General features: G+C 35.3%; 95 protein-coding genes and 1 tRNA gene (1 of these 96 only partly in view). 60 read left to right on the forward strand and 36 right to left on the reverse strand.

The window, feature by feature from the left end; all coding sequences use genetic code 11:
• The first annotated feature begins 86 nt into the window (after positions 1-86).
• Positions 87-1595 (forward strand): amidohydrolase family protein, encoded by a 1509-nt coding sequence (locus tag DRF57_RS06060; protein WP_115917438.1) that lies wholly within the window; start codon positions 87-89, stop codon positions 1593-1595.
• Positions 1596-1758: 163 nt separating this feature from the next.
• Here DRF57_RS06060 and DRF57_RS06065 read toward each other — a convergent pair whose 3' ends face one another.
• A complete protein-coding gene (locus DRF57_RS06065) occupies positions 1759-3327 on the reverse strand; it encodes a serine hydrolase (RefSeq protein ID WP_115917440.1) in 1569 nt (522 codons plus the stop codon).
• A 311-nt stretch (positions 3328-3638) separates the two neighbouring features.
• On the opposite strand from DRF57_RS06065, the gene DRF57_RS06070 reads away from it, so the two are divergent.
• From DRF57_RS06070 to DRF57_RS06105, 8 genes are read left to right on the forward strand one after another with little or no spacing between them, the layout of a single operon-like run.
• A complete protein-coding gene (locus DRF57_RS06070; protein WP_084087346.1) occupies positions 3639-4388 on the forward strand; it encodes a sulfite exporter TauE/SafE family protein in 750 nt (249 codons plus the stop codon).
• Between the two features lie 13 nt (positions 4389-4401).
• Positions 4402-4644, forward strand: a complete 243-nt coding sequence (locus tag DRF57_RS06075) for a MoaD/ThiS family protein (protein WP_084087348.1) — start codon at positions 4402-4404, stop codon at positions 4642-4644.
• A gap of 5 nt (positions 4645-4649) precedes the next feature.
• On the forward strand, positions 4650-5066 hold the full coding sequence (locus DRF57_RS06080; RefSeq protein ID WP_115917442.1) for a molybdenum cofactor biosynthesis protein MoaE: 417 nt from the start codon (positions 4650-4652) through the stop codon (positions 5064-5066).
• Positions 5067-5113: 47 nt separating this feature from the next.
• Positions 5114-5989, forward strand: coding sequence for a formate dehydrogenase accessory sulfurtransferase FdhD (gene fdhD / locus DRF57_RS06085; RefSeq protein WP_115917444.1), 876 nt, complete (start codon positions 5114-5116; stop codon positions 5987-5989).
• Entirely contained in the window at positions 5986-6336 is a 351-nt protein-coding gene (locus DRF57_RS06090) for a DUF7009 family protein (RefSeq protein ID WP_084087353.1), read from the forward strand. The genes fdhD and DRF57_RS06090 overlap by 4 nt, the downstream gene beginning before the upstream one ends.
• A 19-nt stretch (positions 6337-6355) precedes the next feature.
• Positions 6356-8749 carry an FdhF/YdeP family oxidoreductase gene (locus tag DRF57_RS06095; RefSeq protein ID WP_084087355.1) on the forward strand — a complete coding sequence of 798 codons (2394 nt, stop codon included), beginning with the start codon at positions 6356-6358 and terminating at the stop codon, positions 8747-8749.
• 13 nt (positions 8750-8762) lie between these two features.
• A complete protein-coding gene (locus DRF57_RS06100) occupies positions 8763-9275 on the forward strand; it encodes a molybdopterin-binding protein (protein WP_228406260.1) in 513 nt (170 codons plus the stop codon).
• Between the two features lie 26 nt (positions 9276-9301).
• On the forward strand, positions 9302-10216 hold the full coding sequence (locus DRF57_RS06105) for a bestrophin family protein (protein WP_084087358.1): 915 nt from the start codon (positions 9302-9304) through the stop codon (positions 10214-10216).
• 36 nt (positions 10217-10252) lie between these two features.
• Here DRF57_RS06105 and DRF57_RS06110 read toward each other — a convergent pair whose 3' ends face one another.
• From DRF57_RS06110 to moaA, 5 genes are read right to left on the reverse strand one after another with little or no spacing between them, the layout of a single operon-like run.
• Complete coding sequence (locus DRF57_RS06110; RefSeq protein ID WP_115917446.1) at positions 10253-11293, reverse strand: HesA/MoeB/ThiF family protein; 1041 nt, start codon at positions 11291-11293, stop codon at positions 10253-10255.
• A gap of 5 nt (positions 11294-11298) precedes the next feature.
• Positions 11299-11910: an NTP transferase domain-containing protein gene (locus DRF57_RS06115; RefSeq protein ID WP_084087361.1), complete on the reverse strand. Its 612-nt coding sequence runs from the start codon at positions 11908-11910 to the stop codon at positions 11299-11301.
• A complete protein-coding gene (gene moaC, locus DRF57_RS06120; protein WP_084087363.1) occupies positions 11888-12367 on the reverse strand; it encodes a cyclic pyranopterin monophosphate synthase MoaC in 480 nt (159 codons plus the stop codon). Before moaC ends, DRF57_RS06115 begins: the two co-directional genes overlap by 23 nt.
• A gap of 5 nt (positions 12368-12372) precedes the next feature.
• Positions 12373-13617, reverse strand: a complete 1245-nt coding sequence (locus DRF57_RS06125; protein ID WP_228450285.1) for a molybdopterin molybdotransferase MoeA — start codon at positions 13615-13617, stop codon at positions 12373-12375.
• Positions 13574-14560 carry a GTP 3',8-cyclase MoaA gene (gene moaA / locus DRF57_RS06130; protein ID WP_115917450.1) on the reverse strand — a complete coding sequence of 329 codons (987 nt, stop codon included), beginning with the start codon at positions 14558-14560 and terminating at the stop codon, positions 13574-13576. Before moaA ends, DRF57_RS06125 begins: the two co-directional genes overlap by 44 nt.
• A 201-nt stretch (positions 14561-14761) precedes the next feature.
• Here moaA and DRF57_RS06135 point away from each other — a divergent pair, with 201 nt between their 5' ends.
• Positions 14762-15604 carry a helix-turn-helix domain-containing protein gene (locus DRF57_RS06135; protein ID WP_115917451.1) on the forward strand — a complete coding sequence of 281 codons (843 nt, stop codon included), beginning with the start codon at positions 14762-14764 and terminating at the stop codon, positions 15602-15604.
• A gap of 11 nt (positions 15605-15615) precedes the next feature.
• Here the strand turns inward: DRF57_RS06135 and DRF57_RS06140 are convergent, their stop codons facing one another.
• On the reverse strand, positions 15616-16563 hold the full coding sequence (locus DRF57_RS06140; protein ID WP_084087371.1) for a beta-1,6-N-acetylglucosaminyltransferase: 948 nt from the start codon (positions 16561-16563) through the stop codon (positions 15616-15618).
• A gap of 445 nt (positions 16564-17008) precedes the next feature.
• On the opposite strand from DRF57_RS06140, the gene DRF57_RS06145 reads away from it, so the two are divergent.
• The 3 genes from DRF57_RS06145 (at position 17009) to DRF57_RS06155 (ending at position 18782) form a co-directional block, all read left to right on the forward strand.
• Positions 17009-17713, forward strand: coding sequence for a DEAD/DEAH box helicase (locus DRF57_RS06145; protein ID WP_228450287.1), 705 nt, complete (start codon positions 17009-17011; stop codon positions 17711-17713).
• Between the two features lie 76 nt (positions 17714-17789).
• Positions 17790-17984: a cold-shock protein gene (locus DRF57_RS06150; RefSeq protein WP_047486471.1), complete on the forward strand. Its 195-nt coding sequence runs from the start codon at positions 17790-17792 to the stop codon at positions 17982-17984.
• Between the two features lie 255 nt (positions 17985-18239).
• A complete protein-coding gene (locus DRF57_RS06155; RefSeq protein ID WP_228450289.1) occupies positions 18240-18782 on the forward strand; it encodes a MaoC family dehydratase in 543 nt (180 codons plus the stop codon).
• Between the two features lie 68 nt (positions 18783-18850).
• On the opposite strand, the gene DRF57_RS06160 is transcribed toward DRF57_RS06155, so the two are convergent.
• The 4 genes from DRF57_RS06160 to DRF57_RS06175 form a co-directional block, all read right to left on the reverse strand.
• Complete coding sequence (locus tag DRF57_RS06160; RefSeq protein ID WP_115917455.1) at positions 18851-19639, reverse strand: hypothetical protein; 789 nt, start codon at positions 19637-19639, stop codon at positions 18851-18853.
• 25 nt (positions 19640-19664) lie between these two features.
• The gene (locus tag DRF57_RS06165) at positions 19665-19889 is read right to left on the reverse strand and encodes a hypothetical protein (RefSeq protein ID WP_047486468.1); all 225 of its coding nucleotides are present in this window, start codon (positions 19887-19889) and stop codon (positions 19665-19667) included.
• Positions 19882-20220, reverse strand: coding sequence for a cupin domain-containing protein (locus DRF57_RS06170; protein WP_047486466.1), 339 nt, complete (start codon positions 20218-20220; stop codon positions 19882-19884). Before DRF57_RS06170 ends, DRF57_RS06165 begins: the two co-directional genes overlap by 8 nt.
• Positions 20221-20363: 143 nt before the next feature.
• On the reverse strand, positions 20364-20582 hold the full coding sequence (locus DRF57_RS06175; RefSeq protein ID WP_115917457.1) for a hypothetical protein: 219 nt from the start codon (positions 20580-20582) through the stop codon (positions 20364-20366).
• A gap of 423 nt (positions 20583-21005) precedes the next feature.
• Between DRF57_RS06175 and DRF57_RS06180 the strand changes: the two genes are divergently transcribed.
• The 7 genes from DRF57_RS06180 to DRF57_RS06210 all read left to right on the forward strand — a co-directional run bounded on the left by DRF57_RS06180 (position 21006) and on the right by DRF57_RS06210 (position 28281).
• A complete protein-coding gene (locus DRF57_RS06180) occupies positions 21006-22103 on the forward strand; it encodes a calcium:proton antiporter (protein ID WP_115917459.1) in 1098 nt (365 codons plus the stop codon).
• A gap of 258 nt (positions 22104-22361) precedes the next feature.
• Complete coding sequence (locus DRF57_RS06185) at positions 22362-22922, forward strand: helix-turn-helix domain-containing protein (protein ID WP_228406264.1); 561 nt, start codon at positions 22362-22364, stop codon at positions 22920-22922.
• 519 nt (positions 22923-23441) lie between these two features.
• Positions 23442-23711 (forward strand): hypothetical protein, encoded by a 270-nt coding sequence (locus tag DRF57_RS06190; protein WP_052188562.1) that lies wholly within the window; start codon positions 23442-23444, stop codon positions 23709-23711.
• Between the two features lie 66 nt (positions 23712-23777).
• Positions 23778-24272 (forward strand): CinA family protein, encoded by a 495-nt coding sequence (locus tag DRF57_RS06195; RefSeq protein ID WP_047486461.1) that lies wholly within the window; start codon positions 23778-23780, stop codon positions 24270-24272.
• Positions 24273-24432: 160 nt separating this feature from the next.
• A complete protein-coding gene (locus tag DRF57_RS06200) occupies positions 24433-26385 on the forward strand; it encodes a KUP/HAK/KT family potassium transporter (protein WP_115917461.1) in 1953 nt (650 codons plus the stop codon).
• A 177-nt stretch (positions 26386-26562) separates the two neighbouring features.
• A complete protein-coding gene (locus tag DRF57_RS06205) occupies positions 26563-27045 on the forward strand; it encodes a hypothetical protein (RefSeq protein ID WP_115917463.1) in 483 nt (160 codons plus the stop codon).
• A 72-nt stretch (positions 27046-27117) separates the two neighbouring features.
• The gene (locus tag DRF57_RS06210; protein WP_157969879.1) at positions 27118-28281 is read left to right on the forward strand and encodes a serine hydrolase domain-containing protein; all 1164 of its coding nucleotides are present in this window, start codon (positions 27118-27120) and stop codon (positions 28279-28281) included.
• A gap of 207 nt (positions 28282-28488) precedes the next feature.
• On the opposite strand, the gene DRF57_RS06215 is transcribed toward DRF57_RS06210, so the two are convergent.
• The gene (locus tag DRF57_RS06215; RefSeq protein WP_115917467.1) at positions 28489-29019 is read right to left on the reverse strand and encodes a DUF4442 domain-containing protein; all 531 of its coding nucleotides are present in this window, start codon (positions 29017-29019) and stop codon (positions 28489-28491) included.
• Between the two features lie 5 nt (positions 29020-29024).
• Positions 29025-29573: a TetR/AcrR family transcriptional regulator gene (locus DRF57_RS06220; RefSeq protein WP_047486450.1), complete on the reverse strand. Its 549-nt coding sequence runs from the start codon at positions 29571-29573 to the stop codon at positions 29025-29027.
• 208 nt (positions 29574-29781) lie between these two features.
• Between DRF57_RS06220 and DRF57_RS06225 the strand changes: the two genes are divergently transcribed.
• The gene (locus tag DRF57_RS06225) at positions 29782-30192 is read left to right on the forward strand and encodes a 5-fold beta-flower protein (protein WP_115917468.1); all 411 of its coding nucleotides are present in this window, start codon (positions 29782-29784) and stop codon (positions 30190-30192) included.
• A gap of 151 nt (positions 30193-30343) precedes the next feature.
• Here DRF57_RS06225 and DRF57_RS06230 read toward each other — a convergent pair whose 3' ends face one another.
• From DRF57_RS06230 to DRF57_RS06240, 3 genes are all read right to left on the reverse strand, one after another.
• On the reverse strand, positions 30344-30832 hold the full coding sequence (locus DRF57_RS06230) for a hypothetical protein (RefSeq protein ID WP_047486446.1): 489 nt from the start codon (positions 30830-30832) through the stop codon (positions 30344-30346).
• Between the two features lie 338 nt (positions 30833-31170).
• Positions 31171-32019 (reverse strand): sialate O-acetylesterase, encoded by an 849-nt coding sequence (locus tag DRF57_RS06235; RefSeq protein WP_115917470.1) that lies wholly within the window; start codon positions 32017-32019, stop codon positions 31171-31173.
• Position 32020: 1 nt separating this feature from the next.
• The gene (locus DRF57_RS06240; protein WP_115917472.1) at positions 32021-32587 is read right to left on the reverse strand and encodes a TetR/AcrR family transcriptional regulator; all 567 of its coding nucleotides are present in this window, start codon (positions 32585-32587) and stop codon (positions 32021-32023) included.
• A gap of 243 nt (positions 32588-32830) precedes the next feature.
• On the opposite strand from DRF57_RS06240, the gene DRF57_RS06245 reads away from it, so the two are divergent.
• Positions 32831-34078, forward strand: a complete 1248-nt coding sequence (locus DRF57_RS06245; protein WP_115917474.1) for a hypothetical protein — start codon at positions 32831-32833, stop codon at positions 34076-34078.
• A gap of 269 nt (positions 34079-34347) precedes the next feature.
• Here DRF57_RS06245 and DRF57_RS06250 read toward each other — a convergent pair whose 3' ends face one another.
• Together DRF57_RS06250 and DRF57_RS06255 are read right to left on the reverse strand one after the other, a co-directional pair.
• Positions 34348-35052 (reverse strand): hypothetical protein, encoded by a 705-nt coding sequence (locus DRF57_RS06250; RefSeq protein ID WP_115917476.1) that lies wholly within the window; start codon positions 35050-35052, stop codon positions 34348-34350.
• A gap of 498 nt (positions 35053-35550) precedes the next feature.
• The gene (locus DRF57_RS06255) at positions 35551-36009 is read right to left on the reverse strand and encodes a hypothetical protein (RefSeq protein WP_115917478.1); all 459 of its coding nucleotides are present in this window, start codon (positions 36007-36009) and stop codon (positions 35551-35553) included.
• A gap of 734 nt (positions 36010-36743) precedes the next feature.
• On the opposite strand from DRF57_RS06255, the gene DRF57_RS06260 reads away from it, so the two are divergent.
• From DRF57_RS06260 to DRF57_RS06270, 3 genes are all read left to right on the forward strand, one after another.
• A complete protein-coding gene (locus tag DRF57_RS06260; RefSeq protein WP_123863294.1) occupies positions 36744-37922 on the forward strand; it encodes a right-handed parallel beta-helix repeat-containing protein in 1179 nt (392 codons plus the stop codon).
• Between the two features lie 19 nt (positions 37923-37941).
• A complete protein-coding gene (locus DRF57_RS06265) occupies positions 37942-41424 on the forward strand; it encodes an RCC1 domain-containing protein (RefSeq protein WP_115917480.1) in 3483 nt (1160 codons plus the stop codon).
• A gap of 864 nt (positions 41425-42288) precedes the next feature.
• On the forward strand, positions 42289-42723 hold the full coding sequence (locus DRF57_RS06270) for a bleomycin resistance protein (RefSeq protein WP_115917570.1): 435 nt from the start codon (positions 42289-42291) through the stop codon (positions 42721-42723).
• A gap of 133 nt (positions 42724-42856) precedes the next feature.
• On the opposite strand, the gene DRF57_RS06275 is transcribed toward DRF57_RS06270, so the two are convergent.
• Positions 42857-45259 carry a hypothetical protein gene (locus DRF57_RS06275; protein ID WP_174772362.1) on the reverse strand — a complete coding sequence of 801 codons (2403 nt, stop codon included), beginning with the start codon at positions 45257-45259 and terminating at the stop codon, positions 42857-42859.
• A 428-nt stretch (positions 45260-45687) separates the two neighbouring features.
• Here DRF57_RS06275 and DRF57_RS06280 point away from each other — a divergent pair, with 428 nt between their 5' ends.
• Both DRF57_RS06280 and DRF57_RS06285 read left to right on the forward strand, forming a co-directional pair.
• Positions 45688-46632 carry a pentapeptide repeat-containing protein gene (locus DRF57_RS06280; protein WP_115917482.1) on the forward strand — a complete coding sequence of 315 codons (945 nt, stop codon included), beginning with the start codon at positions 45688-45690 and terminating at the stop codon, positions 46630-46632.
• Positions 46633-46677: 45 nt separating this feature from the next.
• The gene (locus DRF57_RS06285) at positions 46678-46896 is read left to right on the forward strand and encodes a DUF4287 domain-containing protein (protein WP_047486426.1); all 219 of its coding nucleotides are present in this window, start codon (positions 46678-46680) and stop codon (positions 46894-46896) included.
• Positions 46897-47032: 136 nt separating this feature from the next.
• On the opposite strand, the gene DRF57_RS06290 is transcribed toward DRF57_RS06285, so the two are convergent.
• The 3 genes from DRF57_RS06290 to DRF57_RS06300 form a co-directional block, all read right to left on the reverse strand.
• Entirely contained in the window at positions 47033-47821 is a 789-nt protein-coding gene (locus tag DRF57_RS06290) for a PhzF family phenazine biosynthesis protein (protein WP_047486424.1), read from the reverse strand.
• Positions 47822-48014: 193 nt separating this feature from the next.
• Positions 48015-48554, reverse strand: a complete 540-nt coding sequence (locus tag DRF57_RS06295) for a DUF3575 domain-containing protein (RefSeq protein WP_084087416.1) — start codon at positions 48552-48554, stop codon at positions 48015-48017.
• An 89-nt stretch (positions 48555-48643) separates the two neighbouring features.
• Positions 48644-49798 carry a helix-turn-helix domain-containing protein gene (locus DRF57_RS06300; RefSeq protein WP_115917484.1) on the reverse strand — a complete coding sequence of 385 codons (1155 nt, stop codon included), beginning with the start codon at positions 49796-49798 and terminating at the stop codon, positions 48644-48646.
• A gap of 243 nt (positions 49799-50041) precedes the next feature.
• Between DRF57_RS06300 and DRF57_RS06305 the strand changes: the two genes are divergently transcribed.
• Together DRF57_RS06305 and DRF57_RS06310 are read left to right on the forward strand one after the other, a co-directional pair.
• Positions 50042-51127: an alpha/beta fold hydrolase gene (locus DRF57_RS06305; protein ID WP_115917486.1), complete on the forward strand. Its 1086-nt coding sequence runs from the start codon at positions 50042-50044 to the stop codon at positions 51125-51127.
• Between the two features lie 133 nt (positions 51128-51260).
• Positions 51261-52694 (forward strand): S41 family peptidase, encoded by a 1434-nt coding sequence (locus DRF57_RS06310; protein WP_115917488.1) that lies wholly within the window; start codon positions 51261-51263, stop codon positions 52692-52694.
• Between the two features lie 504 nt (positions 52695-53198).
• Here DRF57_RS06310 and DRF57_RS06315 read toward each other — a convergent pair.
• Positions 53199-54251 carry a serine hydrolase domain-containing protein gene (locus DRF57_RS06315; protein ID WP_115917490.1) on the reverse strand — a complete coding sequence of 351 codons (1053 nt, stop codon included), beginning with the start codon at positions 54249-54251 and terminating at the stop codon, positions 53199-53201.
• A 155-nt stretch (positions 54252-54406) separates the two neighbouring features.
• Positions 54407-55531: a helix-turn-helix domain-containing protein gene (locus DRF57_RS06320; protein ID WP_115917492.1), complete on the reverse strand. Its 1125-nt coding sequence runs from the start codon at positions 55529-55531 to the stop codon at positions 54407-54409.
• A gap of 1361 nt (positions 55532-56892) precedes the next feature.
• On the opposite strand from DRF57_RS06320, the gene DRF57_RS06325 reads away from it, so the two are divergent.
• The gene (locus tag DRF57_RS06325) at positions 56893-57900 is read left to right on the forward strand and encodes an OmpA family protein (protein ID WP_115917493.1); all 1008 of its coding nucleotides are present in this window, start codon (positions 56893-56895) and stop codon (positions 57898-57900) included.
• Positions 57901-58023: 123 nt separating this feature from the next.
• Here DRF57_RS06325 and DRF57_RS06330 read toward each other — a convergent pair whose 3' ends face one another.
• Positions 58024-58845 (reverse strand): alpha/beta fold hydrolase, encoded by an 822-nt coding sequence (locus DRF57_RS06330; protein WP_115917495.1) that lies wholly within the window; start codon positions 58843-58845, stop codon positions 58024-58026.
• A gap of 278 nt (positions 58846-59123) precedes the next feature.
• Between DRF57_RS06330 and DRF57_RS06335 the strand changes: the two genes are divergently transcribed.
• The 9 genes from DRF57_RS06335 (at position 59124) to DRF57_RS06380 (ending at position 68819) form a co-directional block, all read left to right on the forward strand.
• Positions 59124-59714, forward strand: coding sequence for a Crp/Fnr family transcriptional regulator (locus tag DRF57_RS06335; protein ID WP_115917497.1), 591 nt, complete (start codon positions 59124-59126; stop codon positions 59712-59714).
• Between the two features lie 184 nt (positions 59715-59898).
• Positions 59899-60291: a Rid family hydrolase gene (locus tag DRF57_RS06340; protein ID WP_115917499.1), complete on the forward strand. Its 393-nt coding sequence runs from the start codon at positions 59899-59901 to the stop codon at positions 60289-60291.
• A gap of 541 nt (positions 60292-60832) precedes the next feature.
• Positions 60833-61942, forward strand: coding sequence for a serine hydrolase domain-containing protein (locus tag DRF57_RS06345; protein ID WP_115917501.1), 1110 nt, complete (start codon positions 60833-60835; stop codon positions 61940-61942).
• 235 nt (positions 61943-62177) lie between these two features.
• The gene (locus tag DRF57_RS06350; RefSeq protein WP_206607183.1) at positions 62178-63140 is read left to right on the forward strand and encodes a beta-1,6-N-acetylglucosaminyltransferase; all 963 of its coding nucleotides are present in this window, start codon (positions 62178-62180) and stop codon (positions 63138-63140) included.
• A gap of 570 nt (positions 63141-63710) precedes the next feature.
• Positions 63711-64733 carry a hypothetical protein gene (locus DRF57_RS06355; RefSeq protein ID WP_084087431.1) on the forward strand — a complete coding sequence of 341 codons (1023 nt, stop codon included), beginning with the start codon at positions 63711-63713 and terminating at the stop codon, positions 64731-64733.
• Positions 64730-66340 carry a hypothetical protein gene (locus DRF57_RS06360; RefSeq protein WP_084087433.1) on the forward strand — a complete coding sequence of 537 codons (1611 nt, stop codon included), beginning with the start codon at positions 64730-64732 and terminating at the stop codon, positions 66338-66340. Before DRF57_RS06355 ends, DRF57_RS06360 begins: the two co-directional genes overlap by 4 nt.
• Positions 66341-66342: 2 nt before the next feature.
• Positions 66343-67080, forward strand: coding sequence for a DUF4145 domain-containing protein (locus DRF57_RS06365; RefSeq protein ID WP_084087435.1), 738 nt, complete (start codon positions 66343-66345; stop codon positions 67078-67080).
• 121 nt (positions 67081-67201) lie between these two features.
• Positions 67202-67897: a hypothetical protein gene (locus tag DRF57_RS06370; protein WP_084087437.1), complete on the forward strand. Its 696-nt coding sequence runs from the start codon at positions 67202-67204 to the stop codon at positions 67895-67897.
• A 376-nt stretch (positions 67898-68273) separates the two neighbouring features.
• Positions 68274-68819, forward strand: a complete 546-nt coding sequence (locus DRF57_RS06380) for a hypothetical protein (RefSeq protein ID WP_115917503.1) — start codon at positions 68274-68276, stop codon at positions 68817-68819.
• A 1330-nt stretch (positions 68820-70149) separates the two neighbouring features.
• On the opposite strand, the gene DRF57_RS06385 is transcribed toward DRF57_RS06380, so the two are convergent.
• Positions 70150-70662: an ATP/GTP-binding protein gene (locus DRF57_RS06385; protein WP_115917505.1), complete on the reverse strand. Its 513-nt coding sequence runs from the start codon at positions 70660-70662 to the stop codon at positions 70150-70152.
• Between the two features lie 149 nt (positions 70663-70811).
• On the opposite strand from DRF57_RS06385, the gene DRF57_RS06390 reads away from it, so the two are divergent.
• The 4 genes from DRF57_RS06390 to DRF57_RS06405 all read left to right on the forward strand — a co-directional run bounded on the left by DRF57_RS06390 (position 70812) and on the right by DRF57_RS06405 (position 77310).
• Positions 70812-71483, forward strand: coding sequence for a hypothetical protein (locus DRF57_RS06390; RefSeq protein ID WP_084087444.1), 672 nt, complete (start codon positions 70812-70814; stop codon positions 71481-71483).
• A 974-nt stretch (positions 71484-72457) separates the two neighbouring features.
• Complete coding sequence (locus tag DRF57_RS06395; protein WP_115917507.1) at positions 72458-74962, forward strand: PIG-L family deacetylase; 2505 nt, start codon at positions 72458-72460, stop codon at positions 74960-74962.
• 100 nt (positions 74963-75062) lie between these two features.
• Entirely contained in the window at positions 75063-76754 is a 1692-nt protein-coding gene (locus DRF57_RS06400) for a sodium:solute symporter (protein ID WP_047486265.1), read from the forward strand.
• 37 nt (positions 76755-76791) lie between these two features.
• Positions 76792-77310 carry a DUF2911 domain-containing protein gene (locus DRF57_RS06405; protein ID WP_115917509.1) on the forward strand — a complete coding sequence of 173 codons (519 nt, stop codon included), beginning with the start codon at positions 76792-76794 and terminating at the stop codon, positions 77308-77310.
• Between the two features lie 66 nt (positions 77311-77376).
• Here the strand turns inward: DRF57_RS06405 and DRF57_RS06410 are convergent, their stop codons facing one another.
• Genes DRF57_RS06410 through DRF57_RS24080 form a run of 3 tightly spaced genes read right to left on the reverse strand, consistent with a single transcriptional unit; the run spans position 77377 to position 81141 of the window.
• On the reverse strand, positions 77377-78810 hold the full coding sequence (locus DRF57_RS06410) for a serine hydrolase domain-containing protein (RefSeq protein ID WP_115917511.1): 1434 nt from the start codon (positions 78808-78810) through the stop codon (positions 77377-77379).
• A 5-nt stretch (positions 78811-78815) separates the two neighbouring features.
• Complete coding sequence (locus DRF57_RS06415; protein ID WP_228450398.1) at positions 78816-80501, reverse strand: serine hydrolase domain-containing protein; 1686 nt, start codon at positions 80499-80501, stop codon at positions 78816-78818.
• On the reverse strand, positions 80413-81141 hold the full coding sequence (locus DRF57_RS24080; RefSeq protein ID WP_228450399.1) for a helix-turn-helix domain-containing protein: 729 nt from the start codon (positions 81139-81141) through the stop codon (positions 80413-80415). Before DRF57_RS24080 ends, DRF57_RS06415 begins: the two co-directional genes overlap by 89 nt.
• 220 nt (positions 81142-81361) lie before the next feature.
• Between DRF57_RS24080 and DRF57_RS24085 the strand changes: the two genes are divergently transcribed.
• Positions 81362-81559, forward strand: coding sequence for a hypothetical protein (locus DRF57_RS24085; protein ID WP_228450400.1), 198 nt, complete (start codon positions 81362-81364; stop codon positions 81557-81559).
• 370 nt (positions 81560-81929) lie between these two features.
• Here DRF57_RS24085 and DRF57_RS06425 read toward each other — a convergent pair whose 3' ends face one another.
• Positions 81930-82217: a helix-turn-helix transcriptional regulator gene (locus DRF57_RS06425; protein WP_115917517.1), complete on the reverse strand. Its 288-nt coding sequence runs from the start codon at positions 82215-82217 to the stop codon at positions 81930-81932.
• Between the two features lie 245 nt (positions 82218-82462).
• Here DRF57_RS06425 and DRF57_RS23580 point away from each other — a divergent pair, with 245 nt between their 5' ends.
• From DRF57_RS23580 to gwsS, 4 genes are all read left to right on the forward strand, one after another.
• Positions 82463-82627 carry a hypothetical protein gene (locus DRF57_RS23580; protein ID WP_156126017.1) on the forward strand — a complete coding sequence of 55 codons (165 nt, stop codon included), beginning with the start codon at positions 82463-82465 and terminating at the stop codon, positions 82625-82627.
• A 69-nt stretch (positions 82628-82696) separates the two neighbouring features.
• Positions 82697-83689, forward strand: coding sequence for a grasp-with-spasm system ATP-grasp peptide maturase (gwsG, locus tag DRF57_RS06430; RefSeq protein ID WP_115917519.1), 993 nt, complete (start codon positions 82697-82699; stop codon positions 83687-83689).
• Positions 83658-83846, forward strand: coding sequence for a hypothetical protein (locus DRF57_RS06435; protein WP_047486253.1), 189 nt, complete (start codon positions 83658-83660; stop codon positions 83844-83846). The genes gwsG and DRF57_RS06435 overlap by 32 nt, the downstream gene beginning before the upstream one ends.
• Before the next feature lie 69 nt (positions 83847-83915).
• Positions 83916-85064, forward strand: coding sequence for a grasp-with-spasm system SPASM domain peptide maturase (gene gwsS / locus DRF57_RS06440; RefSeq protein WP_115917520.1), 1149 nt, complete (start codon positions 83916-83918; stop codon positions 85062-85064).
• Positions 85065-85573: 509 nt separating this feature from the next.
• On the opposite strand, the gene DRF57_RS06445 is transcribed toward gwsS, so the two are convergent.
• Positions 85574-86224 carry a hypothetical protein gene (locus DRF57_RS06445; protein WP_115917522.1) on the reverse strand — a complete coding sequence of 217 codons (651 nt, stop codon included), beginning with the start codon at positions 86222-86224 and terminating at the stop codon, positions 85574-85576.
• Between the two features lie 323 nt (positions 86225-86547).
• Here DRF57_RS06445 and DRF57_RS06450 point away from each other — a divergent pair, with 323 nt between their 5' ends.
• From DRF57_RS06450 to DRF57_RS06470, 5 genes are all read left to right on the forward strand, one after another.
• Positions 86548-87543 carry a hypothetical protein gene (locus DRF57_RS06450; RefSeq protein WP_115917524.1) on the forward strand — a complete coding sequence of 332 codons (996 nt, stop codon included), beginning with the start codon at positions 86548-86550 and terminating at the stop codon, positions 87541-87543.
• A 175-nt stretch (positions 87544-87718) separates the two neighbouring features.
• Positions 87719-88816 carry a metallophosphoesterase family protein gene (locus tag DRF57_RS06455; protein WP_047388359.1) on the forward strand — a complete coding sequence of 366 codons (1098 nt, stop codon included), beginning with the start codon at positions 87719-87721 and terminating at the stop codon, positions 88814-88816.
• Positions 88813-92388: an NACHT domain-containing protein gene (locus tag DRF57_RS06460; protein WP_115917526.1), complete on the forward strand. Its 3576-nt coding sequence runs from the start codon at positions 88813-88815 to the stop codon at positions 92386-92388. The genes DRF57_RS06455 and DRF57_RS06460 overlap by 4 nt, the downstream gene beginning before the upstream one ends.
• A 207-nt stretch (positions 92389-92595) precedes the next feature.
• Positions 92596-94893, forward strand: coding sequence for a Piwi domain-containing protein (locus DRF57_RS06465; protein ID WP_047388363.1), 2298 nt, complete (start codon positions 92596-92598; stop codon positions 94891-94893).
• Complete coding sequence (locus tag DRF57_RS06470; RefSeq protein WP_115917528.1) at positions 94881-95786, forward strand: hypothetical protein; 906 nt, start codon at positions 94881-94883, stop codon at positions 95784-95786. The genes DRF57_RS06465 and DRF57_RS06470 overlap by 13 nt, the downstream gene beginning before the upstream one ends.
• 24 nt (positions 95787-95810) lie before the next feature.
• On the opposite strand, the gene DRF57_RS06475 is transcribed toward DRF57_RS06470, so the two are convergent.
• Positions 95811-96038, reverse strand: a complete 228-nt coding sequence (locus tag DRF57_RS06475) for an AAA family ATPase (protein ID WP_047388367.1) — start codon at positions 96036-96038, stop codon at positions 95811-95813.
• 367 nt (positions 96039-96405) lie between these two features.
• On the opposite strand from DRF57_RS06475, the gene DRF57_RS06480 reads away from it, so the two are divergent.
• The 3 genes from DRF57_RS06480 to DRF57_RS06495 all read left to right on the forward strand — a co-directional run bounded on the left by DRF57_RS06480 (position 96406) and on the right by DRF57_RS06495 (position 103294).
• The gene (locus DRF57_RS06480; RefSeq protein WP_123863295.1) at positions 96406-99201 is read left to right on the forward strand and encodes a hypothetical protein; all 2796 of its coding nucleotides are present in this window, start codon (positions 96406-96408) and stop codon (positions 99199-99201) included.
• A 74-nt stretch (positions 99202-99275) separates the two neighbouring features.
• Positions 99276-101120, forward strand: a complete 1845-nt coding sequence (locus DRF57_RS06485; RefSeq protein ID WP_115917532.1) for a tetratricopeptide repeat protein — start codon at positions 99276-99278, stop codon at positions 101118-101120.
• A 608-nt stretch (positions 101121-101728) separates the two neighbouring features.
• A complete protein-coding gene (locus tag DRF57_RS06495) occupies positions 101729-103294 on the forward strand; it encodes a recombinase family protein (protein WP_115917534.1) in 1566 nt (521 codons plus the stop codon).
• Positions 103295-103561: 267 nt separating this feature from the next.
• Here the strand turns inward: DRF57_RS06495 and DRF57_RS06500 are convergent.
• Positions 103562-103635, reverse strand: a tRNA-Arg gene (locus DRF57_RS06500).
• Between the two features lie 59 nt (positions 103636-103694).
• Between DRF57_RS06500 and DRF57_RS06505 the strand changes: the two genes are divergently transcribed.
• From DRF57_RS06505 to DRF57_RS06515, 3 genes are read left to right on the forward strand one after another with little or no spacing between them, the layout of a single operon-like run.
• Positions 103695-104741 (forward strand): ABC transporter substrate-binding protein, encoded by a 1047-nt coding sequence (locus tag DRF57_RS06505; protein ID WP_167449348.1) that lies wholly within the window; start codon positions 103695-103697, stop codon positions 104739-104741.
• 44 nt (positions 104742-104785) lie between these two features.
• Positions 104786-105430, forward strand: coding sequence for a monofunctional biosynthetic peptidoglycan transglycosylase (gene mtgA, locus DRF57_RS06510; RefSeq protein ID WP_047486241.1), 645 nt, complete (start codon positions 104786-104788; stop codon positions 105428-105430).
• 19 nt (positions 105431-105449) lie between these two features.
• Complete coding sequence (locus tag DRF57_RS06515) at positions 105450-107480, forward strand: recombinase (RefSeq protein WP_047486239.1); 2031 nt, start codon at positions 105450-105452, stop codon at positions 107478-107480.
• A gap of 84 nt (positions 107481-107564) precedes the next feature.
• Here the strand turns inward: DRF57_RS06515 and DRF57_RS06520 are convergent, their stop codons facing one another.
• The 3 genes from DRF57_RS06520 to DRF57_RS06530 all read right to left on the reverse strand — a co-directional run bounded on the left by DRF57_RS06520 (position 107565) and on the right by DRF57_RS06530 (position 110042).
• Positions 107565-107861: a hypothetical protein gene (locus DRF57_RS06520; RefSeq protein ID WP_115917536.1), complete on the reverse strand. Its 297-nt coding sequence runs from the start codon at positions 107859-107861 to the stop codon at positions 107565-107567.
• 342 nt (positions 107862-108203) lie between these two features.
• A complete protein-coding gene (recF, locus tag DRF57_RS06525; protein WP_115917538.1) occupies positions 108204-109283 on the reverse strand; it encodes a DNA replication/repair protein RecF in 1080 nt (359 codons plus the stop codon).
• Between the two features lie 3 nt (positions 109284-109286).
• Entirely contained in the window at positions 109287-110042 is a 756-nt protein-coding gene (locus DRF57_RS06530; RefSeq protein ID WP_047486235.1) for a UbiA prenyltransferase family protein, read from the reverse strand.
• Positions 110043-110060: 18 nt separating this feature from the next.
• On the opposite strand from DRF57_RS06530, the gene DRF57_RS06535 reads away from it, so the two are divergent.
• Positions 110061-115343, forward strand: partial view of an alpha-2-macroglobulin family protein gene (locus DRF57_RS06535; protein ID WP_115917540.1) — the 5' portion only. The gene runs 630 nt beyond the window's last position; the window shows 5283 of its 5913 coding nt (coding positions 1-5283); it begins with the start codon at positions 110061-110063; the stop codon falls past the right edge of the window.

Consider the following 115343-nt stretch of genomic DNA (forward strand, 5'->3'; position numbering starts at 1 on the left):
TTGTAAAATTAATTATATTTTTGATGATGATTTTATTTGTACAATTGATATTCGTGATCAATTGTGTAACGTGAACCCTTACTATTATGATGAGAAAATATTCTACTTATATCCTGCTTTTTGGATTTCCTTTGTTCGGATGCCAAACTAAGGTGGTTGAAAAACCCACCTATGAGCAGAACTGGATGTTGTTAGAAAAAGATAATAAAGCACTGGCTTTTGATGCCGATATACACTTATCTGATGCTGAACTTACATTGGATAAAAAATTATTTGAACTACGAAAACAATTCCTTAACGAAACAGAGAAACAGAAGATCCCTTTATATAACAGCTCTTTTAACGAATTAAAACCGTTGATAGAAGACAGTAAGCTGTATAAAGTTTTTCAAACGATGCCTAAAGGTGGTCTGCTGCATACCCACAGTGGAGGAGTTACCGATATGAAATGGGTGATTGCAGCGGCAAGAAAGTATAAAGAATGTTATGTCTATGACCAAAAAGATAATGATAAGTTTATTGTAGGTCAGCTGGCTTTTTTTGAAAATGGGAAAGTTCCCCAAGGATTCGTCAGTCTTGATAAAAAACTTCTTTCGGATCCTCATTTTGAAAAAGAGTTATTGGAGCGTCTCACTCTGAAGCGGGATAAATTATGTACCTATACCAACTATTGGATTGAGTTTGAAAAACGTTTTCAACGCATCAATCTGCTGTTGCCTTACCGTCCTTTCTTTAAAGAATATTATCTGAAAGGTTTCCAGGATCTGGCGAAAGATAAAGTACAGCATGTGGAAATCCGATATGTTTTTGAAGAGCTTTATGATTTCCAACATGGAAAATACCCTGTAAAGAAATCGATTACCGACCTGCAGGATATCGTTAAAGAAGTACAGAAATCAGACCCTCAGTTCAGCCTGAAACTCATTTATTCAAGTTTTAAGTTTTTAGATCCTCAAAGTATTGAAAAGCAGCTTGAAACAGCTTTTGAACTTAAAAAAGAATTTCCGGATATGATTTCCGGTTTTGATCTTGTTGCAGATGAAGCGGCAGGCCATAGTATTTCTTTCTTTGAGAAAAACTGGACCGCATTGGACGGACTTAGTAAAAAATATGGCGTAGAAATGCCTCTTTTCCTCCATGCCGGTGAAAGTAATTCGGTCTTTAATAAAAATGTTTTTGATACTTCATTGTTGAATAACCGAAGAATTGGTCACGGTTTAAACCTGATCTATTTTCCGAAGACAATGGAGCTGATCAAAAAACAGAATAAACTGGTTGAGGTAAGCCCAATCAGTAACCAGATTTTAGGATACGTCAGTGACTTGAGGAATCATCCGGCAAGAGTGTTATTAAGTAATGGAGTACAGTGTTCCATAAACAGTGATGATCCGTCGGTATATGGATATGAAGGACTCAGCTATGATTTCTGGGTTGCTTTTGTCTATTGGGAGCTGGATGTGAAAGCCCTGAAAAAATTGGTTTTCAATTCCATTACTTATTCTTCTATGAATGATAATGAAAAAAAGGTTGCCGTTGCCCACCTGAATAAACAGTGGAATGATTTTATTCAGCATACCAATCAGTCATTAAACTAATGTAAATGTCTGCCCAGTTGTTTTTTTGAATAGACCAGAATAAAATAAGGTGAGTTGCTAAACTCACCTTATTTTATATTTATCCTATTTTTGGGAGATAAGCCCTATTGCTTGATTACCGCTTTTTTAGATTTGAATTATTATTTTATGAGCAGTATATCTGTTATTTTCTTACTTTTTCGAAATTCAGATCCTGAAAGTCGAAGCTAAAATCTATATTGGGAGAGATGCCCTTCATTTTTATATTTTGAGCTTTTCCTTCTTCATCTAAGTTAAACAGGGCCAATGCATCGCAGTTCATATCTTTATAATCCCATTTAATTGCAAAAGTATTGGCTTTATAAAAACTCATAGGTCCATTTAGTTTTGGTGACCGATAAGACTTGAACCACAATTGACTTCCTTTTAGGAAAATCTCAATTTTTCCAAACCATTTATCCTCATACAATCCGATTAAATCTTCGTTCTTTATTGTCGTATTTTTTGCTTTGCTTACGGTCTCCCAAACTTTTTTAGTAACCTCATCTCCGGATTTTTTTTGTGACTCAAAATAAGCAGCATACTTATCTACCCAACCGAAATCGTTGAGCCCTAAATAGCTGTCAATAATCGTTTGGCTCACAGAGGAGAAAACACCGGCGCCGCCATTTTCCGTATTGGTCAAAATAACAATACCTAAATTTAAATCAGGGATCATGGTAACGATAGAAAGCATTCCGGGTAAGCCTCCCGTGTGTGAAACACTGAGATTCCCCTTCACATCTGATAAATTCCAGCCTAAACCATATCCATTGAAGTGTTGATTGTATCTTGGATTAGGATTTATTTGATCAACGGTATGGATCGTCCACATCTCATGTTGTCTTTCTTTAGTAAAAAGCTGTTTGTCTAAATGGGAACCATATTTACCATGGTTGAGCTGAACAAGCATCCATTTAGACATATCATCAACGTTGGAGACTATTCCTCCGGCAGCACCATTAACCATTGGTCCGTATAAAGATATTTTTTTTATAGTACCTGATTCTGAGGAATGTGGTGAAGCCATCATACTGAAATCCTTTACCTGGGCTATAGAGCTGAGAGAATTCTGCATTTGTAATGGTTCCAAAATACGCTTCTGGATAAAGGTTTCCCAGGTCATTCCACTTATTCTTGCAATAATTTCACCGGCCACCAAATACAATTGATTATCATAGTTAAACTGGGTTCGGAAACCTGAAACAGGTGTGAAATACTGGAAAGATTTTATCACATCGTTGATAGTGAAGTCTGTACCATCCGGAAACATCATTAAATCACCTGCTCCTAAACCTAGTCCGCTACGGTGACATAACAGATCTTCTATGGTAAAATTTTCCGTCACATAGTCGTTATACATTTTAAATTCCGGAATGTATTTTTTGACATTATCATTCCAGGAGAGTTTTCCTTCATCTACTAAAATTGATAAAGCAGCAGTTGTAAATGCTTTACTGTTAGAAGCAATTTCAAAGTTGGTATGCTCATCAATAAGCAGTTTTGTATCTATAGATTTTACCCCATAGCCTTTTTTGTGAACTATTTTTCCATCCTTTACAATAGCTACAGCGACTCCTGCAACATTGAATTTTTCCATCGCGTTGGCAATCAGCGCATCGATTTCTTTAGAGGGTATTTGTCCGGGTAAATGACTACTTGCAAATACAGTAATAATGGTAATAATGAATAGAGACCATTTTATTTTTGTCATAGCTGTTTAATTTGATATCATGGTTTTATTGACCACTCAGCTTCACGGTTTAAAGCAAGTGGATATTAGCAGCGCTAAATCTATAGATTAAAAGCCTAACTTCAAAATGAAAAGCCAATTTTAAATCAGACATGGAAGTTCCAGAATTGGGAAAAAATAGAGGCATTAAAATGGGTGGATGCACCCGTATTTTTTTTAAATAAACAGTTTGTGATATTTTTTTCACAAATTACTGCATAGTCTTTGATCAGAAGCTATAAAACAAGGAGTAAAAATCAGTATTATTGTAAGATCAATAATTGATACACTTTATGGGACATTGGGAAATCATCTTGTTCTTTCTGGTGATAGCGTTTGTTTATTCATCAGTAGGATTTGGAGGAGGGTCAAGTTATCTTGCTGTGTTGGCAATGTATGGTCTTCCATATCAGGAGATACGCCTGATAGCTCTTATATGCAACGTGATTGTCGTTACGGGAGGAGTTTATATTTATATTAAAAATAAACAGACCGATTGGCGGAAAATACTGCCCATTACCCTTGTGAGTGTACCCATGGCCTATCTGGGTGCCATACTGAAGATCAGTCAGGAAACTTTTTTTCTGATCCTGGGGATCACCCTGATTATAGCAGCCATATTGTTATGGATAAAAACAGATGCAAAGAACAACGCTGAAATATCACAGGATTCACAGGCATCCGTCATTCGGAATGGCTTTTTGGGAGGCGGAATCGGGTTTCTTTCTGGTTTGGTAGGTATAGGAGGGGGGATCTTTCTTTCCCCACTGCTTAATCTGCTGAAGTGGGATACCCCAAGAAAAATTGCTGCCACCTCCAGTTTTTTTATATTGGTTAATTCCATATCAGGAATTTTCGGACAGCTCACAAAACTATCCGTAGATATGGACTTCTTTAGAATTCTGAGTTTATGTCTGGCCGTTTTTATCGGTGGACAGATAGGTTCCAGAATGTCTCTCAAATGGAACCCCTTAGTTATAAAAAGAGTGACAGCTGTGCTTGTTCTGGTAGCGGGAATAAATGTTTTAATAAAATACTGGTAAACCCCACTTAAAAATGAAACTTAATATATTGGCGTTCGGAATAGCAAAAGATATTTTTGGAACACCGGACATGGAAATAGAAACCACAGAAGACTTGAATGTCGGACAGCTAAAAGATATTCTGGAAGACCGTTTTCCACAGCTGAGAAAACTGAAATCTTATTTTATTGCTGTGGATGAAGAATATGCGGATGATGACCGCATCATAACAGGTACTAACGAAATAGCAGTGATCCCTCCCGTAAGCGGTGGATAAAAAGTATGATTGATATAAAAATAACCGACCAGGCACTGAATATAGCTGACTGTTTAGAGGTTGCTCATGATCTGGGCAGCGGAGGAACAGCCACTTTTATAGGAACCGTTCGTAACAGGACCAAAGAAAAGCCTGTTGTCCGCCTGGAGTTTGAATGTTATCAAACTATGGCGATTAAGGAAATGCAAAAGATAGCCGACGCAGCTGCTGCTCTGTTTTCCGTTCGCAATATAGTGGTTCACCATCGAGTAGGAATACTATATCCCGGTGATGCGGCAGTGATCATTGTTGTTAATGACGGACATCGTGAGGCAGTTTTTGATGCCTGCCGGTATATCATTGATACCCTAAAACAAAAAGTTCCGATCTGGAAAAAAGAAATTTTTGAAGATGGAGATGAATGGGTTTCCGCACATCCGTAATGGTAAGGAATAAAATTTCGTATATTTACTATAATACTTCTTGTTAGATGAAAATCAATACCTTGAAATATAATTCAGTACAGAAGATAGAGATTATCAAAGTTAAGGATAACACAAGTTTTCCCTATACGGATGATATTTCAGTGGAAGAACCATTGGAAATCAGGATTTCATTCGGATCAGAATCCTACAGGGAGACGAAAAACCTATCCGTTACCATGAGAACTCCCGGAAATGACAGGGAACTGACAGCCGGTTTTCTATATACGGAAGGGATTATTGAAGACCCAAAGCAGATCAGAAATGTACAGCATGCTCAGGAGGCATGTTCCAGAACCAGTGAAAATGTGATCATCGTTGAACTTGCAGAAGGATTTGTTCCACAGCTGATGAAAACTGACAGAAATTTCTATACCACCTCCAGTTGTGGAGTTTGTGGAAAAGGATCCATCGAATCAATACGAACTGTAAGTGCTTTCCATAAACTGGAAAAAGAAAAAATTACCCTCAATCTGGAAACCATCTATCAATTATCAGAGAAACTAAAATCTTTTCAGGATAACTTCAGTGCCACAGGGGGAATACATGCTTCAGGCATTTTTGATCTGGAAGGTAATCTTCTTGCCGTGCGGGAAGATGTAGGAAGGCATAATGCACTGGATAAATTGATAGGATATGCCGTGTTCACTGACCAGCTGCCATTGAAACATAAAATTTTAGTATTAAGTGGAAGGGCAAGTTTTGAACTGGTTCAGAAAGCGGCAATGGCAGGTATTCCGGTTATTGCAGCAATAGGAGCTCCCTCCAGTCTCGCAGTAGATCTGGCAAAAGAGTTTGATATCACTTTACTTGGGTTCCTTCGGGACAACAGGTTTAATATCTATCACTCGGGGACTAATTTTGAAATTAAAAATTTGATATGAAAATAAGAATAAAAGATAATTCCGTGAGATTCCGAATTACCCAATCGGAGGTTACGGAATTGCACAAAAATGGAATAATCTCCAGCACCACACAATTTATAGACAACCCATTTATATATACTGTTGAAAAAACAGATGAACAACAGCTGTCAGCTGCATTTGTAGAGCATAGAATTGTAATGAAAATTCCAGGTTTTATGGTAGAAGAACTGGCTACTACAGATAGGGTGGGTTTCGACGGATTGAGCGGAAAAGTTCAGCTCCTGATAGAAAAAGACTTTGTATGCCTTGATAATACCATAGAGGATCAGAGTGATAATTATCCGAATCCAAATATGAAATGCTAACCCAAAAAAATAAAAGGCGATGGAAGAACATGATAACAATAAAATAGAAAAGGAAATTAAGAATGAGCCTCAGGCAGAAAATCCTTACAGATTACTTGATCTAAAACTTACACATGTTGAAAAATCAGCTGCCGGAATTCCTGCAGTATTAGCTGCTTTTAGTGATTTATTTGAAGAAAAAGCCCCTATTCGAGGGATGAGGGCTTTATTTAAAATGAATCAGATGGGTGGTTTTGACTGTCCCAGCTGCGCCTGGCCGGATCCGGATGATGAACGTTCGGTTCTTGGTGAATATTGTGAAAATGGGGCTAAGGCTCTCGCAGAAGAAGCGACAACCAAAAGAGTTACCCCGGAATTCTTTAAAGAAAATTCTGTATTTGATCTGGCAAAACTGGACGACTACGAGATCGGCAAGATGGGAAGACTTACGGATCCCATGTACTTGCCGGAAGGAGCTACTCATTACCAACCAATAAGCTGGGATGAGGCTTTTAAAAAAATAGCAGGACATCTCAATGCACTGGAATCTCCGGATGAAGCAGCCTTTTATACCTCCGGAAGAACGAGTAATGAAGCATCTTTTGTTTATCAGCTGTTTGCAAAGGAATTCGGAACCAATAATATGCCCGATTGCTCCAATATGTGCCATGAAACTTCGGGATCAGCACTGCGTCCTACCATTGGAATTGGTAAAGGTACAGTGACTTTGGAGGATTTTTACGAAGCCGAAGTCATTGTTATTATCGGACAGAATCCGGGAACCAATGCTCCCAGAATGATGAGTGCTCTTTCAAAAGGAAAAAAGAATGGAGCTAAGATTATAGCCATAAATCCATTGCCGGAAGCAGGTCTTATGGGCTTTACCAATCCACAGAGTGTTAAAGATATTCTTAATGGCGGAGTACAGCTGGCTGATCTCTATCTGCCCGTTAAGATCAACGGTGATATGGCTCTTTTAAAGGCGCTGGAACTTTTGTTGATCGAATTTGAAAAGGAAAATCCGGGCTCTGTGTTTGATGAAAATTTTATTACAGAAAAAACAGTAGGATATGAGGATTTTATCAGACAGTTTGATCATTATAAACTAGATGAGCTGGCTTCCCTTTCGGGAGTTTCGAAAGAATTAATCTATGAGGCTGCAGTAACAATAGCATCTAAAAAAAGAATTATTTTCAGCTGGGGAATGGGGCTTACCCAACAGCCCAATGGAGTGGATATGATCCGTGAAATTCTCAATATTCTTTTGCTAAAAGGGAGTATAGGCATACCTGGAGCTGGGGTCTGTCCTGTTCGGGGGCACAGTAATGTTCAGGGAAACAGGACCATGATGATTGACGAAAAACCTACAGATGAACAACTTGACCGTCTCGAAAAGTTTTATGGTTTCAAAATGCCACGCAAGCACGGCTATGATGTCGTAAGAGCAATTAAAGCCATACATGAAGAAAAAATAAAGGTCATGTTCTGCATGGGAGGAAACTTCCTTTCGGCAACACCTGATACCACTTATACAGCCCATGCCCTCAGAAAACTTAACCTTCTGGTCTCTGTTTCTACCAAACTTAACCGGGGACATCTGGTTCATGGAAAAGAAGCACTTATCCTGCCGACCTATGGCCGTAGTGATAAAGATATTGTGAATGGTAAACTACAGATCGTAACAACCGAAAACTCTATGGGGGTAGTTCAGGATTCAAAGGGAATACTGGATGCCGTATCCAATAATCTGATCAATGAAACTCAGATTGTCTGCCGTATGGCAATGGCTACTTTAGGAGAAAGATCTGTGGTCAGCTGGCAGCGTTATCATGACAGCTACGATGCCGTACGGGATGATATCGAGCAGTGTATCCCGGGTTTTGAAAATTATAATGTCCGTGTCCGCCAGAAAGGAGGCTTTTATCTTCCGAATGCTGCACGGGATAAACAGGAATTCTCGAAAGAACTGGGAGGGCGTGCCCCTTTTACCTTGACAGAAGTACCGGATAATACGCTTGCTGCAGATGAATATATGATGGCAACCACCAGAACTCATGACCAGTTCAATACAACTATCTATGGATTGGATGATCGCTACCGCGGGATTAAAAATGAGCGCAGGGTAATATTTATGAATCAGAATGATATTGATAAAGCAGGTTTTAAAGCCGGAGATCGGGTAGACCTTTACAATTATGATGACGGGATAGAGCGTGTAGCACCACTGTTTATCATTGTTTCTTATCAGATTCCGGAAAAAAATACCGTTACGTATTTTCCGGAAACGAATGTCCTGGTATCCGTCAATAATGTTGTCAAGGAAAGTAATATGCCCGCATCAAAATATGTGAAAATCAAAATTATGAAACATGACCCCGAAGTATACAAAAAAGTAGATCAGATGCTTTATCAGGGGGCTATTCAAAGACCGTAATAAAAAATAAACGATGAGTATAAATCAGAAATCTCTATATTTAGGCAAAATATGGATATTCGCCCTGTTTTTGATTGCGGGTATGGTATCTGCCCAGTCGCAATTTAAACTAAAAGTAAGTGGGGAGGTATCACAGCCGCTGGAGCTCTCCTTATCTGATCTTGTAAAAATGCCCAGAAAGGAAGCTAAATTAAAAGATAAAGAAGGAAATGTTCATGTGTATACAGGAGTTTCTGTTCTGGATATTCTTGCCAAAGCCGGGGTTCCTTCCGGTAAAGAATTACACGGTGAAAACCTTTCCAAATACCTGCTGGTACAATGTACCGACGGATATCAGGTTTTATTCTCTCTGGCAGAGCTGGATCCGTCGATTGCAGATAAAAATGTGATTGTAGCAGATACCATAGACGGTAACCCATTATTGAAGGAAAAAGGTCCGCTCCGTATCATTGCCGAAGGTGAAAAAAAACCGGCCCGGAGTTCTTATCAGGTAGAAGCCTTGATTGTGGGGCATATTAAAAAGTAATTGTAACAAGTAATGACAAAGAAAATATGATTATTAGGAAAAAAGAGCACTGGTTTAAAATGCTTTTTGTTTGGCATGGATCTGTATTACCGGCTCTGTTGCCGCGTTTGTTGCTTCTTTTTGTATTTTCTTTGGGAGTGGTTTACTTTCGTGGAATTGTTTTTTCCTTTAAGATTCCGCTTAATCCCGCACCGCTTACTTTATTTGGTTTTGTACTTGCTCTTTTTCTGGGATTCCGTAATAACGTAAGCTATGAAAGGTTCTGGGAAGGACGCAAATTGTGGGGAGCTTTACTGAACACTTCACGGTCACTGACACGCCAGGTACTGACTCTTGGGAATACAAAAAATGATACATCAGTCACCGAATTTATTGACCTGCTCAGTTCTTTTGTTTTTGCCCTAAAACATCAACTCAGGGGAACAGATCCTTATGAAGATTTAAAGGACAGACTGGACGGAAAAAAACGGGAAACTGTACTTGCTTCGAAATATAAACCTGCAGTTATTATGAAATTAATGGCAGACTGGGTCCGGGAAGCAAAAGAGGGCGGTCGGATCGACTCTATTCAGCAGGCGCGTTTTGATGAGAATCTGGATAAACTTTCAGATATTGTAGGAGGTTGTGAACGGATTGTTTCCACGCCGATACCCTACAGTTACCGTGTTCTGCTTCATCGTACAGTGTATATCTATTGTTCTCTGCTGCCTTTTGGATTAGTAGATACTTTAGGCTGGTTTATGCCCCTGATCGTTGTATTCGTAGCGTATACATTTGTCGCATTTGAAGCCATAGCAGATGAAATTGAAGAACCTTTTGGTACAGAGGCTAATGATCTGGCATTGAATAGTATGTGCGAAATGATCAATGCTACCATTCATGAAATGGCCGGAGAAACGATTCCTGTGGTGCAGAAATCTTCACAGAATATTATCGATTAAATATTTTCGGACATTTTAAAACCCACCTCAAGGATTTTAGGGATACATTTTATAAATACCATCCTGTAAAGAAAACACCTCTTTTGCGGGAAAAGCCTTTTTAATTTTCCGGGCTGCTTCCTTGCTGCGTTTTCCGGACATGCAGTAGACTAATACCTGGTGGGAAAAACCGGAAATTTCATCAAAATGATTTTCTAATTCATCCAGAGGAATGTTCTTTCCGCCAATATTGAAATTCTGATGTTCATGGTCATCACGTACATCGATAAGTTCAAAATGTTCTTGATTTTCTTTAAATTCTTCGAAGGTAAGTGTGGGAACAGTCTGGGGAAGATCTGTAATTTGAACAGAGGATTTTCTCAGCTTTATAATTTGTGTTTTTCCACTCATCATATTGATAATCCACAATTTGCCGGCTAATATATCTTCGGAACCTGTAAGATATTTAATAGCTTCATTGGCCTGCATGCAGCCAACGATTCCCGCCAGTGGAGGTGTTACGCCACCTTCCTGACAGTTTGGAATCTGAGATTCTTCAACATTGGGAAATACATCACGGTAATGGGTGGAATAGCTTCCGTCTTTCTGTAAAACATTCCATAGGCTGACCTGGCCCTCATATTGATAAATTGCACCGTATACCAATGCTTTTCCTGCCAGTACACAGGCATCATTCAATATATATTTTGTTTCAAAATTATCTGTACCTTCAATAATCAGGTCAAATTCTGAAATCAGATCCATTACGTTTTCAGAAGTCACCCGAAGTCTGAACGGAATGATTTGTACAGATGGATTTTGTTGCTGTAACCGTTCTGCTGCCACATCCACTTTAAACAATCCGATATCATCCGGAGTATATAAAATCTGCCGGTGCAGATTGCTTAGAGAAACCGTATCATCGTCCGCAATACCTATTGTTCCTATACCGGAAGAGGTGAGGTATTGTGCACACGGACAGCCAAGACCTCCCATTCCTACGATAAGCACCCTGGCATTTGTAAGAAGATGCTGTGCAGAGCTGCCAAATCCGGGTAAAGCCATCTGACACTGGTAGCGTTCTAGATTCCCTTCCATCTTTATTATTTTTGTCGGTTCAGTGCTCGTTCTGCTATTGCTGCTTCCTCAGGGGTGTTCACATTCATCAGAGCATCAGGATCATGAGGTTCTAAAATAAGCGTATCACTATTGATCAAAACCTTTCTGGGACAGGTATTCCCTATACCCAGGAAATTCAGGAGCAGCGGATAGCTCTTAGGCTCCCAGATGGTAATTAAAGGTTCCGGTAACCCATCAAAAGGGCTTTTATAGGTAGTGGCTGCTTTTTCAGGATTTCGTGAATGCAGTAAAAATTCCAACGATTTTTTATCCAGCAGGGGCAGATCACAGGCGACCACGAGCCATGCTTTATCCCGCTGGGAACGCAGTGCAGAAAGAATACCACCAAAAGGTCCCATGTTCAGAAAGGTGTCCGTTAATGGATGATACTGCCTGTCAAAATTTTCTAGCTGATCCTGGCGGCAGGAAATATAAACCTCATCACAAAATTCGGCCAGCAGATCTGCTGCAAAATAACGCTGTTCTTTTCCATGCCAGTTCATCAGATCTTTAGGAGTTCCCATTCTTTGGCTTTTTCCACCTGCCAGCACCAGGCCGTTGATGGATGGAATTTTATTCTGTTCTTTTGAAATCATTTTTTCCGCCTGTTTTTTCTATTAATTTAATCTCCTTGATAGTGATATTGTGACTTAGGGCCTTACACATGTCATAGATAGTCAGTGCAGCTACAGAAGCTCCTGTGAGGGCTTCCATTTCTATACCTGTTTTGGCTTCTACCTCTGCAGTACAGTATATTTCAATTTCATTGCGGTCGGTAAGTTCTATATCAACCTTACAGTTCTCAAGTCCTATCGGATGGCAGAGCGGAATGAGTTCGCCCGTTTTTTTAGCAGCCATAATGCCGGCAATGATTGCGGTTTGAAAGACTGAACCTTTTGGGGTATTGAAGCCTCCTTCACTAAGCTTTTGTAAAATATTCTCAGGAATTTCCACTATTGCTTTTGCAACGGCTTTACGGCGGGTTATTTGTTTTCTGCTGACGTCAACAATAGAAGGCTGCAGTTTTTTATTGAGATGTGAAAAATCAGTCATAATCTTTAAAAATTATATTTCCATATGGGATATACCTCTCCTTTTTTAAAATGATTCTGCTCCAAAGGCAGTTCTATAAAAGCATCAGTTTCGGCGAGGTGTGAAAAATCACCGGAGCCGTTTGTATGAACGGATTCAGCGGTAAGCTGTCCTGAGGAGTTAATATTGAGCTTTACCTGTGCAAAATACTGAAGTCCGAATGGGAAGTCAATATCATCCTGCAATACCGCAAATAAAGGTGAAGTTGGAGGTGTTTCCAACGATTTTTCCAGCCAGGGAATGAAATAGCGATGCAGACACATAAATACTGAAACAGGATTGCCGGGAAACGCAAAAACAAGTTTCTGATCTTTGCTTCCAAACCAAAAAGGCTTTCCGGGTCTCTGCTTTATTTTGTGAAAGCGTTTTTCTATTCCCAGTTCCCTGCATACTTCAGGTAAATAATCAAATTTTCCCATAGAAACGCCACCGCTCAAAAGAAGTACATCATACTCCTCAATACAGCGGGCTAGTTCTTTTTTGATCTCTTCATAATGATCATTGACATGAAGGGTATCTGCCTGAATCCCATATTTTTTCAATACAGACTGTATGGAAACTCCATTGGAGCGTCTCAATTGAAATGGGGTAGGAACAGACTCTGCACTTACCATTTCATCTCCTGTAGAAATGATGGCAATCTTGGGAAGCTTTTTAACAAATAAAGTCGTTTTTCCAATAGAAGAAGCGATACCAATGATGGCCGGACTGATAATCTGGCCGGCTTTGACCAGTATTTCTCCCTCTTTTTTATCTTTTGCTTTAAGGTGTATGTTTTGCCCTTGTTTTATATCAATATTGATATGTGCCGTTCCATGATCAATTGAAATATCTTCGTAACGGATTACCGTATCCGCAGAGCTGTCCAGTGCAGCACCCGTCATAATTTCAATACAATCCTCTGCCGAATGGATAGAAACAGAAGGTTCTCCGGCAGATTGTACCGCTTTAATTTTAAATGAACGGATTCCTTTTTCGTAGGCATGATAGCTGATGGCAATTCCATCCACAGTGGGCCTGTCAAAAGGAGGGAGATCCCGGTCTGCTTTGAGATCTTCTGCCAGAACTCTTCCTAATGCTGAGTCGTAATGAATGAATTCCTTTCCAAAATCCTGTGCCTGGGAAAGGATGATATTTTCTGCCTGTTGTACGGTAATCATTTCCATCTTATCCTCCGATTGTTGCCATAGACTGATGGATCTGTGCAGCATTCAAACCTGATTGTTGAGCTTCCCATCCGTCTTTGGGTTTGTGATGTATAGTACTGATGATTGTATTTTTTAGTTCCTCATTCGTTTTTCCAGCACGTATTTCGTCTTTTAAATTAACCCCGCCGCTTTCATACAAACAGCTTCTGAGCATACCCGTTGGGGTGATACGTATTCTGTTGCAGTCTCCACAAAATGAACGGGTATATGCTGCAATGATTCCAACTTCACCCATAAAGCCCGGAATCTTATAATTATAGGATGTGGAGCTTTTAGGATCTGCTAGTTTTTGAATATCAGGAAAATGCTCCCTGATATGCTGGTAGATCTTTGAGTGATTCCAGTTCAAAAGGATGTCTTTATCATTCCCGTTAAATGGCATTTCTTCAATAAAACGGACATCTACGGGAAGGGATTTTGTAAGCATAACCAAAGGAATGATATCTTCAATATTTTGATTTTCCATCACTACGGTATTGATTTTTACCTTGATATCATGTTCGATAAGGCTTTCCAATGTTTTGATGACTTTATGATAGCCCTTTCTGCGGGTAATTTTGAAAAAACGTTCTTCATCCAGGGTATCCAGACTAAGATTGACTGATTTTATTCCAAACTCCCTGAGCTGTGGAATGTACGGTTTGGTCAGAAGCCCGTTAGTGGTTAGGCTAAGGTCACTAAGGCCTTCCAAACGTGATATTTTTTCGATGAGATCAATACTGTTTTTTCTCACAAAAGGCTCTCCTCCGGTGATGCGGATTTTATTGACCCCGAGTTCCGTAAAAACAGAACATATCCTGAGCATTTCTTCATCCGTCATCAATTCTTCCTGTTTAATCCATGAAAGCCCATTTTCCGGCATACAGTAGGTACAGCGTAGATTACACCGGTCCACAACAGCCAGTCTGAGGTAATTAATTGTTCTTCCAAATTTATCTTTCAGCATGGGGATAGAAATGTCTTATGACAAATATACTGATTGTTTTCCATGAAGTGGACTGATTCTGAGTTTAGGAGTAAACAACAATACTTTTATCACTGTTTCTGATAGTTTTGTCTGCTTCATGCATTTAATTCTAAAGAATTTATGCTTTGATGAAAAAATATGATAGAGTATTTTATAATTTAGCTGGTATAATAATGAGCAATGGAAAAGGAAAGGATTTCAAACCAATTACCCAATGAAAGCACCCCAAAAGTCGATGTAATTTATCAGGATGAAATAAGTTCTTCCGAACTCAATAACTTTCCGGAAAACTCCTTTACCATTGTTATTTTAGATGAATGCCGGGATGGTGAATGCATTACAGATATCAATACCTATGATCTGAATTCCAGGCAATTGTTTATACACCTGCCTCAGAAAGAATATATCTGGAAATTGCCTGCTGATGTATCGGGCAGAAGGCTGATTGTTCAGGATTCTATTCTTGAAACATTCTCTCCTACCTTAAAGCATACCTTTTCACTGCATAGCAAATATGAAATGATAGAACCGAATGATGAAGCGTATGATAAACTGAGTGCAGAATTCAGTGCTATCCGGAAGGAGATTTACTCCGAGATGATATTTCCGGAACTTATCAATGCCAGGGTAAGGCTTTTAGCGCTCATGATCAATTTATGGGTAGAAGAAATATATGGTAAATCTGTTCTGAATCACCATGACAATCTTGCCTTCAGGTTTCATTCATTGGTTCAGAAGTATTATAAAACACAGAAAAATGTGTCTTTCTATGCACAGGAGCTATGTATCACCCCTAATTATCTTGGGGTTATCAGCCGGAAACAATATAAAATTTCACCCCTTGAATTTATCAGGGAAAGAGTCTTATTAGAAGCGAAGAAATTATTGCACAGCTCCGGAAAATCCATCAAAGAGATTGCTTATGAACTTGGATTTCGAAATCTCTCCCATTTCTCTTACTTTTTCAGATCACAAACAGGAATGACTCCCAAGAACTATCGGACGGCTATGAGCAGAAGCTGATGCGTTAGAAATCAGTTATTTTGATAACCATCCCTTTTTAATTCTTTTTCAATTTCATCAATTTCCGGTAAAGGAAGAAGAAAAGAGTTTTCAATATAAGTCAGGAGGTTTTCATCAGTTTTATTATTTATTTTTCTGATGAAAAGCTGGTTACTGGATTCCAGCTTTTTAATATAAGTCAGGATGTCCTGGTTGTTTTTGAAAATAGATTTCTCAAATACGGCTCTCTTATCATCATTAACAATAATATCATTGAATGTTGTGTTCATAAGAACGGTCTGAAAAAATGATTCAGCAGGTAAGAAGGTATAAAGATAGTAATCCTCAAAGTCCATTACCCTTTTATTGTTAGTAAGGAATATGCAGGTTTCTCTTGTAAACATAAACCATTTTCCACCAATATAAGGAGTGACCCCTTTCATAAATTCTCTTTTATAAATGAATGAAGAGATGACGTAGGCCAGTTCTGTAAAATGATTCTGTATTCTCTGCAGGGTATCCGGTCTGTAAAACTTTTGATCATAATAAAAGAGATAATTTCGGCCTTTATTGGCTGTCAGAAACTTACGTATGATTTTTTGAGATTTAAGCGGATAATCTTCACCGCTTAGGTTAATGAAATAATCCCATTCCCGGTTGACATTCAGGAGAAACTCCATAGCATTGAGTTCGGCCTGAATCATGCTGAAACCTCCTGATACAATATTCATGCTATCTAAAATATAGACGTTGGGAAACTGAACGGCATACTGCTGGATCTCTTCTGTGAACCTTGGAGTAGATTTCCGGTCAATATGAATAAGATAAAACTGATCCCGGGTATAAATCTTCTGAAACATGGCCTTAAATACTTCAGGCTTGTGATGTACCATAATAAAATAAGCAATTCTTACGTGCGGTGCAGCTTGTAATGGTAAAGTTTTTCGTTGGGGATCTGTTATGGGAGAGGGGGTTTGCATATTTCGGAAGATTAAAATCATCCGCGCCTGCAAACAATTCATTTGATGTGCATAAATTACGAATATATTTTTGATAATCAACTAATTAAATATGATTTTGTTTGTTTTCTTTATTGTAGGTTTGCAGAACGTTTATAAAACAGGTCACTGCCTTTGCTACTCTGTAATAGTTTAAAATCACAATTTTTTCTGTCAGTTTTGCTTTTTCAGCTACCATTTATAGTCTTCATTCAATTGCGGAAAATAGAGATTATAAAAGTCCTATTGTAAATAGGAGCGATACGTTATTGCAGGTTAATCAGTACTATTTAATAATATTGGTACAGCCTGAGCAAGCAAAATGATAAGCTGAAAAAGAGTATTCCTTATTTGTTTATCCTAATATATCAACACAAATTCTGATAAACAGATTTGCTTACAAACTGCCGGAAATCCGGAATTTATAATGAATTTTAAAAATTTAAACTTAATCAATCCCATTATCCGCGCTGCTACAGAAGCTGGCTACTCAAAGCCTACTGAAATACAGTATACTGCCATTCCACAGATTTTAGCAGGGAGGGACATTATTGGATGTGCAGAAACGAGTGCCGAAAAAACGGCTACCTTTGCTATGCCCATTCTGCAGTTACTGAAAAAGTATACCCCTGAACATAAAGAAATACGGGCTTTAATACTGACCCCGACCCGCGAACTGGCATTAGAGATAGAAGAAAATTTGGGGGTATACAGCAAGTATTTACCATTATCCCAACTTTCTATTTATGGCGGTGTTTTAGCCGGAAGCCAACTCGCAGCACTCAGAAAAAGAGTGGATATTCTGGTTGCTACACCCGGAAGGCTTTTGGATTTAGTGAATCAAAGACATATTGATCTCTCTAAAATTGAGATTCTTGTGTTGGATGAAACAGACAGAATGCTTGACATGGGGTTGGTCAGTGATTTAAAAAAGATTCTGAAGCTGGTTTCTCCGAAGAAGCAGACCCTGTTCTTTTCGGCAACCCTACCGCTAAACGTACGGAAATTTGCGGAAACCATCCTGAATAACCCTGTAGAAGTTACAGGAAACGCTACATATCCGCTATCACAAACTATGGATCCTTCAGTTTTCTTTCTAGAGAAAGAGAGTAAAAAAAAAATGATTTGCTGATGGATCACCACTATTTTATAAATAAATCTGTAGAGTTTACAGATCAAAATACATACAATTTTTAATAATAATTACAATGCAAGAAGGCACCGTAAAATTTTTCAATGAAGCAAAAGGCTTCGGGTTTATTTCTCCAGCAGACGGGAGTAAAGACATATTCGTACATTCTTCAGGATTAAACACAAAAATGATCCGTGAAAATGATAAAGTAGTTTTTGAAGTACAAAAAAGTGATAAAGGTTTAAACGCTGTTAATGTAAAATTAGCATAATTAAATCCTGTTTGCAGATGTGAAAATTCTGTGCTGCATACCAGCAGTCTGATTTTTTACAGATGCAAAATCCATTCACTTTTAGTATCTGGAATATTGTTTGAAAGAACGTTAATGTAAGTTACATTATGTTCATTAACCTCTTACTTCATGTAAGAGGTTTTTTAAAGATTTGATGGAATGAGAATAAGTAGATTTAATATGGTCGCCATAAATTCGGACTGATATTTGAATACTTAATGTATATACATTGGTTTGAAACAAAGTTATCATACCAATGGAAATAAAAAATGCAAATGCTCACCCAATAGACAGACCTCATCGGGTCAACAGAAGAATATGGTTACGATCAACAGTTATAATGAATATAAGGCGTATGAAGGTCAGATGATTGGAGTTTCCGGCTGGCATACGATAGACCAGGATCAGATCGACAAATTTGCAGAGGCCACCTTAGATTATCAATGGATTCATGTTGATAAAGAAAAGGCAGAAAATGAAGGCCCTTTTAAATCGACCATCGCTCATGGCTACCTAACTTTATCCTTGATTCCCTATCTCTGGAAGCAAATTGCCGATGTGAGAAATGTAACCATGGAAATCAATTACGGGATTGAGAATTTTAGATTTGGACAGGCAGTTCCGGTCAACAGCGACGTCCAGTTGCAAGCTACGGTAAAATCAGTAACCAATCTTAAAGGAACTGTAAAAGTATTGGTTGAAGCTAAGTTATTAATCAGAGACCAGCGAAAACCGGCCTATACAGGTGATGTTATTTTCCTTTACCATTTTTCCTGATAAATTTCTTGTTTTTCTTAGAGTACGGCAGTATCAATCCGAAATTATGGATGATTCCATGACGGAAGCTATCTCTCATCCTTTCCATTGATCCATCTTTTAAGCATAACACGTTCTGAGGGAGATTGATGCATACCCCCTGAAAGCAGGTTTAATAAAGTGTCCCAAAGATTATTTTTTCCATTCAGTTCATTGTTATAGTTTGTTAATGCTTTTAAATACTCTTGCTGGTAATCTGTAGCCTCTTTTAAAGTATAGTTTTTAGGAATATTTTTAATAATATCCAGTGTGATTGTATTGAGAATTTTAGGGGTAAATTTTTCAACAAAGTCTGATTCAAGCCTACATATGTTGATAAGAGGAACGATTAAAGAAAAGATTTTGTCATAAAAATTACATACGGTTGTTTTCCAGGATAACCTTTCTGCTTCCGGCAAAATTTGAATGCCAAGCTGTACCATTTTTTCATGATTTTCAGTTAAGTCTTCAATATAGATTTTGTTTTGTTGCCAGAACAAAGGGGAATTAAATTTATTTTTTTGGGTAATATTCTCTTTTACATATTCAAACTGAAACCTGATATAGCCTAAACTATCACTTATATAGGCTAAAATAGATTGCCACATATTATGCTTGCTTAAGGCACAGTGAGTACTGAATACTAGCCTGGATTTGTTATTCAGATGCTGTAATTCTTCTAACATCCGAAGAATTTCAGTGATATCATTACTTAGGGTATTATTAATATTTCTGATATAAAATAAAGCAACAAACTGAGAATAGTACGTTCTGTCTGAAAGGTTCTTTTTATTTCTTAGACCCAACTTATTTTTTGGATGCCTGAATAATTTTTTCATGAGAATCCTATTTGGAAATTATACATTAATGTCTTATTGTACCAATGCTTTTTTCAAAGGATTTTTGTTGCATTATTAATGATACGAGGTATTGCCTCAAATCTGAAATGCTGATATTTTTTTCTGTAAAAGAAAAAAATAGAGGGGTCTCATCTAAAAGCTCATACAGTTCTGGAAATTTTTTCTGAATTTCCACAGTAGTTTTAAAGATCTCTTTTGTTAAGCTGGATCTCTTATCTATTTTATTCATAGCCGCTTTTTATTATTGTTAGAATCATTTTAAAGCGTTTATTTCCTTTGATAGCATTCGATTGATGAGCGGGAATGGTAATGCATTCGCCTTCTTCCAAAAAATAAGGATTTCCGTCAATTATTATTTCTGCTTTCCCTTCAATAATCTGTATAAAAGTATCAAAAGGGGAGGTCTTTTCCGGCAACCCTTCTCCGTCATCAAATGATATAGCACTGATATTGCCGGTTATTTTTTCTATTATTGTTCTGCTGAGTACAGAATTGGAAAGGTAGCCTACAATTTGGCTGGTTGCATGTATTTTTGATTTCTCAAGTTCTTTATGATTCATCACGGGTTAGTTTTGAAAGTAAAATGAATGGTGTACTGTACATAAAAAGGGATAGAACCTCCTAACTTTCTATCCCCCTTTTAATCAAAACTCTCTGAAAGATATAACTCTATGCATAGGTTTTAATTGCTATTTGGAAAGAATTATGAAAGATTTAGTTCTTTTATAATATTCATAACCTCTTCACGATTTTTTCTCAATCTGTTACCAATTCTTTCAAGCATTTCCTTTTCCTTCCCTTTTTCAAGCTTTAAATCATGGTCTGTTAATGTAGAGAATTTTTCTTTCAGCTGTTTAGACTGTGCAATCCAGTCTCCCGGAGTTTTAGAAAATTCGTTGTCTTTGTTGTGGTTTGTGTCCATAATGTGGATTTTGGTATAACATCATTGTTACTATACAAAGTTGGTTTTTTTGTAATTCATTGTATTGTAGATTGTTGTTTTAATGTTGCATATATCACACATATTGCAAAGCTTCTATGTTGTTTTCCATAATTGAGGTAAAAATTACCTGTAAAGAGAGGAAAGTCCTGTGGCTTTTTAGAATTGCATTGATACGGGTGTTATTTTAATAAATGCTTGATAATTTGTATTTTAGTGCAATATTACGTTGGATTGCCAATTTAAGTTCTGGGCTATTACTTTTTTATATCATTTAATTTTCAATTGGGCATCTCACACATTTCAAATCTATAATCCCCAAGCCCTTTTCAAAAAGAAGATATAACCCTGCTGAGTCTCTCCAAAGGGGGAGTCAATCATTAAAAAAAATTAGTACTGTTTTTTATGAAGAAAAAAAAATATTTATGGATGTGGACATTTTTGGTTCCCATTTTAGCCTGGCTCTTTTATTTTGGAAGTGCTGTTTTTTCCTCTGGTTATTATTCTATACTCCTTGCCTTATTTCTTATGGGAAGTGTCCTTGCGGCAGTGTACCATTCTGAAGTCATTGCCCATCGTCTGGGTGAGCCTTTTGGAACTTTACTTTTGGCATTTGCCATTACGGTAATAGAAGTCGGGTTGATTATTTCCATAATGCTGGGAGCCAAAGGGCTGGAGACCATCACCCTTGCCCGGGATACCGTTTTTGCAGCCGTGATGATTATCCTGAACGGGATTATCGGGAGCTGCATTGTGATAGGCTCTTTAAGATACAGGGAACAAAGCTTTACTCTGCAGGGAGTAAGTACAGCATTGATCACTCTTACTGCCGTAATTATTTTTGTTCTTATCTTGCCCAATTATACGGTAAGTCATCTCGGTGGCGAATATACCTCCTTTCAGTTACTTTTTATAGCCTTGATTTGTTTGGGGTTATATCTGGGGTTTACCATGATTCAGACGATGAGACACCGGAACTTTTTTATTTCCCCGCAAAATAAGCTGCAGGAAAACATATCAGCAAAAGATCATCAGGAAAAATCTTCCAAAAAAGAGCTGTATATCAGTGGGGTACTGCTGCTCTTAAGCTTGGGAGTGGTCGTTTTCCTGGCAAAGCTTCTTTCAAAAGATGTTGAAAATATAGTGGTTTCAGCGGGAGCTCCCAGATCTCTGGTAGGAATCATCATTGCCGGTATAGTTCTTCTTCCTGAGGGGCTCGCTGCATTGAGAGCTGCAAAAAGTGATGAGATCCAAACCTCACTAAACCTGGCTTTCGGGTCTGCTTTAGCAAGTATTGGGTTAAGTATTCCAGCCATTGCCATTATATCTGTCATAACCGGTATAAGAATGACATTAGGAATAGACATTAAATCAACGATACTTTTGGGACTATCTCTTTTTATTATTACCGTTTCACTGGCAACAGGCAGAACCAATATTATGCAGGGAGTGGTGCTTATTGCTATATTTTTAATTTACCTTTTCATTACAGTAGTACCTTAATAAGCATCTGTATTGGGTTTATTTTAAATTCCCGTTTCTCTTTTATTGATTTTGAAGGACGTGTTTTGCTGGATTTCGTTTCTTTTGACATTGTCCCTGTTTTTGAGTATATGTAAATTTCAATCATTAAAGAAGGAAAGCGTTGTAATAGTCTTTCAATTTGTTATATAAATCATAGGTATTCTGATTTAATGGAGTAACTTTGAGTGAATGACTGTTAAGATGATGATGATTAACAAGCTGTAAACAGTAAGGATCATGAAGTTATACATAAAATATATGGTAAGCCTACGCTGCAAAATGGTTGTCCATCAGGAACTGGAAAGACTGGGGATTAAAGGGGCTGTCGTAGATCTGGGTACAGTAGAATTATTAAATGATATCAGTGCCGAACAAAGGCGTGTATTGAAAGAAAATCTGCTCAAAACAGGGCTCGAAATATTGGATGACAAAAAAAGTATTCTGATAGAAAAAATAAAGAATGTAGTAACGGAAATGATTCATTATTCTGATGCTCTTCCCAAAGAAAATTTCTCAGACTATGTGAGTGAAAAGCTTGGGTACGACTATACCTACCTTGCCAATACATTTTCTGAAGTGAAAGGAATGACCCTGCAGCATTTTATCATTATCAATAAAGTAGAAAAGGTAAAAGAATTACTACTATACGATGAGCTCAATCTTACAGAGATTTCCTATAAGCTTAACTACAGCAGTGTTGCGCATCTTTCTAACCAGTTTAAGAAAATCACCGGACTTTCCCCTTCATTCTATAAACAGTTGAAGAAAAAACGTCTTGGAAATTTAGAAGATTTGTAAAAAGGTGTGATATATGCAAGATTATTATAAATATATGTAGCGTAACCTATTCTGAAACACCCATCTTTGTATCGTAGTATTCTTGTATATTAAAGAATACAGTGTCTATAATAATCGATTAATACGATAAAACAAAGACTGTGAGGATTTGAAGAACAGTCTGAGAATATAATAACGTCTGACAGTTGAATAAACATATACCGGGAAATTAGAAAAGACCCAATATAAACCATGAAGAAGGGGTTAAAATCCTTAAAAAACATTCAATTTTCATAATGAGCTTATTAAAATCTGAAAAAATAGTAGATCTGTTTTCAGAAGGTTTTAATTATAGGATAGAAACCCATTGGTCTCTGTCCTTTTTATCCATAATGTAGCTGAAAAACTGATTGATTGACCATAAATTTCACATAGAGAATATCCAAATAATACTCCTATTTGAAAGATCATTCATATAGGAAACAGCAAGGCCCGGTTTTATATATAAAATCAGTTTCCATTAATCCCAATGCCAAAGTCATGAAAACAATACATCTCTTTCAGTTTAAAAATTCCATTTCCCGTAAAATTCCATTTTTTAATGAAGAACACCGACTGGATAGCTTAAATGATTTAATGACCTATGACCTGATCAATACAGAAAAGGTGACTGAGTTTATCATTGATATTCATGATGACTTTGTTTTTGAAGATACCTCAAGAGGTGATCTTTTAGAGATGTGCAAAAATGCTAAAGAGACCATTGAACATTATTTTGTTACAGCATTGGATGATTATGATGTTCTTTGAGAATGCATTTCAATGGAATAAATAGATTTTACAAGTTTTTTAGATCAACATTAAATAATAGGTATCATGAAATTCCAGCAAAACTTACTTGACTATATCAGTACTTCGCTCATTACAGTGAACGAAACCGTTTCTATTGTAGAAAGTGTAACTTCAGGATTAATACAGCTGGCTTTTTCTCAAATGCCCAATGCAAGTTTATTTTACAAAGGAGGGATCACCACCTTTACCTTACCTGAAAAAGTCAAATTCTTAAATATTAATCGAATTGAAGCTCAGGAAAATGATTTTGAAACTCAAAACATGGCGGATATAATGGCTATAAAAGGAGCTGCCTTATTTGAAACGGATTGGGGAATTGCATCTACAGGATATGCCGCATCTGTGAGGAATTCAGGATTTAAAGTTTTTTCATTTTGTTCATTTAGTTATAAAGGGGAGACTATACTTTCCAAACGCATAGAACTTCATCAGAAAACCCAGGGTTTGGATGCCCAATTATATTACACAGAGTTTATTTTAGGATGCTTTAAAAGTGCCCTTAATCAAATATTAATTTAATAATAAATTGGTAGGACCGTAGGCTGCTGAAAAGTAGTAATCGGCATTAAATTGGTTCATTATGAATGGGTTATGTTACAATAGCTGCAAGTCTCTGAAAAAATATTCCCAATTCTCATTTCATTGCAAAAATTGGTTTAATTTGCAGTAAAAACTAATTATGTCCGGACAGCACACCTCAGATTTTCATAAGAGGATTACCCTTGCAGGATCATTGATCGCTATAGGAATTGTATTTGGTGATATTGGTACATCTCCACTCTATACACTCAATGCCGTTTTTCATCATAAGCTTATTACCGAAGCGATTGCTCTTGGTAGCTTAAGCTGTATTTTCTGGACGCTGGTTTTCCAGACAACCATCAAATATGTACTCATTACCTTGCAGGCTGACAATAATGGTGAGGGAGGAATTTTCTCTCTTTATGCCTTAGTGCGGCGATATAGTGGCAAATGGCTCGTTTTTATTGCCATGGCGGGTGGTGCCTTTTTAATGGCTGACGGTATTATTACTCCACCCATTTCGGTGTCTTCCGCTGTAGAAGGTGTTCAGGCTGTAATTCCCGGTTTTAATACAGTTCCGGTTATTGTTGGAATTCTGATACTGCTATTTATTTTTCAGCAGTTCGGGACCGATAAAATAGGCAAGGTTTTTGGCCCTGCGATGATTATCTGGTTTGGATTCATCGGGATAATAGGAGTGATGGCCATAGGCAGCAACTGGGAGGTCTTTAGAGCCTTAAATCCTTATTATGCCTATCAAATGCTGGTGAATGAGCCAAAAGGATTTTGGCTGTTGGGCAGTATATTTCTGTGTACAACAGGGGCTGAAGCTTTATATAGCGACATGGGGCACTGTGGCAGAAATAATATCAGGTTCACCTGGATCTTTATAAAAATTGCATTGATACTCTGCTATGCCGGGCAGACCACTTGGCTTCTCAATCATGTAGGAGAGGAGGTAGGTAGCTTAAGTCCTTTCTATCATATTGTTCCGAAATCAATTTTCTGGCTGGCTTTATGCATTGCAACCTTGGCAACGATTATCGCTTCCCAGGCATTGATCAGTGGTTGTTTTACGCTGATCAACGAAGCCATACGGCTTAATATATGGCCAAAACATTTGGTGCTGTTTCCCAGCAATGTCAAAGGGCAGCTCTATATTCCTGCGATCAACTGGTTTCTGATGTGCGGATGTGTGGGCATGGTCCTGTATTTTAAAGAAAGTACTAAAATGGAAGCTGCATTTGGACTCAGTGTGACGCTTACGATGCTGATGAGTACTATTCTGATCAATGCTTACCTTCGTATTAAAAGAGTTCCGTTTGTTTTTAACCTTCTGATCACAAGTGTGTTTTTAGCTATTGAGTTGAGCTTTTTAGGGGCCAATCTACAGAAAGTTAAAGATGGAGGATGGATCACCCTGATCCTTGGTTTTTCGCTGTTTGCCGTGATGTATATCTGGTGGAGGGGCAGGCAGATCAAATCGGAGATTCAGTCATTTGTAAAACTCTCCGATTATCTTTCATTATTGACTAAACTAAGTACGGATGAAAAAATTCCGAAATATGCAACCAACCTGGTCTATCTCACCACTTCGGATTCAGAAAAGAAAATTGAAAAAACTGTCATGGATTCGATTTTAAAATTTGGTCTTCCAAAGCGTGCTGATATCTACTGGTTTGTGCATGTCAATATTTTGGATGAGCCTTATGCACAGAGGTATTCCGTAGATACCATTATCAGAAATGACGTGTATTATATTCAATTCGATCTGGGCTTCCGCGAGGATCCCCGGATAGGGTATTATTTCAAGCAGGTGGTTAATGATATGATCGGAAATAACGAGGTAGATGTTGAAGATTCTTTAGAGCAGGCCTATCAGCAGAATAAAATTGGTGATTTTAAATTTATGATCATGGATAGCTTCCTTTCTTATGATAACAGAATGCCGTTTTGGAAAAATTTTATCATGAAGGGATATTATAATCTGCGGTATCTATCCGTAAAAGACTATATTAATTTTGGATTGGATAAAAGCCATATCGAAGCGGAGCAATATCCGTTGGTCGTGGTTCCATTTGCAGAAAATAAACTCGAGAGACAAGGCTAACAACTTTGGTATTTAAGAGATGAATCCTATTGAAATAGATAAAAAGGCAGCCCTATAAGGCTGTCTTTTTGCTTTATTATAGCAGAGAGCTGATCCATGAAACCAGTTCATATGGTAACGCATGATCGCATCCGTGAGGAGTATATTGTTTGTTGCAGAAAATCATATATTTACAGTATGGGAGAACTATTAACTGAGGAAGTGTTTTCAGCACCAAAATGGCAGAAAATAACCTATCGTATACTAAGTATTTTGGTATTTGCATTAGGTATTAATGTTCTCATGATAAAAGAGGCAGGGTGGCTGCTTTTTTTAGCTCCCCTGATTTTCTTCATTTCCGTTTCCATGTTTGTATATACCCGTCAAAAACTGATTATTTCAAATGATGAAATACGTCTTGTTGGTGGTTTTAAGAGGTATTTTATTTCCTGGAATGCTATTACGAAGGTTGACATGATGAGGCTAGGAAAATATAAAACACCGACAGCTACGATTTATTATGCCGGCGGACAGCTGAAATTGAACAAAATTTTTTACCTTGAACCTCAATTCAAAAGAATTTTATTACTCCTGGAAGCTAAAACTAATCCGGAAATATTTACAAAGACATACTGGGAAGCTCGCAGTCAGATTAGCCAGGATTGGGGGTTGGAAAAATAGTAGAAATTGGCCTTACGTTTCATTATGGTTTGCCGTATGCTGAAACGGCAGGCATTACAAATACATAGAAAAATGATCAAAAACAGGATACAGGGACTCGTTGCTTTTTCTTTTACCGCACTTCTTTTTTCCTGTTCAGCCACAAAACAGGGGGTTGAACGTGGAAATACAGAAAATATGGTTTCCCAAACAGATTCTCTCTATATGGAAATCCAGCGTGTAGGTATGGAAGCTACCAAAAATAATCATGTTCCCGGGGTAGCTATAGCGGTTATCCAACATGGAAAAGTTGCCTGGACACAATCTATTGGGTTTGCTGATGTGGAAAGTAAAAAACCAGTCACTCCGGAAACCATTTTTAATGTGGGTTCTGTATCCAAAATGGTATCTGCATGGGGATTGATACAGCTGACGGAAAAAGGGCTTGTAAAACTGGATGATCCGGTTGATCAGTTCCTGGTACGCTGGAAGTTACCTGCATCTCCATATGATATATCAAAAGTTACTTTGCGGCGTATTCTCAGCCATACAGCCGGACTTTCGGTGCACGGATATGGAGGCTCAGAGCAGGGAACTCCATTGTTAAGTTTAGAAGAGTCGCTTTCAGGAAAGACCAAAAGAAATGGGGAAAGTGTACGCCTGATCAGCGAGCCGGGAACGAAATGGGAATATTCAGGGGGTGGCTATACACTTGCGCAGTTACTGCTTGAAGAAAGAACGAAAGAAAAGTTCGCGGTCTATATGAAAAAGAATGTTTTTGAACCTTTAGGATTGAATCATACCCATTATGAATGGACAGAAGATATGATGGCAAATTCTGCAACGGCTTATGACGCTTCAGGGAAACCCATAAAGAACAGGATATTTACAGAACAGGCAGCAGCAGGGTTACAAACAACAGTTTTAGACCTTGCTCATTTTGCAGAGCTATCTATAACCTCTGATCCAAGTCAATTGAATAAAGTTTTGAAATCCACAAACCTGCAGGTAATGGAGAAACAGGTTTTACCCTTTTCTGATCAGGGAAAAAGTGGCCTAGGCTATCGGTTTATGAATTATGAAGGGCTAGAAACAATTGGACATACAGGAGAGAATGAAGGCTGGAGTGCCGGCGTGTTTATGCACCTTCCCACAAAGAGTGGTATTGTAATACTCTGCAATGGCTCCAATGGAGACCGGGTCTGGTATCCTATCTACCAGAGTTGGGCAAAAAGAATTAAAGAAAATAAAAAGTAGTTCATTTGTCTTAAGTATTGATTAATATTGAAGCTGTTGAATGATCTGTGTTGGATAGAGAAGAGAAGGAGGAGTAGAATCCGTCTGTGGATTTTCAGGAACGAAGCGAAAACCAGATTTCTCTCCCTTGGAGTTCAAGCAGTCGGTCAAAAATTAATAATGGGAGTTTTCATAATACCTGACAGGATGATGAATAGATATTGATTATTATTGATTTTTCCTTTTGAGCTCGAGTTTCTTTTTGTAAAACGCTTTATCTGCGATGTAAATGGTTTTGTCCACTTCACAAAAAATGGTCGATTTATCTTCATTGGTTAGAAAGGTTTGCTTTACAATCTCAATCTCATTTTCGGTGGAAACACGGTTTTTAATTTCGGTTATTTCTTCTTCTGAAAAATCAAAATCAGCATAAAGTGTTACATTGCCGGGGCGTTTGAAACGGATGGTTGCGGCTTTATCCCATACCACATATTTATTTCCGAGAAGATGGGTGAGCTGTACCATAAATATAGGATCTGTGGCCGAAGACATACTGCCTCCGAAAATAGTTCCCACATAATTTTTATTTTTATAGCTGAGAGGCAGCCTTATCTTTATATGATGCAGGTCTTTGGAAGCGTAGCTGATTTTTGCGGTTGTCCTGCTGTACATGGGAGAAAGATTAAATCCCCATTTGAACATTCTGCTCATTCCCACATATTTTTTTCCGATTACAGACAATGTTTGATAAAATGTCATAGTATTTATTTTAGCTGGTTCACGATTCCTTGTATCACTTCTATTACTTTTTCTTTGGGATAAATACGGCCTATCTGGGCCAGTCCCATCAATGAACTTAAGATCTCAATTGCTTTATTTTCAGTATTTTCGATGAACTTAAATTGATGGTCATCAATTCCGGTATTCAGAATTTCAATGGTGTGTTGCAGAATAGTCTGACAAAATTCCATACTCTTTTCTTTCAGGGCAGGTTCTATGGTATTTCCGTCACTGGCTAAAGTTCCCATCAGGCATATTTTGTTTTCATTGATTAGATGAATGTAGTATTGCCCCAGTTGATGTAATCTTTCGAATGCGGTTAAATCAGCCTGTTTACTATGCAGACTTTCAATTTTCGTTTTGTGATTCTCAATGATCGCAATACCTAAATCCGTCTTTGTTGGGAAATAATAATGTATCGAAGCTTTTTTAATCTTAATCCGATCTGAAATGTCTGCATAGCTGAAAGCGTTATATCCTTTTTCAGTTAATAATTCAGAGCTAACGGCTATTATTAAATCTTTTGTTTTCATCTACCTACTAGTTGGTAGGTAAATATAAGGAAATATAGAGAATAAAATCAAAAATGGGGAGGTAAAAATACTATTGACTTCAAAATCCTATCTTCGTTACCCATCTGGCGATGAATATCTTGCCGAGGACTGTCCTTTTTTAAAAATTAATCAATAATTTTAATATATCGGCTTCACCCCAATAATAACCTCTTAATATTTTAAAACCATGAAAAAAATAGGTGTCATTAGTTTCTTTCTGCTCAGCTTTTCCGTTGCAAGTGCACAAACAATAGAATCGGGGAGCCGCAGTACGACGGGCTACATCAAACCGGATGGAACCATTGAAAACAGCAGCCGTTCCACAGTGGGATATATCAGTGCTGACGGAACCATCGAGAATAAAAACCGCTCAACCATCGGGTACATCAAAAGCGACGGTACCATAGAAAACAGCAGCCGTTCTACTATAGGCTATGTTAAAAAAGACGGCACTGTAGAGAATAGCAGCCGTTCCACTATTGGATACATCAAAGATGATGGAACGGTAGAAAACAGCAACCGAAGTACTATAGGGTATGCCGTAGGAATTAAAAAAGAATGGGCAGCAGTAGTGTACTTCTTTTTTAAGCTGGATTGATGACCTGCACAACAAAAGGCAGTATCCCGTTGAGGAAAAAATCCGACGGGTAAGTTTTACAAATCTTATTTTTGTGATCGTTTGCCTGAAACAAAATCTCCAAAGTCGGTAGACTTCGGAGTATAGGTGAGCCCGATATGAGCTTCTTCAATTATTTTTTTTGTTTCAATGAAAAATTATCCATATAAACTGCCTGGTGGACTCCATTCAGTAAGACTTTCAGGGCTAGATGGGTGTCTTTTTTTACAGAAATAGTGAGCGTCTTTTTATCGCCGGTTATCTTGGAAGGTTTCGCTATTGAAACATAGGATTTGGTATCGGAGGGATTGTTGACGGAGAGAATTTCCAGGGTGGTTTCTCCTCCATTGTCTGAAATATCAAAACTAAGCGTATAGGCTCCTGCTTTAATTTTTGGAGTAATTAAATACATATTTTCTCCCGGGCTGTACATCGAATAAAATATAATTTTTTTGTCACTGGCATACAGCATAGATTTTCCTCCTGCCTGGGCAGTCCAGCATTTATTGATGTCTTTCCATGTATCAAAATTTTCTGTGATCGTGGATACAGCTTTACACTGTGCTTTTACAGTTAAAAATCCTCCCAAAGTAACCATTCCGGCCAATATGATTCTTTTCATAGGTTATATATAATTTACTGTAAAAATAGGTAAAAAAGGTTATGCTGGAAATATCTGGCCAAATAGAGTAGAAGAGGAGAGTGGTGTTATTTTAAACACTTTAGTTATTTTAGATAATAAGCTTTGTGCACAATAAGTACACCTAAGAGAAAAAATCTTTGATTTTTTAAAAACTGAAGTGTCCTTTTATCCGATGTCATTTTACACTAACTTAAGTGAACTAAAGTGTTTAGGATAAAAGCTTTTGTGCCTTTTGTGGTAAAAAACATTCTTATGAAATAAAAAGTTTACACAGCTTTATAAAAAAAAACAAATATAAAGCTGGTATATCACCTATTTTATCTCCCACTTAGGATAGCCAATTCGGCCAGATAATCCTTAGGGTCAATATTCCCAACGGCAAACTCATGTTCCAGCAGCTTTATTTTTTCTGTTTGGGTGTACGGGCGATTATACATTGCAGCCAGTCTGTCTTCTTCATCATGCAGAGGATCGGGAAGATGTTTTAAATCCCGAAAAGCGTTATAATACCTGATACCCAATATTCTTTGGGACAGAGCATTGAAGTGAATGCCATCCGCATTGGCTGTAAGTTCTTTGGCGGTAACAAAATAAGAGTTGGCATGAGTCCTGGCAAAATCTTCCAATGCTTGATTAATTAAAGGGTAGGACGCAAAATATTGCCCAAAGATTCCATGGGATAAGAAGTCTCCTAAACCGCCTATTATAAGTGGAACTTCAGGAATATACAATTCCCGGCGTAGTGCCTCCATAATTACAGAAAACTTTTCACCGTATTGCTCAGCTTTTTCCGGAGAACAGTCACTTTCACCCTGATGCCAGAGGATGCCTGAAAGCTGGCTTGTTCGTTGTGCAAGTCTGGCCTGTGATATCGCATTTTCAAATAAGGCACCTCCCACCGCCCAGTCATCAAGGCTGGTTCCTCCATCTGCACAGGGAATTAATCCTATCTCATGCTGCTCATTGTCGAGCCTCCACGCAGCGGCAAATGAAGAGGCAAGCCCCACACCGGCACTGGGACGGTCAAAATTAATAGGTTCAGACATGATTTGCCATAGTCCGTTTCTTTGCATCTTAATATGTTCATCATAGATAGCAGGGACTTCTTTGCTATAGCCACGGCCAGCCATATTAGACTGACCAATCATTAAAAAGGAATGTATCATTTTATCTGTTTAAAGGTATACCTATACTTCTGCTGAATGAAAGCCAGGCCAGCTTCTTTACTTCATTCTGGGCAATATCTCCGGATCTGAATGCGGTGATGGTTGCGGTAATCACACTGGTGAAAAGAATTCTTATCCAGGGTAATGGGAACCGGTCATCTATTACCTGTTCTTTTTGTAAATCCCGGATGGCACCAAATAGCTGATTTCTTGTTTTAAAATAGGCTGCACTTTGTTCACTTTCGTAGGGTATAGAAGAGGATTTTATGTCGTCATTGAGTTTAATGAGAAAAGCATACTTTGTTCCGCTGTCAATTCCTGCATATAATAAATATTCGAGTTGTATCAGGGGATCTGTGGAACGGTTACAGGCGTTTATCGCTGAAAGTTCCCATGCTTCCATCATATTCTTATGGCATGCTTCTAATAATTCCTGACGATTTTTAAAATACCGGTGAAGAGTTCTCCGGTTAATGCCACAACGCACGGCAATATCTTCAAATGTTGCCGAAAAATTCTCATTTAAAACTGATATAGCAGTATCAATAATTTTTTGCTGTGTACTCATCTGTTTTTCATTGCCTCAAAATTACGACAAATGTCTCAAATATGAGACATTTTTTTTAAATGATAGAACTTTTCAATAGACAGGCGGCTATGGAGTGCTGTAAAGGGGTGGCAGAATCATAAAATTAATACAGATTTAATGCTGAGGTTACCCCAATAAAAACGGAATCTGCTAGTTTCGTACGCAATTTATAAACGGTTGTTAAAACGTTTTTATCCCTTATCACACGCCAAAAAACGAATCATGATTCAAAAACAATTTCTTGGATGGATGTTTATGCTTACCCTGGCAAGCGTTGGATGCCAGAATAACGAAATGGCTTCAGCTTCAATGGAGGAAGAGCTTCCGTCAAAATCCAGTGCCAGCAGAGCTGCTACAGAAGTCAGTGTCAATCCTTATGTAGACACCAGTACGTATATCAGTTCAGGTTTTAGCTTTTTAAACCCATCCCAGGTTAATAAAAACCGCCAGGCCATTGGCGGAAATGCATATACCGAAGTCTATGGATTCAATATTCCGGAAGAAAACAGGGTAAGAGGAATCCGCTGGAACGCCGATGATGAAACGACCTCCATCTGGCGGCCACAGGGCATTGCCGGGTTTACCAGAGATGGTGTCCGTTATCTGTTGGTGAGCTGGTATGCAAAAGATGATGCCGAATATAAAGGTTCCCGCATTACCCTGATCGACATCAGCCCTAGTTCAAGTACCTATCTCACGTACCGACATATCCTGCTGGTGCAGCCTGATATCCCTGCCAGTACCACCACGCATACCCAATATAGCTCTTACGCCCCATTGAAAGTACATGCCGGAGGGATTGCCTATTTGAAAGGTAAGATTTATCTCAGCAGCACGAATCTCGGGGTTCGGGTATTTGATCTGGATAAAATCATTGAAGTCAGTACCGGGGACACGACCAATGAAAAATGTGGTAAAGATGCCAACGGTAACCTATTCGCCTTCAATTACCGGTATATATTGCCCCAGACAGGGTATCAAAAGATCAATAACGCCAATCCTTTTTCCACCATACAGGTCAATGAGGAAGGCACTCAGTTCTGGACCGGACAATATTATGCCGGCAGTGCCGATGCTTCCATTGTCCCACAAGTCTTTGGCTTTCCTGTAGATGCCAGTGGAACACTTCAAAACTCAGGGATTGTTGCCGTAGCGCCTAAAAACAGCCTTTTTGCCGATAGTCATGCCCACGGCATCCAGGGCGTATTCCGGAAAGGAAACCGTACATGGCTTTCCTGCACCGGATCTCCAAGCAACTCTTACGGTTCCAATGCAAGACTCGCCCGGTATACCGATGGAGCCGATGACACCGTACGCTACCGATGGCCCTATGGTGCGGAATCCCTATATTATGAATCTCAATATAACTATCTGTGGAGCCTCACAGAATATGAACCCAATGCCGGAGCCCAGAATGGTAGCCAGGTCAATAGATGTATTTTTGCAGTGGATTTTTCGAAGTATGAATAGAGGAATATAGAGTAGGATTAAAAATAAAAAGCATCATTTTTGTAATGATGCTTTTGTTTTTATTGCTATTTTGAAATATAATCTTCGAAGTCGGTAGGCTGTAAAGAGCGCCATATATTAACTAGTCAGTTTGCCTTATTTTATTTTTTTTGAACCAATCCCTTATATGTTTAAAAAATTCTAGATGAATATTCTGTAATTTATATATGTTTATCTAATTTTTTTTATCAATTCCCACAGCTATAATCCTATCAATTGAGGCATTTTTCTTAGTTATTATTAATAACTGGAGCGAGTTCCTTTTTTAATTCGTCAAATTCTTCTTTGGTCATCATATCAATTTCCACTAGTTCTTTTGCCTCTTTTAATTTTGCAATCGCTTCATCTCTGGTCATTTTTCTATTTTTCAAAAGAATTTCACCAGACTCAATACCTAACTCCGTATCCAGTACGCTTAAAAATTTATTTATTCCAAAAGCTCTACCATTTATTTCTCCCAAAATCATAACTACATATAAGGGTTTATTTTTACTGCCCCTATGATATGTTTTTATTTCATTTACAATAACTTTAGTATTCTTTAAACTATTATCTGCCATATTCTGTGCATCACCACTCATAGCAGACATTATACTTCCAAATCCAGCTGGTCTTCCCAATTGTATAAATTCATAAGTTTTTTTTGAAGTACTTCTTGATTGTGCAACACCCCCTCTTGCTCTACTGCCATAACTGCCTGAATAAGTTCTCGTATTCATTTCTTGAGAGGTAGGAGATCCCAATATTAAAGTATCACCGACCTTCACACTATTTTTATTGGTTGTGATATATTCCTTAATCTGTGCACCATTTTTAATGGAGTTGAAAAAATTGATATCCTGAGTGTTTTCGTAAGTCAACAAATTAATATCTTCTTGAGCTTGAATAGTGATTACTGATAAAAGAATAGTAAAAAAAGTAATTGTTTTTTTCATAGTCGTTATTTAATATATTAGTTTTCTTGATATTTCTGCTGACCTTTAAATCTATGGCATTGCATTAATCGAGTTTATATAACTTTCGTTAAGCTATTTCTGCTAGTAATTAAAATTAAATGCTATCTACCTTATTCGTTATTATAATTGATTGAGAGTTACCAAAATATAGTAGTTTTAATTATAATTTTAACTGTATATTTATTGTTTTCAACTAATCCCCAAATATACTTATTCCAATATTACTCGAATTACGGCTTCCAGTAAACAGCAAAAATAAGCAGCAATCCAAAATTTCCAATCAGTATTTTCACGGAATTTCATAAAGATTTCAAATAAAGATATTCTTCGAAGTTTCGGTAATTAATCAAAAGAAAACCCTAACGAAAGTTGGGATTTATTATTATGTAATTACAAAATTTTTATTACTATTTATTCGAAATAGAATTTCCAAATTCTGGCGACTTCAGCGAGCACCAACCAGGAAAGTTAAAAAACCTAGCGAACAATAAGATATATTCCAACACCAACTGCGGCATACGCAACAACGGTAATAATATCAGCTATGGGTTGTGAAAAACGTTTTTCGGCAATTTTCTCGGCATTGATCTGGTTCTTATGGAATTTCAGAATTTTCTTGGGATTATGAACGGGGTGTGCTACGAGGCTGTCGCTTTCCCACTTGTCAACGATTACTTTATAGGATCTGCCTTCAACGTCAATTTTAACATTTTTACCAGATGCCAGTTTCTCCTGAATATTCACAGGAGCAGGGGCTTGTGGTGCGTTCAGGCTTTCAGCGGGCGTATTTTTCATTTGCGGAGCAGTAGTACTGGTGGTATTCTTTTTAGAATCCTGCTTATTGTCGGCGGCCGGATCCACTTGTTTTTTTACCTGGTAGGTATAGCAACTGCTCAGAGAGAATGATATAATGATGAGATAAAGATACTTTTGCATGAGCTAAATTTAAGAATTAAACGGAATATGTAGGAGTTTCTTTTAAAAGATCCTGTAAAAAAATATCGAAAGTCTTTATTTTTTTATGAAACCATTGTACAAAGTCTCCTGACTTAGAGCCTGCAAAATAAAAAAAAATCTTTGAACATACTTCAAAATCAGGAGACTTCAGAGAACAGGGGAGCGGAGATAAAAATTCCTTTTTACTTTTTTAGTTTTGATGATCCATAATAAAAATATACTTTTGTAATCAACAACATAAAGTAACAAATTGTGTTGTTTCCTCTAAAAAACTAAAAACTAACCAGAAAACTAATTACATCATGAAAAATGAACAAAACTACGCTGTGCCTATTTTTACGGATACGTCAAAACTCATTGTTTCCATCAATTTAAAACAATACTAAGTTATCACAATTTTTTAGCGCCATAAACCATATAGGGCTTATTTGATTATTTCTGCCAACCAGAGATAGAGAATGACCGGTACTTTCGCTTTCGATCTGGGGGCGGGCAATGCCTTTATTGAAATTTAGGGACGTTTCATGCGGTGCCAGTGATGCTGCTGTTTGAGCTAAGGACCTCTTTCAAAGTCAATGGTTATTCATGGATGTAAACCCTTATACTATAATCCTGTGCTCAGCAATAGGATGGATGGGAAAATGGCAGCTAACGAATGATTTAAAAACCAAGCAATATAATTTAATATTAAACTCATTAATTTTTACACTATTATGACAAAGAAACTACTAATCATTGCCTTCACAGGCTTATCGTCTACTATGGCTTTTGCAGCTGATTTATATGTTCGGAATGGGGGAGCAGGCGGTGCTTATCCTACCGTAAGTACGGCAATCACAGCGGCTTCAGACGGAGATCGTATCATCATTCAGCCTAAAGCGAATGGAGAGGCTTATGTAGAAAATCTGATTATCAACAAATCGCTGACTCTTGTTTCCGAAACCAATTATGCCAAATATATAATTCAGGGAAATGTCAGCATCAATCCGGCAACAGGAAGAACGGTGACCATCAGCAATCTGAGTTCAGGTTATTACGGCATTTACAATGTAGAGGCAACTTTCCCAATAGGTACAGGAAGAACTTTCATTAATATTGTGAACTGTGATCTGCATAATGTTTTGACAGACAAAGTCAATTTCACTACAAACATCTCTGGCTGTACAATTAGTGGAAACCTGAAGTTTTCCCACGGAAGATGTACCGCGAACAAAGCACAAAGTATTGCCGTGGTAGCTACGCAGGATAACAGTCCTATTGGATCTGATATTGAAGTGTATGGTAATGTATCTAAATCATTTATATCCAACTCACAGGCCAATTATAATTTTAAATTCAGCAATAATTTTTGTGCCGGTATTTATATCTATAATATTAAACCGGGAAGTTCTAACGAAATCACCAACAACACCATCTATAATCCTTCTCCCGCAGATATGGGTCCGTTGTACGTTAACTTAGGTAATAATATCAATTTGGGGAATATTCTTATGATGAACAATGCCGCTTCTTTTGTGGTAGGAGGCACCAATGCCTGCATTCAAAACAAAAGCACTAGCGTGAGTATAACAGCTAGCTACAATGTATTCACCAATACTTTTGTAACAGAAGGTAATATGACGCAAAGCGACAATTCAGGATCAATGAACCTGAACTTCGACAATCTAGCATATACTCTAACCGGTATGAATGTAAATGCCGGAAATCCTGGTATAAAATACACCGATTTAGACTTAACAAGAAACGATGCCGGGCATTACGGAGGTTCTAATAGCTGGGCTAATTACTGGCCTGCAAATAATGATAATAAACCTCAGGTAAATTATCTGTCAACGCCAAGATCTATTACCAGCGGAACTTTTAACATGAGTGGGTCTGGTTTTTCTAAATAATTTCTAATGATATAACAATATGAAAAATTATATCTATAGTATAATTGCTTTGTTGATGGTCATGTTGTGTCCGGCACAAGTATTGATCAACCAGGCAGAATATTTTTGGGATATCGATCCGGGAACAGGAAACGGAACTCCGGTATGGGCTGCCGACGGAACTTTCGACAATGTTGTGGAACAGCTTTCCAAAACAGACATTGCTACGCCGGGTACCGGTTTACACAAATTTTATATTCGTGTCAAAGACAATACGGGAGTTTGGGGACCTGTTTTTACCAACATTATTGATATTAAGTCCAATCAGGCCTCGGCAATAATCGCTGTTTCCCAGGCTGAGTATTTTTGGGATACAGATCCCGGAGCAGGAAATGGGAATCCCATATTGGCTGCCGATGGGACTTTTGACAGCGTTATCGAACAACTCGCTACAACAGGCGTTGCCACACCGGGTAGCGGATTGCATACATTCAGTGTCCGTATCAAGGACAATATGGGCTTTTGGGGACCTGTTTTTACCCATGTCATTAATATTCAGCAAACTTCAGCCTCTCCCATAATCGCTGTTTCTCAGGCTGAGTATTTTTGGGATACTGATCCGGGCGTAGGAAATGGAATCGCTTTATTGGCTGCCGATGCAAATTTTGACGGTTCTTTTGAGCAACTGACTGATGCCGGGATTGCTCTGCCTGCTAATGGCCTGCATGTGTTTAATGTCCGTGTCAAAGACAATACGGGTATTTGGGGTCCTGTTTTTAGAAATGTTATTGATATACAGACCACAGCTTTTACAGGCTGTTGGCAAACCCTTATTACCAGAGGAGACTATTCGGTAGGACTCAAAACAGACGGAACATTGTGGGCATGGGGTGCTAATAGCGATGGACAAATAGGGGACGGAACCACAACTTCCAGATCTGTTCCTGTAAAAGTAGGAACCGCAAATGACTGGAAAAGCATTTATGTTGGCCATAGACATACCCTTGCCATTAAAACAGATGGTACCATGTGGGCATGGGGAGATAATGCATATGGGCAATTAGGTGATGGAACTGTAATTGACAAAACAGTTCCGACTCAGATAGGAACCGCAACAAACTGGCAAAGTCTTGGTGGTGGAATTGAACATTCAGTAGGACTCAAAACCGATGGGACACTTTGGACCTGGGGACGTAACAACAATGGGCAGCTGGGAGATGGAACTACAGTTTCAAAAAATATCCCAACACAAATAGGAACCGCCACCAATTGGAAAAGTATTCGTGCTGGAAATCATCAGACGTTAGCGATAAAAACCGATGGAACGCTCTGGGGATGGGGAATTAACACCTCCGGACAACTTGGAGACGGAACTTCGGTTTCAAAAAATATCCCAACACAAATAGGAACTGCTGCCAATTGGAAAAGTATTGATACAGGAATGCAACATTCGGTAGGACTTAAAACTGACGGAACGTTATGGGCCTGGGGAAATAACAATAATGGACAGCTGGGAGACGGAACTACAATTTCAAAATATACCCAAACACAAATAGGAACCGCAACCAACTGGCAAACTGTAGCAGTTGGAAATGGTTTTTCATTTGCAACGAAGACAGACGGAACAGTTTGGTCTTGGGGCAGCAATAACTTTGGGCAGTTGGGTAATGGTACCACTGGAGGAAATAGTACATCACCTGTACAAGTAGATTCCTCTTCAGACAATATGCAGGTTTTTGCCGGAGAAAGTCATATTCTTGTACAAAAATTTGATGGTTTTCTAAAAATTTGTGGACGAAATGATAGCGGGCAGTTAGGTGACGGTACGAGAGTTAACAAAAATGCATTTATTTCTATGGTTTGCCCTGGATATTGTATTCCTCCAACACCATTTTCATCAACCAATATCACTGCTGAAACGGCTACTCTTAACTGGACAGCAGCTACTGTGACTCCTGGTCAAGGGTATGTGTATCTTTATAGTACCAGCCCAACAGTGGGAGGTATTCAAGGATCTGTTCCTTCTACTTCTACAACAGCAAATTTGAACAATTTACTGCCTGACACCACTTACTATTGGTGGGTAGCATCTAATTGTGGATTCAGCCCCTTTACATGGATGCAGGGAGGTTCCTTTACTACACTTCCTACCACTGCAACCGGCTGTTGGCAAAGTGTAAGTGGAGGTGTTGATTACTCAATGGGGATCAAAACAGACGGAACATTATGGGCCTGGGGAGATAACTATGATGGACAGCTGGGAGACGGAACTATGATCATTAGAAAAACCCCAATACAAATAGGGACCGAAAATAATTGGACAAAAATAGTTGCCGGGTCTAATTTTTCAATAGGTATGAAAGCCAATGGTACAATATGGACCTGGGGAGAGAATAACAAAGGGCAGTTAGGTGATGGAACTACCACCACGAGAAATATTCCAACGCAGGTAGGAGCCGCCACAGACTGGGTGGATATTGCAACGGGAGAAAAACAGACGTTTGCTATAAAGTCAGATGGGACACTTTGGGCCTGGGGCTATAATAACAGGGGACAGCTGGGTGATGGTACAATCATTAGCAAAAACATACCTGTGCAAATAGGAACTGCAACAGACTGGCAAAGTATCGCCTCCGGACAATCTCATACCCTTGCTATAAAAACAGATGGAACGCTATGGAGCTGGGGAGAAAATTATTATGGACAATTGGGTGATGGTACTGGAATAGATGTAAGTTCCCCTATTCAAGTAGGAACTGCAACGAATTGGAAAACTGTTACTGCAGGAAATGATCATTCAATAGCCATAAAAACAGATGGAACATTATGGAGCTGGGGGTATAATAACAGGGGACAATTAGGTGATGGAACTACAACCCGAAAGAATATTCCGACCCAAGTAGGAACAGAAGCCAACTGGCGAAGTGTGAAGACTGGTATATATAATTCTTCAATAGCCATAAAAACAGATGGAACATTATGGAGCTGGGGGTATAATGGCTGGGGACAGTTAGGTGATGGTACAGAGATAGATAGACCTACACCAATGCAAGTAGGAACTGCAACTGACTGGCAAAGTATTGCTATCGGAGCTGATAATGCACTTGCGATAAATACTAAAGGATCGCTGGCAATCAGTGGCTATAATCTCAAGGGACAGCTAGGAGATGGTACTTATGTTCAAAAGAAAATCTTCATACCTGTTGCTTGTGGTACAGGTAGCGGTACTGTTCAGAAAGTTTCGACTTTAGCTAAAGCTGGTTTAGCGGTAGATGAAGTTTCTACAAAGGCAGATCATCTGAAAGTCTATCCAAATCCGGTACAGGATATCCTGACCATTTCATTTGATCAGAAGATGCTGTCGGTAGCGGTGTACAATGCTGCGGGACAACAGGTGCTTACAAAGGTAATCAATGATACGAAAGGAACGATTGATGTTTCCGGACTCGTATCAGGGGTTTATCTGGTTAAAGTGAATGCTGCTCATGACCTTGTAAGAATGGTGAAAGTGATCAAGCGATAACCTGTAAAACCTTAATACAAAAACTAAGATTTCTTTAGACTTGAAATCTTTAAAAATAGCGCCACTTATCTTTAAGTGGCGCTTTTATTTATAATGAACAGAAAAACAAATCACCGCTGCCGAACGAATCCTTTCGTACGGTTTTTATTTCAGTTTAAACTTTTATTTTAATGACAAATCGAAGATGATCTCCTTTCAGTCGATGAATGTTGTTTCAACGGAGTTAAAAGTCACAGAATATTTTTAATACTGTAGTTATTTTTAAGTTTCCAGCTTTGTGAATATCAAGTACACTAAAGTTTTATGAAAATCTTTGATTTTCTTCTAAAGTGTACTTATTGATGTAGGAAGCGACTCACCTTTCTTAAGTGATCTAAAGTGTTCCAAATAATAGATTGTATGAATTTCATTGTGTTTGAAGAATTGGAAATCTGTAAAAGTTTAAACAGGTTTTTATAAAAATGTCAATTCTACTTCTTATACAAATCTTTATCTAAATCACATTCCTTAAGTTTTTTTTTAATTAAAAAGATCATGTAATGATGCCGTGTTTTTCTAACGCAAAGTTTTAGCTTCATTATGCATATTTTCAGGGAGCAAAGAACAGAATCAACTTCGTTGATTCGTCGAAGCGTATGCATAGCCATATCGCTTCATCAGCGACATTGTCGCCTTCTTTGCATCCTTATAACTCAAAGGCTTGAATCTTTTCTTTGCGTTTTTTTTTAAAAGCAGCTTTCCTTTTTACCGTTGCTGCCGTATTATTGTATCATGCAGCTTTTATTTCAACCCCTTTCTCATAAAGTTTTTATCTTTGATTCAGGACATTTTGAGATAAACCAGCTCAAAAACTATTCAATAGCTATGAATGCAGATACTATAAAATTTAACAGGTTAATTCCTGAATTATTGGTGACCGATATTGGCAATTCTAAGAAGTTTTATATGGAACAATTGGGATTTATATTGGAATATGAAAGGGAGGAAGACTGTTTTGCACTGATTTCATATGAGGGCGCTCAGCTTATGCTTGAGCAGGACAGTTCCGATTCATGGTTGACTGACCAGCTTGTTTTTCCCAGAGGTCGGGGTATTAATTTTCAGATTGAAGTAAACTGTCTGGATGATATTATTGATAAAATTGAAACGAATAAGTTAGCTTATTTTAGAGAACCGAAAGAAATATGGTATAGAATAAATACGATGGAAGAAGGTGTTAAGGAGCTCCTTATACAGGATTCTGACGGATATCTTTTGAGATTTCAGCAATATCTCGGAGAACGGAAAGTGAGTCAATAAACCGGTTACATCTCATCTTTGCGTTTTAAAAAGCTTCAGTATGCCGTTTTACAGAGAAAAACACCGGACGTGATTAGATTAAAAAATACAAAAGCCTTTCAGAAAAACTGAAAGGCTTTTATAAAGAAATCTATTATTTAAAAACTTCATTCTGATAAAGAATATGGTCGTCTTCATCAAAACTGATGATCAGTACCTTATATTGTTTTGCAGTGTCGTTATTGAAAAATTTAATTCTCGGTGGCACATATTCGCTGTCAAATAAATTAGGATTCCAATAGAGTGTTTCCCGGGTGTCATTTTCAATTTTCTTTTCAGGATCATCGGTATCCAGGGTTTCAATAAGAAATTCCGAAGGCCGATCATAGCCTTTTATGACAGATGAGTTGTTCTTTTGCGCTTCTTTTTCATTGCTTTTAGGTTTCATATTCCCTCTCATCGTGTAGATCAATACAGCATTACCCACTAATCCGGATCCTTTGATGATTTTCACCATGGCAATATTGCTTATAGGAACATTCATAATCATGCCTGGTTCAGTAGCCATTTCATCTAAATAGAGCTGAGCTTTACTGCCCCGCATGTAGGGAACATTCTCGCCTAAGTTATTTCTTTGGAATACCAGGCCGGCAGCTCTCCCTTGTAGCCAAGATAATATATCGGTTGACCCTGCGGCATGTTGGTCTTCGTTGACAAAGTCGAATATCGTAGAATTCAGGGAATTAAACATTCCACTAGACAGTTGACTGTTTAATTCTACCGTTGGGTCTTTCTTTTTTCCTGTTAATTTTACTTCTTCAATCTGTACATCAGAACTCCCGTTTTTTCTGCTGTTTTTCTGGTTGTTGATGGCCTTGGTAATAGATGGAGGAAGAGTTTTGTTTCCGCTGGTTTTTACTAAGGTATATTTTGTACCTGGAAAATTGCCTTTAAACGGTGTGGGAGTAACCAGTGGTTCTACGGTGACAAATAGATTGTCAGTGCTTGATTCCTGATTATTTTCTGAAGTTGCAAGAACAGAAACATTCAAAGGTTCAGAGTAGTTAAGATTATCTAAATAGATATATCCGTTTTGGTCTGTTTTAGACGGGGTAAGCGTGGGTTCATTTTTACCTAATTTCAAAGCTAAAATTACACTGGAATTGATAAGCAGGGCATTGTTTTTAATAGGTTTTATCCTGTAAGAAAGAAATTGCTGGGAATTGGTTTTAATGGCTGGTACAAATCCGGTAAGTACAGAATTCCAGTCAAATCTTTTCCAGTTTTCAGATATAAGCAGTGCGTCTAAGGCTTCAGTATTGGCATTTTTAGAAAAATATTGGGCCGGACTGTCTATTTTTGAAGTAAAATCTCCGGTTAACCAAAGCCTGCTCAGCATATTTTCTTCTTCCGGAGCCTGGGTACCGTCATCCTCACTTACCAAAACAGTATAATTTTTAAAATACGATTCCGGGGAAAGATCAATACTGTTGAAAGATCTTGGCGTCTGTTTTATATTCTGAGCTATAATTTCGGCTTTCTCAATATGTAAACTATTCGGCTTTACAAAGCAAAGTCTTTGGGCTACCAGATGATCTTGTTCATCAAAAATGGCTAACTGTAAAATACCGTTGGCTTCATTATTGATTTTTGCGGGAATAAGACTGGAAGCTTCATTGATCAATTGGTTAATATTGGCTTTGTAAGCAAGGTGGTTATTGATGGTTCCTACAATTTTATAGTTTTGAAGTTTCTGTTTTAAATTAACTCCTTTTAGGGTGTATTTAATTCCTTCTTTAGAGTTGTAAACTTCCAGATGAACACCCATATCTGTAACTTGTGGCAGATCTACCGTTTTACTTTTTCCGGTGTTATCCTGAACGATAACCTGGTATTTTTTTCCTAACGCTGGAGTTATGCTAAAAGAAGCAACATTTTTATCAAAAGAGGTAAAGGTCGTGATGGGTGCATTGGGACTTTGGGTATCTATTACTTTTCCGGTCCACGTGCCCGGTAGAGGAGTATCACTTGATACTCTTACGGCAAATTTCGTAGGCATACCGTTGATGAAAGTTCCTCCTTCCGGAAAGGCTTTAGCAGACCAATCAGAACTTTTGCCAATCACTAACGATTCTGTGGAGGTTGGGTTGTAAACCGGAAGCGTTTTCACAATCTGAAAATCTTCACTAAAATTAGTCATGTAAGGGGTGTATGCTCTTAAAAAATAGACTTGCTCCGGAAGGTTCTCTTTCAGTTGAAAATCTCCGCTGCCCTCGCCATTGGTCAGAAGTACCGTTTTCCAGTCTATCAATTTCTTATCGGAATTGTACAGCTCCACAAATAGAGTAGTAGACAATGCAGAACGGTTATAGCCCTCAAATACAAAACTTTTGAACCAGATCTTGTCCCCAGCTGCATATTGTGACTTGTCCGTCAGTATATAAACTTTTTCCTGTTCGTAATTATTCTCGAGATTGGTAATTGCCTTTTCTAATTGACTTTGTGCCAGTACAGGTGATACTAGTGAAATAAGCAATACACAGAATATATTTTTCATAGAAATCTTAACGCATTTTAATTCAGTGCTAATTTAATCATTTAAAGACTTCGAAAATTGATATTTAGGGGGTTATTTTGCAATGTTCAATAAATTATTGTTGTAAAAAAATATATATGAAATTTTTTTAATGTTTTTTATCTATTTTCGATAAAAATTGTGAGACGTTTTGATGAGGATAAGAAGTAATTAGATACAATAATTGTTATTAATAAAACAGGGATTAATATTATTCCTCAGATTGTATGGAGGAGCAATTTTATCATGGTAAATGATGAATATCTACCTTGTCTTATTCAATACTACTGTACGTTGTCAAATACAACTGCAAGTAGTGTAATTACAACTAAGAGTATCTATAATCCTGATAGATATGGATAAACCTGGAGCTATCTTTGTCCTGTCAAAAAGACTAAAAATACAAGAATATGGATATAAAGAAACTAGGCGATAAAATCGTTCAGGCACGAAAAGAAAACAGAATGTCCCAGGCGCAGCTTGCACAACTTTTATTTATCAGTCCGCAGGCGGTTGGAAAATGGGAGCGTGGAGAATCAGTACCTGATTTTATTACCATTAACCGTCTCTCTGAAATTTTTAATTTAGACCTTAACTATTTTTCAGAGAATGCACCCGCTCAAAAAGAAGAGTTGGCCATTAAAAATAGGGCTAATAACACTGACCAAACTGGGCAAAAAAATAATGCAGAGATGGCCCCTTCAATTTCTGTAAGTGAACCATTACTCACTAATTTTAGCGGAGGAGCTTTTGTAGGGACAGATTTTGCTGGAGTAAACGCTCCGGAGAGAAAATTTTGGGGAAGTGATCTGAAAGGAGTAGATTTTTCCGAAGCAGATTTAAAAGGCAGTTCTTTTAAGAACAGTGATGTGAGTGATGGTAATTTTGAAGGTGCGGATCTTACAGATTGTGTGCTGGCTAATAATAACCTCTCTGGAACAAACTTTAACAAAGCTGTTTTAGTCCGAACAGAGTTTTCCTCATCTGATCTTACTCACGCAAGATTTACCGATATCAACTTAATTGATGTAAAGATGGTGAGCGGTGATCTGAGAAAAACCATTTTTGAAAACTGCGAATTTGACGGGGTAGATTTTAGTTCTTCAGACATGAGCGGGCTGTGTCTTGATAGACAGCTTTTCATTAATGTAAAATTCGATAATGCCTGTCTAAAAGGGGTTTCTTTTAAAGGTGCTGCATTAAAAAATGTTTCTTTCCGATCAACATTTGCCCTTACCAACAGATATTATAAAACCCTTAAAAGTATTGATTTTGATGGAGCAATGATGGATAAATTAACCTATGCAGCCCTCAAAGGAGCTGGGGTAGATTTACCGAATGTAACAAAAGTATAGACACTTAATAATTAGAAATAAAAAGTAACCAAAAAATAAAATATTATGTCATTTCAAACCTACATTAAAAACATTGAAGAAAAAACCGGAAAGTCCCGTTCTGATTTTGAAAATTTAGCTGCTGACAAAGGATTTACCGAAGAAGGAAAACTAAAAAAGGGAGTAAAAGCAACAGAAATAATCAATTGGTTAAAAGAGGATTTTGAATTAGGGCATGGGCATGCTACTGCTATGTATGCCTATATTAACGGAAAGCGTGAATAAAAATAAACTTTTATACCCTTACAGTAATAGGCACCTATTTCCTAAATAAGTGCCTATTGTAGTTGATGAACCTGAAAGGATTATTCTCAGATTACTTTTTTATAAAATTGAGTTGTTGAGCTTAATCAAAACATTACTATTCTATCCATAGATGTCCTGTAGAATAGGTTCTGGCTTTACCTGCCACAATCACTCTTTCATTTTTATTTTCACAAAAGAGCTGGCCGCCTCTTTCTGATAGCTGGCGGGCGAAAAGCTTGTCTTTCCCCAATCTTGATGACCAGAACGGAATAAGGGAGCAGTGTGCAGAGCCCGTTACCGGATCTTCAAGAATTGACGACTGCGGGGTAAAATATCTTGAGACAAAATCACTGTCAGTACCTGCCGCTGTCACCACAACACCTCCCGGATCCAGATTGATGAGGTCAAAAACAGATCTTTCAATTTTTATTTTTTTGATGTCTTCTTCAGACTCGTATACCAGGACATAGTCCCTTGATTGGAAGACTTCCTTAGGCTGTATATTCAGAGATTGGGCTATAGCATCCGGAAGAGTGGATGCTTCAGGCATTCTTGACGGGAAATCCATATAATAAAATCCGTCTTTTACATCCACGGTTAATTCTCCGCTTTTGGTTTCAAAAACAATTCTGCTGTTCTGATAGTCTAAGATGGAAGCCAAGCAATGAGCCGTAGCAAGGGTAGCATGCCCGCATAAATCCATCTCTATTTCAGGAGTAAACCATCTCAGATGAATGGTATCACCATTATCAATAAAAAAAGCGGTTTCTGCCACCGCATTTTCACGGGCTATTTGTAAGAGAGTCTCATCGGGTAGCCAATGCTGTAAAGGAACAACACACGCAGGATTTCCATGGAAAATCTCATCTGTAAACGCATCTATTTGATATAATTCTAACTTCATGATTGATAAAATTTCTGTCCGTAACAAAGATAATTTATTTCCCGGACTGACCTTGGGTTGAACGGTATTCTTGTGAAGAAAGTGCTAAAAGAAAGGCATAAAATCCCAACTTTTGTCAGGATTTTATTCATTCTTTAATTTTGTACTTTATCCGCCGCGAACAAAAGGCTTCTTATGCTGCCGTTTTTAGATATTAAAATCGGTAGCCAATACTCAATCCAAATTTTGCCACCACGTCATGATCTGTTTTGTCTGCATTGAACAAAAGTTTTCCATAGCCAACGTTGGCTTCAAAAACAAGTCCTTTTTTTGTGACCAATTTCCAGCCTAGACCTGCACCTAGTGCAATATCATAAACATCTTTATTTTCAGTGAATGTCACGTTGTCTGGTGCGTATATTTTTTTCCCATCAATGGAAGTGAACATTCCAAATCCTTCGACAAATAAACCGGAAGCATATTTTTTTCCAAAATAATATCTGTAATAAGGGGAGATGTTGTAATTCATATCCTCCTCTTTTGTATGGTCATAAACCATATAGGCAGAGATCCCCACTGATGAATGTTTGTTGAGATGTCGTTCGTAATCTACTTGTACAGCTCCGGATAACGGCGCGATTAAATTTAACTTAATTTCATTGTTTTTCTGATAAGGGTTGGCATCAGTTTCACTTTGAGCATACACGGAATAAAAAGCAAACAAAATGATGAGTAGTGAAAAGGTTTTTTTCATAAAAAAGTTATTTGAATTATTTAAATGCAAAACTCAAATAATTCAAATGACAACAGGTTTCAAAAGCTTAAAAATGGACAAAATGGTACTTATTTAACAGTGTTTTTATACTCATTGGGGGTCTTACCCGTCACTTTTTTAAAGGCTTTAAAAAAAGTTGTTTTTGAAGTAAACCCAGCTTCTAATCCCATTGTCAGTAGATTATAGTTGTCATATTCCGGATCTGATATCATTTCCTTGACAGCTTCCACCCGATATTGATTAATATAATGAGCAAAGTTGTCTCCTGTGATCGTATTTACAATTTGTGAAACATATCCTGCACTTATGCCTAGTTTTTCAGCAACTTTTTCTCTGTTTAATGTACTGTCCGTATAAATGTGCTCGTCTTTACAAAGAAGTTCCAGTTTTTGAAAATAAAGATTGTCAGCCGTTATAGATTCTCTGGATTCTTCGGCAGTGTTATTTTCTTGCGTTATACTGTTTTCTGCAACTTGCGGATTAGGATGTATAATAACCAAATCGTTGTTTATAAAATGGTAGACAGCCTCTTTGTTTTTGGCAAGCTTATATTTGTAAATACCTATATAAGCTGTCCAGTGCATGATAAAGGTTGCCGATAAAGCCAGTCCACTCATGGTAGAGGAAATGTCTATTCCAAAAAAGAAGCCAGTCATATACGTAATTAGCCAGGTAGATAACAATAAATAGAGGGTGGTTAATAAGGTAATTACCCATCTTTTCTCTTGTGGGTCTTTTAAGTGCCTTATCATAAAATAAGAGTAAAAAGGTGGAAACAGGATGATGATAAAGGCAAATAAAAGCTGAATCAGCATAAGTATATTGATGATGAAAATGCGTGAATCTGTGATTTTATAAATCCCTAAAATATCATTAAGATGGTATATAATAACAAAAGTAGAGGAATAGATAAAAGGAATGTAATACAAATAAGCTCTTTGTCTGTTCTTTATGGTATCATCAATTCGGTTTATTATAAAAAGGAAGATGAAGACGGGGAGTAAAAATATCCACTCAATATAGTCCAGAAAACGTAGCAAGGGATAGGACTTAAATGTACCTTCAATTTCAAAAACATAATTCAGTAAAACCATGGAAAGTGCAAATAGTAAGTAGGCTAAATACTTATTTGACTTACTACTGAATAAGGAAGATTTTAAAATAACTACTCCTAAGACGATTCCCTGGAAAATTGCAATATTTAAAAGTGTTGTATAAATCAATTTTTTATAAAAAGGGAGTTAAAGATTTGGTTGAGTATATCACGGTTTAAATATAGCTCTTTCATACGGAAAACAGGGCAAGAAAAAATGAATGAACAATGAAATGAGTGTTATGATACTTAATAAATTTACTATATTGTTACTGTGAAACATAAACGATTGCCTTACAAGTCGTATCGTTTATGTATCGGAAAATAACCATCGTAAATACTACCAATTAAAACAAAGTAAAACATGTGAATTATGAAAAAAAAGATCATTCTATTGCTTTCTTTCATAGTCTATTTATCAGCAGCAGCTCAAAAAAACGCTTCCGCAGATTCCATAACACAACGGAATTTGTTCCAAAGTTTAAAACCGGAATTTGAGAAATACGAAAAACAACACGGAAATTTTATCCAAACCAATAATGTAAGAATGCATTATTTGGAATGGGGAGATAAAAAAAATCCAACACTTGTCTGGATTCCCGGAACGTATAGCAATGGATATGAATTATACGAAATCGTAAATCAATTGGTAAAAATGAATTTGCATGTCATTGCCATTGATTACTATGGTCATGGGTTTACCCCAATTCCCCCAAAAAACCTTTCTGTTTATCACGTTGCTGATGATATTAAATTTCTTTTAGATACAATGAAAATCAAAAAAGCAATTATCGGAGGCTGGTCAAGAGGAGGAACTATCAGTTCGGCATTTTATGATGCTTATCCGGAAATGGTTCAGGCTCTTATTTTAGAAGATGGCGGTTCTGTGGCTTGGGATTTTCAGACAAAGTCGGCTAATATTGGAAAAGATATTGAAGAAACGAAACAGTATTATGCCAACAAAAAAACACTGGTCTTTGATAATGACTTTGATACGTATTGGTTGATGTATAATAATTGGGGGATAAAAGGAAAAGAAAACGAGAAACTGAAAAAAGAAATTTTCACTTCTTATGCCCGAATAAAGAAAAATACAAACGGAAAATATGAAATAAATCCAGGTGCAGAAGAACTTACCGGCGAGAATTCAGCCGAAGAAAACATTGCCATTATTTACACTCCTTTTACTTCTAAAACGGCTTTTGGTGCTTCAACACATCAATTAAATCCTAAAATAATTTATCGAAATCTAAATACACCTTTGCTCATTTTCGACCCTGTCAGTAAAAATGATTGGTTCGATTTTAAAGAAGAAAATGATAAACTTACTGAAGAACATAGGCCTTTTATTGTTCACAAGGTATATGAAAATACATGGCATGGTGTAAAAGACGAACGCCCGAATGAAGTAGTGAATGACATTAAAACATTCTTATTAAATAATAAACTGATCAAATGAAAACTACCTCTGCTGCGTAAAGTCTCCTGACTTTGAGGTAGTAAATAATATTATTTTCTTTAAACTTGCTCCAAAGTCAGGAGACTTCGGAGAGCTAGGTTATTCAAACAATTGTAGAGTAAAAACATTTAAAATGAATTTAAAGATCGTATTACCCCTTTTATTGTTGACAATCAATGTTGCTTCTGGGCAAAATACAACATTAAAAAATCCAGAACTGTTTGACAAATCGCTAAAAAAAGACAGCGTTATTGCCGAGTTTTCAGAACTCTATCATTTAACAAATACCATTCATCCCGGGCAATTTATGTTCTGTTCAAAAAATGAATTTGATAAAACGTATTCCTCTTTAAAAAGCTCCATAAAAACTGATCTTTCCCTTGTAGAATATTATAAATTGACAGCCACCTTAATGGCAAAAATTAAAGACGGGCATACAGCCGTTGATAGGGGACAAATTATTGGTTTACTCAATGAAAGGTTAGTTTTTCCTTTCAGCATCTATAAAATTATGGGCCATTATTATCTGGATAAATCATCTCAGGAAAATAAAGAATATACAGGATTGAGAATTCTAACAATAAATGGAAAAGACATCAATGCTGTGGTGAACGAAATGAAGCAATACATACATCTTGAAGGCAGAAATGAAACCGGATTAAATGTACGATTCAGTAATTTCCCTTTTTATTATTTTATGTATAATCAAACAGAAAAATTTGAAATTGAATATGCAGACCGTAGCAATCATAAATTGAAAGGAATATTTAAGGGAATGCCATTTAAGGAATATACTAGTTATATTTCAAAAAAAACAGAACCTTTAACCACAGAGTTCAAAACAAACGACTTAGCTGTTTTAAAATTCCGTTCATTTGAAAATGGGTATAATGAAGCAGACCGAAAAATTGCAGAGAAACAGTTAGACCGCTTTTTCACACGACTTGACAGTTTAAAAACTAAAAATTTAATTATCGATTTACGAGATAATAGCGGTGGTTCGGCAGATATTGCCAACTACTTATTTTCATATATCAGCAGTACTCCTTATTACTATTTTGATTATATGGGAGCAAAATATAAAAGCGTAAAGGAATGGAAGCATTACGCTCAATATCCGGACAATATTGAAGAAATAAATCTGAATGAAACAAAATTCAAGGATGGATTAAACTGCTACACAGAAACTGACGGTACAGATAATTGGTGGTTTGAACTCCAACAAAACAAACCCAATTTTTACAAAGGCAAGATCAGCGTTCTGATCAATGGCGGATGTTTTTCAACCACAGGACATTTGTTAGCCTTGATGAAGGAGCATAAAATTGGGAAATTTTATGGAGAATATTCACAAGGAAGTAATTACAGCAACTCAGGCGGGCAGGCTTTTGTTTTACCTTATTCGAAAACATTGGTTTGGATCCCTACTTTTCAATACAGAATGAGAACCCCCCATTTCATCAATGATCCAAAAGGAATTAAGCCGGATGTTGAAATACAAACAGAACCAGATGATCTGAGGACAGGATTTGACAGACAAATGGATTTTGTGATGAAGCAATACTAATGATTTGAGGTGTATTTTGAGGTTTGTTTTAAATGTAAAATCAGTGTGAATCAATCGATTGTTTTTTTATTAACTCGTTGGATGATAAATGTTTTTAATTAAAAAAGATGAACGCAAAGTTTATAAATAATTCTGCTTTATTGTAAGTGGGCAAAGTGATGCGACTTCATCGCTGATGAAGCAGTATGATTATCCATATGCTTCAACGAACCAACTTTGTTGATTCTACCTTTACTCTCTTAAAATCAGCGGTTTCAAAAATGAAATCTTTGCGTCAGAAAAATACGTCATTAGCACATTATCTTTTTAGTCAATAAGATCCTTAAAACTAAGAAGGCGTAATGTTTTATTTGTAAGTGAGTGCTGCAGAAAATAATACATTATAAAATATTGTGATGTTGATGTTGATGAAGAAGGATTCGTGCTGTTTTATCTCACTCAGCGGCACAAAGTCTCCGACTTTGGAGAGTCAGTGTCTACTTTGAAGGCTTTGTTAGGTGCTTTTTATTTTTTTGTTTTCATTATATCATCATACAGGTTATCCACTACTTTTTCTAAAATGTCTCCAGTTTCATTAAAGCTGGTGTTGGTCAGTATGGATATCCCCATATTTTGTTTAGGATAGATCACCAACCAGTTCTGTATTCCGTATATACCACCGTGATGTCTATATATTAATTGATGATCATTTTCTATGATGTACCAATGATAGCCTTCCCAAAAATCAGAACCTTCTTTATATAATTTTTTATGAGATTCTTTGACAATAGGATTGGATGGGTCAAGCTGCAGTTTCATATATTTCACCAAATCCGTAGTTGTAGAGTGCAGTCCTGAAATTCCACCCCATAAAGTTCTGTTGAAGTTGGGCATTAGCTCGTTTTTATCGTTATAGCCTTTTACCAATCTTGTTCTGTCATTTTCAGTGAGTGTGAACTTAGTTTGGTTCATGTTATTGGGCTTCAAAATAAATTCAGTGACCAATTCCTCAAACGGTTTTTGATACACTTTTTCAAGGATATAGGCGGTCAGCTCCGGAGCGGTGTTTGAATAGGAATAGACTTCTCCGGGCTTCGTTTCAATCTTGATGAGTTTTAATCCTTCAAAAAAAGCCTTTTTATTTTCACTTTTTATGGGGAAATTAGGAAATCCACTGGTATGGGTGATGAGGTGTTTGATTCTTATAGGTTCACCTTTAAATGCTAAATTAGGATAAGGTTCATTAAGATAGATTCTGATATCATCCTCTAAATGTATTTTTTGATCAAGTACGGCTTTAGCGGCTATATAACCGGTAAAGGTTTTGGTTACAGAAGCTAATTCATAAAGAGTAGAATCGTCGGGTTTGTTTCCTTTACCAATCGTTAATTCTCCAAAATGTTGTATAGTGGATTTTCCATCTTTAAGCACGGCAATGGAAACAGAATGAAATCTTTTGTCCTTTAATAACTGAAGAGCATTTTTTGTAATAGCATCTTCAACATTTTGTTGATGGGTTGGGTGAACACTTTTACAGCCAAGTAAGGCGAAAAATAAAATAAGGGTTACATATTTCATGGTCAGAATTTTAATTTGACATTCATAATCTGATGCAAATATGCTGTAGAGAATCTTGAAAAAAGTCCGTATAAAAAAGTCGGACTCATTTTCAAGAATAGAATGAGTCCGATTATTTACAATCCACAGTTCGATTTTTTACAATTAATTAATTATCAACTGTTTCTGAATGCGGTTGGCGTTTGGTTCGTATATTTTTTAAAAGAGGTATGAAAAGAAGATTTTGAATTGAAACCTACTTCATACAAGATTTCCAGCACCGTATATTCTTTTTTTGTGGGATCTTTCAGTAGGGTCATTGCTTTTTTAACGCGGTATTCATTCACAAAATCAAAAAAGTGCTGATTGAGGTGATGGTTAATTAAAACAGACAACTCACGAACAGGAATATTCACCTGATCTGCCAATTCCTGAATCGTTAATGAAGGCTCCAGGAAAGGTTCTTTTTCAGCCATGAATTTTCTAAGCTGTTCGATCTGAGAACTTTTTGTTCCGTCGGTTGTATGTTCAGTTTCTAATGTTTCCGCAAAATCTTCTGTCGGTTGTAAGGTAGAATCAATTCTGCGAAAAAGCTCAGGATAATTTAATGCCTTTAAGATAAACCAGCAGGCAGCCAGTAAAAAGGAAGCTCCCGCTACAATATGGATCCAGATAAACAGATCGTTGTATGCCGTATATCGTATGATATTTTTAAAAATAATACATACATGGATGAATAGGAAAATCAAGGTAAGCTGAAACAGCCATTGGTATAATAAAGTGTTGGGATTCGTATAGTTTTCAAGATAAATCTTCTTATATTTTTTAAGCACAATGAATACGGCGACGATATAAAAGAAAAACTGCAGTTCCCCGATGAGTTGATACACAAACATTTCAGGGGATTGCCACATCGTTGTAAAGAAAGCTTCTTTAGCAGCACCTTCTGCCAGATAAAGCCTTGGAACTAAAATTAAGTTGGCCACAATGAAAGGAATAAGATGCAGTAAATGCTTTCTTTTTAAGGTGAAATCAGAATAACAAACAGCATTCACATACAGATAGAAAAGAGGCATTACCAATAAGTAAGCAGATATTTTGAAAGCTTTCAGATTATAACTCTCCACAAAAAGGTGCATGAAAATCCCACTGATATCAATGGCATTAATGATAAGGAACGCTGCAAATAACCTACTTTCCAGTTTTCTTTCTGTTTTTACCGTTAACAAAAATACGGCAAGCAGCAGCGATACAAAAACGGCAATCGCAGCAATAACTTCCAGAAAACTTAATTTGTCCATTAGTTTTTTTACAAAAATAGGATATAAGTGATAAAGAAAAATAGATTTTGTTGATAAGAATGTTTCTGCTATGCAATGAATTTTTTGGAGTGTTTAAACTTAACCACAAAAGTCACTAAAGTTTTTATTTTTTTAAACACTTTAGTACACTTTAGAAAGCTTAAGGAGGTACTGTATATTTAAGTTCACATAAGATGAAAATCTTTGATTTTCAAAAAAACTTCAGTGTACTTTTTATACACAACGTATATAACTTAAATAGCTTCAGGGTTTAAAAAATCTTTTGTGACTTTTGTGGTTTAATAAAAAAATTAGACAGTGTTATTATTCTGATGCTGGTCTGCTATGTAAAGTCTCCCGACTTTGAGCTAGTAGAATAACATCATTTCTTTTAAAGTGCTCCAAAGTCAGTTAACCACAAAAGTCACAAAAGTTTTTATTTTTTAAACACTTTAGTACACTTTAGAAAGCTTAAGGAGATACTGTATATTTAAGTTCACATAAGATGAAAATCTTTGATTTTCAAAAAAACTTCAGTGTACTTGTTATACACAACGTATATAACTTAAATAGCTTAAGTGTTTAAAAAATCTTTTGTGACTTTTGTGGTTTAATAAAAAAATTAGAAAGTGTTAGTATTCTGATGCTGGTCTGCTATGCAAAGTCTCCCGACTTTGAGCTGGTAAAATAACATCATTTCTTTTAAAGTACCCCAAAGTCAGTTAACCACAAAAGTCACAAAAGTTTTTATTTTTTTAAACACTTTAGTACACTTTAGAAAGTTTAAAGAAATACTGCACGATTAAGTTCACATAAGATGAAAATCTTTGATTTTCAAAAAAACTTCAGTGTGCTTGTTATACACAACATATATAACTTAAATAGCTTAAGTGTTTAAAAATCTTTTGTGACTTTTGTGGTTTAATAAAAAAATTAGACAGTGTTATTATTCTGATGCTGGTCTGCTATGTAAAGTCTCCCGACTTTGAGCTAGTAGAATAACATCATTTCTTTTAAAGTGCTCCAAAGTCAGGAGACTTCGGAGAGCTAGGGAGCAGAAAGAGGTATATTTATCCATACGCTTCGACGAATCAACAAAGTTGATTTTTTCTTTGCTCTCTTAAAAATCAGCAGTTTCAAAAATAAAAACTTTGCGTCAAAAAAATATCCGTACATTATCTTTTAATCGCTAAAATCCTTAAATCTAGGTACTTTCCCATTCGCATTTTATTTGTAAGTTAGTGCCGCAAAAAAAAATAGTATAGAAAATATACAGAACGATTTTGATGAAGAAGAATTAGAGCTGTCTTATTGCTCACTATTTGAAAAAAATTAAATACCAAAAACCTAAATTTATTACAATGAAGAAGACACTGATTATTCTATCAATAGGCGCTTTATTTACTGCCTGTAACAAAAAAGCTGAACAAAAAACAGATACTGCACAGGATACTGTTGCCATAGAAGATGGCAGAGCTGCAGAAAAATCTCCGGGAGGAGCTACTCAATTTGATATCAATTCAGTACCGGTTTCCAATGCTGAAGTGGGTGAATTGCCCTTTTTCAGTTTCCCCAAAGGGCTGGACTTCCAAAATAAACCGGTACAAAGAAGCTATGATATGTTGTTTTTTCCACTTAAAGGCGTAATGACACCAATAGAAGGAAAAGTATGGAAAACGTACGTAGTAAACGGGAAAAGTAATACAGAAGAGTGGTCGTTGCCTTATTTTTTGAAAAGTTATGATGATGCCATTACAAAAGTGGGCGGTGTAAAAATATTTGATGGTAAAGTTTCTCAGCAAGAGCTTGACAGAATAACACCAGAGGCCAAATACTTTGGAGAGGAAGGTTCTATAGATTACTGGAATGAACCCGTAAAAGTATATGTCATAAGAAGACCCAATGGCGATGATATTTATATTCAGCTCTATGGAAATACGGCGACCGGAGCCATACAAATTCTACAGAAAGCACCGTTTGAGCAAACGATTTCGATATTAAAATCCGATGAAATAAAAAAAGAATTGGATGCAAAAGGCAAAGCTGTATTGCATATTAATTTTGATACAGACAAAGCAAGCTTACAACCCGATGGCAAAACAGCCGTAGATGAAATCACAAAAGTCCTGAAAAACGACACCCATCTAAAACTTGCCATTAACGGATATACAGATAACAGCGGAAATGATGCCCATAATATCCAACTCTCAAAAGATCGTGCTACAGCAGTATTGAATGCGATAACTACTTCAGGTATCGATAAAGTAAGACTTTCAGCAGAAGGCTTCGGCAGCAAAAACCCGATTGCAGATAATAGTTCTGAAGAAGGGAAGGCGCAAAACCGTAGAGTAGAGCTGGTGAAAAAATAAAATAAGAATTCAGGAGTATTCGGAAAACGGGTGAAAGAATTAATAACTGTTTTCCTATGATGTAATCTAAAAATAAAGAGATGAATCAAACTGATTCATCTCTTTTATTATATTGGTTTTTTATTAAGCTTCAATAAATTCTAAAAGATCTTTATTAATTGTTTCGTGTTCCGTAGTTGGCATTCCGTGAGGAAAACCGGGATACGTAATCAGTTTTCCGTTTTTCAATAGTTTTGCAGATTTTATAGCAGAATTTTCGATAGGTACAATCTGGTCATCTTCACCGTGAAGAACCAAAACCGGAATATCCACAGCTTTCAGATCTTCAGTGAAATCAGTTTCAGAAAATGCTTTGATTCCGTCATAATGAGCTACAATGCCACCCATCATTCCTTGTCTCCACCAGTTTCTTTGTACACCGTCTTTTATATTGGCGCCTTCTCTGTTATATCCATAGAAAGGGAAAGTCAGATCAAAATAAAACTGGTTTCTGTTATTCAAAGTCTGCTCTCTGATCCCATCAAAAACTTCCATTGGAACCCCGTCAGGATTATTTTCACTTTTTACCATTACCGGTGGAACAGCACTTATTAAAACTGCTTTTTTTGCTCTGCCATTGGCATATTTATGCACATACCGGATCACTTCACCACCTCCTGTAGAGTGTCCGATGTGTACAACATCTTTCAAATCAAGGAATTCCACAAGTTCTGCAGCGTCAGAAGCATATTGCTCGATGGTGTGATTATAGATGTTCTGGCTTGAACGGCCGTGGCCTCTTCTGTCATGGGAAATTACTCTGTACCCTCTCTGTAAGAAAAAGATAACCTGTGCATCCCAATCGTCAGATGATAATGGCCATCCGTGGTGAAACATCAATACAGGTCCTGCTCCCTGGTCTTTATAAAAAATCTCTGTTCCGTCTTTTAATGTAAGTGTGCTCATAGTTTTAAATTTTTAATGTTAATGAATGTTTTATTTGATAATTTTTTTGTTGTTTTAATTCTTTAGCAAATGTAGGATAGTTCACTTTCACTGAAATTAATCTAGTTTAATTTCGTACCTATCGATAACATTTTTTTGTTTGAATAGTTTAATTTGCTTTCTGATTCCAATCTTTTTGTCAGATCATCATTAAATTTTAGCATTTTGGTATCATGAAATAGCTTCTGAACAATGAAGTTTACAGGCTTTTTTCTAATTTGCGGTCGTAAAATAAATGTATGTTTCAAAATATTATCAAAAACATCTCACGATTTGTGATCCTAACCCCGGAAGAAGAAAATATATATGAAGGTTTGCTGACCCTTCAGAAGTACCCGAAGAAAACACATCTTCTGCGTGAAGGAGAGATTTGCCAGTTCGAAGGGTTTATAAAGGAGGGATGTGTACGAACGTATTATCTGGATGAAAACGGTTTTGAAGTAACCCTTCTGTTTGCCGTTGAAGATTGGTGGATTACCGATATTGATTCTTTTAATAATAGAACACCCTCGAAGATTTTTATAGAAGCCCTGGAAGATACCGAAATTTATATGTTGAATCCGGAAACTAAAGAGGAACTGATGCAGAAGGTTCCGAAATTTGAAAGAGCATTCCGGCTGATGATGCAGCGGTATGTGGTAACGCTGCAAAACCGATTGGTTAATACCATTTCTCAACCTGCTACAGACCGTTATCTGGAATTTATCAGGGTGTATCCTACCATTCCTCAGCGTGTGGCGCAGTATTATATTGCATCGTACCTTGGCGTTTCTAAGGAGTTTGTAAGTACAATCAGGAAACGTTTGGCTCATAAAGAGAAACAAAAATAATAAGGAGGAGACTTCCCTTTCTTGAAATGACAACGAAAATTCGAAGAATTATTAGGGTGGTTATGCAGAATAGGTAAACCACCTTTTTATTTAGAATAAAAGAAAAAATCATTTATTAAACCAGTTAAATTTCTGAGATTTTTATTCGTTCTACATTTGCCTTATTAATTTAAACAATAAAAAAATGGTACAGGAAAACAAAAAAGCAGAAGGCTTTGGAATGCCTTGGGAAGATATCTATGGATATGCCCAGGCAGTAAAAAAAGGAAACACCGTTTGGATTTCCGGTCAGTTGGGTCACAACAAAAAAGGCGAATTGGCAGAAGGAATGGAAGCACAAATGAAGCAAACTTATGCAAATATTAAAGAATTATTGTCAAGGTATGATATGACGATGGAAAATGTGGTGGAAGAAGTTATCTATGCAATGGATATGACGATGGCGTTTGAGGCGAGAAAAAATTTCAAAACAGAATTTTACGATAATCCTGAGGCTGTAGCCAGTACAATGGTTGGAGTAAGCGGACTTGCATTGCCAGGACAGCTTGTCGAAATTAAAATTGTGGCAACTGTATGAGTTTACAGTCTTGAATTTTTGGTCCTTTTTTTTTAAGACAAAAGGACTTATTTGGCGTTTCAAAGGAGTTTGTAAGCACCATCAGGAAACGATTAGCTAATAAGGCAAAATAGATCAATAGTTTAGCATTATAAAATGCCGGATACGAAAAATATCCGGCATTTTTTTTCGCGGGAAATTCCTGCAATAATAGAGAATTGTAAGTTGTTTTGCTTAAAAAATCCCAACGAAAGCTGGGATTTTTTTTGTTTTAATTTCTGCTGTGCGAAGACTTCTGACGTTGAACTTGTAATAAGATTATTTTCTTTAAACTTGCTCCAAAGTTTGGAGACTTTGGAGAGCGGAGGGCTGGCGATGGGATGAGAATAGGGCTTTACTTCAAGAACAACCTTTTGTAAAGCTTTAAAAAAATTGCCGGCCAGACATCAAACAAATAAAAATACCGGCAAATAAGTACCAATTTATGCACTTTTAAGCTTTTGAAACCTCTTCTCATTTTTCTTAGGTGAATTTTGCATGTAAATAATTCAAATTACATGTTATGAAAAAGTTTTTATTACTAGCTGTTGTTATTTTTATGACCTCATGTAGCCATGACGATTCACCTGATAGAAAAGCGCAGGCACAGCAAAAACTTAATGCAGCTTTGTCCAACTTCCCGGGCTTAAGCCTTAGTGTAAAGACAGCTTCCGGGAATTATACCCTGGTTGCAGGAGACGCGGTAATTAATGAAAAGCCGATGGCCGCTTCTGCACTTCACTATATGCAGAGTATTTCAAAAACCTTTACCGCAGTTGCTGTCCTAAAACTGAAGGAGGAGGGCAAAATTAATCTCGATGCCAAAGTAAACACCTATCTTCCTAGCATTTGTAATCATCTACCCAACGGAAATATCATTACAGTAAGGCAGCTGCTTACGATGACATCAGGGCTTCCTGATTATTTGGATAGCGATCAGTTTTTAAACGATGTGGTTGCAGGGCCACTGCCTATGATGAGCGAACAGGTATTGAGCTATGTATACAATCAACCCGCAAAATTTGCACCCGGTACCTCATTTGGGTATTGCAATATAAATTATCACCTGCTGGCTCTTATTATTGATCGTGTTACTCCAAACGGACATCGAAAGTATATTACGGACAAAATAATTAACGCCATTGGACTTTCCAATACCTATTATATAGCGGGCTCGGCTAGTACTACGGCTCCCGTAGGAACAACGGCTAACTATCTGCAAATAGACGGCACTTTTACTGATATGAGCGAGTTGCAACTGGGTACAGTACTTACCCTCATTGGTGATGACGGTATTGTGGCTTCCGTTCAGGATATCGCTGGATTTTACTACAAGCTGCTCCATGACAAAACGGTAGTATCACCCGCATCGCTGGAAGAAATGAAAGTTGCAGTTAATCATCAGGGTACTCCTACATATGGCTTAGGGCTCCATTTTTATAAAACCAATGGTGGCCTGCAGGCAATCGGCCATGAGGGGAGTGGTGTAGGAGCCGGTGCCTATGCTTTTTATTTTCCTTCCAAAAATACCAGTGTCGTCCTGTGTACAAACACGGGAACACTTATCGATGCTATAAAAGAGGAACAGTTACAGGCATTGTATGAGGAAATTATAGGGATATTACTTCAGTAAAAACTAATGTAAACAGCCACATCGCGTTACTTACTTATGAAGATGCCAGATTTTATCAATAGTCCTTCAGATTTTATTAATCCGTTCTTTCATAATTCAAAGCTTCAATGGGTTGAAAATCTTTTTATTTTATTATTTCCAATAAAAACAGTTTAAATTTCGTATATTTATAAAAATGTCTATTAATACTTTATGAAATAAGTTGTAAACATTAGTAATTTTTAAATTAAATAAAATGAAAAGTGTTTATGTAAGCGAAAGCGACGGACATAGAATTGGTGAAACTCCAATGAAATCAATTAGTATAGCATACTTAATTTTAGTACATCGCTTACCGAATCAATTTAAGAAGCTTTTTAAAGCCATCTACGATTCTACTAATTTCTACCTTATTCATATTGACAAAAAGGCCAATCAGGAAATTGGTAAAGATGTAAAGGATTTTTTAAAACAATATCCGAACGTACATATCCTAAACAGTGAAAATGTTATTTGGGGAGGATACAGTATGGTTCAGGCTGAGTTGGATGGTATAAAATACCTGTTGAGCATGGATGCAAAATGGGATTATTTTATAAACCTAAGTGGGCAGGATTATCCGTTAAAATCACAAAAAATCATCAAAGAGTTTTTATCGAAAAATAATGGGAACAGTTATATTAAAATTGATAATCAGGAAAAAATAAGACCTGAAACGATGAACAGAATTGAGAACTATTTTGAAGAACTGGAAGATTGCATTTCTGACAAAACTCATAAGAGAGGCTTCATGAAAGATGTCATACCTTATATCGGAGGGCAATGGATGATTTTGACGAGAGATTGCTGTGAATTTATCAATAGCAATGTTGAGGTTAAAAAATTTGAAGACTATTATTTAAATACCTTAATTGCTGATGAATCTTTCTTTCAAACCGTTTTAATGAATACTTCATTTACAGGGACTTTAGTGAATGATGACAAAAGAGCAATTATCTGGATTCCCGACGGAGACATCAAATTACGTCCTAAAACATTCACCAAAACAGATATAAGCTTTCTCCAAACAGGAAATCATCTTTTTGCCAGAAAGTTTGATGATAATGTTGACAATAAAATAATTGATTATATTAAGATGAAATATGATGAGCCTTTTAAAACATCAGTAAAAATAACCCATGTGAAAAATATGGATAGAAGTTTTAATCATCTCAACTAAAAAGAGTATTGAAAATTCTAATAAAAAAACCTTTATCAAAATTGATAGAGGTTTTTTATTGCTGGTAAAAACAGGGACATCTCTGCTGCGCAAAGTCTCCCGACTTTGAGCTGGTAAATAAGATTATTTGCTTAAAACTTGCTGCAAAGTCAGGATATTGAGAGTAGCAAGTTTACGGTTTTCCGTATTTAATGTATTGTCGTCTCCTTTATTTTTGTAGTTAAAATAATAATATGAGGTTAGTTTAAAAAAATATCATTTGTTGTTGAGGAATTTTTTTGAAAAAATTCTTAGTATTTTATCATCTGTGAATATCTCTATAGAATTTCTGAATATGGAATAAATATCTAAATTCTTTTAATTATTGTGTTAAACTTAAGTGGAACTTAAATTTCAATAGATTTTCAGAGCGGATAAGGTTTTGAGTTAAGATTAAATTTAAAGTAAATCAATATTGTATTATTAACAACAAACTTTTGTATATATCAGATTTTTACTAATTTAGAAAACTTATACTATCTCTTATGGGTGAATAAAATATTCATTTATGATAGTGGTTAAAAACTAATAATGAGCTATACTTTTAAAAACACAGAGATAAACAATGAAAAGGCTTCGGTTTTTGAAACCAAATCTCTATTATATTTAATAGGCAAAAGCCCAGATAAAAAGCATATTGAATATATTACATTTGATTGTTTTAATGATGTAAGCGGAATAGATAAAGGATTTAAGAATATTTGGGATATTCAATCTAAAAATGAAGCTAATTTAAGCCCCAAAAAGATAGGGAAGTATTTATTTACTTTATTTGATAATTATCTTTCATCTTTCAATTTTAAGGAGTTGATTTTCTTTTGCCCTAAATTGAAAGATGATTACAAAAGAGATAAAGGATTATTATCTTATAATTTATCAAATATTGTTATAAGTACATTTGATAGAATAAAAAAAGGATTAGAAGAAGAAGTAAAGAGAGTTAAAGGAACAACTACTGATTATTCCAGTAAAATAAACTCATTTTTATCTCAGGTTCTATTTGTTGAAGATAATTATACAGAACACGAATATCTTAAATTCATAACGAAGTTCAAAAATAAAAACTTAAAAACCGACGATTTTTACCTTACTGTATTTAAGGAACTTAGGGATATACAATCTTCAAAAAAAAATTCTTATATAGAAAATGAAAGTATCAAAGAAATAATGGATGTAATTAATTTTAGAAGGCATCTTAAAATATTGGATATTGATACATTACTTATATGCAGAATTATTGGTTGTGAAATTTTTCAATACAGTAGTATTCCCTTATACTTTTTTGAGTTAGTTAAGAAATTGGATAAGGAGGATATGAAAGATATTCTTTTGAATTGTAATTCTAATCTTTCCAGATGTTTTTTTAATAAAATTAGTAATAAAGAGTTTTGGAAGATTTGCGAATCCATTATAAACTATTTAGAAAGCAACTCTGTGACTGATATAGATATAATTTTTACATCAATTTTTAGTACTTATATCCCCAAATATAAATATCTTGACGAAATAACAATAAAATATTTAATAGCTTTAATAATAGAAGGTTTAGAATGATAATTAAAGAAGTTGCAATTGGAAATAGTTCTGAAGCTTTCATTGAAAAGCGTTTTCAGAATAAAACAAATATAATCTTTAGTGATGATAATAATAAGGGTAAAACCTTGTTAATGCAAAGTATAGTATATTCTATTGGTTATGATTCAATTTGGCCTGTTGGCTTTAATCTTAAAAGTTACTATTTCTACTCAAAAATAAGTTTCAAAAATATTGATTATGAGTTTCTAAGACACGGGAACTCAATCATTGTTTCTCAGGGAGAACAATTTTATTTATTTAATAGTATTACAGAGTTTAAATATTTCTTTTCTAAGGAAATTTTTGAATTACCTAAAATTCCTAAAGATGGAGAAATAAAGACTGTTGATTTAAGTTTATTATATGAGATTTTCTTTCTAGGACAAGACAAAAGAAATACCTCTAATATAATTGTTAAAGGGAATAATAATAAGGTAGATTTTATCAATATGCTTTATTACTTTTTAGGAATATCGATGGTTATTGCGGATGGAGACCTAAACATTTCAGATTTAAAACAACAAAAAAATGAATTGGAGAATAAAATTAAAATTGAAAAGAAGAAAATTTCAATTTTAAAAAAGAATCCTCAAATTGCAAATTATGTAAGCTCTGTAGCTAATACAGAAAATTTTGAAATTATAAAGATGAGACTTAACGTAATACATAATTCAATTACAGAGTTAAGTAAGCAACGGAATAGAGAAGAAAATAGAAGAACTAAACTTATATATCTAAAAAGTGAACTTAATTCATTAAATAGGAGCTTAAAAGAAGGTAAGGTCAAGTGCGCAGATTGTAACAGCACAAATATTATATTCAGTAATGTTGATTTTGAATTTGACGTAAGTAATAAATACGTTAGAGATAGTATAATTTCTTCAATTGATGAAAACATAAAATTAAAAGAAGAAATTGTATTAGAATTTGATTCTTTAATTGAGAAAGAGCAAAAAGAACTTAAAAAAATATTAAATACATCATCTAGCCCTGATCTTAGAAATTATATTTTATTTGAAGATGAAATAAGAGATTCAAATGAAATAGATGAACTGGTATCTCAACTCAAATTGCAATTAATAGAAGTAGAAAATAAAATTAAAGCAATTAATCAAGGAATCGAAATAAATACAGATTTGCAAAAAAAATCATTTGAAAATATTGTTAATGAAATTACTCGATTGTATAAAACAATTGATCCTAAAGGTACGTTAGAGATAAATAGTTTATTTACAAAGGCAAATGAAACTTTTTCAGGAAGTGAAGAACAGGAGTTTTATTTTTCTAAAATAGTAGCATTAAATAATCTCTTGAACCATGAGTTTCCAATAATAATAGATTCTTTCAGAGAAGGTGAACTTTCAACAAGTAAAGAAGAAAAAATGATAACCGAGTTTATTAAACTTGATAAACAAGTTATATTAACTTCAACTTTAAAAAGAGAAGAATATTCTGCTGATAAATATGAGAATTTTAGTAATATAAATATTATTGATTATTCTTCTTTTCAGGACAGCAAATTATTACAAGAAGAAAATACTTCTGAATTTTTAGAAATAATTGGAAAATTTCCAATAACAATTTAAATATGAAAAAAGAATTATGGAAATCTAAAACATTCGAACAGCCAAATAATTATCCATGTCCCAAATGTTTCATAGGAGTTCTGATAGGCACCGAAATATTAAAACAAATGACAGAAGATGGAAAATACAATGAACAAGTTGGCTATCCTTATGGATTAGATAATGTTTTCTCTGGTATTTTGCGTTGCAATAATCATTTATGTAAACATATATTTTCGGTAAATGGACTATTAATTACAGATATAATTACAGGATATAAAAAACCAGATGGTGAATATGTTGAAACATTATTAAAAATTTATCATCCTAAGTTCTTTTTTCCTAATTTGAGGATGTTTCCTTTAACAGATGAGGTTCCTAAAAATATAGCAAAATTAATTGACGAATCATTTTCATTATATTTTTTGGATAATAATTCTTGCGCAAATAAAATTAGGGTTACGATTGAATATATTTTGGATGATTTAAAGGCTCCTATAAAAAGAAAAACTAGAAGAGGAAAAATAGAGCCAATCTCAAGCCTTCATCAAAGGATTCAACATTTTAGTAAAAAGAAGCCAAAAATTTGTAGGCTCTTGCTAGCATTAAAAATTATTGGAAATGAAGGCAGCCATACCATAGACACAACTAATGATGACGTTCTAACAGCTTTTGAAATATTAGAATTATTAGTTGAAATGATTTACATTAAAAATAATAAAAGAATTGAAGCAATGGTTAATCAAATAATTACAAAATAATATGAATAGTCTGTTGCACAAAGTCTCCTAACTTTGAGCCAATGCGGAAGAAAACAAAACTGGTATAAATATCAATAACTATTAAAGTTTATTAAGTTAAACAATTTTATGAAACAGCATTATGAAAAAAAATAATAGTCTTTACTATTTTATTGGAAGTGTAATTATACTTTATACATTTTTATTTTTTGCATTCAGTAAGTGTTTTAATCTAAATTTCATTGAGTTTTTTACAGGTTTGGGAGCAATAGGAACTGTGTCATCTTTACTTTTTGTATATACACAAATATTAAAAACCCAAGAACAATTTATTCAAAGCAATAAGCCTTTATTAATTCCACAAACCTCAAAATTTATTGCTTATAATCAACCTTCTGTTACAAATTTTAATAGGATTTCAATAAATAAAATTGTTAAAAAGAACGGGATTGATAATTTGGAGTATGATAATAAGTTGGAAGTTAAATGTTTTAAAAATGAAGCTGTAAATATTAATATTTCAATTATTGAGGGTACCGTAACAAACTCAAATGAAGAATATTTATGCGCAAATTTGAATGATTATCTGCATATCGCATTACCTCAAAAAATTGTTACAGATTTATCTAAAGTCAATTGGATGGAGGCTGGTATTAAGCAAGGCGAAAGTTACGATCGCTTTTTTACAAATAGTAAATACATATTAGAAATTAGATATGAAGATGTTAGTTCTAATAGTTATATAGATAGATATGAATTGAAATTTACCTTAAAGGGCAAGACTATTGAAAATGTACAACGAGTTGTAGCTAATATAAATTTCAAAAAGTTAACATAGATAACAGAAAACTGAAAATCCCAACTCTCGTCAGGATTTATCAATTATATTGTTTTTCGTATCTATACTCCAACCATCTTAAAAAAGCTGGCGAGAGTCAAATTTCTTGCATGGCAAATTCGCATTATTGTAAGAAGAGCAATTTGATAGGTTTTATCATCTCTTATTCTTCGGACGGTCTTTTCATCTATATTATGATCTACTGCAAATTTGCTGTTATTGTTTATAGGGATAACCCATTCATCCCTTATAAATTCAACAATTTTTCTATTTGCTTCTGTCATAGAAACAAATAAATTACTTATTCTTATAAAAATCTCGGACTCAAATCCGAATGTTTGCAATTTTTTATTACATTTATAAAAAAATACAAACAATGAAAAAGATAAAAACAGATTTTGATCCCCGGTTTCGGGCAGATAAGAAGCGCTCCGGGTTGCAGCTGATGGAAACTTTCTTTCAGTTCAATGAGTTGGATATTTCCAAAGAAAGGCTCAGCAATATGATGAATTATGCCGTAAAGAGGAATAGCTGGATCAATGAAGATCCGGCGGTTATCTTTGAGTTTTACCAGTCGATGAGGTCGTTGATTCGGGCAGGATATCTCATCATGCTGAAAGACAGGAAATGGACGGTTGACACCCGGCCGGAAAAGATTTCTCCGTGGGTTCTTGGCCTGCTTTCGGAGAAGGAATACCGGAATCCACTGCTGGTTTTCAAAACAGCATTCAGAGCATACAGTATCAAAGAATTTGATTATTTTATGTCGGGAATTGTCTATTTTTCAATGGGGGTCTATGAGAATCTCCCGGAAAGGAATATCGTTATGCCCTACATTCATACGGTTAAAATGCTGGATGCTGCACACCTTATTCTTCAGAGAAGGAGAGAAAAGAAGATGGCGGATACCCATTCGGGATAAGAAAGTTGAGCATAATGAAGCTAAAGCTTTGCGTTAGAAAAACACGCCATCATTACATTATTTTTGATTACAAAGATTAACGCAAAGTTGATGAATAATTCCGCTTTATTGTAAGTGAGCAAAGTGATGCAACTTCGTCGCTGATGAAGCGGTATGTTTATCCATACGCTTCGACGAATCAACTTCGTTGATTTTATTCTTTGCTCCCTAAAAAATATGCATAATGAAGTTAAAGCTTTGCGTTAGAAAAACACGTCATCAGTACATTATCCTTTGATTAAAAAGATAAACGCAAAGTTGATGAATAATTCCGCTTTATTATAAGTGAGCAAAGTGATGCAACTTCGTCGCTGATGAAGCGGTATGTTTATCCATACGCTTTGACGAATCAACTTCGTTGATTTTATTCTTTGCTCCCTAAAAAATATGCATAATGAAGCTAAAGCTTTGCGTTAGAAAAACACATCATCAGTACATTATTTTTGATTACAAAGATTAACGCAAAGTTGATGAATAATTCTGCTTTATTGTAAGTGGGCAAAGTGATGCGACTTCGTCGCTGATGAAGCGGTATGTTTATCCATGCGCTTCGACGAATCAACTTCGTTGATTTTATTCTTTGCTCCCTAAAAAATAGGCATAATGTAGCTAAAGCTTTGCGTTAGAAAAACACACTGTCAGTACATTATTTTTGATTACAAAGATTAACGCAAAGTTGATGTATGATTCCGCTTTATTGTAAGTGGGCAAAGTGATGCGACTTTGTCGCTGATGAAGCATTATGCTTCTCCATGCGCTTCGACGAATCAACGAAGTTGATTCTATTCTTAGCTCCCTAAAAAATAGGCATAATGAAGCTAAAGCTTTGCGTTAGAAAAACACGTCATCATTACATTATTTTTGATTACAAAGATTAACGCAAAGTTGATGAGTAATTCCGCTTTATTGTAAGTGGGCAAAGTGATGCAACTTTGTCGCTGATGAAGCTGTATGCTTATCCATGCGCTTCGATGAATCAATGAGAAATGATTGTCAATAATCATTTTTCAAATATTGTGTTTTATTGTCTCTGTTGCGCAAGGTCTCCCAAGTTGGAGCTAGTAAATAAGATTATTTCCTTTACACTTGTTCCAAAGTCAGGAGACTTCGGAGAGCAGAGACGATGAAGAGTATTCAATACTTGTTATTCAAATAGCAATCAGAGTAGATTATTTCTGCTCTGATTTTTTTAAGGGGTAACAGCTGTCAATGATGGTCTCTTAAACTAACCTCGACAGGATTCAAACCTGTAACCTTTTTTAAGCCTTACAGAAGTTACTCCCCTCAGATCCTAGGATAAAATTCCGGTCAGCACCTGATCTTTTCGGTTCGATAAAGTTCCGCTTACTTTAATGACCTTTATTCCAAGATCCTCAATCCAGTCATAAAGTAACTCATTAACCTTATGCCTGAGTTTTGGCAGCTCTATCTGATGGTTGGATATCAGATCGGGTTCTTCAATAGGGACAAAAACAAAAACATCAATTTCATCGATGATGGTTTGAACTTTTTCAAAGAGAGACTGGATATTTCGACCGGAATCAAGAACATGAAGATAAGCTAAGATATCAATGACACATCTATCAAATATGACATCATCTCCGCTTTTGAAGACCAGTTGGGCTGAATAATTAAATTGTTCAAGAAAATCGTCTGGATAAGATTCTTCTGAAAATTCATACCCTGAAGACTCCATCTGGTAATAAGGTTCTATTTCAAGTGTGTATCCGGGAAGATTCTCCAGAAGTTCTTCTGCCAATGTAGTTTTACCGACTTTGTGAGCACCGATTATTGCAATTCTCATATTTCAGTTTATATTGTAATCCAAAAGTCTAATACGAAATTTTCGTGCCTGTTTTTTGAGCGTCCATTATATAACGTTTTGTCAATCATTTAATACCATAATTTTTCTATATTTAGAACAAGTATATAAATATAATATAAAAAAAGACAATGCCAATAAATCCACTACCTCCGGACGGAGGCATGTTATATAAAGAAACAGATATGGCTCAGTTTTTCCCCGAGCCATTAAATGCAGTAACTGCTATATTATTTTTAGCCATAGCCATTTTTTGGACCCTTAAAATAAAGGGTGATTTTAAAGCATATCCTTTTTTAACCTACTGCCTGGTGTTATTATATATTGGTGCTATAGGGGGAACTGTTTATCATTCATTCAGACAATGGCCGGTATTTATCATGATGGATTGGATGCCCATTATGTTGCTCTGTTTGTCTGCCGGATTTTATTTTTTAGCGCAGAGCATCAGATGGTACTATGCCGTTGTAATGGTTCTCGTATATATAATGTTCATGTTTGCTTTGAGAAATTGGATTTTGGTAGATAAGACTTCTCTTTTTATCAACGTAAATTATGCAATTATGGCTTCATTTGTGCTTTTTTCGGTACTAAGTTATTTGATTTATACCCAATGGAAAGCTGGCAAATGGGTAGGTTTTGCTTTATTGTCGTTTGCTCTCGCGCTCACTTTCCGTATCGTTGATAAATGGGAATGGTTGAGTTTCGGAACCCACTTTTTATGGCATACTTTCGGGGCGATAGCAACATTTTGTATGTTTAATTATATCTATCTTACACGGAATACAATTAGAAAAACATAAGGAGTTTTTATTTTCTTTGAAACTCAGATTCATACGTAAAATCTGTTTAAACGTAACCACAAAAGTCACAAAAGATTTTTAAACACTTAAGTTTTTTAAGTTATATACTTTGTGTGTAAGAAGTACACGTAAGTTTTTTTGAAAATCAAAGATTTTCATCTTATGTGAACTTAATTATGCGGTATTCCTTTAAACTTTCTAAAGTGTACTAAAGTGTTAAAAGATTTTTAAACACTTAAGCTATTTTAAGTTATATACTTTGTGTATAAGAAGTACACCTAAGTTTTGTTGAAAATCAAAGATTTTCATCTTATGTGAACTTAATTGTGCGGTATTCCTTTAAACTTTCTAAAGTGTACTAAAGTGTTTAAAAATAAGAACTTTTGTGCCTTTTGTGGTTTAATAAAAAAGTTTATGGACTAAACCTTATAGGTTTTAGAGCTCATGCATGTTAAAAACCTATAAGGTTTGATCCGATAATTCCAAAAGATCTCAGAATTTTTATGGGTAAATAAACGTAACTACAAAAGTCACAAAAGATTTTTAAACACTTAAGCCATTTTAAGTTATATACTTTGTGTATAAGAAGTACACTAAAGTTTTTTTGAAAATCAAAGATTTTCATCTTATGTGAACTTAATTGTGCGGTATTCCTTTAAACTTTCTTAAGTGTACTTAAGTGTTAAAAGATTTTTAAACACTTAAGTTTTTTAAGTTATATACTTTGTGTGTAAGAAGTACATGTAAGTTTTTTTGAAAATCAAAGATTTTCATCTTATATGAACTTAATTATGCGGTATTTTTTTTAACTTTCTAAAGTGTACTAAAGTGTCTAAAAAAAAATAAGAACTTTTGTGCCTTTTGTGGTTTAATTAAAAAAAATAAACAGTTTTTTTTGTGAAATTCACAGTTTAATTCTTTTAAGGTTGAAAGAAAGATGATTTACTTATATTTGCTCTGCAAAGTAAAATTAAATGTTCAAAAAAGTAAGCACTGTATTTATCCTAGGATTTTATACGGTTTTTTGTTCGGCCCAACAGGTTCGACCTTCAAAATCATCTGAAATTTACCGTGAACTCAAAACACTTAAACAGCTGCCTAAAGTTTTATACCTTGCGGCTCATCCCGATGATGAAAATACAGGATTACTCTCCTGGTTAATCAACGATCAAAATGTAGAAACAGGCTATCTGTCTTTAACCAGAGGTGATGGTGGTCAGAATTTATTAGGTACAGAGCAGGGGGCTGCATTGGGTTTAATCAGAACCCATGAGCTTTTAGAGGCAAGAAAGTTAGACGGTGCCCAACAGTTTTTTACCAGGGCGATTGATTTCGGGTTCTCTAAAAATACGACCGATACCTTTAAACAATGGGATGAAAAGAGTATTACAGCGGATGTAGTTTGGGTCATCCGTCAATTCCGTCCGGATGTTATTATTTGTCGTTTTCCTCCTACTGCTGCGGCAGGTCATGGACAGCATGCGGCTTCGGCTGTGGTGGCGGAAAAAGCTTTTAAGCTGGCAGGTGATAAAACGGCTTTCCCGGATCAACTAAAATATGTTAATACATGGCAACCAAAACGTGTATTGTGGAATACTTTCCGATTTGGTGGGGTCAATACGACAGCTGAAAATCAACTGAAAGTTACCGTTGGGCAATATGATGCGCAATTGGGTATGGGCTACGGTGAATTGGCAGGATTAAGCAGAAGTTTACATAAAAGCCAGGGAGCAGGAACACAGTCTGTAGCCGGTATCAGAACTGAATATTTTACCCATGTTGTTGGCGAACCTGCAAAAACAACACTTTTTGACGGAGTAGCTAAAACCTGGACTTCAAAAGGAAACGCTGATATTGACCAATCGTTAGATGAAATTATTTCCGCTTTCAATTTCAATAATCCAGACCGCAGCTTGCCTGCTTTGCTTGCTTTGCGAAAAAAGGTCATGGCGCTAAAAGATGCAGACCTGAAAAAGGATAAAATTAAATCTCTTGACAATATTATTTTAAGCTGTGCCGGGTTTATGGGTGAGGTGGTAACCAATCAGGCTGAAGCTGTTTCCGGGGATCATTACAATTTCAGATTAAATCTGATTTCAAGAGCTGCAAACCCTGTGGTTTTAGAAAATGTACGATGGTTAAATCAATCAGAAAACTTCAATAGAAAACTATCAAAAGATTCTTTAATTACCATTCAGCATGATATTCAGATTCCTGCAGATGCCGCACTCACAGAACCTTACTGGTTGGCAAAACCTCCCACGAATGCCGCAACTTTCTCTGTTCCGAATGATACTTTAGTCGGTTTGCCAGAGGCAGAATCCCCACTGAATGTGTTGCTTGGTTTAAAAATAGGTTCGGAAGATTTTCAGGTTAAACTTCCCTTATCTTTCAAGAAATTGGATCCTGTGCGTGGTGATGTGGTAGAAGCCTTGCGCATTGTTCCTGCATTGGAACTGAAATTTACACAACCATTGTATTGGGTCAAAGAAAATGAAGATCTACATTTGAGTTTAAATGTTAAGGTTAATTCTAACAGACCGTATGCTAAAGGTATTCTCAATCTGATGTATAACGGAGAGCGATTAGGCGGCGCTGATGTAAGTTCGCTTAATGGAAAAGATACGACCATCGATTACGTTATTCCAAAAACTAAGCTTGCCGCAATACATTCATCCCGCTTGCAATTGGAAGCCAATTTTGTGGCAGATGGAGTCACTTATAATAAAAAACAAGTATTAATTCAGTACCCGCATTTACCCTCCTTACAATATTTTTCGCCTGCAACGGCAACCGTAATGAAAGGTGATATTCAGGCGAAGGTTAAAAAAGTGGGTTATATAGAAGGTGCGGGCGATTTTATTCCTGAGTTCCTGCGCATTGCAGGGATTCAGGTAGATGTTTTGAAAGACGAAGATTTTTATGGCAAATTAGATGAAACTGCTGGAAATGCTAGTCAAAACAAGCTATCACAATACGATGCTATCGTATTGGGTGTTCGTGCCAATAATACAGAGAAAAAACTGGGCCGCTGGATGCCTTTTTTATGGTCTTATGTAAAATCCGGAGGTAATTTGGTGATGCAGTATAACACGAACCAGGATACCACCGTTGACCAATTGGGAATGTACAAATTCAGTATTGCCAATAAACGGGTTACCGAAGAAAATGCTGCGGTTAGGTTTTTAAATCCAACACATAAATTACTGAGCTTTCCGAACAAAATTACGGCTGATGATTTTAAAGGCTGGGTACAGGAGCGTGGCGCCTATTTCCCTACCCAATGGGATGCCGCGTATGAACCGCTTTTTGAAATGCACGATACGGATGAAGAGCCACAGCAGGGATCAACTTTATATGCCCAATACGGGAAGGGTAATTTTATTTATACACCGCTGGCATTTTTCAGACAGCTGCCTGCAGGAAATGTGGGAGCGACACGTTTATTTTTTAACTTTTTATCTGCACAGAAAAACTGATGAACAAGCAACTTAAAAATTGGAATATCTGGTATATACTATTAGCTGTTGCATTAGTATTGCAGATCGCATTTTATTATTGGTTTACTAAATCCTGGGCATGAGTAATATAGATTGGACAGTTCTCATTTTTACACTTGTTGCAGTGGTGGTCTACGGCGTATTCATCGGCCGTGGCCAAAAAAGCAACGAATCATACCTGAAAGCAGATAATAAAATGCCTTGGTACATTGTGCTGATAGGGATTATGGCTACACAGGCAAGTGCCATTACATTTTTGTCGGCACCGGGCCAGGCTTATACAGACGGGATGCGTTTCGTTCAGTATTATTTTGGTTTGCCTTTGGCGATGATTGTGATCTGTATCACTTTCATTCCGATTTTTCAGCGTTTAAATGTTTATACTGCTTATGAATATTTAGAAAACCGTTTTGATAAAAAAACAAGAGTGCTCACTTCACTGCTTTTTCTTTTTTCCAGAGGCTTATCAACAGGAATCAGCATTTACGCTCCGAGTATCATCTTATCAAGCGTTTTAAACTGGAATATTTACTTAACGAATGTTTTAACAGGGGGTATTCTGTTGATTTATACCTATGTTGGCGGTGCAAAAGCGATCGCTCACACCCAAAAACTACAGTTTCTCATTATTCTGGGAACCATGGCTTTTGCAGGTTACCTGCTTATTCAGAATATGCCGAATGGAATTGGTTTTAACGATGCGCTGTATCTGGCAGGGAAATCCGGAAAGCTCAATGTAATCACCACAGAATTCGATTGGAAAGATAAATACAATATTTGGAGCGGCTTAATTGGTGGTTTTTTTCTGGCACTTTCTTATTTCGGTACGGATCAGAGTCAGGTCGGGAGGTATATTACTGCGAAAGACAATACCAATGCAAAAATGGGCTTGCTGTTGAACGGATTGGTGAAAATTCCGATGCAATTTGCGATTCTCCTGATCGGTGCCTTACTTTTTGCTTTCTTTTCTCTAAAACCGGCTCCTATTTATTTTAACGAACGCTCTTATCAACATTTAAAGGAAACACAACCTGAACAGGCCGCGGTTTTTGAAAAAGAACATCAGGATCTACAGTTAAAATTTAATGCAGAATCGAAAGAAATTTTAAAACTGAAAGAAACTCATTCTCCCGAACTCAAAAAAACAATTCAGGATTTTAAAAACACACAATCCCAGGTAAAAGCTCTTCACGGCAGGGTAGAGGAAGCTATCAATCATTCAAACTATAATGCCGAGAAAACGGATACCAATTATATTTTCCTGTATTTCGTAAAAAACACTTTGCCTGTAGGAATGATCGGTTTACTGTTTGCTGTCATTTTTCTGGCCAGCTGGGGTTCAATTTCTGCTGCACTGAATTCCCTTGCCGCCTGCTCATTAAAAGATGTTCATTTGATATTTAAAAAAGAAATTCCTGATGATGCCACCGAATTAAAGTACAGTCGCCTGCATACTTTGGCCTGGGGGATCTTCTCAATCGGCGTTGCCATGTTTGCCACTCAAATGGGGTCTCTTATTGAAGCGGTTAATGTATTGGGGTCTCTTTTCTACGGTCCGATATTGGGGATTTTTCTAGTCGCCTTTTACTATAAAAAAATCGGCGGTTCCAATGTATTTATCGCTGCAATATTATCAGAAATTGCGGTTATTGCCGTTTATAAATTCGATATCGTTTCTTTCCTTTGGCTTAATGTAATCGGTGCTGCGGCGGTAATTATATTTTCGGCAATTGGTTTATTGTTTTATAAGCCGAAAGCAGTAAATTCGTAAACAAAATAGAGTAAACATACAAATAAACAAAAATATTATGAAAACCATCATTAAATCTGCTGTGGTCCTTGTTGCGACAATGACAATCTCCATGAATGCATTTGCACAGGACACTAAAAAACCGGCCAGCCCTCCGGCTACTGCTACGGGAAAAATTAAAGATGCAAACATTACTATTGCCTATAGCAGTCCTTCTGTAAAAGGACGTACAATCTGGGGTGGCTTGGAAGCTTATAATAAAGTTTGGCGTGCGGGGGCCAATGAAGCAACTACTTTCGAAACGGATAAAAATATTACCGTTCAGGGTAAACCGCTGCCTGCAGGTAAATACAGTTTTTTCTTAATCCCTAAAGAAAGCGGAACCTGGACTGCGATTTTTAACAAAGAACCAAAACAGTGGGGCGCTTATAAATACGAAGAATCTAAAGATGCTTTACGTGTTGATGTTAAAACAAAAGCTTTACCAGCAACACAGGAAGCTTTAGTGTATAAGATAAACAATAATGGATTCACAATGGATTGGGATAAAATCTCAGTTCCTGTAGAGATCAAATAAATTTGAATACTAGAAATTAAAATCCCGTATTAACGGGATTTTTTGTTTTAAATTTGATTTGAAAATTTACTTCCCTATTTCTTTTTCGATTTTATCGATCATTTTTTCAGCATTACCGTTAGTTCCACCAAGACTGATTGCTTTTTTATAACTCTCTAATGCTAAGTTGTATTGCTTATCTGTAAAATAAGCTTCTCCTAAACTATCGAAAAGATTAGCATCTTTAGGAAACTCAGTGGTAGCCAATTTAAATACTGTTATGGATTCACTGTTTTTTCCGAGTCTTAATAATTCATATCCTAACTTATTAAGTTCTCCAGGGTTCTCAAAACTATATTCATTTTCAGCATTTTTCTTGAGTAAATAGTAGGTCTCTATCGCCTTATTTACGTTGTCGAGAGACTCCTTTCTTATCGCTTGATAAACAGATTTTTTAGGAATTTCATATTCTTTTCCTAGCATCACATTGTGAATAATATGCCCTAAATCCCAAACTTTATTTAGATTATTGGACAATAGAATTATCGTTATATTATTTTTTAAATCGTTTAAAAAGATGGATTCAAATTTATAAGAAATCCCATTATGTCTTTGTAGGTCTTCTTTTTCAAAGTATCTGCCAAGTGATCCACCTTCATCTTTTGCATATGGATTATTCAACAGAGTATGAAAGGATTCTTTGGATATTAACCGATTAGAATTCAGCGCTTCAATCCATTTATACAGATCATGGATGTCTATCCAGAGCCAGCCGCTAATAAATTTCAATTCCGGGCATTTCACATGGTCCATATCATAACAAGAGGTTCTGTTTTTATAACCAAATGTTGGTTCAAATACCGAATTGGTCATTTTCAATGGTTTAACTATATTTTTAATGACAAATTGCTGGAAAGACATTCCGCTTACCTTTTCAATTATTCTTCTTTGCAAAAATACATTGCCATTATCATATCTGTAGCTAGTTCCCGGTTCAAAGAGGAGACTATCATTACTTCTCAAAATATTCCACGCCTCCGCATCATTTTCGGGTTTTAATTGTTCAATTGGAGGAATACCACTGGCATAATTAATCAGATGACGTATAGAAACTTTCTCTGCCCATTTTGGTAATCCTAAATTAAATTTGGATACCTTGTCATCAAGGTTAAGAAGACCACGTTCAGCTAAAATCATGATGGCAACAGCATTAAATTCCTTTGCAATAGAGCCAATATTGAATATTGACTTATTGTTTAATGGAGTTTGCCTCGTTTCATCGGTAAATCCAAATGATTTCTGATATACAATCGTATTGTTTTTAACGACAAGGACGTTTCCATTGAATAAACCCCTTTCATAGGATGTTGTCATCAAGGAATCAATTTGATTGATTTCTGATTTTTGTTCAGTCGAATTTTGAGATGTCTTCTTTGTTTCTTTTGGATTATTTAACCCTTGGGCAGAAAGCGTATTTGTCAATAAAACAATTGTTAATAATAAGAAAAATCGGTTCTTCATTTTAATTAGTTTTTTGGAAATAGAATTTGATTGATTTTTGAAAGCATTTCTTTGGCATTATCATTATTAGGATTCAGTTCCAACGTTTTCTGATAATTCTTTTTAGAAGCATTGTAATCTTTTTTATTAAAATAAATCTCGCCACGTGTATCATAAATATTGGATGAGTTGGGAAATTCTGAAACGGCATAATCAATAATTTTTAATGCATCATCAGGTTTTCCTTCACCCAAAAACTTGTATGTTAATCTATTCAATTCATTTTCAAAACCATTAAAATTATAAGAATCGAATTTGTTTTTCTTCAGTTCTTTCAAATAAACAATTCCTTTTTCTACTGATTCTGCTTTCATTTTTTTATAAACTTCGAAGATAATTAATGGTTTAGGCAAATTAACTTTGGTATTGTATAGAACTCCGAAGACATCATCGATAACAGCTTCCAATTGTCCGCCTCTTTTACCTGCTCTAGTGTTATCAAGCAAGATTACGTATATTTTTTTCTCTGGAATTCTGGCAATATTGCAGGAAAAACCATTGATCCCGCCGCTATGTGCCATTGTTGTAATATCTTTTCCCGAACCTAAAAAATTCTGATGTTTCTGAACAACCAAACCGTAAGCGTAATCACCTAAACTTGGCGTGAAATATATTTTTTTGTTCTCGTCATTCAGCAACGTATTCGTGTATAAAGCATCATCCCATTTTCGCATATCATTTGCTGTGCTGTACATTCCGCCAGCAGAAAACACCGCAGTTTTGATATTAATGTAATCTGTTTTTTGATAACCATCGTAATCAAAATCATAGCCTTGAGCATACTTTGAAATGATTTCTTTTGGATCTTCAATTCCTGTATTTTTCATTCCAATGACATCAAATATTTTTTCCTCGAGAACTTTTTCATAAGGTTTTCTGGTAATTTCCTCAATAATTAATCCTAATAGATAATAGCCTGTATTGCAGTAATTATGCTTTGTTCCTGGTTCAAATCCTAAATTATCTTTGAAATATTTGATGGCAAAATCTTTCCCAGACAAATTTTCGAAAACCATTTTAGTTTTAAAATCAGGGAAATCCGTGTAATTTGGCAAGCCAGAAGCATGTGTTAACAATTGATGAATGGTAATTTTGCTTCCTGCCGTTTTGTTAAACCAAGGAAGATAATCACTTATTTTGCCATCCAACTTGATTTTTCCTTCTTGTTTTAACTGCATAATCAGCATTGCAGTAAATTGTTTTGTTACGGAACCAATTCTGAATTTGGTGTCAGAAGTTGCCTCGATATTCCAGTTCATATCGGCTTTTCCATAATTTTTTTGCAAGATAATTTCGCCGTTTTGAACAACCAAAGCACTTCCGTTAAAAAGATTGTAGTTGTGATATTTACCAATAATCAAATCGATTTTTTTTGCTTTTTCTTTATTTGAACTGGATGTGAATTTTTGTGCAAAAGTATTTGAAGATAAAAGCACGAGAAATGCAAGCAGGAAATTTTTCATAATCGATTCTGATTTTATAATTTGCTGCAAAGATGCTTTAAAAGGCCTCAGTACGCGACCGATTAAAAAAAGTCGAACCCATTTCTTAGAAAAAAATGCATTAATTTGGATTTTTTCTAAAATCTGTAGGAGTTGTTCCGGTATATTTTTTAAAAGAAGTACTGAACGACGATTTGGAATTGAACCCAACTTGATATAAAATTTCCAGAATTGTGAGTTCTTTTTGCAAAGGATCTTTTAGTATTTCTTTGGCTTTTTCAATTCGATATTCATTTACAAAATCAAAAAAGTGTTTGTCCATATACAGGTTAATCAAAGTCGATAAGTCTTTTACGGGCATTTTTAATTGTTCTGCTAAATCCTGAATCGTTAACGAAGAATCCAGGTAGGGCTCTTTTTCCACCATAAAATCTTTTAAGAATTCGATTTGCTTATTTTTTTCGTCATCAATGATAGGAGAAGATTTTTGTTTCGGGGCAACATCTGAGATCGGCTTTAATAGAGAATTAACGCCTCTGAAAAATTCAGGTTTGTCTAATGCAACAAATAGATACCAACACGTACAAAACAAAAATGCAAATCCATCAAGGGTTACGATCCATTGTCTGATTTCTCCCAAACCAAAGATAAAAGTAACCAACCATCTGATAAGTACTAAGAAATGTAAGACATAATAGAGAATTGTTATTTTGTAAAGTGCATTTAGGATAGAAATATTTGGATTCGTATAGTTTTCTAGATAGACGGTTTTAGACTTTCTGATAACCAGCAATGAAGCAATAAAATAAACCTGAAATAGAAATTCAAAAAGAAAATAGAAAAATTGCATGATAGGCGTTTGATTCATTGTATTTATGAAACTTATTTTCGAAGCTCTATCTTCAAAATAAATCCCATACACCATATACAAATTGAACGCAATAAACGGAATGGTGTGCCATAAATGTTTCGGTTTTAATCGAAAGTTGGAAAAACAAACGGACAATACATAGAGGTAAAATGATGCTGGAACCAAATAGTTAATGCTCCAGCGAAAAGCCTCGAGGTTGATGAAATTAACAGGAAAATCACGCATCAAAAATTTACAAGCATCTACGGCATTTGTAAAAAGAAAAAAAGCAAGAAGCCAATTTGCAAGTTTGTGCTTAGTTTTTACAGTCAATAAAAATAAGGCAAGAAACAGCACCAAAAATATTCCTATAAATGCTGCTATTTCCAAAAAGCTGTATTTGTCCATGGTTTTTTAACGTAGGTGCAATTTAATATTTAAATAGGAAAGCTTAAAAAAGTATCGATGATTTTATACTAAAATATTCGCACCAAATGCTAAAAGTTGTATTGTTGTACCTACCAATACAGCCATACTTTCGGCTTATTTTGAAATAGTTAAAGCGATTATTGAATGAGTAAAGTAGACAAGAGAGACAGGATATACAAAAAGAAATACTAAAAAATCTTCTCAAATTTTGTGTTTGATTCAGGATCTCAAACTTGTAATAAGTAATAAAAAAATTGCCAACTGTCTTTACTTGGTTCCTTCTGGCTTTTTGTGATCAAGACGAGCCTATCTTCAAACACTTTTATTGATGATTTGATTCATTTGAGCCCAATTAAATTCTAAATATTCTTCCCCAAACTTAGTGCTTTGAGTTGTAGTTTTAAGATTTCTATTTTTTTTTGTAGTACAAGATATTGATTGGTATATTCTTCAAAAATTTCTTCTACAGAAACATCCAGCAGCCTGGCAATATCTTGCCTGGCAATATCTTTCCATTCCTGATCCGAAATTTTAATTTTTCCTGTTTCTCTTTTTTGATACTGGGTCTGGCTTATTTTAAGGTAAGTTGCAATATCTGCCTGCGTAATTTTTCTTGCTTTTCGTGCAGCAATTAACTTGTTGTTCATGGTTTTGTGAAAAAAAATTAGTGAAACGAAAGTATAGAATATTTTTTTTAACACAAAATAATAGGCTATAAAAAGCTATAATTTTTACTTTTTTGTGTGAATTATGTTTGATACATTTGAAAAATATGACACCAGAAAGTGTCTTTTTGTATGTGTACAGTACAGAAATATAAAACGCTGATCAGCATCAACCCATGTCAGGGTTTGTATGGCAAAAATTATTATTAAATTTTTAAAATTATTTTATGAAAAAGAAGTTAGAAAGCTTAAAGCTGAAAAAATTTAAAATGCAAACAGTAAAAGGAGGAAAGGCATTAGACCCAGAAACAGGTATTGGAGAAGATAGTTATAAAGCTGACCATACCTATAACGGAACCTATTATGTTAATGACACCGTTAAATATGATTAGAATCTAAGGTAAAAACTAAAATAGGCTATTTGTATTTATTACAAATAGCCTAATTTTAAGATTGACATTATGATAATTATTTTTAGTAAAAATTACGGTGAGAATACAACAGATAATGTTTTAAACTGGTTGTATCATCATAAAAAAAATCATGAAGTAATAGTTAGAATAAATGGTGATGATTTACTAAGTAAAGACTTTTATATTGATATTTCCAATTCCGAATTTAATTTTAATAATCAAAAAATAGATAATCAAATTGTAAATACTATTTGGTTTAGACGCACTTTTGATGAAGACTTTCTAAATATTGAGCCTAAAATTTTTAATGAATTTCATAATAACAAAATTCTGGAAAATCATTTATTCTCCGAATTAAGAACAATATACAGGTTTTTAGAATCGTTTTTAGACAATTCAGTCTGGATCAATACATACAGTGAAAGTTTAAACAAACTGAAAACTCTTAAACTTGCTGAAAAACATGGTCTGAATATTCCAGACACCTATATAACCAACAAAATAGAGATTATTAACAAATTAGCAGCAGGTAAAAGTCTGATTACAAAGCCTATAAGTGATGCTGTAACGCTTTTTGATAATGATTCTCATTATATGATGTATACAAGTGAAGTAAGTGAAATTAAAAATGAAGGCCACATTTTTCCTACCAAACTTCAAAATAAAATAGATAAAAAATTTGAACTTAGAATATTCTATATAGACGATGTTTTTTATTCTATGGCTATATTTTCTCAAAATGATAATAAAACCAAGGTGGATTTTAGAAATTATAATTATAAGAAAAGCAACAGAAGTGTACCCTATAAACTACCGGTTAAGATAGAATCAAGGTTAAAAGAATTAGTTAAAGAATTAAATCTGAAAACTTGCTCGATAGATATGATAGTCTCAAAAGATGAAGAGTACTATTTTCTTGAAATAAATCCTGTAGGGCAGTTTGGAATGGTTTCCAAACCATGTAATTATCATTTAGAAGAACAAATGGCATTATATATATTGAAAAATTATGAAGAAAATAACAACAAAATTAAAAAATAAAAAACTTCCTCTTCCTTATTGGAATATACAAAAGGAATTATCAGATAAAAAATTGGGTGATATTCCGGCAATGATGTATTCTAATTCAGATTTGTATCAAACGAGAGGGTATATTGTTGAAGGCTCTAGAATAGTTATATCTAAAATTATCAGTTAATTGTGAAAGATAATATGATTTGTTTTATTTCTAACCTCTTGTATAGAAATTAATTTTAGAAAAGAAATATTGGAATATGTTTCAAAACCAGACTCCTATCCTTTAGATGATAATACTAAGATGACTTATTTTAATAGATTTGCTTGTTGCCTGGTAACTTATGGGCATACAAGAAGTATAATTTGCGATGTACAAAGAAATAATTATTACCTGATTCCAAATTCTCTCTATACTTTACTCACTGAAGAATTTCCAAATTTTTCCATTGAAGAAATTTATGACAGCTATGGAAAAGAAAATGAAAAATACTTAAAAGATTATTTAAATTTTTTATTAGTCAATGAAATAGGGTTCATAGATACCCAAATCATAAAAGAACTCATTCCTTTAAATTTAAATTATAAGGTTGCTGAACCAATTTCTAGTATAATAATTGATTTAAGTAAAGAATCTTTTTTTCTTGAAGATTCAGTTCACATTGCACAATTTATTGATACCAATAGAGTCAAACATTTACAAATCAGATGTTATGATGTAATTGATGTAAATATGTTTTTTAAATTTTTGAATAATCTATCCAGAACAACTCTAAAAGGTATTGAAATCATCTTACCTTATAAAATGAAATTAGAAAATAGATTACTAAATAAAAACATTATTAAGTCAAATGATAAAATTAATAGATTGATTTATTTTGGATGTGATAAATATAAACAAGAAAAGTATTTGAATAGAATCATAACTTATGTTGAGGATAAAATTATAAATCAAAAAAGTTGCGGATTGATTTCTTCAAAACATTTTAATTCTAATCTCGAAACATATACTTTATCCAACAGCCACAACTCCTGTCTCTACAAAAAAATTTCCATAGATTCTGAAGGTAACATTAGAAACTGCCCTTCCATGCCTCAAAGTTTCGGGAATATTAAAGATATTACCTTAGAAGAAGCATTATCCCATCCTGATTTCAAAAAATACTGGAACCTAACCAAAGACAGCATCGAAGTTTGCAAAGATTGTGAATTTCGGTATATCTGTACAGACTGTAGAGCTTATACAGAAAGAACTCATACTCATTCTGAAGGTTTAGATACTTCAAAACCTTTAAAATGTGGATATAATCCATACACAGGTGAATGGGAAGAATGGAGTACCAATCCACTTAAAGAAAAAGCAATCAATTATTACGAAATGCAAGATTTGGTAAAGATATAATAATACACAACCATTGAGAAAAAACTTCCCATTTTACAACAACCCAGAGTCAAAGACTGCGTTTCTACTTGCTTAAGAATTTACTTTCGATAGTAATAGCTTCTCTGTATGTTGGGCTTATTGGAATTCGTAATATAGGAAGTACTTATAGTAAGTAAAATAAAAGGCGCCAACTGTTTTTAGTTGGCGCCTTTTGGCTGTTTGTGAACTTGACAGGACGCTATCCAAACTCTTTTTTTACTGATATAGAAAATGTCTTAGAGTTATGTGGTTGAAAATAAGTAGTATATAAATATTGTCTTTACGCATAAACTTAAAAAGATGTTCTTTAAACACATTTCCGGAAGATTTTGTCTTATAAGTCAGTTTGATTTGCTGGAATAATTGTTTTATATCTTGACGATTGATAAAATATTGGTTGGTGATCAAAATATTAGATGAGACAAGAGTTGGAATATTGTGATTCACTTTCAGAATGATAAAATCTAGATCAATTTTGGTTTCCGAATTTACATGTTGTTGTTGTTGTTGTTGTTGTTGTTGTTGTTGTTGTTGTTGTTGGCATTCTCAACATTTTGCAACCTTTTTGAGATAACGCCTGCATCTAAGATTGAAGTTATGCTTCCTAGCACGAAATAGGCCAGAAGGAAAGCCATACCGGCCAAAATATAGAGAACTAGATATTTTGAAAACATATTCAGTTCGGCATAATTACAGAAAACCAAGATCGCAAAACCAAGCAATGCTAAAAGTACTGCAAAACATAGCGAAAATTTTTTGAAATATATTGTTGTCTTAGTAAGATTAACATAGAGTTTGCCCAATTCATTAAATGACAGATGTGCTTTAGCACTTTTTATAATTGGCCAGTCGAAATTGTTTCCGAGTTTATCTTTAAGCTCGTTATAGGCAGGAATACTTTTGTAATTTGTCCTGAATCCTGAAATTATAAAGAATATATTTTCTTGTATGGCTGGCTCGATAAATTTATCCTTAAAGTCAGTTTGGAGATTTTGTAACAAGGGGTAAGCATCGATCATGTACTGTAGCTTTTGGAACTTCCTTTTCAGATGAAAATTTAAAATGTAGGGTGCAGCCAAAGATGTAAGAATTACTGTTACTAGTGTTCCTGTGGCTGTTACGATAGTATTAATGTCCATAATATAAAAATATTTGAGTTTAAAATTTTAGTGGTTAGATTCTGTTATTATTTTCAGTTTTTGTCTTGCTAAGTAAGAAAAAGTATTGTTAAAATTTCTTACACATTAGTGATTTCAAGAAATAAATCATGACGATATCCAAACTCTTTTTTTACTGATTTAGAAAATATTTTTGAAGTTTACTTTACGGTTTCCCATATTTTTATATAAAATATATGGTTTATTTTAGCTAGAATTTACGGTAGAATTAATTTTCTTCCAAATATTTCCCAGAATAATTATTTATTTTAAATTCCGCATTTAAATTTTATTTACACAACCCGATGATAGAAACACAGCTATATATTTCAGTTAACAGAAAAACGGATCTTGAAAAGATTAAAGAAATCCTGATGCTAAGCAAAATAGAATCCCCTGTTTATATAGCGGAATACGGACAACACTTCGGTATTAATTTTAGAAGCCAGCATGAAGAATGGCAGATTGATACACGTATATGTGAGTCATTTCCGGGATATGAACTGACAACAGACCTGCACCGCGGAAAGAAAGAAATACGACTGGAAATTTCTAGGTATCAATCCGAACTTTGTACAACCAAGTGGGGCTCTCCTATTGATAACCCACTTAATGAGACTAAATATCTCATCAAGAAAACTGTTGAAACGCCAATTACATTTAGTCCTGAGGTACGGGTTCTTTTCGGCTCTATAGAAAAAACATACTATATCAATATTATTTCAGGCATCAAGGAATCCACCGACGAAAAAGGATTTCTATTAGCTAAAGAATTTAAGAACCAGGCTGATCCCAAAACGGCTGACTTCTTCCCGGACCGTTTATATAAAACACAGCTTGAAGCTTTTCATAGAGGAAAGGACAGATTGGAAAGTATTGTCGACGAAGATCATAAGGAAATCTTAGTGCTACAGAAGAAAGAAAAACTACAGCGCGAAAAAATCCCTAGAAAAATAATCCGGGAATTTATAAAAAACTGCAATGCCAGTAACTATGATTCAATAATAAAGGATCTGTCGCAGAATTTTCAGTTCGAAATCAGGGTAGAGTGGCGCCAGAAACTCTCCACCTCAGGACTTGATGAATTTAAGAATTACCTCGAAGCTGCTTATCAGGAATTGTGCGAAAGAGATTTTAAAATCAAATCATCTTGGTCATTTCTCAAACAGGATGTAGGTGTCAACTTAGAAACATTCACACCTCCTCAGGAAACAGAAGAAGACTTAAAAAGATTATACAAAATCCGTCTGAATTTCAGATTGGAAGAAGAAAAAATAATCCAGATCATTTTGGAAAAGTAACAGATATGATTAGATTTTTTCTTTCCTGACCTCTATACCAAAAAATAGGAAATCCGGTATGAACAAATGTAAAATCACCACATATATAAACCACAGTTTTATTATATTTACGAAACCAAACGAAGCTAAATTCCAGTAATATTGGCTTTAGCGACTAAAAACGAATTAACCTTTAATGAGAATTGTACATATTTCTGATATCCATTTATCAGCATCGAACTTTGGTGACTTTAAAAAGTATTTTCGAAAAGCCTTATTAAAAGTTCTCTCAAAAGAACACAATGAAATACCAATTGATATTATCGCCATTACAGGTGACCTCGTTGACAAAGGCGGACACTCCCTGTTAGAAATGCCGCTATTTAAAACTGAAACTGATCCATACAAAATTTTTGAAGACCAGTTTATTACTCCGATTAAAAATGAACTAAATCTGTCAAACGCCAATTTCCTTTTTATCCCTGGAAATCACGATGTGGATGAAAGCAAAATCTTATGGCTTGATGAAAAAAAATTTCAAGATGAAGAAGTTGAAGGAGATATCAATGATACCTTACCAAAAATTAGAAATGAAATAAAAAATTATAATCAGAGAATAGAACAGTTTAAAAATTTTGAGCACAGATTTCATGCTGGAAATCCTGACTATCTACCCACATATAACGAATCTACCTATATATATGAACACCGTCCAGGTGTTAAAGTAGGCTTTGCTTTAATAAATGATAGCTGGAGGTGCAGCACCTGCCACCTGGTAAAGCACAAAGATAAAAAATTATACTTTGGCAGTGACCAGTTAAATAATGCTTTAGAAGTTTTAGAAAATAATAAAACAAATCTAAATGTGATTCTCACCCACCATCCAATCAATAAGTATGCAGAACAGGCAGAAGTCGAAAAAATACTTAAGAATTTTGAGTTCCACCTTCATCTATATGGCGACCAGCACCATCTTAAGCTAAATGCTTACCTTGACCCAAATGGCGAATGCTTTGGAATCATGGCACGCGCTGGATTAAATGATCCAAGAGAACCGCTCAGTGAGTGGCAGCCTGGTTTTCATATTATTGATATTAACTTCCAGGAGGCAGTAATATCATGTATCACTTACTACCATTATATAGACAAAAACTGTCAGTTCTCCTATGATGTCTATGCAAAATCTCCGGATGGTATTGATAAGAACAAGCGTCCGCTGGGTTTTCAAAAAGTACCATTACATAACGCCAGTACATTAACAAATCTTGATAGAGAAAAATACAAAAAGAAATGAGCGAAAATTATCACGAATTAAGATACCTGGAAACTTCTAGTCCAAACAATAGCCGGTTTTCTTTGATTGACGATCCTGAGGATAGATTGACACTACTTGATTTAATTGATGAATATGATAGGATCATTTTGTTGGGAAATCCAGGTATGGGCAAAACAGCGGAATTAAACCAAACTTTTGAGCTTCTGTGGGATAAGATCGATGAGACGGAAATGCTTCCCATATTTATAAATATCGAAAACTTTCGTCAGACATCGACGATCGAAAAAATGATTCCGGGTGATGATTGGAAAGATATGTCTTCTGTAATTTTTATTTTGGATGGATTGGATGAAATCGCCAATATCCAGGATTTTATTGCAGATCTTCAGAATTTTATATCAGACAATTTAGACAGGAAGTTAAAATTTGTTTTAAGCTGCCGTACAAATATTTACCAGAAGTACGTCATTAATATTAGTGATTTTAAAGCGGTATATCTTAAAAGCCTTTCACACTGGCAGATTTACAATATATTTAAGAATAAGTACGATGTCGAAATCTCTGATGATGATTTGATTCAATTTTCGACAATTTTGCAAACTCCATTTAATTTAGAAATGTTTGCCGAATTTTACAAGGATAAACAACACTTTCCGAAAACACTGAAAGAAGCGCTTGAACTTTTTATTGAAAAGGAAATAGAGCGCAGTTTACTTTCAATTTTTAAACATATCGGCCCCGTAACAAAAGCAGAAATCTACTATAAAATAAAGGTGGTTGCTGTCATAAATGAATTGATGCAACAAAATGCCATTTCACAAGAAGCCCTCTTTAAATTACTGAAAGAACAAGGTATAGCATTATTTCAGGAACTTCCATTTTTTGAGAAAAGAGCGTTTACCGATAGCTACGTTTTCACACATAAAAACTATCAGGAATATTTTGCCGCATTATACATCGCTTCTCTTCCTTTCGAAAAGATAATCGAATTCATTAAAGTTAAGGATATAAAGAAAATTAAACCAAGCCTATTTAATACCATAACTTTCCTGTTAAATATTATTACTGAAAGAGATAAGAAAAAAGACCTAGAACAGTGGTTGCTTACAAATGAAAAAGAAGTACTATTTTTTGCGGAAGATGAGCGTTTGCTCCCCAAATTCAAGAATGAACTTTTTGAAGTATATTTTACGGAGGTCTGCATAGATAAAACATTTTGGATTTCAAACAATGCTAAAATATCCCTGGATATTCTGGCTGATTTTGCTGCATTCAAGTTTCTTTTCGATACGATAGATAATATGAACAGACACCCAAGGGTAAGAGCGTCAGCCTTGGAAGTTATTGCTTACAAAAAGCTACACCCCAGTGAGAAAGAACTTTTAATGAATCTGATAACGAAAATTATCGAAACGGAGGATAACATTGTTCGCATGCAATCCTTAAGAACCTTAAAAGATCAGAAATTTTATGAAAACATTTCTTTCTTTAAGGGTATCCTGGCTATCCTTAAAGATACTGAGGATGCTGATGCATTGCATCAGTTAATTTCAATTATGACAAAAATAGATGATCGTCAACGGGATGCAGATCAATTGATATCTATTATAAAAAAATATTATAGTTTAGGAGACAGAGTGATAAGAGGAACAGAAAATCTGATCGCTTACTTAATATTGAATACGAGTAACCGATACCTAAATATTGCATTACTCGAAATTCTTTTTAATGACCATTATTCACTCCGCTCCAATAGCTTATTTTTTGATAATTTTGATGAACAACTTATAAAAAGGTCAAAAGAATTTTGTACAGATCCTGATTATCATAAAGAATTGGTTGAAATGGCATTTGCAGATCGGTATCGAATAATGAGTAATCCAGTTTTAAAAAATGTTTTACTGGAAGTAGGGATTCCACCAGAATTAGTGATCCATATCTTGCAAAAAGAAAAGATGTCCACCGATGTGTTATATTCACTTGCTCCCTTCGTGAACAATGATAATATTGATTCAATAGTTGAAGGGTTTAAGAACGGTAATATACAATTTAATTCAACAAATGACATTGATTCTTTCCGAAATTGGATCATAAATTCAGATTCTAATCTAGCGCTTTATTTTGAAAAAAAATTTAGAGATGCTGGCCATAATTTCTTAACGAATATACAAACTGATGAGCAAATTCTAGCTGCAACAACTCAATATGATGAAGAACGTGATGCTAACTTTGAATTATTATTTAAAAAAGAAAAAATAATATCTGATGTTAAAACATATTTTCAAGAAAATAATGTTGAATCCCTGACAAGACCTGAATTTCAGAAAATATTCTGGCAGTGGTACGAAGATCATAATCTCCACGGATTACAATATACAGTTCATACGATTATGGATACTGTATTAAGGTTTAATAGGAATATTACCCCCGAAATTATTATTAGCGCATTAGAAGATCCAAATATTTATTTGTCGGCCATAAAAACAGGTTTAGCTCATCACTCCTTCAGAAATCTGAAGTTGGATAAAGAACAACTGGAGTTAATAGATAAATTAACAAAAGCTATTATTTCTGAAGTTGATTATAACAATGTTATTAGAATTAATGCAGAAGATCCCGATCTTTTCCATGCTACCAAGTATTTAGAATACATCAATATTGTCTTATTCTTCGATTTCAATTATGGTATTGAACAATCTCCCACATTCTATCTGGACGTGCTTGCCTTCGGAAATATTACAGGTCCAAACAGTGGGCAATCATTTATTGAGTACGTTTTAGAAAAGGTGGATGATGCTGAGGTTGTAAATGAAAAAGTGATTCAAAATATCACCCAAGGTGAATTGACATTTATTGCAAAAAGGGACCACTACTCCTATGCGGTAGAAAACAATTTATTTGAAACTTTTAATAAGATCGGTGAGGATTTTAAAAAGGACGGCACGACCATAGATCAGCAAAATTTACTTGAGGATTATGTCTCAAAAATAGAAGAACCATTAATTTTTTTAAAGGAATGTTGTAGGGATCAAACATCTCCTTTTTATTGGAGGGTAATCAATTTGATCAAAGATAAATATCAAGATAACAAATTTATCCGTGATGCAGTCTTTGCTTATTTAGAAACTTCGGATTTGCATTTCTTAGAAAATGCCGTAAATATATTATTCTTCTTAAATGAAGATACTGCTATTCTAAACTATTATAAGGCTCTAAAAAAAGTGATTTTGGTAAGACCGGACTACAGTGGTCTCTTTCCTAAAGACTTAAAACACTATAACCGTTTGAATGAAATTGTTTTGTTCGAGACTTTATTTGATTTAACCCATGAAGATAATTCAGCAGGTTCCTTCTATCTACATTACTCTAGGAGTTTCCTACAGTCATGGTGTTCACAAATTTGTGAAAAAGATGAGGGCTTTGGCATACTCCAAAGAATTTTAGCCGGGATCAAACAAAAAGCTAACACGGATATGAAAATATTTTATGTAAATGATTTAATTGATATTTCAAATAACAGTAGGCTTAATTCTAAATCAAAAGAAATGACTTTTGAAGAAGCACGTATGTTGATAAATCAATTAAGCTAGGCCAGACTTGTCACCTTGCGAAAATAAATTAGATTTTGACTTATTTTCGCAAGGTAATAAGGCGGTATCTCCCTAATGAACTTTAGCAGTATTTATAGAATAAGGTATTTTGAATATAAATACAGTAAATTTTAATCGTCTTTTAGCAGGGGTTTGGAAAAACCTAATCTCTTTTTTTGTATTTTAACAATTAAATCAGTGTAAGTAATGCAACTTAATTTTTTTCCTATAAATATCGTTGCCGAGGAGTTCCAGATAAGGACGGTATCATACACAGAGGATCTGCTGAGAGAGCTCAGAGATGAATATAATAGCAGTCATTCTTTTTTTAGGAATGGAGATGAAATCTTTATTTCTAATAAAGATGGTGATGATCTTAGCTCTATTGGAAGTTTACAACAAGTTAACATAAATGAGCAGAGTCAGGTAACCTCTTCACTAATAAAACATATATTTTTTCGAACTTTTAAAGAGAGATTTTCAAATTACATACCTGTTGACTTTTATCCGTTTCGTTTTTTTTCTGCTAAGACAAAGGATGATCTTCTGTATAATGCTCTGCCTGATCATTTGAAGAATAAGATTGCTTATAAAAAATTGATAGAGCTCCAACTAAGAATAATTGAAGTAAATGGTGAAAAGAAATTTGGATTTCTTATTAATATTAAACGGAACTGGATATTTAATAAGAGCTGCTTAGAACTACATCAGGAGGGATATAATTTAATGGGTGCGGAAGTTCTCCATACGGAAACACTTCCAGGTTTAATTGACGTTCTTGCGCCAAATGAAGAATTTGTTGGAATTATATCTTCAATTTCCGGAACTATGGCAATGGTTGAAACCAACGAAGGATTGAAAGAATTTTTGCTGGCGGAATTATTTATAAAGAAATCCAAATTTAACATAGGTAACTACTTATCTTTTGCGATTTCGGAGCAAAAGAGCGAAGAGTTATTGAGAATTATTGAAAGTAAAAGGAGTGAGGTATATAATACAAAAAATCTTTATGAAGAGATTATTAGAATTTCAAATCATCTGTTTGTAGAAGCTGGGAACTCAATTATGTTTCATAATAAAGATGGTTTTCGTTTTACGGTGGCTGATAAGCCATTGTCTGTTTATAATAGTATTGACCTCAAGACACCAACTTTTATTTTTGATCCCTCAGGAACAAAAATAAATAGTTCCAATCCTGACAAAGGATTGTCAGATTATGGACCCTACGATACGCTAACCTTTGATATAAAGAATCCTAATATATTATGCATTTGCCACAGAAATAATAGGGGAAATTTTACTAGGTTTCTTTCTGATCTGAAGGAGGGAATCCCAGCTTCCAAGTTTTTTAAGAAGGGGTTAAAAAGGAAATACGATTTTCAGGATGTAACATTTAAAATTAAAGAAATACAGGAATATAATACTGAGGCATATATTAATGCTATAAGTAGCTTTGTGGAAGAGGAAAATAAACCACAATTAGCTATTATCGAAATACCAATTGCATTCAGGAATCATTCAGATCTTCTAAATCCTTACTACAGAATTAAAGCAAAATTACTGTCCTTCGAAATTCCGGTCCAGTTTATTACCTCGGAAAAGGTAACTATGTATAATGAATATATATTAAACTCTCTGGCGCTCCAGATGTATGCAAAATTGGGTGGGACTCCTTGGGTTTTGCCGTCGCAGCGATCAGTTGACAGGGAGATAATAATTGGTATTGGCCATAGTTGGTTAAGGAAAAATCAATATACGGGAGCAGAACAGAATAGGGTAGTAGGTATAACAACATTTATGTCCGGTGACGGGCAATATTTGCTTGGTGATAAAGTGAAAGATGTTGCATTCGAAAACTATTTTGATGAATTGCTTAAAAGCCTGAAGCAATCTATTATTCGACTATCAAGTGACCAAGGATGGGTGAACGGCAACACGGTCCGTCTGATCTTCCATATTTTCAAGCCCATAAAAAATACAGAATTTGATGTCGTAAGTCAGCTGGTTAGAGATATTCCTCAGTATAATATAAAGTTTGCTTTTGTCACTATTGGTAATGCCCATCCCCATATTTTATTTGATAAAAATCAGCTAGGAGTTACAAAATATGGAAGTAGCGAGATTAAAGGACAATATGTACCGGCCAGGGGATGCAATGTTATTCTTGATGAAAGAACATGTATTGTGCAAATGTTAGGTGCAAATGAACTGAAAACCTCTAAGCAGGCGATGAGCAGACCTGTCTTGATAACGATAAGAGTTCCGCAAGGTAGCTATAATAGTGATGATCTTAATAATCTGTTATTTTACGATTTAAGTTACATTACACAGCAGATATTCTCTTTTACCTATTTGTCGTGGAGAAGCTTTTTACCGGGGGAAGAACCTGCAACCATGAAATATTCTAATCTGATTTCAAAATTGCTTGGAAAGATGAGGAGCGTTCCCAACTGGGATGCAGATACGTTGAATTATGGATTAAAAAGAAAGAAATGGTTCCTATAGAAGAGACAATTAATTATTTATCAAGGATTAATAACAGTCCTAAATTAACCACTTTTAATAATTTGTTGGGTGGAAGAGAAATTCATACTTCTGAAGATCAAGACAGCAACGAACTAAATCAAGTTTATTATGGAGTAATTAAAGCAATTCGAGAAAACAATAAACAAGATTTTGTTACTTTCTACAGTATAAAAAGTAAAAGTAAACCAAGTAAAGATTCGGCTGCTCCTTTCATAAATGACGATTTTTTAATTTTTATTTTATTAGTTGGTGTAGTCAAATTTGGAATAGACGGGGCATGGATAAGTGACATCATTTCTATTAGAAATAAAAATACAATAACGATAACTTTCGAAAATATAATAAAAGAAAACTATTACAGTAAGAGTATCTTACCGGAAATTGTTTATATGTACTTGCATTTTACCAAGCCAATGCTGATAACCAGTGACTTTATAAATTTTACTTATAAATCTATAAGCGATAACACACAACTTTTTGAAGGGCGTAGTGATTTTCAAATCTTATGTGCGATAAATTCTTATAATTTAATAGTTATTTCAAAAGAGGTACCGGACAAAAGTCAATTTTTAATGTTACAGGATTTTACGGGTAGATTTCTAAAACGAGTGAAGTTTCTATCGTGGTTGATACAAGCTGCTTTATTTTGGGGTGTGATTTATTTATTATTGACTTTACCTAACTATAGTCCTGAAACTATCAAATTTATTGAGAAGTATAACTATGCATTTACCATTTTTGGTGCTTTAGGATTAAGTGTTTTGGGAAATGTTATCCCTATATTTAAAAAGATGTCGCAGATTATCTTGCTAAGATTACTAGGTGCTTCGAAAACTTCCGTAAAAGAATTAATCAAAGAAAGAGGTTCATAAATGTAGTTGTGTAGCGAGCTGGAATCAGGTCGCTGGCAGGCGTTGTAGATTTTCTAAGGTAGTACTTTTAGAGAAATCGTCAAGTTCAAGACGTCTTGGGGTCTCACTGTTGATAACAAGGCTTATCGCTTTTATTAAACTCGTCTTTCCAGAATTATTATGGCCTATTATTACGTTTACACCATCATTAAATAAAATTTCATTTTGAGGGAAATTTCTGAATCCCTCAATCGATATTTTTGAAATATACATAGGTTAAATAGCTTTTCTATAAAAATAGTTAAAATTACTTAGTGAGTCTCCTCTCGCTTGCAATTTTGGTATATTTCATTATCTATTACTCATTCGATATCAGAAATATTATTTTGTGGGATTTTTTTCTTTAGTTGTTCAGATAAAAGCTGGTTTGAAAACTCAGTATCGGATATAATAAGTAGGAAATAGCGAATTTAAGGTCTGTGGATCTAATTTTTGACCAAAATATATTTGCATTATGTATTTTTGTTTTAACAAGTAATCCATGATGAATAAGCCCATTTTTTCCGAATTCTTTCTAAATAAGTTTTTGTATGATTTTAAATTATCTACTGTGCCCAATATTCGACGAATAAAAAATCTCGTGGAATCACTTATTAAAGAGTTGGAGTCTGGAAAGTTCAGTAGTTTAAAAGAAGAGGAGATAAAATCTAGATTTGTTACTACTTTTTTTGGAGATATTTTAAATTTCAATTACGGAAATGCTCACAAATGGATGCTGCGGGAAGAGAAAAAATCGTTAACAGACGGTACTAAGCCCGATGCGGTTCTAGGTTATTTTTATAAGGATAAAAAAAAAGATGAAGTTAGAGTTGTTATAGAGGTAAAGGATCCAAAAACTAATCTAGACACAAAACAAAAACGGGAAAAGAGTATTTCAGCTGTAGAGCAAGGGTTTGGCTATGCACACAAGACCGGTGGTAACTGTAATTGGGTTATAGTTACTAACATCAATGAAATTAGGTTTTATAGATCACAGGATAGTTCGAAATATCAGGTTTACCTTTTAAAAGAATTAAACAATGAAGATAAACTGAAGGAACTTTTATTTCTATTTCATAACGATAGATTTATGAAATATGATCTTACTGAGAGATCTAATACAGATACGCTGTTCGAACTTTCAAAAGATCAATCAAAAACTGAAAGTGAGAACGTTCATATTATTGATAAAATTTACTATTCACTTAAAAGGTTTGAAGAGTTTGGTTTTGTAAGTCCAGATTATCTTGCTTCTATAAAGCCTTTTAATATTTTGGATGAATATGTATGGCATTACCATGATGATAAGCTTTTTACGATCAATCCAGATATTTATACGCTATTGACCAAAATTTCTGTGGATGGAAGAGAGATTAGTTTCTCGAATTCTTTAATAACAGAATTGGAAGGAATAGATATTAATGAAGCGATGGAAAGATTAAGATGGTCGTTCAAATTTCTTAATAAATGTATGATTACTAAAATTCACGCAGTTCGTGACTATCAGTTAGAATTAAGACGGAAAAAAGGTGTTATTGGGGTTTCAAAGACTCATATTTTTAGCTGTGAGGATGACAATATAGTTGCGGTAGATATTGATTTAAGTCTTGAAGATACTGTCTGTGACTGTATGATTTGTAATTACAGAAATTTTGATTTTGACAAACTTATCAGAAAACTAAGGCAGGCCGATGGAAACTTGGATTATCTTACTATGGAATATGCATTTGGGAATTTTTTGGTATCATCGAATAATTACAGAACATCTTATTTTATTTTAAATGAAATAAAGAATTTGGCAAAAATTAGTCCTGAAAAAGGAGTGACCTATTTTCTAGCTGTGCTGAATACCACTTTTTTATATCACCTGATTCAGATGTCATCATTGGAAGATACGGAAGAAATCCGAAGCAACATAAGAGCAATCGATATGGATAAGCTACTTTATAATGAGTTGGAGTTTTATATCGAGAAGGATGTGCTGGATTACTTAAAGAAAGTTAAAGACGACGATCTTATTGATAAAGTTCAAGATAATGTTGATCAGCTCCTTGAGCAAGTTGATGCGTTAAAGAGATTGATAGATGACGGAGGCTCACAAACAGGTCCAAACTATGCGTACAATCTGCTTGTAAATTATGAGAAATGTTTCAGACATCATTATGGCAATTCTATTTTTTATGTAAAATTTAATAAGTACAAGAAAATCACTGCGCTCACGTTGCAGGCTTTGGTTACCAGTTATAATACTGAGGGCTATGGACTTCAATATTTCAATGATTTTATCCTGACAGAAAGTATCTTGCATATCCATTCGACAAAACTACAGGAAATACTTTCTAAACAGGAAGTGATAAGAGTTGATCAGGAAGGCTTAGACACACTGCTGTTAAAACTGAACAATCTTTTGAGTAGTTATATAAAAAAGGGTTTCTTTAATGATTTTACTAAAAATGAAATTGTAGCGATTCAACTGGAAAACTGGAATTTTGAACAACAATACAATAGGATCTTTACAAATATTTTCACCGTTCTTTCAAGATTAGATCTAAAGAAAGAACAGTTTTCACCATTGATCAAAACTTTGATAGGTTTCTTAGATATAGAAGACAATCTGGCTCATTACAATTTAAAAGAACTCGAAAATTTTATGATCAGGCGTGGAGATTTATTTGAGGAAAAAGATCTGGAGTCTATTTTAAATATTGCGATTAGAAGGGATAAAATGCATAATCACAAGTATGAAGGTTTAATAAGAATTATCCCGAAAGCCTTTTTAAAGCATAAGCCGCAATATAAATATTCCAATATAAATTTAATTAACAGGCTACTTTTAAATTGTCAGCGAGAGGATGGAACTTTTAAGAATTTCAGAAAAGCTATTAATCTGGCTCAGATTGCTGATGATTCATGTAAGAAAATTTTATACGGTGCATTCACAGATTTTCTCAACATGCAATTTGATGACGAATTCTATAAATTATTGCTGCATGCTGGAGTGATTGAATTTGATGAAGGAGATTATTTTGAGAAGTATCTTAATTATGTCAATAATAGAATAGGCTACAGAGATTTTAAGTTAGAGTCCCTAGAATCAATCAATTTGTCTTTTCTGAATTTTATTCTTCTTATATCCAAACTTGAAATTGACGTTGAGTTAGTATGTTTTGAAAAATTAACAGGCTTAAATACCTTTGAATCTTGGCTCTTGAATCCGAAAAAATTTAACTACCAACTATTCGATCCTGAATGGCTGATTTGGATGAGAGAATATCATAACTTTTTACATCGATTATCCGACATTCCTGAAATTCTGGAAGCAGTTAATGGAAGGCTTAAGATGAATTTTAATGCAGTTTTAGCAGAAATAAAATACGGGTATTTGCAACATAATTAGGAATGCCCTTGCAATTAAAAAAAGCTAATGATTGCAATATGATCAAAATTTATATAATGTAAAAATCTACGTTTATGAGAGATGGTGCCTTTAATAAGAATACAATTACAATTTTATACAAACGAGCAGGGGAACATTGCTCCTTGTGTAAAAAAATAACTACCAAGCCGCACAGTGATCCTAGTAAGTTTCACAATTTAGGCGAGGCTGCACACATAGAGGGACTAAAAGATGCTGCAAATTTACGTTTTAATCCAATGCTTTCAATTAAAGAACTGAAAGATGTTAGGAATGGAATTTGGCTTTGCCAGGTTTGTCACCATATCATTGATAATGATGAAAAAACATACTCTGTAGAAAAATTAAAAGAGATAAAGCAGAGCCATGAAATGCTGATAGTCAAAATTCAGGAATCTGGAAAATCACTAATGCCCATCTTAAATAGTAAGGACAGGGAAATAAAACGCTATCAAAAGATGATTTCAGAAATTGAAGCGGAGTTGGATGAACAGGAAGTTATATTTAGTGAAGAGTTGAACAAAGCGAAGTTTATTTTATCAAATGTTATAAAAGAAAGAGAGTTCTTAAATGAGCAGCTTTGCAAAATCAAAAATGAAATTATTGATCTGGATAATGAGGTACTTCAGAGAGCATTATTGGAAGAAAAGAATGTTACAAGGGCTTTGGAAATTCTAAATGAAGAGAAACTGGAACGCTCTGAAATGAAATTAGCAAGAGGTCGAGTTTTGAGAGCTAGACTATTAATATCTACTGGTGATAGAAAAGCGGCAGAAGAAAACTTTGAAAGGGCTTTTCAAATTTGGCCTAGGTCGTTAGTCGCTATAGAATACGTCCAGTTATTATATTTTAAAAAGCTGGACTACCACAGAATAATCGAAATATGTGAGATAGCTCTTGCTAATGAGACAACAAAACCTTACCAAATAACCCTCTTAGAGCATATTGCTCACGCAAACATTAAACTTGGGCAATCAACTTGTGCAATTGAAAGATTTAATCTTGCAAAGGAATATCTTCAAAACATGGAAAAGGGATCAGCTACATCGCTAAGTCGTCTAGCAAATATTGAAAAGCATCTTGGAGATTGTTTTAAACTTTCTGGAAATCTTCGACAGGCATTAAATTCGTATGAACATGCATTAAATTTTTATCATAGAGCAATGGCAGTTGATCCTAATTTAGTACATGAAAAAGAATTAGCAGGGCTTGCAACAGCTATTGGACTCATTTATGAAGCAAACAATAATGAAACTGAAGGATTGATTCATCATTTAAGAGCTATTGCAGTTCTCGATAATATAGCTGATACCGAAAAGGAGAAAGCTTTAATACAAGTAAATTTAGCAACTTGCTATTTGAAGAGGAGGACTTTTGATCCCTTAAAAGCACATACATATGTTCTTCAAAGTGTAAAACTTCTAACAGAGTTATCACGAAATGAACCCAATGAATACTTGGAGTATTTGATTGGAGCAAAGTGTTTACTTGCCGATATCAATTTTATTAGAAGATTACCTGAGGCTGATGACTTATATAAGGAAAGTATTGAACTAGCCAAAATTTTATATAAGGAAAACCCTATTTTTATATCCACGCTTGCACATGTCGAGTATAACTATTCTGTGTTCCTAATTATATCTAAAGGAGAAGTTGAAAGTGGGTTGGATATACTGGAAGGGTCTATTACTAAGTTGAAGGCTTCACAAGTAGCAATTTTCGAGTATGTGTCATATTTATCGCAAGCTTTGTTTTTTAAAGCCGAGTTGAAAAAAAATGTTGATGAGAAAATTGAAATTTTACAAGACATTTTGACTTTAACTGAAAACTTAGATTCAGTTGATAAGAGTAATTTATGGAGAATGAAAGCACAACATTTACTGAATGAATTAATATCTTAATATCTTTCCCTTGGTGGATTATTAAATGTCAAGTTCAGCAACGGCGAATACCTGATCAAAGAAAAGTCAATAACCGGCTTGAGGAACTATTGCCAGAAGAAAACGGGAGGTACAGTTCAATCTTGAAGCTACCATAATGTGGAACTTATTCTTTGCAATCTGCATAAAAAGCAGATGAATATGTTCCTATGGGGAACGCCCTGTATAATGCTTAATGAGATCACCAAAATAATTGGAAAACACATTAGCCAGATCTGAAAAATAGCAAACCGATGGCACTATTCAAGAAGCTCTTTCATGTTGTACTTTTTTCAATGGCTGATCAACTGTAAAGCATAAATTTAGAAATTAATGGAGAACAAAGCTTTAAATTTTTTACTTGAATTTATGTGTTATTTACGGTTTCTGAGCTAAAGCTGAATGGAGAAATAATGCTTGTGGACTTTATAACTGGAGGCTTCCGATTTGGATCAAGCTTTGTAAACTCTGAAATCATTGCCCAACGTAACTGAAATAGGTAGATGTACTAATTTTGTGTTTTATTTCTAATAAATACATAAATTCTACGTTTTATTATATAAACATCTCCCAAGACAAATTACCATATTATGCCTGCCGTATATCTCTACATACGAGTTAGTACAGATGAGCAGGCTGTAAAAGGATATTCCCAGCGCAGCCAGTTGGAGCGCCTTGTGCATTATTGTAAATATAATAACCTGATTATTATAGAAACTATTTTCGAGGATTATTCAGCGAAAACATTTAATCGACCTGCATGGAACAGATTAATGATTAAAATTAAATCTCTTAAAAATCGTCCGGCCATTATACTCTTTACTTACTGGGATAGATTTAGCCGTAACATTACAGATGCTTATTTGATGCTTGAGAAACTAGGAAGTATGGGAGTTTCTCTTCAAGCGATTGATCAGCCAATAGACTTTTCTATACCGGAAAGTAAGATTATACTTGCTGTATATTTGGCTACATCTGAAGTTGAAAATGATAAAAGAAGCCGGAATGTAAGTTTAGGTATGCAAAAAGCAAGGCTAGAAGGTCGATGGATCAATAAAGCTCCTTTGGGATATCGGAATAAAATAACAGCGGATGGAAAAAAATATATTGCTCCTTATGCCCCAGAAGCTTTTATAATTCGTGAAGTCTTTGAAGAGATAATAAAAGAAAAAAGAGTTACAATATCAGAAATATATAAGCATGCTGTCTCTAAGGGTTTAAGATGTAGTATTAGCGCTTTTTATAGATTAATAAGAAATCCCATTTATTGTGGACAAATTAAAGTTCCTGAATCTGAAAATGAAAAAAGCAAGGTTATTAATGGATTACATACAGGAATTGTATCTATAATACTGTTTGAGGGAGTTCAAAAAGTATTACGAGAATTAAATAACTCAAAGTTTGTCAAAAAGAAAAAAGTACTTAATGAGAACTTTATATTAAGAGGTGTTCTTTTGTGTCCTATCTGTGGAAAAACATTAACTGCAAGTTCTTCACAGGGAAGTTATAAGAAATACTATTATTACCATTGCACAAGAGAATGTAAGTATCGTATTAGAACAGATTTTGTTAATACAAGTTTTCTAACTTTTCTTAAAGAAGCACAGATTGATATTCCTTTTTTAAAGACAGCCAATGATTTCTTGAAAGAGATTGGTAAAGGAAGGCAAGAAGCTTATCAAAGCAAAAAGCGGGAGATAGGAAGGGCAATGGATAAATCGATTGACAGAAGTTTAAATGCACATCAGCTTTTTTCAATTGGGAAAATTGATTACGATGACTATTTCCTCATTAAAAACAGTTGTAAAGTCTATTTAAAGAATTATGCTTCGGAATTACGCGAGCAAGCATTAAAGGCAGGAATAGGAATGCTTGCAAAGGAAGGGAATAATATATTTTGTCATTTAGGAGACATTTATGAGGTCTCTGATATAATAACAAAACAAAGAATAGCAAGATTATTTTTTCCCGAGAAAGTAATTACTGATGAGAAAATTCTGAATATGTTACCGGAATTTATAAAAAAAATATTTGGAATAAAATTAGAAAAACCTGGGTCAAGAGTAGGAGAAACTTTAGGTAATGATGAGAAGATAAACCATTTTCTAAAAGAAATTTCATTGTTTGCATTTGAACAACAATTGAAAACAATTTAAAGGAATATACATTTGATTTTTTCTCTAAATTTTGGTGTTCGAATCCTGTTAGGTTATCGAAGGTAAAGTTTTCAAACCTTTATTGATTATTGTATTAACTAATTGATTTTCAGTATGTTGATTTTTTATAGTAGAATCAACTGAATTTTTTGGGGTTGACACTTTTGTAATGAAAGTCTTAATTTGTTGAAGTCTAACTATCTGAATATGAAGTATTTAAAAATAAATATGCGCAAATTGTCCTAAATTTGCGCATATTGTCGTTTGTGACCTCGACAGGATTCAAACCTGTAACCTTCTGAGCCGTAATCAGATGCGCTATTCAGTTGCGCCACGAGGCCGTTGTTACCTTGTTGTTTAAGGGTTTGCAAATATAGCACTTTTTTCTTTTCTTTGAAAGATGAAACAAAGAATTTTATTCCTATTCACGGTTTTTTCGCTAATTGCCTGTAAAAGAGAACCAAAAATTTCGTCTTCAGATTGGACTTCTATCTCCAGTCGTACCCAATTTAAGGAACATGATGGGGCTCTGGAGCTGAAATCGGGAAATTTCACCTATAATTTTAATAAAAGTCAAACTCCTTTTAAGAAAATAATCCTGCTGAATGCAAGTATGGCGGGCTATATTTCAGCACTTGGAGCAGAAAATTTAATCATTGGAGTGTCGAGCCCGGAGTATATTTATTCGGAAAAGATTCTAAACCTGCTTAAAGAAGGAAAGATCCAAAATGTGGGAAGTGAGCAGAAATATGATGTGGAGAAGATTATTTCCATGAAACCGGATGCTATTTTTACCAATCATATTGCAAGTTTTGATAATACTTATGAACTGCTGAAAAGTAACGGAATTCAGGTGATATTTCTGGATGAATATATGGAACAGCAGCCCCTGGAAAAAACAGCCTATATAAAACTTTTCGGAGAATTTCTAGGAAAAGAAAAAGAAGCGGAAGCCAAATACCAGGAAGTTGAAAAAAACTATAATGAGCTGAAACAACTGGCATTAAAGGCAAAAGAAAAACCTGTGGTCCTAGCCAATGAAATGTATGGCAATGTTTGGTACCTTCCCGGGGGGAATACTTCTGTTGCCCATTATATTGCTGATGCCAATGCTTCCTATATCTTAAAAGATAATAAGGATGAAAAGGCTTTAACGATGAGCTTTGAGGAAGTATATGCAAAAACAGACGGCGTACAGTACTGGGTGAATGCCGGAAGCCATGCTTCCAAAAAAGAAATGTTGAAAATGAATGCTTTCTATGGAAAACTGGATGTATTCAATAAAGGAAAAGTATATACCATTGCCGGAAAGGAAAAACAGAAAGCCAATGATTTCTTTGAAAGTGGAGTAGTAAGAGCAGACCTTATCCTTAAAGATTGCATTAAAATCTTCCATCCTGAACTTCTGCCGGATTATCAGCTAACCTATATGAAAGAGTTGCACTAACTCAGACTATTTGCTTATTTTTGCACTTCCTTTTACGATAACTTATGTGGAAAAAAATTAAACAGCTGATTTTCATCGTTCTTGTTCTGAATGTGGTTTTTATCATTTGGGGCAGATTTTTCAATCCGCCTATTACCATTACCCAGATAGGAGGGATTTTTGAGTACGGAAAGTTACACAGAGATTATATTTCCTATGATGAAATGGGAAATAATGTGAAAAAAGCCGTAATAGCTTCCGAAGATCAGAAATTCTTTGATCATAACGGATTCGATTATACCGCGATTGAAAAAGCAATGAAGCATAATGAACAGGGCAAAAAAATAAGAGGAGGGAGCACCATTTCCCAGCAGACTGCAAAAAATGTTTTTCTTTGGCAGGGCAGAAGCTGGGTGAGAAAAGGATTGGAAGCCGTGTATACTTTTATCATTGAAAAAGTATGGAGCAAAGATATTATCCTTGAAAGATACCTGAACTCTATTGAAATGGGACAGGGAGTATTTGGGGTAGAAGCTGCCGCTCAGTATTATTTTGGAAAACCATCCAAAGATTTAAGTGCTTCAGATGCAGCCTGGATTGCTGCGGTATTGCCGAATCCCAAAAAATATGATCCTAAAAACCCATCCCCTTATTTAAGAAAGAAACATAATTGGATCATGAGACAGATGAGGAATGTGAGTTTGAAATAGTATCAGTATCTTTGTACTAATGAAATTCTTTAATTCCAGCACAAATTTTGAGTCAGTTCTTAAAAAATACTTTTCTTTTAAGAATGAAACCCTTTCTTTAGAACCGTTTGCAGAGTTTTTAGAGAGTATTAAAAAGGCGGACTTTACTGATGTGCTCAACTTTCTCAGAAGCAATCCGCATTTTGCTGAAAATTTTAAAAATTATATACACAATATTTTTAAAGGCAGGCCTTTCAATTTGTCCCTGACGGAAGCCAATATTCTTTCTGAAAACGCTTTCTTTCCGGAGCTTAAAAAAAGGATCCTGAATAAGGTTTTACCTCCCGTAGAAAATGAAAAAACGGTGTGGTATATGATTGATAATGTCAGTCTGAGGCCTAAAACAGATCTGAGATACATGCACAACCTTCCTGAAAATGAGATGGATGAGTTTTTGGTAATGTTAGGTGCCTCTGATTTTATAATCAAGCCCAACATTAAAAAGGAACTTATTTTCTCTATGAATATCCTTTCCTGGAGGGTTACAGGGATGGCTATGGAAGTGGAAGTGGTAAGAATGGCCCCACAGTACAGGAATCTGGATAATCCGTTTCTTGCCCTTCAGAATGAGCTGGAGGCGTTAGCGGAAGACCTTACAACAGATCCTGATTTACAGCTGCACTCCAAGGACAGCCGCTATAAACAGATCAAGATCTATACAGAACAATGTCTGGAATTTGTAAACATAGCCTTTAAAAATTCGGCTAAATATGGTATTTCAGGAAAGATCAATCAATCATTGCTGAAGATTCGTCAGCAGACGGAAAGGATTTATGAAATTGTACAGTTGCTTGTTATCGACACAGACGAAGATGTGATGATCAAATCCAAGCAGCTGATCTTTAATATCCTCAATTATAAATCCCATAAAAATAATATAGCAGACCTGATCAATGACAGTACCAGGCTGATTTCCCATCTTATTACGAACCACACAGCGGAAGCTGGAACCCATTATATTACCTCTACCCGTAAAGAATATATGACTATGTTCTATAAAGCGAGTGGTGGTGGAATCATTGTAGGAGCACTTTGCGTATTGAAAATGCTGTACGGGTATATCCCGGGAAGTGACTTTTCGCATGCTTTCCTGTACTCTATGAACTACGCGATGGGGTTTGTAATGATTTACCTGATGGGATTTACGTTGGCTACCAAACAGCCTGCAATGACGGCGGCTACCATGACAAAAGTACTGTCTGAAGAAGGAAACAGTAAAAGACACAATGCGGAATTTGCCCATCTGGTATCAAAATTATTCAGAAGCCAGTTCATTGCCTTTGTAGGAAATGTACTGCTGGCTTTTCCAATTGCCCTTGCCATTATTTATGGGTTGGATGTCTTTTTCTCCCAAAATCTTGCTGTTGACAGATCTGATAAGCTGTTAAAAGACCTCGATCCTTTCAAATCGAAAGCAATTCTGCATGCAAGTATTGCCGGTTTCTATCTTTTTATTTCAGGAATCATCTCAGGGAATATAGGAAACAACTCTGTATTTTATCAGATCCCCGAAAGAATTGCCAAGAATTTGTCTATCAGAAGTTTTTTTGGAAAAAAATTTGCGAAAGGACTATCAAAATATTATGCTAAAAACTGGCCCGGAATTGTCTCCAATTTCTGGTTTGGTGTATTCCTTGGGGCAACCGCTCCGGTAGGAATGTTCTTCGGACTGGACCTTGATATCAGACACATTACCTTTGCTGCCGGAAACTTTGCGTTAGGACTTTACGGGAAAGATTTTTCAGTAGATTCTTATACTTTCTGGATGTCTTTCTTTACCGTATTCCTGATCGGATTCTTCAACTTCCTGGTGAGTTTTAGTTTATCGATGTTCCTGGCTTTCAGATCAAGAAAAATGAACTTCGGACAGGTTAGCGAGATCTATAAAGAAATATTCAGATATTTTGCTAAACATCCGCTGAAATTCTTCTTACCATTGAGCTCAGGGTTAGATAAAAAGGCAGATGACCTTATGAGTAATACAATCTCTAATAAATCTGAAGAACATTAAACTGTTTCAGGATAGATATAATACATAAAAATGCTACCTCAGGTAGCATTTTTTTATGAGTTTATCTTCTCTTCTTAAAAAGAATTATAGGAGCTGAAGATCATTGAACTTATCTGCTCCGAATTTGTCCTGAAATTTTTTCAGATAAAAGCTTTTACGCATTTTAAAATCATTTTTCAATAAAGGAGAGTCAATTTTAATAATGATGCATCCTTTTTCAATATTCACACTTCTGATTTCATTAAAGAGGCTGGCATCAAGATAATCTTCCAGAAAATCTTTGATTTCAAAGGCCACCAGTTTGTCCTCAAAACCATAGATTCTGGCAAAAGATTTTACAAGTTCAGACGATTGATATTCACGTTTTTTCTTATTTTTCATAGTCGGGATGCGGGTTTCGTGTTTCGAGCTTTTTGGTTTAGATTAATAGCCGTGTTTAAAGTTGTTTCCCTCATTTATTTTCATTCCAGTTGTCTTTGACCCCATTTTTTATATACATTAATTTTTCCACCTAGTATATTATATTCATTTTTTAATTTTTCGAACTCTGAGGAAATAAAAATAAATCCATTGCAATTTTGTAAATGTCCAGGTTCCTGTAGCTCATATCATTTGTGTCATTTGCCTAATAAGTTAAGACAAAAAAATATACCGAATACTTCATATCTCATTTTTTAACCCTGCAATTCACCCTGGCACCCATATCTCGCATCTCGTATCCCACTATATCTCAAAAATTATACTTTCCTCGTTAATTTTCTTTACTACACTTTCCGTACGTTCCCTGTGGGTGTCGGTAATAAAGATCTGTCCGAAACTTTCCTTATTAACAAGTTCAATCAATTGGGAAACCCTGGTGTCATCAAGCTTATCAAAAATATCATCCAAAAGAAGGATCGGTGTTTTATGGGTGAGCTCTTTTACCAGACTCATCTGCGCTAGTTTTAAAGAAATCAGAAAAGACTTCTGCTGACCCTGGGAACCAATTTTTTTGATTAAAACATGGTCCATTTCAAAAAGAAGATCATCTTTATGAATACCTTTTGAAGTGTAGGTAAGCATCCGGTCTCTTTCGATACTCTCTTTTAGCAGTTCTTCAAAAGACTTTTCTAATAAATGAGATTCATAGATCACCGATACGGTTTCTTTTCCTCCTGAAATAATCTGATAAAAATTCTGAACAATAGGATTCAACTGTTCTACAAACTCTTTTCTTTTCTTAAAAATCTTGGTTCCGAACTGGGTAATAGGGCCATCGTAAATTTCGAGTGAATCCTTGTCCCATACTCTGTTTTTAGCAAAATATTTTAGCAATGCATTTCTTTGCTGGATGGTTTTCTGATATTGGATCAGATCAAAAAGGTATTCAGAATCCGTTTGAGAGATCATAGAATCCAGAAACTTCCGTCTGCTTTCCCCTGAATCTGAGATAAGGTTGGAGTCATAAGGAGAGATCATTACACTCGGAAGATATCCGATATGATCGGCCATTCTGTCGTAGCTTTTATCATTTTTTTTGATCACCTTTTTAGATTCTTTAGGCTGGGTGATTCTAATGATATCTTCGCTGTCTTCATTCAGCACTTCAGCGTCAATGGTGAAAAAATCTTCTTCTCTTTTAATATTATTAAGGTCGGTGTTTCCCAAAAAACTTTTACCTACCGATAAATAGTGCAGGGCATCCAGAATATTAGTCTTTCCCGCACCGTTATTTCCAACGAAACAGTTAATCTGTGGAGAAAATTCAAACTTCTTTTCTGAATGGTTTTTGAAATTGTAAAGAGAGAGTTTCTTGATAATCATTCGTCAAAAATACTCCATTATTAGTAAAAATAAAAAAGGAAGTGCAGAGCAGGTTTCCACTCCAAATGAAAAATAAGCGTCATCTCTTTTATTATCAGCGAAATAGATGAAGATATAAGTAAAGATACCGGATAAGAAAAATGCGGCAGCGTATAGAGGCTTAAGATAAAAAACTCCAAGAAGGGTGCTGATAAATACCAGAGCGTAAGCGATATATTTTGTATTCTGGACCCCTATCAGCATTGGAAATGTTTTTACCGTGTCACTGTTCATATCCCGGATATCGAAAGGAAGAACCAATGCCGTGATAAAGAAAAAACTGATCAGGAAAATAGGAATATCAAATTCAGGAAGGGTAAGCCAGCAGTTGACCAATGCCCAGACTAATCCTACATAAAAAACTTTCAGTAACGGAATTTTCCGGATATATACATCCAGAAAAAAGCTGTTGTAGAGCAATCCAAGTACGACGATAATAAACCATTTCAGAAGTCTTACTTCATTGTGATTATGAATGATTAAAAAAGCACAGACTATCCCGGCTACAGCATTTAAAACCAGTATTTTGAGAAAATGCTTAGTATATTGATACTTAGTGTACAGATATCCACTGAAATACGTGATGAAAATTAACAGAATTGTAGGTAAACGGCATGTGCTTTGCTCTTTCACGAAAAATACTGCAAAAAGAGTTCCCATTAAAGAGACATAAATTTGACTGTCTATGAAGGTTTTTTTCAGTATTTTTAAAATGTTCATTTATCAAAATTAATATTTATGAAAAGATTTTCCAAGATATTTATGCTTTTGCTTCTAATGCTGTGCTTTTCACCGGCTTTTGCGCAAAAATATTATGATGCCCAGTGGAAAAAAATTGTTGAAAACAGCAAGAAGGGAGCTTACAAATCTAATCTTCCCATTATTTTAGACATACAAAACCAGGCAATGAAAGAAAATAATGCACTCCAGCTGATCCGTTCTTTAAAGGCGGAATTCAGTATTGTAAACCAAACGGTAGATGACGATCAGAATGATGCCGCTTCAAAATTCTTTGGAAAACTTCAGAAAACAGAGGAAAAACTGAAGGGTGAAGAGAAGTTGGTGTACAAAGTTCTGTTAAATAGTTTTTTTCTGGATTATTATAATCAAAACTCCTGGAAAATAGACGGAAGAACCAATATCAATTCCCAGGATCTTTTACAAATTGAGACCTGGAGTAAACTGGATTTTAAAAATTATTTAACCAAAGCTTATCAGGAACTCGATCAGCAGAAGGCAGAAATGAGAAAGATCTCTTTAGTAAAGTACAAAGAGGTTTTTTCAGGGGTTAAAAATATAGCTTATTTTCCTACGCTATTTGATTGGTATGCGTTGAAGAAGATCTCTTTTCTGTCTGAAAACAATATATTCACAAAGAATGAACTTGCAGAAAATCGTACATCAATCAATGCAGTCTTTGATGAACTGATTGCACAGAATGAAGGGAACTCAAAGTTATACTTTATGAAAGAAAAATTGGTTGAAAACTGTAATTTCAATCAATGCAAAGATAAACTGGAACAGCTTCAGGGACTTATGAAATCCAATGTAGAAGGAGATTATAAAGTGATTATCATGGAAGATATTATGAGTGAACTGATCGCCAAGAAAAAATCGAAAGAAGCCATAGCCGTTGCTGCACAAGCTAAAAGCGAATATCCAAAATCTCCATTTCTGGAGAATATTAAGAATAAGGAAAATCAAATTGTCAACCCATTGCTGAACATTAAATATGAGCAGCAGACCCAAAACAACCTGCCGATTCACTTTGTGGCAGAGTATAAAAATGTAGATGAGTTTTCTTTGAACATTTATGAAGTAAAAGATAACTTCACTTCACTGCTTCAGTATATTCAGAGCTCATACGGCAATGCATTTGAGAAGGTTAAAAAGAATCTGGTAAGAAAAGAAACATATCAGCTTCCGGATCCTAAAGATTATCAGCTTCACAAAACTTCACTGGAGATTAAGCCTCTTCCATCAGGGGTGTATGTCGTGGAGTATTCCGTAGCTGGAGCAGACTTAAAAAATATAGATGCTAAACAGAATCTTTACTTCCTGGTGTCCGGGAACAAAATTATCTATCAGAATAAAACAGACCGAAATCCGCTTTCCAACGAATTGAAATTGGTGAATAGTGGAAACGGACAGCCTGTTGCTAATGAAAATCTTGTGTTTTATGAATTTATAACGAATAAAACATTAAATAAAGTAGAGGGGAAAACCAATGAAAAAGGAGTCTTTAAATTTCCTTCTACTGCAAGCAATGAATATTACAGAACCTTCCTGATCCAACAGCCTAAGACTAATGATTTCCAGATCATGCAGGTATATGGAAACAGAGGAAATGTGGAAGACTATAATCCAAACAAACAATCCCGTACTACGGCGCAGATCTTTACAGACAGAGCGATATACAGACCCGGTCAGACGGTATATTTCAAAGTAGTCAATACGATGCTGGAAAAAGAAGTGGAATCTGTACTTTCAGGATTGAAACAGAAAATAACGCTGGTGGATACCAATAGCCAGGATGTTTCCTCACAAGACTTTACCACCAACGAATTTGGATCTTATCATGGAAGCTTTATTCTTCCAAAAGGTAAGCTGAACGGTACTTTTTACCTGAGAACAGACGGAGAAACCCAGGGATATAAAGATATCAGGGTTGAAGAGTATAAAAGACCTAAGTTTGAAGTTACCTTCGATCCTGTAAAAGATGAGTACAAATACGGACAGATCATAGACCTGAAAGGAAAAGCACTGATGTTTTCGGGAGTTGCTTTAAGCAATACCACGGTGCATTACGAAATCAAAAAACATAATATCAGATGGAGGTATTTCTCATGGTACCCACAGAATGATACCAATGAAAATTCTATCCTTGGAGAGGCTAAAACGAATGAAAAAGGAGAATTTGTCATTCGTTTGGATCTTAAAAAAGATGAAAAACTGAAGGGCATACAGATTGATAATTACGAGATCAATGCTTCAGTGACAGACATCAATGGGGAAACGCAGTCTGCCAATACCCAGCTGAAAGTAGCTTCAGTTTCTCATTACATTAAAGCGGATAATATTCAAAATACATTCACTGGTGAAAATGTAAGCCTGAAAGTAGAAATAAAGAATTATAACGAACAGAATCTTAAAAAATCATACCAGGTTAAGTTAGCTAAACTTAGCACACCAGACAGGATTTTCAGGGATAATTTTAAAGCTGAAATACAGAACCTTCCGAAATATTCAAAAGAAGAATTTATCAGCAAATTTCCCCATGATCTGTTTGATAAAAACGATGAAATTAAAAACTGGAAAACCGAAAAAGTACTGATTGAAAAACAACAGCCTGCATCAACTGATAATGCTCAGCTTTCAACTCAGTTAGATTTAGGAAAGCTTGAGGCAGGAGATTATCAGTTGGAACTCTTCAATATTGAAGGAAAAGACACTATAAAATCTTCTCAATATTTCAGTGTTTGGGACAAAACTTCCTTGAAGCCGGTACAAAAAACATTTCTGACCGTCATAGCTCCGAAAGATGAAGTATCAAGAGGTGAGAAAGTGAAGATATATGTATATTCTGCAGTTCCTGATGCATGGGTCAATGTCTTTGTTCAGGATGGATCAGGAAAAACAGTTTCAGAAACTCACCAGCTTAAAAAAGGAGTATTAGAGTATACTGCTGATATCCCAAAAGATAAAGGAGTTTCACAGTTGAATATCCAGTTCCAGGTGGTTGCATTCAATGATGTAAATACCCAGGCTGTAGCTTTGAAAATAAAAGATTCCGAACAGCCTTTAAAAATTGAAACTGTAACTTTCAGAGATAAGCTGGAACCTAATGCAAAAGAAAAATGGACGGTAAAAGTAACCGGAAATGATAAAGAGAAAGTAAATGCTGAGGTCTTAGCCAATATGTATGATATGTCTCTGGATCAGTTTGCGGCTAATGCTTTTAGCTGGAATAAACTGTATGTACCTTTTAGCGTTCTTACGTCTTATGATGTCAGAAACTACCTGCAACAGAAAAGTTATCAGAATAGGCTGAGATATTTCAATGGAAAATATGTGGAAGTTCCACAGTTTAATTGGTTTGATCAGGAAGCATATTATAACAGTATGGTTGAAATGGAAGCTTCAGATGCTGTGGGAGGCGCTTATTCACCGCCGCCACCACCAAGAGCTGCCGGTGCTAAAAATAGTGTCGTGATGAGAAAGGCAAGTGCGGAAGAACGATTAGAAGTTATTCAAAATGTGGTTCCGGAACCGGTAAAAGCTCCGAAAGTAGATGCTTCTCCACCCGACTTGACTAAAGAAGAAAGCTTGGATAAAGTTCCTGTTCGTCAGAACCTGAACGAAACCGCATTTTTCTATCCTGATCTTAAAACTGATGCCGAAGGAAATGTAAACTTTGAGTTTACTTCTCCGGAAGCCCTTACGAAATGGAAACTGATGTTCCTGGCACATACCAAAGATGCCAGAACTGCTACCCTGGAAAAAGAAGTAGTCACACAGAAAGAATTTTCTGTTACTCCAAATTATCCTAGATTTTTAAGAGAAGGGGATGAGTTGAATTTACAGTCAAAATTATCTAACCTAACGGATAAAAAACTGAATGGTTCCGCGGAGCTGCAGATTTTAGATGCGTTTACCAATGAAAATATCTCTTCAAAATTTGGAGTGGTATCAGGAACACAGAATTTTGATCTGGCTGAAAACGGAAATGGGGCATTGACATGGAAATTAAAAGTTCCGGATAATGTATCTTCTGTTATTTTGAAGGTCGTGGCAAAAGCAGGAGCGTATTCTGACGGAGAACAGCAGGCTATAGCAATATTGCCAAACAGAATGCTGGTGACAGATGCTGTTCCGGTTTTTGTAAAAGAAGGCGAAACAAAAACATTTGTACTGGATAACCTTAAAAATAATACGTCCGCAACGGCGTCTAATGTTTCCAATACACTGGAACTGACTACCAATCCGATCTGGGAAATTATGTTTGCTCTTCCAAGCCTGAAAAATGACTCAAACAGCTCTGCAGATGTAATCTTCAATAAGTGGTTTGCAGATGTAGTGGCTTCTGAAATCTTCAAGGCCAATCCGAAAATGAAAACTATTTTTGAAGAATATCAGAACAAAGGATTATTAAACTCCAATCTTGAAAAAAATCAGGAGCTGAAACAATTGTTATTGGAAGAAACGCCTTGGGTATTGGAAAGTAAAAATGAAGGGGAGCAAATGCAGAAGCTGGCATTATTGTTTGATGCCAATACCATGAAAAACTCTATTAACCAGGACTGGGATGACTTCAAAAAGCTACAGAATCCTGATGGTGGATTCTCATGGTACGCAGGATATCCAAGTTCGTACGGAACTTCATTATATATTCTTAAAAACTTAGGAAAAATCAATGCATGGGTAAAAGATAATGTGAAAGATTATCAAACTTCAGAACAGAAGGATCTGGTGGGCAACCTGATTCAGTATGTTGATAATGAGATCAGCAAGTATTATGATCTGAAGAACGGAGATATCTGGAATAACTGGGCTCTGGATTATCTTGATACCCGAAACTACTGGGAAAAACAATATCCTTTGAAAGGTAAAGGAGCTGCATTGAAATCACTGGTAAAACAGAAAGCAAAAACAGCAAAAATTACAGACTTTACATTCTTCGGACTTCACCGTGCAGCATTATTGATGAACGATTACGGTTTGAAAGATGTATCGGATAAATTAATGACTTACCTTAAAGAAACCTCTACAGATACAAAAACACAAGGGGTATACTGGAAACAAAACCTAAACGACTGGGGCTGGTTCAGTTCAAAAGTAGTGAACCATGCAGGAGCATTGGAGGCTTTTAATAAGCTAAAACCTAATGACCAGAAATTGATTGAAGAAATGAAGATCTGGCTGGTGACTCAAAAAGAAGTGAATTCATGGGGAAGTTCAAGAGGAACTTCAGAAGTGATCTTTACCCTGTTAAATTCAGGAAAATCATGGACCGGTGCAGAA

The sequence above is a fragment of the Chryseobacterium rhizosphaerae genome (assembly GCF_003385455.1).
GTDB lineage: Bacteria > Bacteroidota > Bacteroidia > Flavobacteriales > Weeksellaceae > Chryseobacterium > Chryseobacterium rhizosphaerae.

Bases quoted from the DNA above. Each gene is read 5' to 3' on its own strand.
- DRF57_RS06060 (WP_115917438.1), top strand. From the start codon at position 87: ATGATGAGAAAATATTCTACTTATATCCTGCTTTTTGGATTTCCTTTG.
- DRF57_RS06065 (WP_115917440.1), bottom strand. From the start codon at position 3,327: ATGACAAAAATAAAATGGTCTCTATTCATTATTACCATTATTACTGTA.
- DRF57_RS06070 (WP_084087346.1), top strand. From the start codon at position 3,639: ATGGGACATTGGGAAATCATCTTGTTCTTTCTGGTGATAGCGTTTGTT.
- DRF57_RS06075 (WP_084087348.1), top strand. From the start codon at position 4,402: ATGAAACTTAATATATTGGCGTTCGGAATAGCAAAAGATATTTTTGGA.
- DRF57_RS06080 (WP_115917442.1), top strand. From the start codon at position 4,650: ATGATTGATATAAAAATAACCGACCAGGCACTGAATATAGCTGACTGT.
- fdhD (WP_115917444.1), top strand. From the start codon at position 5,114: ATGAAAATCAATACCTTGAAATATAATTCAGTACAGAAGATAGAGATT.
- DRF57_RS06090 (WP_084087353.1), top strand. From the start codon at position 5,986: ATGAAAATAAGAATAAAAGATAATTCCGTGAGATTCCGAATTACCCAA.
- DRF57_RS06095 (WP_084087355.1), top strand. From the start codon at position 6,356: ATGGAAGAACATGATAACAATAAAATAGAAAAGGAAATTAAGAATGAG.
- DRF57_RS06100 (WP_228406260.1), top strand. From the start codon at position 8,763: ATGAGTATAAATCAGAAATCTCTATATTTAGGCAAAATATGGATATTC.
- DRF57_RS06105 (WP_084087358.1), top strand. From the start codon at position 9,302: ATGATTATTAGGAAAAAAGAGCACTGGTTTAAAATGCTTTTTGTTTGG.
- DRF57_RS06110 (WP_115917446.1), bottom strand. From the start codon at position 11,293: ATGGAAGGGAATCTAGAACGCTACCAGTGTCAGATGGCTTTACCCGGA.
- DRF57_RS06115 (WP_084087361.1), bottom strand. From the start codon at position 11,910: ATGATTTCAAAAGAACAGAATAAAATTCCATCCATCAACGGCCTGGTG.
- moaC (WP_084087363.1), bottom strand. From the start codon at position 12,367: ATGACTGATTTTTCACATCTCAATAAAAAACTGCAGCCTTCTATTGTT.
- DRF57_RS06125 (WP_228450285.1), bottom strand. From the start codon at position 13,617: ATGCTGCACAGATCCATCAGTCTATGGCAACAATCGGAGGATAAGATG.
- moaA (WP_115917450.1), bottom strand. From the start codon at position 14,560: ATGCTGAAAGATAAATTTGGAAGAACAATTAATTACCTCAGACTGGCT.
- DRF57_RS06135 (WP_115917451.1), top strand. From the start codon at position 14,762: ATGGAAAAGGAAAGGATTTCAAACCAATTACCCAATGAAAGCACCCCA.
- DRF57_RS06140 (WP_084087371.1), bottom strand. From the start codon at position 16,563: ATGCAAACCCCCTCTCCCATAACAGATCCCCAACGAAAAACTTTACCA.
- DRF57_RS06145 (WP_228450287.1), top strand. From the start codon at position 17,009: ATGAATTTTAAAAATTTAAACTTAATCAATCCCATTATCCGCGCTGCT.
- DRF57_RS06150 (WP_047486471.1), top strand. From the start codon at position 17,790: ATGCAAGAAGGCACCGTAAAATTTTTCAATGAAGCAAAAGGCTTCGGG.
- DRF57_RS06160 (WP_115917455.1), bottom strand. From the start codon at position 19,639: ATGAAAAAATTATTCAGGCATCCAAAAAATAAGTTGGGTCTAAGAAAT.
- DRF57_RS06165 (WP_047486468.1), bottom strand. From the start codon at position 19,889: ATGAATAAAATAGATAAGAGATCCAGCTTAACAAAAGAGATCTTTAAA.
- DRF57_RS06170 (WP_047486466.1), bottom strand. From the start codon at position 20,220: ATGAATCATAAAGAACTTGAGAAATCAAAAATACATGCAACCAGCCAA.
- DRF57_RS06175 (WP_115917457.1), bottom strand. From the start codon at position 20,582: ATGGACACAAACCACAACAAAGACAACGAATTTTCTAAAACTCCGGGA.
- DRF57_RS06180 (WP_115917459.1), top strand. From the start codon at position 21,006: ATGAAGAAAAAAAAATATTTATGGATGTGGACATTTTTGGTTCCCATT.
- DRF57_RS06185 (WP_228406264.1), top strand. From the start codon at position 22,362: ATGAAGTTATACATAAAATATATGGTAAGCCTACGCTGCAAAATGGTT.
- DRF57_RS06190 (WP_052188562.1), top strand. From the start codon at position 23,442: ATGAAAACAATACATCTCTTTCAGTTTAAAAATTCCATTTCCCGTAAA.
- DRF57_RS06195 (WP_047486461.1), top strand. From the start codon at position 23,778: ATGAAATTCCAGCAAAACTTACTTGACTATATCAGTACTTCGCTCATT.
- DRF57_RS06200 (WP_115917461.1), top strand. From the start codon at position 24,433: ATGTCCGGACAGCACACCTCAGATTTTCATAAGAGGATTACCCTTGCA.
- DRF57_RS06205 (WP_115917463.1), top strand. From the start codon at position 26,563: ATGGGAGAACTATTAACTGAGGAAGTGTTTTCAGCACCAAAATGGCAG.
- DRF57_RS06210 (WP_157969879.1), top strand. From the start codon at position 27,118: ATGATCAAAAACAGGATACAGGGACTCGTTGCTTTTTCTTTTACCGCA.
- DRF57_RS06215 (WP_115917467.1), bottom strand. From the start codon at position 29,019: ATGACATTTTATCAAACATTGTCTGTAATCGGAAAAAAATATGTGGGA.
- DRF57_RS06220 (WP_047486450.1), bottom strand. From the start codon at position 29,573: ATGAAAACAAAAGATTTAATAATAGCCGTTAGCTCTGAATTATTAACT.
- DRF57_RS06225 (WP_115917468.1), top strand. From the start codon at position 29,782: ATGAAAAAAATAGGTGTCATTAGTTTCTTTCTGCTCAGCTTTTCCGTT.
- DRF57_RS06230 (WP_047486446.1), bottom strand. From the start codon at position 30,832: ATGAAAAGAATCATATTGGCCGGAATGGTTACTTTGGGAGGATTTTTA.
- DRF57_RS06235 (WP_115917470.1), bottom strand. From the start codon at position 32,019: ATGATACATTCCTTTTTAATGATTGGTCAGTCTAATATGGCTGGCCGT.
- DRF57_RS06240 (WP_115917472.1), bottom strand. From the start codon at position 32,587: ATGAGTACACAGCAAAAAATTATTGATACTGCTATATCAGTTTTAAAT.
- DRF57_RS06245 (WP_115917474.1), top strand. From the start codon at position 32,831: ATGATTCAAAAACAATTTCTTGGATGGATGTTTATGCTTACCCTGGCA.
- DRF57_RS06250 (WP_115917476.1), bottom strand. From the start codon at position 35,052: ATGAAAAAAACAATTACTTTTTTTACTATTCTTTTATCAGTAATCACT.
- DRF57_RS06255 (WP_115917478.1), bottom strand. From the start codon at position 36,009: ATGCAAAAGTATCTTTATCTCATCATTATATCATTCTCTCTGAGCAGT.
- DRF57_RS06260 (WP_123863294.1), top strand. From the start codon at position 36,744: ATGACAAAGAAACTACTAATCATTGCCTTCACAGGCTTATCGTCTACT.
- DRF57_RS06265 (WP_115917480.1), top strand. From the start codon at position 37,942: ATGAAAAATTATATCTATAGTATAATTGCTTTGTTGATGGTCATGTTG.
- DRF57_RS06270 (WP_115917570.1), top strand. From the start codon at position 42,289: ATGAATGCAGATACTATAAAATTTAACAGGTTAATTCCTGAATTATTG.
- DRF57_RS06275 (WP_174772362.1), bottom strand. From the start codon at position 45,259: ATGAAAAATATATTCTGTGTATTGCTTATTTCACTAGTATCACCTGTA.
- DRF57_RS06280 (WP_115917482.1), top strand. From the start codon at position 45,688: ATGGATATAAAGAAACTAGGCGATAAAATCGTTCAGGCACGAAAAGAA.
- DRF57_RS06285 (WP_047486426.1), top strand. From the start codon at position 46,678: ATGTCATTTCAAACCTACATTAAAAACATTGAAGAAAAAACCGGAAAG.
- DRF57_RS06290 (WP_047486424.1), bottom strand. From the start codon at position 47,821: ATGAAGTTAGAATTATATCAAATAGATGCGTTTACAGATGAGATTTTC.
- DRF57_RS06295 (WP_084087416.1), bottom strand. From the start codon at position 48,554: ATGAAAAAAACCTTTTCACTACTCATCATTTTGTTTGCTTTTTATTCC.
- DRF57_RS06305 (WP_115917486.1), top strand. From the start codon at position 50,042: ATGAAAAAAAAGATCATTCTATTGCTTTCTTTCATAGTCTATTTATCA.
- DRF57_RS06310 (WP_115917488.1), top strand. From the start codon at position 51,261: ATGAATTTAAAGATCGTATTACCCCTTTTATTGTTGACAATCAATGTT.
- DRF57_RS06315 (WP_115917490.1), bottom strand. From the start codon at position 54,251: ATGAAATATGTAACCCTTATTTTATTTTTCGCCTTACTTGGCTGTAAA.
- DRF57_RS06320 (WP_115917492.1), bottom strand. From the start codon at position 55,531: ATGGACAAATTAAGTTTTCTGGAAGTTATTGCTGCGATTGCCGTTTTT.
- DRF57_RS06325 (WP_115917493.1), top strand. From the start codon at position 56,893: ATGAAGAAGACACTGATTATTCTATCAATAGGCGCTTTATTTACTGCC.
- DRF57_RS06330 (WP_115917495.1), bottom strand. From the start codon at position 58,845: ATGAGCACACTTACATTAAAAGACGGAACAGAGATTTTTTATAAAGAC.
- DRF57_RS06335 (WP_115917497.1), top strand. From the start codon at position 59,124: ATGTTTCAAAATATTATCAAAAACATCTCACGATTTGTGATCCTAACC.
- DRF57_RS06340 (WP_115917499.1), top strand. From the start codon at position 59,899: ATGGTACAGGAAAACAAAAAAGCAGAAGGCTTTGGAATGCCTTGGGAA.
- DRF57_RS06345 (WP_115917501.1), top strand. From the start codon at position 60,833: ATGAAAAAGTTTTTATTACTAGCTGTTGTTATTTTTATGACCTCATGT.
- DRF57_RS06350 (WP_206607183.1), top strand. From the start codon at position 62,178: ATGAAAAGTGTTTATGTAAGCGAAAGCGACGGACATAGAATTGGTGAA.
- DRF57_RS06355 (WP_084087431.1), top strand. From the start codon at position 63,711: ATGAGCTATACTTTTAAAAACACAGAGATAAACAATGAAAAGGCTTCG.
- DRF57_RS06360 (WP_084087433.1), top strand. From the start codon at position 64,730: ATGATAATTAAAGAAGTTGCAATTGGAAATAGTTCTGAAGCTTTCATT.
- DRF57_RS06365 (WP_084087435.1), top strand. From the start codon at position 66,343: ATGAAAAAAGAATTATGGAAATCTAAAACATTCGAACAGCCAAATAAT.
- DRF57_RS06370 (WP_084087437.1), top strand. From the start codon at position 67,202: ATGAAAAAAAATAATAGTCTTTACTATTTTATTGGAAGTGTAATTATA.
- DRF57_RS06380 (WP_115917503.1), top strand. From the start codon at position 68,274: ATGAAAAAGATAAAAACAGATTTTGATCCCCGGTTTCGGGCAGATAAG.
- DRF57_RS06385 (WP_115917505.1), bottom strand. From the start codon at position 70,662: ATGAGAATTGCAATAATCGGTGCTCACAAAGTCGGTAAAACTACATTG.
- DRF57_RS06390 (WP_084087444.1), top strand. From the start codon at position 70,812: ATGCCAATAAATCCACTACCTCCGGACGGAGGCATGTTATATAAAGAA.
- DRF57_RS06395 (WP_115917507.1), top strand. From the start codon at position 72,458: ATGTTCAAAAAAGTAAGCACTGTATTTATCCTAGGATTTTATACGGTT.
- DRF57_RS06400 (WP_047486265.1), top strand. From the start codon at position 75,063: ATGAGTAATATAGATTGGACAGTTCTCATTTTTACACTTGTTGCAGTG.
- DRF57_RS06405 (WP_115917509.1), top strand. From the start codon at position 76,792: ATGAAAACCATCATTAAATCTGCTGTGGTCCTTGTTGCGACAATGACA.
- DRF57_RS06410 (WP_115917511.1), bottom strand. From the start codon at position 78,810: ATGAAGAACCGATTTTTCTTATTATTAACAATTGTTTTATTGACAAAT.
- DRF57_RS24080 (WP_228450399.1), bottom strand. From the start codon at position 81,141: ATGCAATTTTTCTATTTTCTTTTTGAATTTCTATTTCAGGTTTATTTT.
- DRF57_RS24085 (WP_228450400.1), top strand. From the start codon at position 81,362: ATGAAATTAACAGGAAAATCACGCATCAAAAATTTACAAGCATCTACG.
- DRF57_RS06425 (WP_115917517.1), bottom strand. From the start codon at position 82,217: ATGAACAACAAGTTAATTGCTGCACGAAAAGCAAGAAAAATTACGCAG.
- DRF57_RS23580 (WP_156126017.1), top strand. From the start codon at position 82,463: ATGAAAAAGAAGTTAGAAAGCTTAAAGCTGAAAAAATTTAAAATGCAA.
- gwsG (WP_115917519.1), top strand. From the start codon at position 82,697: ATGATAATTATTTTTAGTAAAAATTACGGTGAGAATACAACAGATAAT.
- DRF57_RS06435 (WP_047486253.1), top strand. From the start codon at position 83,658: ATGAAGAAAATAACAACAAAATTAAAAAATAAAAAACTTCCTCTTCCT.
- DRF57_RS06445 (WP_115917522.1), bottom strand. From the start codon at position 86,224: ATGGACATTAATACTATCGTAACAGCCACAGGAACACTAGTAACAGTA.
- DRF57_RS06450 (WP_115917524.1), top strand. From the start codon at position 86,548: ATGATAGAAACACAGCTATATATTTCAGTTAACAGAAAAACGGATCTT.
- DRF57_RS06455 (WP_047388359.1), top strand. From the start codon at position 87,719: ATGAGAATTGTACATATTTCTGATATCCATTTATCAGCATCGAACTTT.
- DRF57_RS06460 (WP_115917526.1), top strand. From the start codon at position 88,813: ATGAGCGAAAATTATCACGAATTAAGATACCTGGAAACTTCTAGTCCA.
- DRF57_RS06465 (WP_047388363.1), top strand. From the start codon at position 92,596: ATGCAACTTAATTTTTTTCCTATAAATATCGTTGCCGAGGAGTTCCAG.
- DRF57_RS06470 (WP_115917528.1), top strand. From the start codon at position 94,881: ATGGTTCCTATAGAAGAGACAATTAATTATTTATCAAGGATTAATAAC.
- DRF57_RS06475 (WP_047388367.1), bottom strand. From the start codon at position 96,038: ATGTATATTTCAAAAATATCGATTGAGGGATTCAGAAATTTCCCTCAA.
- DRF57_RS06485 (WP_115917532.1), top strand. From the start codon at position 99,276: ATGAGAGATGGTGCCTTTAATAAGAATACAATTACAATTTTATACAAA.
- DRF57_RS06495 (WP_115917534.1), top strand. From the start codon at position 101,729: ATGCCTGCCGTATATCTCTACATACGAGTTAGTACAGATGAGCAGGCT.
- DRF57_RS06505 (WP_167449348.1), top strand. From the start codon at position 103,695: ATGAAACAAAGAATTTTATTCCTATTCACGGTTTTTTCGCTAATTGCC.
- mtgA (WP_047486241.1), top strand. From the start codon at position 104,786: ATGTGGAAAAAAATTAAACAGCTGATTTTCATCGTTCTTGTTCTGAAT.
- DRF57_RS06515 (WP_047486239.1), top strand. From the start codon at position 105,450: ATGAAATTCTTTAATTCCAGCACAAATTTTGAGTCAGTTCTTAAAAAA.
- DRF57_RS06520 (WP_115917536.1), bottom strand. From the start codon at position 107,861: ATGAAAAATAAGAAAAAACGTGAATATCAATCGTCTGAACTTGTAAAA.
- recF (WP_115917538.1), bottom strand. From the start codon at position 109,283: ATGATTATCAAGAAACTCTCTCTTTACAATTTCAAAAACCATTCAGAA.
- DRF57_RS06530 (WP_047486235.1), bottom strand. From the start codon at position 110,042: ATGAACATTTTAAAAATACTGAAAAAAACCTTCATAGACAGTCAAATT.